The sequence below is a fragment of the Serinicoccus chungangensis genome, from assembly GCF_001483745.1.
GTDB lineage: Bacteria > Actinomycetota > Actinomycetes > Actinomycetales > Dermatophilaceae > Ornithinicoccus > Ornithinicoccus chungangensis_A.
The window spans coordinates 223965-313650 of record NZ_LQBL01000027.1 but is presented as its reverse complement, the minus strand read 5'-3'; the positions used below and the strand labels follow the sequence as shown (position 1 = coordinate 313650).

At 72.8% G+C, this 89686-nt stretch carries 88 protein-coding genes, 1 tRNA gene, 1 pseudogene and 1 riboswitch (1 of these 91 running past the window's edge); of the genes and pseudogenes, 66 read left to right on the top strand and 24 right to left on the bottom strand.

Going from position 1 to position 89686, the window contains the following annotated elements; genetic code table 11:
• The first annotated feature begins 122 nt into the window (after window positions 1-122).
• Both AVL62_RS17055 and AVL62_RS16590 read left to right on the top strand, forming a co-directional pair.
• Window positions 123-593, top strand: a complete 471-nt coding sequence (locus AVL62_RS17055; RefSeq protein WP_161937863.1) for a HesB/IscA family protein — start codon at window positions 123-125, stop codon at window positions 591-593.
• Between the two features lie 27 nt (window positions 594-620).
• Window positions 621-1235, top strand: coding sequence for a GrpB family protein (locus AVL62_RS16590; protein ID WP_083518806.1), 615 nt, complete (start codon window positions 621-623; stop codon window positions 1233-1235).
• Window positions 1236-1291: 56 nt separating this feature from the next.
• On the opposite strand, the gene AVL62_RS08590 is transcribed toward AVL62_RS16590, so the two are convergent.
• Together AVL62_RS08590 and AVL62_RS08585 are read right to left on the bottom strand one after the other, a co-directional pair.
• Window positions 1292-1753, bottom strand: a complete 462-nt coding sequence (locus tag AVL62_RS08590; RefSeq protein ID WP_058891206.1) for an NUDIX domain-containing protein — start codon at window positions 1751-1753, stop codon at window positions 1292-1294.
• Between the two features lie 273 nt (window positions 1754-2026).
• Complete coding sequence (locus AVL62_RS08585) at window positions 2027-2425, bottom strand: hypothetical protein (protein WP_153011723.1); 399 nt, start codon at window positions 2423-2425, stop codon at window positions 2027-2029.
• Window positions 2426-2712: 287 nt separating this feature from the next.
• Here AVL62_RS08585 and AVL62_RS08580 point away from each other — a divergent pair, with 287 nt between their 5' ends.
• The 6 genes from AVL62_RS08580 (at window position 2713) to AVL62_RS08555 (ending at window position 7695) form a co-directional block, all read left to right on the top strand.
• A complete protein-coding gene (locus AVL62_RS08580) occupies window positions 2713-3045 on the top strand; it encodes a hypothetical protein (protein WP_161937862.1) in 333 nt (110 codons plus the stop codon).
• Window positions 3042-3344: a winged helix-turn-helix domain-containing protein gene (locus AVL62_RS08575; protein ID WP_058891203.1), complete on the top strand. Its 303-nt coding sequence runs from the start codon at window positions 3042-3044 to the stop codon at window positions 3342-3344. Before AVL62_RS08580 ends, AVL62_RS08575 begins: the two co-directional genes overlap by 4 nt.
• Window positions 3345-3556: 212 nt before the next feature.
• The gene (locus AVL62_RS16585; RefSeq protein ID WP_083518805.1) at window positions 3557-5293 is read left to right on the top strand and encodes an ATP-dependent nuclease; all 1737 of its coding nucleotides are present in this window, start codon (window positions 3557-3559) and stop codon (window positions 5291-5293) included.
• Between the two features lie 398 nt (window positions 5294-5691).
• Window positions 5692-6855, top strand: a complete 1164-nt coding sequence (locus tag AVL62_RS08565) for a peptidase C39 family protein (protein WP_058891201.1) — start codon at window positions 5692-5694, stop codon at window positions 6853-6855.
• A 97-nt stretch (window positions 6856-6952) separates the two neighbouring features.
• The gene (locus AVL62_RS08560) at window positions 6953-7192 is read left to right on the top strand and encodes a hypothetical protein (RefSeq protein ID WP_058891200.1); all 240 of its coding nucleotides are present in this window, start codon (window positions 6953-6955) and stop codon (window positions 7190-7192) included.
• Window positions 7193-7200: 8 nt separating this feature from the next.
• Window positions 7201-7695 (top strand): metallophosphoesterase family protein, encoded by a 495-nt coding sequence (locus AVL62_RS08555; RefSeq protein WP_058891252.1) that lies wholly within the window; start codon window positions 7201-7203, stop codon window positions 7693-7695.
• 189 nt (window positions 7696-7884) lie between these two features.
• Here AVL62_RS08555 and AVL62_RS08550 read toward each other — a convergent pair whose 3' ends face one another.
• Window positions 7885-8427, bottom strand: a complete 543-nt coding sequence (locus AVL62_RS08550) for a hypothetical protein (RefSeq protein ID WP_058891199.1) — start codon at window positions 8425-8427, stop codon at window positions 7885-7887.
• 47 nt (window positions 8428-8474) lie between these two features.
• Entirely contained in the window at window positions 8475-8975 is a 501-nt protein-coding gene (locus AVL62_RS08545) for an NUDIX domain-containing protein (RefSeq protein WP_161937861.1), read from the bottom strand.
• Between the two features lie 139 nt (window positions 8976-9114).
• Between AVL62_RS08545 and thrS the strand changes: the two genes are divergently transcribed.
• Window positions 9115-11100: a threonine--tRNA ligase gene (thrS, locus tag AVL62_RS08540; protein WP_058891197.1), complete on the top strand. Its 1986-nt coding sequence runs from the start codon at window positions 9115-9117 to the stop codon at window positions 11098-11100.
• Window positions 11101-11168: 68 nt separating this feature from the next.
• On the top strand, window positions 11169-11699 hold the full coding sequence (locus AVL62_RS08535; protein ID WP_161937860.1) for a hypothetical protein: 531 nt from the start codon (window positions 11169-11171) through the stop codon (window positions 11697-11699).
• On the opposite strand, the gene AVL62_RS08530 is transcribed toward AVL62_RS08535, so the two are convergent.
• Together AVL62_RS08530 and AVL62_RS08525 are read right to left on the bottom strand one after the other, a co-directional pair.
• Window positions 11696-12178, bottom strand: a complete 483-nt coding sequence (locus AVL62_RS08530; protein WP_083518802.1) for a nitroreductase family deazaflavin-dependent oxidoreductase — start codon at window positions 12176-12178, stop codon at window positions 11696-11698. The two genes, AVL62_RS08535 and AVL62_RS08530, sit on opposite strands and share 4 nt — an antisense overlap.
• Before the next feature lie 20 nt (window positions 12179-12198).
• Window positions 12199-13017: an ATP-grasp domain-containing protein gene (locus tag AVL62_RS08525; RefSeq protein WP_058891195.1), complete on the bottom strand. Its 819-nt coding sequence runs from the start codon at window positions 13015-13017 to the stop codon at window positions 12199-12201.
• Between the two features lie 81 nt (window positions 13018-13098).
• On the opposite strand from AVL62_RS08525, the gene AVL62_RS08520 reads away from it, so the two are divergent.
• The 3 genes from AVL62_RS08520 (at window position 13099) to pdxT (ending at window position 15434) form a co-directional block, all read left to right on the top strand.
• The gene (locus tag AVL62_RS08520) at window positions 13099-13647 is read left to right on the top strand and encodes an HIT family protein (RefSeq protein ID WP_058891194.1); all 549 of its coding nucleotides are present in this window, start codon (window positions 13099-13101) and stop codon (window positions 13645-13647) included.
• Between the two features lie 273 nt (window positions 13648-13920).
• Window positions 13921-14820: a pyridoxal 5'-phosphate synthase lyase subunit PdxS gene (gene pdxS, locus AVL62_RS08515; RefSeq protein ID WP_058891193.1), complete on the top strand. Its 900-nt coding sequence runs from the start codon at window positions 13921-13923 to the stop codon at window positions 14818-14820.
• Window positions 14817-15434, top strand: coding sequence for a pyridoxal 5'-phosphate synthase glutaminase subunit PdxT (gene pdxT / locus AVL62_RS08510; RefSeq protein WP_058891192.1), 618 nt, complete (start codon window positions 14817-14819; stop codon window positions 15432-15434). The genes pdxS and pdxT overlap by 4 nt, the downstream gene beginning before the upstream one ends.
• On the opposite strand, the gene AVL62_RS08505 is transcribed toward pdxT, so the two are convergent.
• Window positions 15426-15854, bottom strand: a complete 429-nt coding sequence (locus AVL62_RS08505) for a GNAT family N-acetyltransferase (protein ID WP_058891191.1) — start codon at window positions 15852-15854, stop codon at window positions 15426-15428. The two genes, pdxT and AVL62_RS08505, sit on opposite strands and share 9 nt — an antisense overlap.
• Window positions 15855-15930: 76 nt before the next feature.
• Window positions 15931-18261, bottom strand: coding sequence for a cell wall-binding repeat-containing protein (locus tag AVL62_RS08500; protein ID WP_058891190.1), 2331 nt, complete (start codon window positions 18259-18261; stop codon window positions 15931-15933).
• 264 nt (window positions 18262-18525) lie between these two features.
• On the opposite strand from AVL62_RS08500, the gene AVL62_RS08495 reads away from it, so the two are divergent.
• The 9 genes from AVL62_RS08495 (at window position 18526) to AVL62_RS08455 (ending at window position 28676) form a co-directional block, all read left to right on the top strand.
• Window positions 18526-19287 carry a YebC/PmpR family DNA-binding transcriptional regulator gene (locus AVL62_RS08495; protein WP_058891189.1) on the top strand — a complete coding sequence of 254 codons (762 nt, stop codon included), beginning with the start codon at window positions 18526-18528 and terminating at the stop codon, window positions 19285-19287.
• A 169-nt stretch (window positions 19288-19456) separates the two neighbouring features.
• Complete coding sequence (gene ruvC / locus AVL62_RS08490) at window positions 19457-20128, top strand: crossover junction endodeoxyribonuclease RuvC (RefSeq protein WP_058891188.1); 672 nt, start codon at window positions 19457-19459, stop codon at window positions 20126-20128.
• Complete coding sequence (gene ruvA, locus AVL62_RS08485) at window positions 20125-20742, top strand: Holliday junction branch migration protein RuvA (protein WP_058891187.1); 618 nt, start codon at window positions 20125-20127, stop codon at window positions 20740-20742. Before ruvC ends, ruvA begins: the two co-directional genes overlap by 4 nt.
• 44 nt (window positions 20743-20786) lie before the next feature.
• On the top strand, window positions 20787-21890 hold the full coding sequence (ruvB, locus tag AVL62_RS08480) for a Holliday junction branch migration DNA helicase RuvB (protein WP_235585614.1): 1104 nt from the start codon (window positions 20787-20789) through the stop codon (window positions 21888-21890).
• A gap of 211 nt (window positions 21891-22101) precedes the next feature.
• A complete protein-coding gene (locus AVL62_RS08475) occupies window positions 22102-22491 on the top strand; it encodes a preprotein translocase subunit YajC (protein ID WP_058891185.1) in 390 nt (129 codons plus the stop codon).
• The gene (secD, locus tag AVL62_RS08470; protein ID WP_058891184.1) at window positions 22488-24539 is read left to right on the top strand and encodes a protein translocase subunit SecD; all 2052 of its coding nucleotides are present in this window, start codon (window positions 22488-22490) and stop codon (window positions 24537-24539) included. Before AVL62_RS08475 ends, secD begins: the two co-directional genes overlap by 4 nt.
• Complete coding sequence (secF, locus tag AVL62_RS08465; protein WP_058891183.1) at window positions 24539-25741, top strand: protein translocase subunit SecF; 1203 nt, start codon at window positions 24539-24541, stop codon at window positions 25739-25741. Before secD ends, secF begins: the two co-directional genes overlap by 1 nt.
• A gap of 4 nt (window positions 25742-25745) precedes the next feature.
• The gene (locus AVL62_RS08460) at window positions 25746-26294 is read left to right on the top strand and encodes an adenine phosphoribosyltransferase (protein ID WP_268793642.1); all 549 of its coding nucleotides are present in this window, start codon (window positions 25746-25748) and stop codon (window positions 26292-26294) included.
• Between the two features lie 63 nt (window positions 26295-26357).
• Entirely contained in the window at window positions 26358-28676 is a 2319-nt protein-coding gene (locus AVL62_RS08455) for a RelA/SpoT family protein (RefSeq protein WP_058891182.1), read from the top strand.
• 166 nt (window positions 28677-28842) lie between these two features.
• On the opposite strand, the gene AVL62_RS08450 is transcribed toward AVL62_RS08455, so the two are convergent.
• A complete protein-coding gene (locus AVL62_RS08450) occupies window positions 28843-30183 on the bottom strand; it encodes a M18 family aminopeptidase (RefSeq protein ID WP_058891181.1) in 1341 nt (446 codons plus the stop codon).
• Complete coding sequence (locus AVL62_RS08445; protein ID WP_235585599.1) at window positions 30180-31865, bottom strand: DUF349 domain-containing protein; 1686 nt, start codon at window positions 31863-31865, stop codon at window positions 30180-30182. The genes AVL62_RS08450 and AVL62_RS08445 overlap by 4 nt, the downstream gene beginning before the upstream one ends.
• A gap of 139 nt (window positions 31866-32004) precedes the next feature.
• Between AVL62_RS08445 and AVL62_RS08440 the strand changes: the two genes are divergently transcribed.
• Window positions 32005-32715: an MBL fold metallo-hydrolase gene (locus AVL62_RS08440; RefSeq protein ID WP_058891180.1), complete on the top strand. Its 711-nt coding sequence runs from the start codon at window positions 32005-32007 to the stop codon at window positions 32713-32715.
• A 3-nt stretch (window positions 32716-32718) separates the two neighbouring features.
• Here the strand turns inward: AVL62_RS08440 and AVL62_RS08435 are convergent, their stop codons facing one another.
• Complete coding sequence (locus AVL62_RS08435) at window positions 32719-33417, bottom strand: GTP pyrophosphokinase (protein WP_058891248.1); 699 nt, start codon at window positions 33415-33417, stop codon at window positions 32719-32721.
• A 107-nt stretch (window positions 33418-33524) separates the two neighbouring features.
• On the opposite strand from AVL62_RS08435, the gene hisS reads away from it, so the two are divergent.
• Window positions 33525-34922, top strand: coding sequence for a histidine--tRNA ligase (hisS, locus tag AVL62_RS08430; protein WP_058891179.1), 1398 nt, complete (start codon window positions 33525-33527; stop codon window positions 34920-34922).
• 171 nt (window positions 34923-35093) lie between these two features.
• On the opposite strand, the gene AVL62_RS08425 is transcribed toward hisS, so the two are convergent.
• Window positions 35094-35771, bottom strand: a complete 678-nt coding sequence (locus AVL62_RS08425) for a peptidylprolyl isomerase (protein ID WP_058891178.1) — start codon at window positions 35769-35771, stop codon at window positions 35094-35096.
• Window positions 35772-35885: 114 nt separating this feature from the next.
• Between AVL62_RS08425 and AVL62_RS08420 the strand changes: the two genes are divergently transcribed.
• The 11 genes from AVL62_RS08420 (at window position 35886) to AVL62_RS08370 (ending at window position 44955) form a co-directional block, all read left to right on the top strand.
• Complete coding sequence (locus AVL62_RS08420; protein ID WP_058891177.1) at window positions 35886-36221, top strand: YerC/YecD family TrpR-related protein; 336 nt, start codon at window positions 35886-35888, stop codon at window positions 36219-36221.
• Between the two features lie 91 nt (window positions 36222-36312).
• A complete protein-coding gene (gene hisG / locus AVL62_RS08415) occupies window positions 36313-37221 on the top strand; it encodes an ATP phosphoribosyltransferase (RefSeq protein WP_058891176.1) in 909 nt (302 codons plus the stop codon).
• Window positions 37218-38525 carry a histidinol dehydrogenase gene (hisD, locus tag AVL62_RS08410; RefSeq protein WP_058891175.1) on the top strand — a complete coding sequence of 436 codons (1308 nt, stop codon included), beginning with the start codon at window positions 37218-37220 and terminating at the stop codon, window positions 38523-38525. Before hisG ends, hisD begins: the two co-directional genes overlap by 4 nt.
• Window positions 38522-39679 carry a histidinol-phosphate transaminase gene (hisC, locus tag AVL62_RS08405; RefSeq protein WP_058891174.1) on the top strand — a complete coding sequence of 386 codons (1158 nt, stop codon included), beginning with the start codon at window positions 38522-38524 and terminating at the stop codon, window positions 39677-39679. The genes hisD and hisC overlap by 4 nt, the downstream gene beginning before the upstream one ends.
• Window positions 39676-40746 (top strand): bifunctional histidinol-phosphatase/imidazoleglycerol-phosphate dehydratase HisB, encoded by a 1071-nt coding sequence (gene hisB / locus AVL62_RS08400; protein WP_058891173.1) that lies wholly within the window; start codon window positions 39676-39678, stop codon window positions 40744-40746. The genes hisC and hisB overlap by 4 nt, the downstream gene beginning before the upstream one ends.
• Window positions 40743-41345, top strand: coding sequence for an imidazole glycerol phosphate synthase subunit HisH (hisH, locus tag AVL62_RS08395; RefSeq protein ID WP_058891172.1), 603 nt, complete (start codon window positions 40743-40745; stop codon window positions 41343-41345). The genes hisB and hisH overlap by 4 nt, the downstream gene beginning before the upstream one ends.
• On the top strand, window positions 41342-42136 hold the full coding sequence (gene hisA, locus AVL62_RS08390) for a 1-(5-phosphoribosyl)-5-[(5-phosphoribosylamino)methylideneamino]imidazole-4-carboxamide isomerase (protein WP_058891171.1): 795 nt from the start codon (window positions 41342-41344) through the stop codon (window positions 42134-42136). The genes hisH and hisA overlap by 4 nt, the downstream gene beginning before the upstream one ends.
• Window positions 42133-42906 (top strand): imidazole glycerol phosphate synthase subunit HisF, encoded by a 774-nt coding sequence (gene hisF, locus AVL62_RS08385; RefSeq protein ID WP_058891170.1) that lies wholly within the window; start codon window positions 42133-42135, stop codon window positions 42904-42906. Before hisA ends, hisF begins: the two co-directional genes overlap by 4 nt.
• Window positions 42903-43625: a bifunctional phosphoribosyl-AMP cyclohydrolase/phosphoribosyl-ATP diphosphatase HisIE gene (hisIE, locus tag AVL62_RS08380; protein WP_235585598.1), complete on the top strand. Its 723-nt coding sequence runs from the start codon at window positions 42903-42905 to the stop codon at window positions 43623-43625. The genes hisF and hisIE overlap by 4 nt, the downstream gene beginning before the upstream one ends.
• 53 nt (window positions 43626-43678) lie before the next feature.
• A complete protein-coding gene (locus tag AVL62_RS08375) occupies window positions 43679-43939 on the top strand; it encodes a hypothetical protein (protein ID WP_010146032.1) in 261 nt (86 codons plus the stop codon).
• On the top strand, window positions 43936-44955 hold the full coding sequence (locus tag AVL62_RS08370; protein WP_058891169.1) for a Clp protease N-terminal domain-containing protein: 1020 nt from the start codon (window positions 43936-43938) through the stop codon (window positions 44953-44955). Before AVL62_RS08375 ends, AVL62_RS08370 begins: the two co-directional genes overlap by 4 nt.
• Before the next feature lie 3 nt (window positions 44956-44958).
• On the opposite strand, the gene AVL62_RS08365 is transcribed toward AVL62_RS08370, so the two are convergent.
• On the bottom strand, window positions 44959-45561 hold the full coding sequence (locus tag AVL62_RS08365; RefSeq protein WP_058891168.1) for a hypothetical protein: 603 nt from the start codon (window positions 45559-45561) through the stop codon (window positions 44959-44961).
• A 99-nt stretch (window positions 45562-45660) separates the two neighbouring features.
• On the opposite strand from AVL62_RS08365, the gene xerD reads away from it, so the two are divergent.
• The 11 genes from xerD (at window position 45661) to AVL62_RS08310 (ending at window position 56200) form a co-directional block, all read left to right on the top strand.
• Window positions 45661-46644 carry a site-specific tyrosine recombinase XerD gene (gene xerD, locus AVL62_RS08360; RefSeq protein ID WP_058891167.1) on the top strand — a complete coding sequence of 328 codons (984 nt, stop codon included), beginning with the start codon at window positions 45661-45663 and terminating at the stop codon, window positions 46642-46644.
• A 155-nt stretch (window positions 46645-46799) separates the two neighbouring features.
• Window positions 46800-47684, top strand: a complete 885-nt coding sequence (locus AVL62_RS08355) for a ParA family protein (RefSeq protein ID WP_058891166.1) — start codon at window positions 46800-46802, stop codon at window positions 47682-47684.
• Window positions 47685-47695: 11 nt separating this feature from the next.
• Window positions 47696-48574, top strand: coding sequence for a segregation and condensation protein A (locus AVL62_RS08350; RefSeq protein WP_058891165.1), 879 nt, complete (start codon window positions 47696-47698; stop codon window positions 48572-48574).
• Window positions 48558-49163, top strand: a complete 606-nt coding sequence (scpB, locus tag AVL62_RS08345; protein WP_058891164.1) for an SMC-Scp complex subunit ScpB — start codon at window positions 48558-48560, stop codon at window positions 49161-49163. The genes AVL62_RS08350 and scpB overlap by 17 nt, the downstream gene beginning before the upstream one ends.
• Complete coding sequence (locus AVL62_RS08340) at window positions 49160-50140, top strand: pseudouridine synthase (protein WP_058891163.1); 981 nt, start codon at window positions 49160-49162, stop codon at window positions 50138-50140. The genes scpB and AVL62_RS08340 overlap by 4 nt, the downstream gene beginning before the upstream one ends.
• 68 nt (window positions 50141-50208) lie before the next feature.
• Window positions 50209-50943: a (d)CMP kinase gene (cmk, locus tag AVL62_RS08335; protein WP_058891162.1), complete on the top strand. Its 735-nt coding sequence runs from the start codon at window positions 50209-50211 to the stop codon at window positions 50941-50943.
• Between the two features lie 14 nt (window positions 50944-50957).
• The gene (locus tag AVL62_RS08330) at window positions 50958-51827 is read left to right on the top strand and encodes a sulfurtransferase (protein ID WP_058891161.1); all 870 of its coding nucleotides are present in this window, start codon (window positions 50958-50960) and stop codon (window positions 51825-51827) included.
• Between the two features lie 3 nt (window positions 51828-51830).
• Window positions 51831-52319 carry a SufE family protein gene (locus AVL62_RS08325; RefSeq protein ID WP_058891160.1) on the top strand — a complete coding sequence of 163 codons (489 nt, stop codon included), beginning with the start codon at window positions 51831-51833 and terminating at the stop codon, window positions 52317-52319.
• Entirely contained in the window at window positions 52316-53845 is a 1530-nt protein-coding gene (der, locus tag AVL62_RS08320) for a ribosome biogenesis GTPase Der (RefSeq protein ID WP_235585597.1), read from the top strand. Before AVL62_RS08325 ends, der begins: the two co-directional genes overlap by 4 nt.
• Window positions 53846-53921: 76 nt before the next feature.
• Window positions 53922-53995 (top strand) — tRNA-Pro (locus AVL62_RS08315).
• A gap of 192 nt (window positions 53996-54187) precedes the next feature.
• The gene (locus AVL62_RS08310; RefSeq protein WP_058891245.1) at window positions 54188-56200 is read left to right on the top strand and encodes a BCCT family transporter; all 2013 of its coding nucleotides are present in this window, start codon (window positions 54188-54190) and stop codon (window positions 56198-56200) included.
• A 38-nt stretch (window positions 56201-56238) separates the two neighbouring features.
• Here AVL62_RS08310 and AVL62_RS08305 read toward each other — a convergent pair.
• Window positions 56239-56925: pseudogene (locus AVL62_RS08305) on the bottom strand (SUMF1/EgtB/PvdO family nonheme iron enzyme); the annotation flags it as partial.
• A gap of 206 nt (window positions 56926-57131) precedes the next feature.
• Between AVL62_RS08305 and betC the strand changes: the two are divergent.
• Entirely contained in the window at window positions 57132-58682 is a 1551-nt protein-coding gene (gene betC, locus AVL62_RS08300) for a choline-sulfatase (protein ID WP_058891159.1), read from the top strand.
• A gap of 155 nt (window positions 58683-58837) precedes the next feature.
• Window positions 58838-60559, top strand: coding sequence for a BCCT family transporter (locus tag AVL62_RS08295; protein WP_083518818.1), 1722 nt, complete (start codon window positions 58838-58840; stop codon window positions 60557-60559).
• Between the two features lie 180 nt (window positions 60560-60739).
• Here the strand turns inward: AVL62_RS08295 and AVL62_RS08290 are convergent, their stop codons facing one another.
• Window positions 60740-61990, bottom strand: coding sequence for an aspartate aminotransferase family protein (locus AVL62_RS08290; RefSeq protein WP_058891157.1), 1251 nt, complete (start codon window positions 61988-61990; stop codon window positions 60740-60742).
• A 66-nt stretch (window positions 61991-62056) separates the two neighbouring features.
• On the opposite strand from AVL62_RS08290, the gene AVL62_RS08285 reads away from it, so the two are divergent.
• On the top strand, window positions 62057-63595 hold the full coding sequence (locus AVL62_RS08285) for an NAD-dependent succinate-semialdehyde dehydrogenase (protein WP_083518800.1): 1539 nt from the start codon (window positions 62057-62059) through the stop codon (window positions 63593-63595).
• Here AVL62_RS08285 and AVL62_RS08280 read toward each other — a convergent pair.
• On the bottom strand, window positions 63583-64305 hold the full coding sequence (locus AVL62_RS08280; RefSeq protein WP_058891156.1) for a GntR family transcriptional regulator: 723 nt from the start codon (window positions 64303-64305) through the stop codon (window positions 63583-63585). The genes AVL62_RS08285 and AVL62_RS08280 overlap by 13 nt on opposite strands.
• Window positions 64302-65063, bottom strand: coding sequence for a maleate cis-trans isomerase (locus tag AVL62_RS08275; protein ID WP_058891243.1), 762 nt, complete (start codon window positions 65061-65063; stop codon window positions 64302-64304). The genes AVL62_RS08280 and AVL62_RS08275 overlap by 4 nt, the downstream gene beginning before the upstream one ends.
• A gap of 78 nt (window positions 65064-65141) precedes the next feature.
• On the opposite strand from AVL62_RS08275, the gene AVL62_RS08270 reads away from it, so the two are divergent.
• Complete coding sequence (locus AVL62_RS08270; RefSeq protein ID WP_058891155.1) at window positions 65142-68060, top strand: FAD-binding and (Fe-S)-binding domain-containing protein; 2919 nt, start codon at window positions 65142-65144, stop codon at window positions 68058-68060.
• 329 nt (window positions 68061-68389) lie between these two features.
• Here AVL62_RS08270 and AVL62_RS08265 read toward each other — a convergent pair whose 3' ends face one another.
• The 4 genes from AVL62_RS08265 to AVL62_RS08250 are packed head-to-tail and all read right to left on the bottom strand — an operon-like array spanning window position 68390 to window position 72796.
• A complete protein-coding gene (locus AVL62_RS08265) occupies window positions 68390-69601 on the bottom strand; it encodes a M20 family metallopeptidase (RefSeq protein WP_058891154.1) in 1212 nt (403 codons plus the stop codon).
• On the bottom strand, window positions 69598-70809 hold the full coding sequence (locus tag AVL62_RS08260; RefSeq protein WP_058891153.1) for a PLP-dependent aminotransferase family protein: 1212 nt from the start codon (window positions 70807-70809) through the stop codon (window positions 69598-69600). Before AVL62_RS08260 ends, AVL62_RS08265 begins: the two co-directional genes overlap by 4 nt.
• On the bottom strand, window positions 70806-72026 hold the full coding sequence (locus AVL62_RS08255; RefSeq protein WP_083518798.1) for a M24 family metallopeptidase: 1221 nt from the start codon (window positions 72024-72026) through the stop codon (window positions 70806-70808). Before AVL62_RS08255 ends, AVL62_RS08260 begins: the two co-directional genes overlap by 4 nt.
• Window positions 72023-72796, bottom strand: coding sequence for an Asp/Glu racemase (locus AVL62_RS08250; protein ID WP_153011721.1), 774 nt, complete (start codon window positions 72794-72796; stop codon window positions 72023-72025). The genes AVL62_RS08255 and AVL62_RS08250 overlap by 4 nt, the downstream gene beginning before the upstream one ends.
• A 65-nt stretch (window positions 72797-72861) precedes the next feature.
• On the opposite strand from AVL62_RS08250, the gene AVL62_RS08245 reads away from it, so the two are divergent.
• From AVL62_RS08245 to AVL62_RS08235, 3 genes are read left to right on the top strand one after another with little or no spacing between them, the layout of a single operon-like run.
• Entirely contained in the window at window positions 72862-73860 is a 999-nt protein-coding gene (locus tag AVL62_RS08245; RefSeq protein ID WP_153011720.1) for a D-2-hydroxyacid dehydrogenase, read from the top strand.
• Entirely contained in the window at window positions 73857-75329 is a 1473-nt protein-coding gene (locus AVL62_RS08240; protein WP_058891152.1) for an amidase, read from the top strand. The genes AVL62_RS08245 and AVL62_RS08240 overlap by 4 nt, the downstream gene beginning before the upstream one ends.
• Window positions 75326-75832, top strand: coding sequence for a DUF3830 family protein (locus AVL62_RS08235; protein WP_058891151.1), 507 nt, complete (start codon window positions 75326-75328; stop codon window positions 75830-75832). The genes AVL62_RS08240 and AVL62_RS08235 overlap by 4 nt, the downstream gene beginning before the upstream one ends.
• Before the next feature lie 46 nt (window positions 75833-75878).
• Here AVL62_RS08235 and AVL62_RS08230 read toward each other — a convergent pair whose 3' ends face one another.
• Window positions 75879-76361, bottom strand: a complete 483-nt coding sequence (locus AVL62_RS08230) for a VOC family protein (protein ID WP_058891150.1) — start codon at window positions 76359-76361, stop codon at window positions 75879-75881.
• Window positions 76362-76625: 264 nt separating this feature from the next.
• Here AVL62_RS08230 and AVL62_RS08225 point away from each other — a divergent pair, with 264 nt between their 5' ends.
• From AVL62_RS08225 to AVL62_RS08175, 11 genes are all read left to right on the top strand, one after another.
• Window positions 76626-77258: a CDP-alcohol phosphatidyltransferase family protein gene (locus AVL62_RS08225; RefSeq protein WP_058891149.1), complete on the top strand. Its 633-nt coding sequence runs from the start codon at window positions 76626-76628 to the stop codon at window positions 77256-77258.
• The gene (locus AVL62_RS08220; protein WP_058891148.1) at window positions 77258-78187 is read left to right on the top strand and encodes a DUF881 domain-containing protein; all 930 of its coding nucleotides are present in this window, start codon (window positions 77258-77260) and stop codon (window positions 78185-78187) included. Before AVL62_RS08225 ends, AVL62_RS08220 begins: the two co-directional genes overlap by 1 nt.
• The gene (locus AVL62_RS08215; RefSeq protein ID WP_058891147.1) at window positions 78184-78516 is read left to right on the top strand and encodes a small basic family protein; all 333 of its coding nucleotides are present in this window, start codon (window positions 78184-78186) and stop codon (window positions 78514-78516) included. Before AVL62_RS08220 ends, AVL62_RS08215 begins: the two co-directional genes overlap by 4 nt.
• Window positions 78517-79344, top strand: coding sequence for a DUF881 domain-containing protein (locus tag AVL62_RS08210; RefSeq protein WP_058891146.1), 828 nt, complete (start codon window positions 78517-78519; stop codon window positions 79342-79344).
• A 64-nt stretch (window positions 79345-79408) separates the two neighbouring features.
• Window positions 79409-79798: a glycine cleavage system protein GcvH gene (gene gcvH / locus AVL62_RS08205; protein WP_058891145.1), complete on the top strand. Its 390-nt coding sequence runs from the start codon at window positions 79409-79411 to the stop codon at window positions 79796-79798.
• A gap of 92 nt (window positions 79799-79890) precedes the next feature.
• A complete protein-coding gene (locus tag AVL62_RS08200) occupies window positions 79891-80352 on the top strand; it encodes an FHA domain-containing protein (protein WP_058891240.1) in 462 nt (153 codons plus the stop codon).
• Window positions 80349-81128, top strand: a complete 780-nt coding sequence (locus AVL62_RS08195; RefSeq protein ID WP_058891144.1) for a MerR family transcriptional regulator — start codon at window positions 80349-80351, stop codon at window positions 81126-81128. The genes AVL62_RS08200 and AVL62_RS08195 overlap by 4 nt, the downstream gene beginning before the upstream one ends.
• A gap of 64 nt (window positions 81129-81192) precedes the next feature.
• Window positions 81193-81690, top strand: coding sequence for a bifunctional nuclease family protein (locus AVL62_RS08190; RefSeq protein WP_058891143.1), 498 nt, complete (start codon window positions 81193-81195; stop codon window positions 81688-81690).
• Between the two features lie 103 nt (window positions 81691-81793).
• Window positions 81794-82387: a MerR family transcriptional regulator gene (locus AVL62_RS08185; protein ID WP_153011719.1), complete on the top strand. Its 594-nt coding sequence runs from the start codon at window positions 81794-81796 to the stop codon at window positions 82385-82387.
• Between the two features lie 58 nt (window positions 82388-82445).
• Window positions 82446-82542: riboswitch (glycine riboswitch) on the top strand.
• 82 nt (window positions 82543-82624) lie between these two features.
• Window positions 82625-85531, top strand: a complete 2907-nt coding sequence (gene gcvP, locus AVL62_RS08180; RefSeq protein ID WP_058891142.1) for an aminomethyl-transferring glycine dehydrogenase — start codon at window positions 82625-82627, stop codon at window positions 85529-85531.
• 249 nt (window positions 85532-85780) lie between these two features.
• Window positions 85781-87316 carry a hypothetical protein gene (locus AVL62_RS08175; RefSeq protein ID WP_058891141.1) on the top strand — a complete coding sequence of 512 codons (1536 nt, stop codon included), beginning with the start codon at window positions 85781-85783 and terminating at the stop codon, window positions 87314-87316.
• On the opposite strand, the gene AVL62_RS08170 is transcribed toward AVL62_RS08175, so the two are convergent.
• Window positions 87313-87936 (bottom strand): histidine phosphatase family protein, encoded by a 624-nt coding sequence (locus tag AVL62_RS08170; RefSeq protein ID WP_058891140.1) that lies wholly within the window; start codon window positions 87934-87936, stop codon window positions 87313-87315. The two genes, AVL62_RS08175 and AVL62_RS08170, sit on opposite strands and share 4 nt — an antisense overlap.
• 18 nt (window positions 87937-87954) lie before the next feature.
• Here AVL62_RS08170 and AVL62_RS08165 point away from each other — a divergent pair, with 18 nt between their 5' ends.
• Window positions 87955-88386, top strand: a complete 432-nt coding sequence (locus tag AVL62_RS08165; RefSeq protein ID WP_058891139.1) for an OsmC family protein — start codon at window positions 87955-87957, stop codon at window positions 88384-88386.
• A 14-nt stretch (window positions 88387-88400) separates the two neighbouring features.
• The gene (locus AVL62_RS08160; RefSeq protein WP_058891138.1) at window positions 88401-89681 is read left to right on the top strand and encodes an APC family permease; all 1281 of its coding nucleotides are present in this window, start codon (window positions 88401-88403) and stop codon (window positions 89679-89681) included.
• On the opposite strand, the gene AVL62_RS08155 is transcribed toward AVL62_RS08160, so the two are convergent.
• Window positions 89589-89686, bottom strand: partial view of a DUF421 domain-containing protein gene (locus AVL62_RS08155; RefSeq protein ID WP_058891137.1) — the 3' portion only. 622 nt of this gene lie beyond the right edge of the window; 98 of the gene's 720 nt are visible here — the last part of the coding sequence; the start codon falls outside the window, past its right edge — the gene reads right to left on this strand; the stop codon is at window positions 89589-89591. The genes AVL62_RS08160 and AVL62_RS08155 overlap by 93 nt on opposite strands.

Sequence of the window (89686 nt, the reverse complement as noted above, 5' to 3'; positions counted from 1 at the left end):
AACCACCCTCCCAGCGGCGTCTTGACACAGAGGGGTGCCAGATGCGTGCGCCCACGGACGACGTCCAGGCGAGAGCCCGAGGTCGGGGGTTCCTTGTCAGTGCTGGGTGATACACCGTGCCCATGACTGACGTGAGCGTCCTGCCGCCGTTTCAGGTGTCCCAGTCCGCTGTCCAGGCCATTCAAGATCTCGGCGGGGCCGTGCGAATCGACATAGAGGATGGCGGTTGCTGCGGAACCACCTATGTCTTCGAGCTGGTGGACCCCCAATCCGACGCTGTTGCCCAGGACGCCCAATACGGCTGTCCTGGTGCGTGGCTTTTCGTGTCGCCCACCGCCGCGCCGATTCTCAAGGAGGCCGTGCTCGACTATGGAGCGACCCTGAAACCGCCGCGTTTCCGGATTCCCCGCAACCCGAACGTCGACAATGTCTGCGCCTGCCGACGCTCGTTCGGCGACCCGTGGCCCGGACCCCGGCAACCGACATGCCGGTCGTACATGCCAATGCCCTGGGACACCGAGTACGAACCGCCCCGAGCCTGGCGTCGACAGACTGGCTGGACAGCGTCGAAGGAGACGCCCGCGGACGAGTAGTCGCCTCGACCCAGCGACACAGAGGCGATGAGCGTGACCGTGTACGCGGCAGATGAGCGTGTCCGACAGCCTGTCCGTGCTGGCCCCTATCGTCATCACGTGACGTGGGTTGAGCGGTATCCGGAAGAGCGCCTGGTGCCTCACGACCCTTCATGGGCAGCGAAGTTCCTGGAGGTGGCACGGTCGCTGCGCAAGGTGCTCGGGCCAGAGTGGGTCATCGAGCACGCCGGTTCTACCTCCGTGCCGGGGTTGTCTGCGAAACCGGTCATTGATCTGGTACTGCGTCTACCAGAGGGACGGAGCGTCAGTGATGCGATGCAGCCGCTCTTGCCGATGGACTGGACTGCGGCCGTGGAGGTCGGGGACCACTGGGCGATCTTCCATCCCGCCGTTGGACGACGCGATGCGATCGGGCATCTCTTCACGGCAGCCCAGTGGCCTGAGGCTCACATGCGTCTGTTCGCGAGCTGGCTGAGGTCCCATCCCGTCGACGTGCAGCGATACGAGGACCTCAAGCGGGACCTGGTCGCGGCCGGTGTTTGGGGGCCCGACTACACCCGAAGGAAGGCCGATTTCGTCCGGGAGATCGTTAACTCAGCCCGCCAGGAGATGGGACTGCCCCCGATCCACGGGGCGCTCTGACAGGCTGGGGCCGCGCAGCTCAGCCTCCGCACGGCTCGCGGCAATACAGGGCATCTCTATATCCAGCCGAGGGACCGGAACGTCGAGGTGGCGAAAGAGCCGAGTGCGGGTTCGCTGAGCAGCTGGGTGCGGGTGAACCACCGGAGTGCGTCGACCTCATCGTCGTCCGGCTGCGGCGGGCGACCGATGATGCGCGCCTCGAAGATGGTGCTCACGTAGGCGCACTGGTCGCCGTTGGGATACGTGATTCGGAAATCGGGTCCACCGACGGCTCCGAGGATAGCCGTCAGCTCCACGTCAGTGCCGATCTCCTCGGCGGTCTCCCGGTGGGCTGCATCGGCGGGGCTTTCGTCCACGTCCACCGCACCACCGATCGTGCCCCAGGCATGGAACTCCGCCTGATGTACCAACAGGACGCGGCCCTCTAGGTCCATCGGCAGCACGGTGACCGAAGGCAGCAGGAGCAGGTCGTGGCCCACCTTCGTTCGGAGACGGGCGATGTGTGGGGCGACGGGCATAGGAGAACGCTAGCCGTGGCCTCGCGGACCCACACTTTCGCGGCAGAGGACTTCCGCGGAACATCTACAGCGACTCCGGCCAGCGGCAGAACCGGATGGTTCGGGCTACCCGCTGAATCGGTCGGTACGCGTGTCGCTCGCCACCTCCGGGTCCAGGTCAGAACCTTCCACTCCCGGCAGTTGCACGCCCGATCGAAGCACGGCCGCGATCCGGTGAACCTGTGACTCGGCCTCCGCCTGCAAAGCGCGCTTCACCTTGCGGCCGATACCCGTTTAGACCAAGACGCCCACCTTGCAGGACAAGGTCACTTCGGTCCCCTCAGGATGTAGTTCATAGGTGGTGACGTACTTGGTCGGGGACGTCGGGAAGCGGACGACCATCCGGAACGGTCGTTCCAGTTCTATGAACTCCAGGAGTGTTACTGACCGGCGATCTTCTCCTGTGTCCTGGATGTAGCACTGTTGCTCGCCCACCTCGCCCACAGGAGTACCGGGCACGCGGAACGCGCTCACCACGGCAAGTTCCGTGAGATGCGCAAGCTCGGGAGCCATCAGGAACTCCCATACCCGATCCACGTTCACGGTGAGGCGAGCGGACGCGCTCGCAGTCACCGGTTCGAGTCCAAGCTTGCGCTCCGTCCATTGTCGCTCCATTTTCTCCATGAACGACACGCAGGTGGTCCCTTCCTCTGACACGCCACTCAAGTCGACGCTACCGCCTCTCACAGCGCGGCACGAGCCGGCGACCCAGGCGGGCAAAGCGCGGGCGCCTGGAGTCTCGCTGGTCAGGTCTACTTTACGAAGCGTGTCTGCTTGCCGAACCGTTAAGTTAACACTAGTCTCTCCTTATGGAGCGGCTACCAGACGCGCAAGACGGGGACGTGGAGACGCCATCTGAGACCGCCGGCCGCGGTCGACCGTATGGAGTCCCTGAGGCGGGGCTGGTGGCGGTGTGGGCGGTGCTGCTCGCCCTGTTCATCGTCGGGTACCTGCGCCTGGGTCTGCAGATGTGGACCGGGATCCGCGGGCCGCTCGTCACGGCGGGCCTGATCGTGCTGGCGCTGTCCTTCAACCTCGCCCGAGCTCGTTCCAGGACGACCCGTCCCCGGCACTACAACCTCCTCGAGGGGATCGCCGTGCTGGGTGCCGTGGTCGGGGCCGGTGTTGTCTCCTCCGTGCTGGGCGCGCCCGGAGGGGCCCAGGTCTCCTGGGGCCTGGCCGTGGCGGTGGCGTCAGTGCTCGTCGCGCCGTTGCTGGTTTGCGCGGCGTGGTTGGGGGTGCGTGCCCGGTGAGCCTGGGTGCGGCGATGGGACGACTGGACGACGTGGTGCACTCCCCGGTGCGGTTCACGATCATGGCAGCACTGTCCACGGTCGACGACGCGACCTACCAGGTCCTCAAGCAGGAACTCGGCATCAGTTACGCGCTGTTGTCCAAGCACGCCGCAATCCTGGAGGACCACGGCTACCTGAAAGCGCACAAGTCGTTCCTGGTCAAGAAGCCGCAGACGGTCTTCACCCTCACCCCCAGGGGTCGCAAGGCCTTCACCCGCCACGTCCAAGCCCTCGATGAGATCCGCCGCGGCCTCTGACCCCGCGGGTCGGACCACGGTTCACCGTTAGACCATCCCCAAGATCGACCAGCGGCAAAGTCGGACGAGCGTAGCCGTCCTCCACTCGGCAAAGTCGGATTTCGAAGAGATTCGCGGCGTAGCGCCAGCGCCTGACCGTCGCCCGAGGTCTCGCGAGCTAGGGTCGGAGTGAGATTGGTAAGTGAGACCGAGCCACACGCGGGGAGCAAGACATGTTGAAGCAGATGACTCTGACAAACTTTCGGGCCTTCGAAAAGTTCAGCGTCACATTCGGGGCAGGCGCATATCTTGTTGGCCCCAACAACGCCGGAAAATCGACGATCCTTACCGCCCTTAGGACCATCGACGTACTACTGCGGTACGCCCACGCTAGAAAACCTGAAGGCGCGCGACAATATGAGAACAGGACGGTGTTCACGTATCCTGTAAACTTGAGGGATTTCCCATCGCTTAGGGACAGCGTGCGCCATGAGTTCGGCGGGGCCGAGGCTCGCCTTGAAGTTTCTTGGAAAAGTACAGCGTCGATCACCGTGGTCTGGCCAGAAGAAAGACCAGGGAGCGACGATGCGCCATTCTTTTTCCTGCAAAGACTGCCAGGTATGCCAGTGACCACTGTGAAGCAAGCGCGAGACGCATTCCCGCCTCTAGGGATTATCCCCGTATTGGCACCTATCGAACACTCGGAAGAATTACTCGACGAGAAGTATGTCCGGCAGAACGTCACAGGCAGGCTAAGCAGCCGGCATTTCCGCAACCAGTTGCGACTCATGAAGGAGGATGGATCTCTTGGGGCCTTCTTGGACTGGGCGGCACCATGGATGACAGACGTGTCCATCGAGTCCTTAGAAGAGGGGATGAATGGGGGTAGATACGAGTTGCATCTTTTTTGTCGCGAAGAGGAAAGTCGCGTGCCAAAGGAGCTTGTTTGGGCGGGAGACGGAATTCAGATTTGGCTACAGTTGCTTTATCACATCTACCGCGTTCGGGAGTCGAGCACGATCGTCTTAGACGAGCCCGAGGTGTATCTGCATCCTGACCTGCAAAGACGCTTGGTAGGTCTTCTTGAGTCGACCGGTCGACAAGTGGTGTTGGCGACGCACTCGTCTGAAGTTGTAGCGGAAGCGGACGCCCGCCATATCTTCCTGGTCGATAAGTCGCGGAGGGCCGCTCGCCGCCCGAAGCGCGAGGCTGACCTCGAAATTCTGAGCCAAATGCTCGGAACGGCGTTTAATGTGCGGCTCGCGCGAGCTCTTCGCTCGAGGGGGGCAATATTTGTCGAAGGTCAAGATATGACTCTCCTGCGCCGATTCGCGCAGACACTTGGTCTTCTAAACATTGCTCACGAGCGCAATCTTACTGTCATTCCGCTCAAGGGATACACTCATTGGGGTCAAGTAGACGCGTTTTCATGGCTTGCACAGGAGATGCTGCCAGATGCCTTGAGGATTGGTGTGGTTCTTGACCGTGACTACCGCACTGACGAGACCGTTTCTGACGTGCTCGCATCCCTTGAGGATAAGGAAATCGTCGCGCATGTATGGCGGCGGAAAGAAATAGAAAGCTACGTTGTCACCCCTAGCGTCATTTCGCGGAAATCTGGCGCGCCGCTAGAGGATGTGGAAAGTTGGCTCGATGAAATCACTGATGGAATGCGCGAGGACGTTCACAGCAGACAGTTGGACGAACACATCCGTACTGAAAAGGGGCCCAAGAACCATCAAGTTTCCGTGATCGGCAAGTTCTTGCCGATCTTCGATGAGAAGTGGAAAGATCCAGCCTATCGCCGCGCTTTCGCGCCGCCGAAGCAAATCTTAAGTCAGCTTAACGCGAAGCTTCAAGAGGGGGAGTACAAGACTGTCTCTTCGGTCGGGCTGGCGCGAGCCCACAGGATTGGGGAGATTGATGCCGAGGTGCGAGATCTCCTCGGCGTCTTCGACGCATGGGCTTAGAGGAAGTCCGCGACACGTCCCTTGGGGACTGTCGGGAACGTCCTGTCATCGGCATGTGCGCGATGTACCGACCTTCGCGTGTGGCTGCCTCTCAACCCGCGCGGCTGCCCATCGGCGACGAGGGTGGTGGAGTTCGGCTGCGAACCCGCGTGGAAGGGGTGTCTTCAGGCCCGGGCGACAAGACGCGACCCTGTGTAGGCCACCGGCCACCGGCCACCCGACAGCCGACAGGGCACGGTGGGCAGCGGTGAAGCCGGGTTCTGGCGTACGGTCCCGCAATCTGGTGGCCGAGCACGGCGGCCACAAGGTGGTGCCGGCCGTCCCGGCGAAGGGGAGGAAATCTCATGGTCGCTACCCGCCGGACATTTCTGCAAGCGGCGTCTCTTGTCCCGCCGTTCATGGCCATCTCGGCCGCACCGGCTCTGGCCGCCAGCGTGCAGCCATACATCAGCCTCCGTCGCCACTGCACGGCCGCGCACTTCGAGCCCGCCTCCCGTTCCGGTGTCGTGCTGGAGAGCCGTTCCGGTCGGGCGCACCTTCGACTGGCGTCGAGCGGTCTGCCGTCGGGGCGGAACACCGAGCTCTACGGCATCGCCGCCACCTACTACTACGGGCGCCTGACCTCACCAGCGATCACTCCGCCCCAGCGGTTCGACAGGCTCATCCCGTCGTGGAACGCCTCCACCCCGACCGGGACGTGGGTGCAGGTAGAGGTGCGCGCCTATCGTGCCGACGCCTCACGGTGGACGAAGTACTACAACGTGGGCATCTGGGCGCGCGACAACTCGACGATCAAGCGGCGCAGTGTCGCAGGTCAGGGGAATGCGGACGGCACCGTCGAGACGGACCTGCTCAAGCTCACCGGCGGGGCGGTCTGGAGCCGGTTCCAGTACCGGTTGACGCTCTTCACGACGGACAGGACACGGACCCCGTCGGTGAGTTCCGTGGCCGTCATGGCGTCGAACTCGGCCAAGGAGGCAGCGGGTCTGCCCGTCTACTCGGACAGGCAGGCGTGGGGGCGCGACCTGAATGTCCCTAAACGGTCGCAGATGATCTACCCGGACGGCGGCGAGGTGTGGTGCTCGCCGACCTCCACGTCGATGGTGCTCACCTACTGGGGCAAGAGCGTGACGGTGCCCCGCGCCGCGGCCAGGACCTACGACCACACCTACCGAGGCCATGGCAACTGGCCCTTCAACACCGCCTGGGCCTCCACCCACGGTCTGGATGCCTACGTCACCCGGATGGGCTCGCTCGCCCAGCTGGAGGAGTGGATCAGCGCCGGGGTGCCCGTCGTCATCAGCATCGCCTGGAAGCGCGGAGAGCTCAGGGGCGCGCCCATCCCCTCCAGCAACGGTCACGTCGTCGTCGTCCGTGGGTTCGCGAGCAACGGCGACGTCATCGTCAACGACCCGGCGGCGTCGAGCGATGCGCGGGTGCGCCTGGTCTACCGACGCGCGGAGCTCTTCACCGTCTGGCTCAAGTCCTCCGGCGGCACGGCATACCTCATCCACCCCCGCAACCACCCGGTGCCGACCGACAAGCGTCACGGCAGCTGGTAGACGGGGTCGCGACAGGAGCGGGCCCGGTGCGCCGCCCCGACGTGACGTCCGGTCCGTCCGGGGCGCGGGCCGGCTCGGCAGTGACTACCGTGGCGCCATGACTGAGCAGCAGAGCAGCAACGGCGGGTCCGAGGAGTCCGAGGCGCGGCAGGAGGCTGCGGAGCACGTGGTCGAGCGCGTGGAGAGCTGGGACGAGGGCGCGCAGCCCGAGACGATCCGGGAGGACCTCGAGGAGGGTATGCAGCAGGCCCAGGTGGACGTCGCCGAGGGCGATCTGGAGCAGATGGCCGAGGAGATCCACGACGAGGGCAGCACCGACACCCCCGAGGTCGGGTGAGCGAGGGCCTGCGACTCCTCCTCCTGGCCGACACCCACGTACCGAAGCGCGCGAAGGTCCTGCCGGTCGAGGTGTGGGAGCAGGTGGACGCCGCCGACGTCGTGGTCCACGCCGGTGACTGGGTCACCCCTGACCTGCTGGACGAGCTCGAGCAGCGCGCGGCCCAGCTGGTTGCCGTATGGGGAAACAACGACGGACCGGAGCTGCGTCGCCGCCTCCCCGAGGTGGCCCGGGTGGAGCTGGACGGTATGCGATGGGGCGTGGTCCACGAGACCGGCGCCAAGCAGCGGCGCGAGGAGCGGATGCGCGCGGCATACCCCGACCTGGACGTCCTCGTGTTCGGGCACAGCCACATCCCCTGGGACACCGAGCACGAGGGGCTGCGCCTGCTCAACCCCGGCTCGCCCACGGACCGACGGCGTCAGCCGTATTGCACCTACCTGACCTGCACCGTCGCCGGCGGCGCTCTGAGCGAGGTCACGCTCCACCGGATCGGGGCCTAGCCGTGGAGCGACGGGTGGTCCTGGTGCGCGCGGTCGACGGCGCCGGCACCGCGCGCAACCTCCGGACGGTGCGCAGGCTCACCGAGTCGGCGGGGCCCGCAGCCACCTGATCCGGGCCGTCAGCCACCAGCGTCGACGAACGACAGCCCCGGTCGTCGACCGGGGCTGTCGTCGTGGGCGCCGTAGTGGTCAGCGCAGGGCCGCGGGGGCGGTCCGTGCCCACCAGTCGCCGAGCCCGAGGGTGCTCCACGCGGCCGGGATGGCGGCGACGGTGAGCAGCACCAGCGCGCCGGTGAGGTGGTCGTCCAGGAACGGGTTGTTCACGGTCGGGATCGCCGCGCCGTACATGAACAGGTACATCAGCGCTCCTGCCAGGGCGCCCACGCGGGCTCCGGCGCCGGTGATGAGGGTGACGCCGATGCCCAGCAGGCCGAGCATGAAGAGCCAGTCGATGACGACCATGCCGGCCATGCCGTTGTAGAAGCCGGCGAGCGGACCCTCGACACCGCTGAGGTAGCCGGTGGTGGGGCTGCCGCCGTTGATCCAGGCACGCTCGCCCGGGGTCGCGTAGCCCAGACCGAAGGTCTTGTCCAGGAACGCCCACAGGAAGTAGAAGCCGAAGGCGATGCGGGTGATGGCCAGCATCCAGGCACCGGCCACGGGCAGGACCGCGTGGTCCCGTGCCGTGAGGCGGGTGGCCGTGGTGGTGGCCGAAGCTGTGGCGGAGCTCATGATGCCTACTTTCGACGTGTCCGACTAGGTACTACACAGTGTAGCAGTCAGACTACGACGGCGTGTAGTGCTTTGGTCGCCCACGCCGACACCTCGGCGGTCAGGGGTGTGCCGGCCATCCCAGGGGCGTCCAGCCACGTCATGCTGTAGGTGTCGGACACCCGCGGCAGGCCGCCCGCGCCAGGCTCCCAGCCGGGCCGCGGGACGGCGAAGTAGATGAGGTCGATGTGCTGGTGCGGCGGGTCCTGCGAGATGTCCTCCACCTGGATGCCCTCCGGACGCACCAGCTGCCGGGGCGAGCCCGGCGCGTCGTGCGGTATGCCGGGGGAGCCGACGAGGTCCACGGCCAGGCCCGTCTCCTCGAGGGTCTCGCGCCGAGCTGCGTCGTCCGGCAGCTCGTGCGGCTCGATGTGTCCGCCGGGCGGCAGCCACAGACCGACCTTGGGGTGCGGGTGCAGCAGGACGTGCCCCGCGTGGACGACGAAGACCGCCACGGTGAAGTGCCTGGTGATGCCGTCCGGCGGCTCCCGGTCCTCGACTGCACCCACGACCAGCACCCTAGGCGCTCTGCCCCGAGCCGTGCACGACCCGATATCCGGTGCCGACGTCCGCGATCCGGCGGGTAGGGTTGGGCGACCGACGGGCGCGCGCGGCGCACGTCATACCCCATCTCCGAGGAGCACCAGCGTGTCCACCCAGATCACCGTCAGTGTCGCAGGCAGCGAGCGAGCGGTCGAGCAGGGAACGACCGCGGGCGACCTCGTCGGCGACGACCGCCAGGTGGTCGTCGCGCGGGTCGGCGGCGAGCTGCGCGACCTGCACCACGAGCTCGCCGACGGCGACGTCGTGGAGCCGGTGCTCGTCACCGAGCCGGACGGGCTGGACGTGCTGCGCCACTCGTGCGCCCACGTGCTCGCCCAGGCCGTGCAGCAGACGTGGCCCGAGGCCCGCCTGGGCATCGGGCCGCCGGTGCGCGACGGCTTCTACTACGACTTCGACGTCGCCGAGCCGTTCACCCCCGACGACCTGAAGCGCCTCGAGAAGACGATGCAGCGCATCATCAACTCCGGGCAGACCTTCGCCCGGCGCGAGGTCGACGACGACTCCGCCCGGGAGGAGCTGGCCGCCGAGCCCTACAAGCTCGAGCTCATCGGCCTCAAGGGGGGCGCCTCCGAGGACGCCGCCGAGGGCGCGAGCGTCGAGGTCGGCGGCAGCCAGCTCACCATCTACGACAACCTCGACCGGACCGGCGAGACGGTCTGGGGCGACCTGTGCCGCGGCCCGCACCTGCCGAGCACCAAGATCATCGGCAACGCCTTCAAGCTCATGCGCAGCGCCGCGGCCTACTGGCGGGGCAGCGAGAAGAACCCGCAGCTGCAGCGGATCTACGGCACCGCCTGGCCGTCCAAGGACGAGCTCAAGGCCTACCTCGACCGTCTCGCCGAGGCCGAGAAGCGCGACCACCGCCGCCTGGGCGCGGAGATGGACCTCTACTCTTTCCCCGAGGAGCTGGGCGCCGGCCTGCCCGTCTTCCACCCCAAGGGCGGCGTGCTCAAGCGGGTCATGGAGGACTACCTGCGGCAGCGGCACATCGACGAGGGGTTCGAGTACGTCGGGACCCCGCACGTGGCCAAGGAGGGCCTGTTCCACACCTCCGGCCACCTGCCGTACTACGAGGACACGATGTTCCCGCCGATGGAGGAGGACGGGCAGCGCTACTTCCTCAAGGCGATGAACTGCCCCATGCACAATCTCATCTACCGGAGCCAGCAGCGCTCCTACCGCGACCTGCCGCTGCGGCTGTTCGAGTTCGGGCACGTCTACCGCTACGAGAAGTCCGGGGTCGTGCACGGGCTGACCCGTGTGCGCGGCCTGGAGATGGACGACTCGCACTCCTACGTCACCCGCGAGCAGGCCCCGAGCGAGATCCGGCACCTGCTGACCTTCGTGCTCGGGGTGCTGCGCGACTTCGGCCTGGACGACTTCTACCTCGAGCTGTCCACCCGCGACGAGGTGGGGGAGAAGAAGGACAAGTTCATCGGCACCGACGAGCAGTGGGCCGAGGCGACGGCCGTGCTCGAGGAGGTCGCGCGGGACTCCGGGCTGGAGCTCGTGCCCGACCCCGGCGGTGCCGCCTTCTACGGACCCAAGATCTCGGTGCAGGCCCGCGACGCGATCGGCCGGACCTGGCAGATGTCGACGGTGCAGTACGACTTCAACCAGCCGGAGCGCTTCGGGCTGGAGTACTCCGCCGCGGACGGCACCCGGCAGCAGCCGGTCATGATCCACTCGGCCAAGCTGGGCTCGGTCGAGCGCTTCATGGGCGTGCTCATCGAGCACTACGCCGGGCAGCTGCCGCCGTGGCTGGCGCCCGTCCAGGTGGTCGGCGTGCCGGTGGCCGAGGAGTTCGAGGGCTACCTCGACGAGGTGGCCGCGCGGCTGCGCGAGCACGGCATCCGGGTCGAGGTCGACCGCGGGGACGACCGCTTCCCCAAGAAGATCCGCAACGCCAGCCGGTCCAAGGCGCCGTTCATCCTCATCGCCGGCGGCGAGGACCGGGACGCCGGTGCGGTGTCCTTCCGCTTTCGTGACGGCTCGCAGGAGAACTCCGTCCCGGTGGACCAGGCGGTCGAGCGCATCGCCGCCGCCGTCCGCGACCGCGTGCAGGTCTGACCCGGGCGCCCTCCCGCCCGACCCCACCCCGCCTGACCTGGGCCGGACGCCGACCGGCGGGGTCGGGGATGGCTAGGATCACGGCATACCCGAGGGATCAGGAGGACGGTATGCCGACGCTGGGCGAGCTGGCCGACGCCGTCCGGGTGCGCGTCGTGAACGACGACGAGGCGCTGCTCCTGGGCGCGCTGCACAAGCAGGCCCTGCTGCGCGGCGGGACCGACCCCGACCCCGACCGGCCGCGGCACGTGCGCGCCTTCGCCAGCGCCTGGCACCCGCGGGCGTCCGACCTGCCGGCCTGGGTCGCCGAGCACGACGGCGAGCACGTGGGGATGGCGCTCGTGCGCCGCACGATGCTGCCGCACCTGCCCGGGGCCGCCCCGCGGCTCCTCGTGCTCTCCGCGCTCGGTCCGGCCACCGGGGCGAGCGAGGAGGCGGTCTGCCTCGCGCTCGTCCGCCAGGTCGTCGGCTGGGCGCGGCAGCGGGGCGCGGACCGGGTCGAGGTCGCCGACGACGTCACCCTGCCCGCCCCCGTGCTGGACGCGGTGCGCGCGAGCGTCCGGCAGGTGCGCTCGGTCTCGCTGCCGACCCAGCCCTAGGAGAGCGGCTCGAGCACGAAGACCGGGATGAGCCGGTCCGTCTTCTCCTGGTAGTCGGCGTAGCTCGGGAACGCTGCCACGGCCCGCTCCCACCACGCGTCGCGCTCGGGGCCGTCCGCCAGCTCGCGCGCCCGCAGCGCCTGCTGGCTCGTGCCGTCCTGGACCAGGACGTCCGGGTTCTTGACGAGGTTGTGGTACCACGCCGGGTGCTCCGGTGCCCCGCCCTTGCTGGCCACCGCGAGATAGGCCCCCTCGTGCTCGACCCGCATGAGCGGCACGCGGCGCAGCAGGCCGCTGCGGGCCCCGCGCATGGTGATGACCATGACCGGCCGGTCCTGGATGGTGGCGGCCGCCGTGTCGCCCGCCGCGTCGATGTCGCGCAGCTGGCTGGCCACCCACTCGCTCTTCTCCGGCAGGTATGCCGTGGGGTCACCGATCGCGGCGTCGCGCAGGTCGTGCTGGGGCTCGTTGTCGTCCATGCTGGGGCAACTCACGGCGGTCACCGCCTTGTTCCCACCCGGTCGGCGACGAGGTCGGCCAGGGCCTGCGGGGCCCCGGGCACCCCGCGGTAGCCGGGGAAGGCGTTGACGTCGACGAGCACCGGCCCGTCGGGCCCGAGCACCACGTCAACACCCGCCAGGTCCAGGCGGCAGGTCCGGGCGGCGGCCAGGGCCAGCTCCTGCAGCGGGGCGGGCACGTCGAAGGGCCGCCCGGTCTCCACGTGCCCGCCCACCAGCGGGGACGGTTTGAGCAGGCCGGCGACGCGGTCCCCGACGACGTAGAGCTTGCGGTCCAGCCCGTCGTTCGGGACGAACGGCTGGGTGACGTAGGGCCCGGGGAAGGGCGGCTCGGGCGGGAGGTCGCCCGCCCGGCCGGCGACCACCTCGGCTCCGCGGCCCCGGCCCCGACGACGCCGCTTCACCACCCGCTGCTCCTCGCGGGCATCCACGAGGACGTCGGCCCAGGTCGGCACGGGGCGCGAGGGCGGCACCGGGAGCCCGGCGCGCGCCAGCCGCTCCTCCAGCCGTTGGTGCCGCCGCAGCAGCCGGACCGCCGGCACGGGGTCGACGGCGGGCACGCCGGCGGCTGCCAGCCGTTCGACGACCCCCAGGGCGTCCGGGCGGAGGCCCCGGTGCACCACCAACGACACCTGCTCGGGAGGAGGCGGCGCCTGGCCGTCGTGCGGCAGGCATACCTCCACCCGGACGCCGCGGTGCCCGAGCAGGGCGAAGACCTCGGGGAAGATGCTCGATGACGACGGGGGCTTGCCCAGCACGAAGAGGGCGAGCGGGCCGCGGTCGGTGCGGGGGTCGGCCATGCGTCCTCCTCGGGCGACGGTCGCGCCCAGCCTCGCGGACGCAGGTGAGGGGGCGATGAGAGCGGCCCTAGACTGCGTGCCATGACGGGGCAGCTGCAGCCGGAGGACGCGACCTCCTTCGCCGGGTCGCAGGACGGGTTCGAGCGGCTCTGGACGCCGCACCGGATGGCCTACGTGCGCGGCGAGCGCCCCAGCGCGGACGCCGGCGACGGGTGCCCCTTCTGCGCGGCGACGTCCGGCGCGGGCGGGGACGACCTCGTCGTGCACCGAGGGGAGCACTGCTACGTCATCCTCAACCTCTTCCCCTACAACCCCGGGCACCTGCTGGTCTGCCCCTACCGGCACGTCCCGCTCTACCTCGACCTCACCGACGAGGAGACGGCCGAGTTCACCGCGCTGACCAAGGCGGCCCTCCGGGCGATCCAGGCGGCGAGCAACCCGGCGGGCTTCAACCTGGGGATGAACCAGGGCGAGGTCGCCGGCGCCGGCGTCGCCGCCCATCTGCATCAGCACGTCGTGCCGCGCTGGATGGGCGACGCCAACTTCCTGCCGATCGTCGGGCAGACCAAGGCCTTGCCGCAGCTGCTCGCCGACGTCCGGGAGCAGCTCGCCGCCGCCTGGCCGGCCTGAGCAGAGAGACGCTCCCCGAGCAGGGGCCGGGCCTCGCCATCCGGACCTGAGCAGAGAAACGCTCCCAGAGCAGGGGTTGCAACCCCTGTCTCGGGACGTTTTCTCTGCTCAGGCTGGCGGGCGGGGGAAGCGGCACACGTGGTCCAGCAGCGAGCCGGCGGGTCCGTAGACTGGGGGGCGCGGCGCACGCCGACGCCACCGCGGGCCAACCCACCGCCCGCAGACCCCACCCGAACCCACCGCACAGCGACCGAGCACGAGAGGCCCCCAGGCATGTCCGAGCCCACCCAGCCCACCACCGGCACCACCCGCGTCAAGCGCGGCATGGCCGACATGCTCAAGGGCGGCGTCATCATGGACGTCGTCACCCCCGAGCAGGCCAAGATCGCCGAGGACGCGGGGGCCGTCGCCGTCATGGCGCTCGAGCGGGTGCCGGCCGACATCAGGGCGCAGGGCGGGGTGTCCCGGATGAGCGACCCCGACATGATCGACGGCATCATCGAGGCCGTCTCGATCCCCGTCATGGCCAAGGCCCGCATCGGCCACTTCGTCGAGGCGCAGGTGCTGCAGAGCCTCGGCGTGGACTACGTCGACGAGTCCGAGGTGCTCACCCCGGCCGACTACGCCCACCACATCGACAAGTGGGCCTTCACCGTGCCCTTCGTCTGCGGCGCGACCAACCTGGGCGAGGCGCTGCGCCGCATCACCGAGGGGGCGGCGATGATCCGGTCCAAGGGCGAGGCGGGCACCGGCGACGTGTCCAACGCCACCACGCACATGCGCTCGATCCGCGGCGAGATCAACCGGCTCTCGTCGCTGGCCGACGACGAGCTCTACGTCGCGGCCAAGGAGCTGCAGGCACCCTACGACCTCGTCAAGGAGGTCGCGCGCGCCGGGAAGCTGCCGGTGGTCCTCTTCACCGCGGGCGGCATCGCCACCCCCGCCGACGCGGCGATGATGATGCAGCTGGGGGCCGAGGGCGTCTTCGTCGGCTCGGGCATCTTCAAGGCGGGCAACCCCGCGCAGCGGGCCGCCGCCATCGTCAAGGCCACCACCTTCCACGACGACCCCGACACCCTCGCCGAGGTCTCCCGCGGCCTGGGCGAGGCCATGGTCGGGATCAACGTCGACGACATCCCGCAGCCGCACCGGCTCGCCGAGCGCGGCTGGTGAGCGAGGCCGACCAGCAGCCGGAGCCCCGGCGCCCCGTCGTCGGCGTCCTCTCCGTCCAGGGGGACGTGCGCGAGCACGTCGCCGCGCTGGACGCCGTCGGGGCCGACCCGCGGCTGGTCCGTCGGCCCCGCGAGCTGGAGGGCCTGGACGGCCTGGTCATCCCCGGCGGGGAGTCCACGACCATCGACCGGCTGTGCCGGATCTTCGGGCTGCACGAGCCGATCCGGCGCCTCGTCGCCGCGGGGCTGCCGGTCTACGGCTCGTGCGCCGGGATGATCCAGCTCGCCGACGAGATCCTCGACGGGCACCCCGAGCAGCAGACCTTCGGCGGCATCGACATGACCGTGCGGCGCAACGCCTTCGGGCGCCAGGTCGACAGCTTCGAGACCGACCTGCAGATCGCCGGGCTGCCCGATCCCGACCGCCCGTTCCCCGCGGTGTTCATCCGCGCGCCCTGGGTGGAGCGGCTGGGCGAGGAGGTCGAGGTCCTCGCCGCCGTGGAGGGCCACCCCGTCGCCGTCCGGCAGGGACACCTGCTCGCCACGAGCTTCCATCCCGAGGTGACCGGCGACCACCGGGTGCACGCGCTCTTCGTCGAGCTCTGCTCAGGCTGAGTCCGGCAGGACCATGAGGACGAGGTCGTCCGCGTGGTCGGGCACCCAGTCCGGCCGCAGCGTGGCGACGTCCCGCCAGCCCCGGCGCAGGTAGAGCGCCCGCGCGACCGCGTGGCCGGGGAACACGTCGAGCACCGGCGTCAGCCCCTGCTCGCGGGCCCAGCCGACGGCGGTGTCCAGCAGCCGCCCGCCCAGGCCGAGCCCCGCCCGGCCCGGCCCGACGAAGAGGGTGGAGACGGACCCGAGCCGAGCGAGCGGCATACCGGTCGCGGCGAGGAAGCCCCGGCCGATCTCCCCGTCCTCCACCCGGTCGACGGCGACGTGACCGGCGAGCGTGCCGTCCACCTCCACGACCCAGGCGGCCAGGTCGCGGGGCCGGGCGACGAACTGCTCGCCCGGCACCGGCAACGGGTTGCGCATCGGGTACCCGCTGGCCGGCTGCTGGGCGAGCGGCCGTGGCGTCGGCCGGCGGTGTGCCCGGCGCCGGCCGACGGCCTCAGCGCAGGTAGCGCCCCAGGGCGGTCATCGTGGTGTCGGTGATCCCCGAGTCGCCGCCGAGGACGTACATCGAGCCCGGCCGCAGGTGGGTGAGCGCCAGGTCGGCGCCACGCACCACCCGGTCCCCGCGGGTGAGCACCAGCGGCGCGTCGTTGCGCCCCGCGAGGGCGGCCGCGACGAGGGCGTCCGGGAAGTCGGTGCCGAGCGCGACGAACGAGGGCTCGGTGCTCCGGGGGAAGGTCGCGGCGATCTTGGCCGCGGTGCGGTAGCGGTCGGTGCCGGCCCAGCGCTGGGCGCCGGCGGAGGCGTAGCGACCCGCCTCGCGCAGGACCGATGCCGAGACTGCGCCGTCGCCGCCGAGGACGACCACCTCGCGCGGGCGCAGCCGCTCCAGGGCACGTCGCGTGCTCGGGTGCAGCTCGTCCCCCCGGGTGAGGAGCAGCGGCACCTGCTCGCCGTTGGCGACCGCGGCCCCGGCCAGCGCGTCGGGGAACGCCTGCCCGCTGGCGAGCAGCACCCGGTCGACGCGGGAGGGGTAGTAGTCGGAGAGCGCGGCGGCGGTGGCGTAGCGGTCGGTCCCCGCCACGCGGTCCACCCGCCCGGTGCGGGCGTAGGAGCGCAGCTCGGTGAGGACCGTGCCGCTCACCGCCTCGCTGCCCCCGAGCACGACGAGCCGGTCCGGCCGCAACCGGGTCAGCGCGCGCCGCGTGGCGCCGGGCAGGTCGTCCGCCCGGCTGAGCAGGATCGGGGCGTCGTAGACCCCGGCCCGGGCCGAGGCGGCCAGCGCGTCGGGGTAGTCCTGGCCGGACACGATGTAGACCACCTCGAGGCCGGGGGACCACTGCTCGGCCACGGTCGCCGCGGTGCCGTAGCGGTCGGTGCCGCCGAGCCGGACCGGTCCGGTGGGCGCCGGGGCGGGCGAGGCGAAGGTGAAGTAGTCCGAGGAGAGCCCGTCGGACCACGTCGGCCAGTAGCGGGCGAGCATGAGGCCGGTGCCGGTGGCGTGCGCCCAGGTGTACTGCCCGCCGGAGGTGAAGCCTTCGACCCGGGCGGTGAGGATCCGCCCGCCCCACGCGCCCACCCCGTCACGGGTCAGCACCTGGATGCGCTCCACCCGGTGGATGCCGTAGCGCTGCTGCAGCGAGGTCCGCGGCAGCGAGGCGCTCCAGCGGTGCCGGGGGTTGGCCGCCACGGCGTCGTACGGGTCGCGCTGGGCGGTGAGGTAGTCGTGGCCGTTGCCCGAGGCGATCGTCTGACCGCCGGTCGAGGCCGAGTACATCGTCGTCGCGAGCCGCCGCCCGTTCGGGAAGGCGAAGGTCAGCACCTGCCCGGCCGTCGCGTCGACCGCGCCGGTGTTGGCGGCGTACTCGTAGGAGCTGATGCTGCCGTCGCTGCGACGCACCCCACGGCCCCGGTATGCCTGGCACGCGGTGGTGTCGCAGATGTCGTAGTAGCTCGTGCTGGCGCTGCGCTCGGCGTAGGTCCGGGCGGCGACCGACTGGGCCTGCAGCGCCTCGGGGTGGAAGGACGGGCCCATCTCGGCGGCGACCACCGAGCGCAGGTAGTGCTCCCGCGGCAGGTGGTTGACGGTGGCCAGCGCGGTGCTGCCGTGGTGGGTGGCCGTCACCGCGCCGCGGTAGATGCGCCGCGAGCCGTCCGGCAGGACGAGGTCGACGCTCTTCTCCGAGGGGGAGCTGAAGGTCACCGGGCAGCGCCGGGACATGCCCGAGGGCCACCAGGTCGACCAGGAGGAGCCGTCATACCCCTGCAGGACGCAGGAGGAGGCCGAGCCGCTCGTCGCGCGGACGCGCCACTGGCTGCGCCCGGACGGCAGGGCGTAGGTGGTGCCGCCCGCCGCGGCGCCGACGCGCAGCCCGCTGCGGTGCGCCACCTGGGTCACCCCGTCGTGGTCGATGGTGATGCCGACGGAGATGTCGGCGGCCGACCAGGTCTCCAGGCGGGTGCCGGGGTAGTAGAAGGAGAGGATCCGCTCGTGCGACAGGCCCTGGAGGCCGGCACCGTGGGCCCCCCACTGCGACATGCCGATGCGGTGGCCGAAGCCGCCGCCGGTGATGTCGTAGCTGCCGTCGGCCGGCACCGGGTAGACCTCGGAGCCGGGCACCGGGGCCGGCAGCACCGAGCTGTCCGTGACCACCGTGGTCTCCCCGAGCTCCTCGGCGGTCTGCACGGGCTCGACCGAGTCGGCCTGCTGGGCGTAGGGGAGGGCGTCCTGCGCCGCGTCCTGCTCCTGCGGGGCGGCCGTCGCCGGTGCGCCGGTGAGGGAGAGGACGAGAGCGAGGGTGAGGCCGACGAGGGACGGTCGTCGCACGATGACTCCAGGAGGATGGGAGGGGTGGCCTGAGCAGGGACGTTGCTCCGGCGCTCATTACTATGCGGTACGCGATGTGCCTGGGGCAAGAGTGGCGGATGATCTGGTCCTCGGCGCGTGCGCACCCCCGGGGGCGCCCGGCGGTCGGTCGGGTCCGTCAGCCCGGCCCTGTCCGGCAGGTAACCTGAGGAGCTGGTGCCCGCGCCGCCGACCGGGACGGGCACGGCATACCTGACCCGCACGTCGACAGATCGAGGAGCAACGATGAGTGGCCACTCCAAGTGGGCGACGACCAAGCACAAGAAGGCCGCGATCGACGCCAAGCGGGCCAACCTCTTCGCCAAGCTCATCAAGAACATCGAGGTCGCGGCCCGCATGGGCGGGGGCGACCCGACCGGCAACCCGACCCTCTACGACGCCATCCAGAAGGCCAAGAAGAGCTCGGTGCCCAACGACAACATCGACCGCGCCGTCAAGCGCGGGTCGGGCGCCGAGGCCGGCGGCGCGAGCTACGAGGCGCTGGTCTACGAGGGGTACGCCCCGGGGGGCGTCGCCCTCTACATCGAGTGCCTCACCGACAACAAGAACCGCGCCGTGATGGAGGTGCGCACGGCACTCTCCCGCAACGGGGGCTCGATGGCCGACAGCGGTTCGGTGGCCTACCTCTTCGAGCGCAAGGGCCAGGTCGTCGTGCCCAAGGAGCAGGAGAGCGGGGAGGCCAGCGAGGACTCGCTGCTCGAGATCGTGCTCGAGTCGGGCGCCGAGGAGGTCGAGGACGTGGGCGAGTCCTTCGAGGTCATCTCCGAGGCCGGCGACGTCGTGGCGGTCCGGACCGCGCTGCAGGAGGCCGGGCTGGACTACGACTCGGCGGAGGTGACCTTCGTCCCCAGCATGCAGGTGCCGCTGGACGCCGACGGCGCCAAGAAGGTCATCCGGGTCATCGACGCCCTGGAGGACTGCGACGACGTCCAGAACGTCTACAGCAACGCCGACATCCCCGACGAGGTCCTCGCCGAGCTCGAGTAGTCGCGAGCGCAGCGAGCCTGACTGCTGGAAGCAGGAAGCCGGCCGAGCGCAGCGAGGTCCGAGCTGTTCCGGCGGCTCCCGCCCGGAGGGTGTGTCGTGCGCGGGCACGGCCGCCCGGGCTTGTAGCGTGGTGTCCGAACATCTGTCCACACCATCGAACGGGAGCGGTATGCGCGTGCTCGGCGTCGACCCCGGTCTCACCCGGTGCGGTCTCGGGGTCGTCGAGGGGCTCCCGGGGCGCTCGCTGCGGCTCGTGGAGGTGGGTGTGGTCCGGACCCCTCCGGGGGACGAGCCGGCCGAGCGCCTGCTCACCCTGCAGACGGAGATCGACGAGTGGCTCGCCCGCACGCGACCTGACGCGGTGGCCGTGGAGCGGGTCTTCGCCAGCACGCGCAACAGCAGCATCATGGGCGTGGCGCAGGCGTCGGCCGTGCCCATGCTGGCCGCCGCCCGGCTCGGGCTGCCCCTGGTGTTGCACACCCCCTCGGAGGTCAAGGCCGCCGTCACCGGCAACGGACGGGCGGACAAGGCCCAGGTCACCCACATGGTGACGCGCATCCTCACCCTGGAACAGGCGCCCCGCCCGGCGGACGCCGCCGACGCGCTCGCACTCGCAATCTGCCACCTGTGGCGAGGGGCGGCCCGGGTCCGCGCCGACGACGCCGCCGGCGACCGCAACCGGCTCCAGGACGCCGAGGACCAGGCGTCCCGGGCGGCGCCGAACCGGCTCGCCCAGCTGCACGCCGAGCACCGCACCGCCGCCCGCTCGGCCACCTCCCGCGCCTCGGCGCGCGCGGGCGGTCGAGCCGCCACCACCAGCAGCAGGAGGAACCCCCGGTGATCGCCTCGGTCCGCGGACCCGTCCGCCACGTCGGTCTCGACCACGTTGTCGTCGAGGTGGGCGGTGTCGGTCTGCTCGTGCACACCACGCCGGAGACCGCGTCCGGCTGCCGGACCGGCCAGGAGCTCACCCTGGAGACCACCCTCGTCGTCCGCGAGGAATCGCTCACGCTCTACGGCTTCGCGGGGGCCGACGCCAAGGCGCTCTTCGAGCAGGTCCAGACGGTGAGCGGTGTCGGGCCCCGGCTCGCGCTGGCCATGCTGTCCGTCCACTCGCCCGCCGACGTCCGGGCCGCGCTGGCCCAGGGCGACCTCGTGGCCCTCACCAAGGTGCCGGGCATCGGCCGCAAGTCGGCCGAGCGACTGGTCCTGGAGCTCAAGGACAAGATCCTGGCGATGGGTGTCGAGCCCGGTCTGGCCGGCGGGGCGGGTGCGGCACCGGGCGGCGGGGCCGGCGAGGACGCGGTGCACACCCAGGTGCGGGAGGCGCTGCAGGGGCTGGGGTGGACCACGCGGCAGGCGGACGGCGCCCTCGGCGCCGTGACCAAGGGTGCGGACGCGCCCACCGACGTGGCCGCCCTGCTGCGCGCGACCCTGCGGGAGCTCGGCCGGTGACCGGCGCCGGGGAGGGGACGACCGACGGGTCCTACGAGGTCGAGGTGCCCGAGGCATACCCCGACGGCGAGCGGGTCGTCGACCCCTCGGGCAGCGACGAGGAGCGCCGGATCGAGGCGGCCCTGCGGCCGCGCCGACTGGCCGACTTCCCCGGACAGGGGCGGGTGCGCGACCAGCTCGGCCTCGTCCTCGAGGCGGCCCGGCGGCGGGGCAGCCCGCCGGACCACGTCCTGCTCTCCGGCCCGCCCGGGCTGGGCAAGACCACGCTGGCCATGATCATCGCCGGCGAGCTGGAGCAGCCCATCCGCATCACCAGCGGACCGGCCATCCAGCACGCCGGCGACCTGGCGGCCGTCCTGTCCTCGCTGGTGGAGGGCGAGGTGCTCTTCCTCGACGAGATCCACCGGATGTCACGGCCGGCCGAGGAGATGCTCTACCTCGCGATGGAGGACTTCCGGGTCGACGTCATCGTCGGGAAGGGCCCGGGCGCCACGGCCATCCCCCTGGAGCTGCCGCCGTTCACCGTGGTCGGGGCCACCACCCGCGCGGGGCTGCTGCCCGCGCCGCTGCGCGACCGCTTCGGCTTCACCGGGCACCTCGACTACTACGCCACCGAGGACCTCGTGACCATCCTGCACCGCAACGCGGCGCTGCTGGAGATCGAGGCCGACGAGCCGGGGATCACGCAGATCGCCTCCCGGTCGCGGGGCACCCCGCGCATCGCGAACCGCCTGCTGCGTCGGGTCCGTGACTGGGCGCAGGTCCACGGCCAGCACGTCGTGGACGAGGCGGCCGCGCACCAGGCGCTGGCGCTCTTCGACGTCGACGCGCTGGGTCTCGACCGGCTCGACCGGGCGGTGCTGGAGGCGCTGTGCACGCGCTTCCGCGGCGGGCCGGTGGGGTTGTCGACGCTCGCGGTGGCCGTGGGCGAGGAGCCCGACACCGTGGAGACCGTGGCCGAGCCCTACCTCGTCCGCGAGGGCTTCATGATCCGCACCCCCCGCGGTCGCGCGGCCAGCCCGTCCGCGTGGCAGCACCTCGGCCTCACCCCGCCGCCGGAGGCCGGGGGAGGGGTGCCCGGTCACGGCACGCCGGGCCGGTTCGGCGGCGGCGACCCCGACGCCGGCACGCTCCCGCTCGGCGGGTGACCGTGGTTCGGCCGCCCGGGCGGGGCTCTCGCGGTCGGGCGGACGGCGCCGACGGGAGCGGGGGAGGCCGACACGGCATACCGGCCTCTTTGGCCGCCTCAGAAGACTCACCTAGACTGCCCCGGGTGCCTGCCGCGCGCGTCAGCGTGCGCAGCGGGACGACGGCGTCGCACCGGCGCCCCACGAGACACGCTTTCTGAAGGGTCACTCCATGACACTGGCGACCGGCGCCGCTGCGGGCGCGGGAGGCTCCGGCCTCACGCTGCTCATCCTGGCACTGCCGATCCTCTTCCTGCTGTTCCTCATGTTCAGCCAGCGTCGGCGGGCCAGGGCGGTCACCGACGCGCAGGGGCAGCTGCAGCCGGGCCAGGAGGTCATGACGACCTCCGGGATGTACGGCGTCGTGCGTGCCATCGAGGGGGACGTGGTCCACCTCGAGGCCGGGGGCTCGGTGTTCCGCTTCCAGCGCCGGGCGATCCTGCCCATCTCCATGGTGGGCGGCGGGGGCGGCCCGGCCCGGGGCGGGGCGGCCGAGCCGGGGACCGAGGGGACCGACCCCGGCCCCGACGGCACCGACGGGGACGCGGAGCCCCGGCGATGACGACGTCCACCCCGGCCCCTCGCCGGGACGAGGACCTCGCCGGCGACGCCGCCGGGGGCGGAGGCCGGCAGCGGGGCGGACCTGGCGGCTCGGGCCGCGGGCGCACGCCCCGCCGGCGCAACGCCCGGATGCGCGGGCCGTTCCGCACGCTCATGAGCCTGCTCATGATCACGCTGCTGCTCTTCGCGAGCATCGGCGGCGCCCGCCTGTGGGCGGAGCCGGCCGCCTCGCTCACCCCCCAGCTGGGCCTGGACCTCGCCGGGGGCCGCCAGATCGTCATGGAGCCGCTGACCGAGGAGGGCGCGTCGGTCTCGTCCGACCAGCTCGAGCAGGCCATCGACATCATCCGCCGCCGCATCGACGGCGGGGGCGTCGCCGAGGCGGAGGTGACCCGCAGCGGGCAGAACGTCTCCGTGGCCATCCCCGGCAACCCCTCGGCCGCCCAGGTCGAGGCGCTCAGCCGGTCCTCCCAGCTGCAGTTCCGCCCGGTGCTGGTCGCCCAGCCGACCGGGCCGCAGGCCGAGGTGCCCCCGCAGCGCACCCTCCCGCTCCCGCCGAGCCTGCTCCAGGAGCAGCTCGAGGAGTCCGAGCAGGAGGCTCAGCAGTCCGAGGGCGGCGAGGACAGCGTCGACGACGGGTCCTCCGGGGACGGGTCGGGAGACGAGGCCGAGCAGACCGAGGGCAACCGTGGCGGCACCCGGCTCGACGGTGCCGCGGGGGTCAGCGCGGCCGACGACCCGCTCGCCGGCCAGCCGGTCTCCGCGGGGGACGCCGACGACGCGGCCACGCAGGCGCCCGGCGTGCCGGCCGGCGACGACGCCGACAGCACGGCCCCGCCGGCGGACGAGACGGCCCCGCCCGCCGACCCCTCCAGCCTGGAGCAGATCACGCCCGAGCTGTCGGAGGAGTTCACCGCGCTCGACTGCTCGGCCACCGGTGTCGCCGGCGAGGTCGCGGCGGCCCCGGCCGACGAGCCGACCGTCGCCTGCTCCGCCGAGGGTGACGAGAAGTTCATCCTCGGCCCGGTGGAGCTCACCGGCAGCGCCGTCACCACCGCCAACGCCAGCCCCGAGACCGTCCAGGGCGGCGCGGTGACCGGCCGCTGGCAGGTCAACCTCACCTTCGACGGCGAGGGCGGCCAGACCTTCGCGGAGATCACCTCCCGGCTCTACGGCTACCCGCAGGGTCAGGCCCAGAACCGCTTCGCCACGATCCTCGACGGCGAGGTCATCACCGCCCCGACCGTCAACGGCGTCATCTCCGGCGGAACCGCGACCATCTCGGGTGACTTCACCCCGGAGGAGGCGCAGGCGCTGGCCAACCAGCTCGAGTTCGGCGCCCTGCCGCTGAGCTTCGAGGTCCAGACCTCCGAGCAGATCAGCCCCACCCTGGGTGGCGAGCAGCTGCGCTGGGGCGTGGTCGCCGGGATCATCGGTCTGCTGCTGGTGTTCGCCTACATGCTGGTCCAGTACCACGCGCTGGGCCTGGTCGCCATCGGCTCGCTCATCATCGCCGCGCTGCTCGCCTACGGCTCGGTGACGCTGCTGGGGTGGGCCAACAACTTCCGGCTCACCATGGCCGGGGTCACCGGCCTCATCGTGGCCATCGGCATCACGGCGGACAGCTTCATCGTCTACTTCGAACGCATCCGTGACGAGGTCCGGGCCGGTCGTCCGCTGCGGTATGCCGTGGACACCGGGTGGGAGCGCGCCCGCCGGACGCTCATCATCTCCGACGTCGTCAACCTGCTGGCCGCGGCGGTCCTCTACCTGCTGTCCGAGTCCGGCGTGCGGGCGTTCGCCTTCGCGCTGGGGCTGACCACGGTCATCGACCTCCTGGTCGTGTTCATGTTCACCCACCCGCTGGTGAGCATCCTCGCCAACACCCGCTTCTTCGGCGAGGGCCGCAAGTGGTCCGGGATGGAGCCCGAGCGGCTCGGCGCCAAGCGCTCGGCCTACCTCGGACGCGGCCGGGTCCGTGAGCCGGACGTCATCGCCCCGGGGCGCCGACGGCATACCCGCGAAGAGCTGGAAGGTGGTGTGGTCTGATGTCGCGCTTCTCCCGGTTGGGCAACGACCTCTACTCGGGCGCCCGGTCCTTCGACATCGTCGGTCGTCGCCGCTTCTGGTACGCCCTGTCGGCCGTGCTCATGATCATCTCCCTCGTCGGCCTGGTCGGCCGCGGGCTGAACTTCGGCATCGAGTTCAGCGGCGGCTCCGAGCTGCGGGTGAGCGGGGTCAGCAGCAGCCAGATGGAGGGCTACGAGCAGACCGCCGACGACGCCCTCGAGGCCGTCGACCCCGGCGGCACGACCACGATCACCCGCATCGGGGACGACACCGTCCGGGTGCAGACCGGCGAGCTGGACAACACCGAGGCCGAGACGGCCCGGGCCGACCTCGCCGAGGCCTTCGGCGTCGAGACCTCCGCCGTCACGAGCTCCTTCGTCGGTCCGTCGTGGGGTGAGACGGTCACCCAGCGCGCCGCCATCGCGCTGGCGGTCTTCCTCGCCCTCGTCACGCTGATCCTGACGTTCTACTTCCACACCTGGAAGATGGCCGTGGCCGCGCTCGTCGCCCTCGTGCACGACGTGCTCTTCACCGTGGGGATCTACGCGCTGGTGGGCATCGAGGTGTCGCCGGCCTCGGTCATCGGCTTCCTCACCATCCTCGGATACTCGATCTACGACACCATCGTCGTCTTCGACAAGGTCCGGGAGAACACCGACCACACCTTCGACACCAAGCGGCAGACGTATGCCGAGGCCGCCAACCAGGCGGTCAACCAGACCCTCGTCCGCTCCATCAACACCTCCGTGGTGGCGCTGCTGCCGGTGGCGGTCATCCTGGTCGTCGGGGTCACCCTCATCGGGCCCGGGACGCTGGTCGACCTGTCGTGGGCGCTCTTCATCGGGATCACGGTCGGCACGTTCTCCTCGATCTTTATCGCCACCCCGCTGCTCGTGCAGCTGCGGGAGGGCGAGCTGGTGGTCCGCCGGCACGACGCGCAGGTGACCCGCCGGCGCGAGCGTCGCGAGGAGCGCTCCTCCACGCACGCCGACGACGAGCTGCTGGAGGGTGAGGACGCGGAGGGCGCGCTGGTCGGCGCCCCGGCGGGCGCACCCCAGGACCCGGCGCCCTCCGGCGCGGCCACCGCCGCGCGGGGGGAGCAGGCACCCGGGCGACAGCTGCACCCGTACGCCCAGCGCGGACCGCGCAACCAGCCGAAGCGCAAGCGCCGTGGACGCTGAGGCCGTGGCCGGTCAGGTGGCGACCCCGGACGCGCAGCTGGCGAGGGACGTCCTCGCGGGGATGCGGGACATCCCCGACTTCCCGGAGGAGGGCGTGGTCTTCAAGGACTTCACCCCCGTGCTGCTCGACCGCCGGCTGCGCGACCGGATCGTCACCGACACGGTCGACCGGCGACGCGGCCAGGTCGACGTCGTGGCCGGCATCGAGGCGCGGGGCTTCATCCTCGGCTCGATGGTGGCCCACGCCCTCGGCGTCGGCTTCGTCCCGGTGCGCAAGGGCGGCAAGCTGCCCGCGGCCGTGCACAGCCAGTCCTACACGCTGGAGTACGGCACGGCCACCCTCGAGATCCACCAGGACGCCGTCTCCCACCACGAGCGTGTGCTGGTCGTCGACGACGTGCTCGCCACCGGCGGCACCCTGGCCGCGACCTGCGAGCTCATCGAGCGGTGCGGGGCCAGCGTGGCGGCCATCGAGCTGGTGCTGGAGATCGAGGAGCTGGGCGGCCGGGGCCGCCTGGGCGGCTACGACCTGCACTGCCTCACCAGCGTCTGAGCGCGTCGCCCGCGCGCCTCACCGGGCTGCTGGTGCGCTCCGGCGAGCGCCTATGATCTGTGCATGAGCGAGCCCGCAGCCACCACACCGCCCGCCCGGGCGGGTGGCGGGCTGCGGCCCCGGTGGGCCCGGCTGGGCGGGACCCGCACCACGGCCAACCCGGCGCTGGAGCCGCTGCTGCGCTCGGTGCGGGCCACCCACCCCAAGGCCGACCTCGCGCTCATCGAGCGGGCCTACGCGGTCGCCGAGGAGATGCACAAGGGCCAGCAGCGCAAGAGCGGTGACGCCTACATCACCCACCCCCTGGCGGTGGCGACGATCCTCGCCGAGCTGGGGATGACGCCCTCGACCATCGCGGCGGCGCTGCTCCACGACACGGTGGAGGACACGCCATACTCGCTGCCGCAGCTGCGCCGCGACTTCGGTGACGAGATCGCGATGATGGTGGACGGGGTCACCAAGCTCGACAAGGTGACCTACGGCGACGCGGCGCAGGCGGAGACGGTCCGCAAGATGGTCGTCGCGATGGCGCGCGACATCCGGGTCCTCGTCATCAAGCTCGCCGACCGGCTGCACAACGCCCGGACCTGGCGCTACGTGTCGGCCGAGAGCGCCGCCCGCAAGGCCTCCGAGACCTTGGAGATCTACGCGCCGCTGGCGCACCGGCTGGGGATGAACACCATCAAGTGGGAGCTGGAGGACCTGTCCTTCGCCCAGCTCTACCCCAAGGTCTACGACGAGATCGTGCGGATGGTCGCGGACCGCGCCCCCGCCCGGGAGGAGATGCTGTCGCGGATCCGCGGGGAGATCTCCGAGGAGCTGCGCACCGCCAAGATCCGGGCCACGGTCACCGGCCGGCCCAAGCACTACTACTCCGTCTACCAGAAGATGATCGTGCGGGGGCACGACTTCGAGAAGATCTACGACCTCGTCGGGGTGCGGGTGCTCGTCGAGTCGATCCAGGACTGCTACGCGGTGCTCGGCGCGCTGCACAACCGGTGGAACCCGGTGCCGGGGCGGTTCAAGGACTACATCGCGATGCCGAAGTTCAACATGTACCAGTCGCTGCACACCACGGTCATCGGCCCCGGCGGCAAGCCGGTCGAGATCCAGATCCGCACCTTCCAGATGCACCGGCGCGCGGAGTACGGCGTGGCGGCGCACTGGAAGTACAAGGAGCAGGGGCCGGACGGCTCCCGGGCGAGCGCCGGCGCGGACGGCGGGCCGGGTGCCCTGGAGGGTATGCAGTGGCTGCGCCAGCTCATCGACTGGCAGCAGGAGACCTCCGACCCCGGTGAGTTCCTCGACTCGCTGCGCTTCGAGATGGGTGCTGCCGAGGTCTACGTCTTCACCCCGGACGGCGACGTCATGGCGCTGCCGGCCGGCGCGACGCCGGTCGACTTCGCCTACGCCGTCCACACCGAGGTCGGGCACCGCTGCGTCGGCGGCCGGGTCAACGGCAAGCTGGTCTCCCTGGACTCCGAGCTCAGCAACGGCGACGTGTGCGAGATCATCACGAGCAAGGCCCAGGACGCCGGGCCGAGCCGGGACTGGCTGAGCTTCGTCAAGAGCGCCCGCGCCCGCAACAAGATCCGGCAGTGGTTCACCCGCGAGCGGCGCGAGGAGATGGTCGACTCCGGCAAGGACGAGATCGCCAAGGTCCTGCGCAAGCAGAACGCCCCGCTGCAGCGGCTCATGAGCCACGACACGCTCACGGCGGTGGCGCAGGGGCTCAACTACAAGGACATCGACGGGCTCTTCGCGGCGGTGGGCGAGGGACACGTCTCGGCCCAGCACGTCGTCAAGCAGCTGACCTCCACGCTGGGCGGCGAGGACGGCACCGAGGAGGACCTCGCCGAGGCGACGCGCCCGCGGCGTGGCCGGGTGGCCCACGCCGACCCCGGGGTGACCGTCGTCGGGGCGGACGACGTCTGGGTCAAGATCGCCAAGTGCTGCACGCCGGTGCCGGGGGACCCCATCCTGGGCTTCGTCACCCACGGCAAGGGGGTCTCGGTCCACCGGACCGACTGCACCAACGCCGCCGACCTGCAGGAGAAGTCCGCCGAGCGGATCATCCGGGTCGCCTGGGCCCCGACCGCCAGCAGCCTGTTCCTCGTCAACATGCAGGTCGAGGCCCTGGACCGCTCGGCGCTGCTCTCCGACATCACCCGCGTGCTCTCCGAGCAGCACGTCAACATCCTGTCCGCGTCGGTGCAGACGAGCCGCGACCGGGTGGCCCTGTCGAAGTTCACCTTCGAGATGGCCGACCCGTCGCACCTGGAGTCCGTCCTGCGGGCGGTGCGGCGTATCCCGGCCGTGCTCGACGCCTACCGGGTCACCGGCACGACGAGCACCGACCCGCACCGCCGCAGCCACGCCTGAGCCCCCCGGCAACGTTCTGGACATACGCTTCTGGGGAACGGGTCCCACTTTTCTATGTCCAGAAACGGGGCGGCCCCCGCCGGGCTGCCGGTTCCGGACATAGCTTTCTGGGGAACGGGCCCCACTTTCCTATGTCCAGAACGGGGCGGCCCCCGGCCGGGTGCGCTCAGGCGGGGGTGAGGAAGGCGGCGAGCGCCGCGGCGTACCCGGCCTGGTCGAGGGTGCCGCAGATCTCGCGGGTGGAGTGCATCGACAGGACCGGGGCCCCGAAGTCGACCGTGGTCGCGCCAGTCAGCGCCGACGTCATCGGCCCGACGGTGGACCCGCACGGGAGGTCCGAGCGGGTGACGAAGGTCTGCATCGGCACCCCCGCCCGCTCGCAGGCGAGGGCGAAGGCGGCCGCACCGGGGGAGTCGGTGGCGTAGCGCAGGTTGGTGTTGACCTTGAGCACCGGCCCGCCGTTCATGAGGATCGGGTGCTCGGGCTCGTGCCGCTCCGGGTAGTTGGGGTGCGTGGCGTGCGCCATGTCGCCGGAGGCCACGACCGTGCCCGCGAGCGCCCGCCAGTAGTCCTCCCGGGTCCCGCCGGCGGCCAGGACGATCCGCTCGAGCCAGGACGGCAGGAAGGTGGACTGGGCGCCCCGCTCGGAGGTGCTGCCGACCTCCTCGTGGTCGAAGAGCACGATGACCGGCACCGTGGGCGTCGTGGCCTCGGCCGGCTCGGCGACCGCCTGCAGGAGCGCCCGGACGGCGGCGTAGGAGGTCGCCAGGTTGTCCAGGCGGGCCGAGGCGACGAGCTCCCCGTCGCCGCCGATGCGCCGGGCCGGGGTGAGGTCGTGGGTCATCGCGTCGAAGCCGAGCAGGTCCTCGCGGGGCACGTCGACCTGGGCAGCCAGCCAGTCGCTGAACCCGCCCTCGGCCCCGCCGCCGGGGCTCCAGTGCGGCGCCAGGTGCTGCTGGTCGTTGAGCCGCAGCCCCTCGGTGCGCACCGTGCGGTCGAGGTGGACGGCCAGCTGGGAGACGCGCAGCAGCGGCTCGTCGCAGCGCCAGAGGTGCTGGCGGACGCCACCGGGGGCGTCGGTGTCCCGTACGGCGACCCGCCCGGACAGCCCCAGGTCGCGGTCGAGCCAGGAGTTGGTCAGCGCCCCGCCGTAGACCTCGACGCCCAGCATCCGCCACCCGGCCCGGGTCCAGTCCGGGTGCGGTTTGACCCGCAGGTTGGGGGAGTCGGTGTGGGCGCCGACGACCCGGTATGCCGTGTGCGCCGGCCGGTCGGCCGGCAGGTGGGCCGTCGACCAGGCGAGCAGCGACCCGCCGCGGCGGACCACGTAGTGCCCCGGCGCCGTGGGGGTCTGGTCGACCTCGGCGACCTCGGTGAAGCCGGCGGCGGTCAGCAGCCCGGCCGCGGTCTGCACCGCGTGGAAGGGTGAGGGCGAGTCGTCGAGGTAGGCGCACAGGCCGTCGGCGACCTCGGCGACCTCCGTCGCCAGGCGGGTGAGGGAGCTCACCGGCTCAGACCCCCACGGGCCGAGTCCAGCCAGAGCTGCTTGGTCGCCAGCTCGGACTCCAGGGCGCTGACCTTGCGGTCGTCCCCGGCCGCCCGGGCCGCCTCGAGGTCGGACTCCAGACCCTGCACGGCCCGCTCGAGCTGGTCCACCATGGACCGCGCCCGGGCGTCGAGCTCGGGGTCGCTGCGCCGCCACTGCGAGTCCTCGATGTCGCGCACCTTCTGCTCGACCGCGCGCAGCCGGTTCTCCACCCGCTTGATGTCGCCGCGCGGCACCTTCCCGGCGGCGTCCCAGCGGTCCTGCACCCGGCGCAGCTCGGCCTTGGCCTGGTCGAGGTGGGCCTCGTCGACGGTGATGGCCTCGGCCTCGACCAGGAGTGCCTCCTTGACCTTGAGGTTCTCGGAGAACTCCGCCTCCTCGGCGGCCACCACCTCGTCCTTGGCGTCGAAGAAGGCGTCCTGCGCGGCCTTGAACCGCACCCACAGCGCGTCGTCGTCGGCGCGGGAGGCCCGGCCGGCCCGCTTCCAGTCCTGCATGAGCCGCTTGAAGGCCCCCGCGGTCGCGCCCCAGTCCTTGCTGGTCGACAGGGCCTCGGCCTCGCGGACCAGCCGCTCCTTGGTGGCCTTGGCCTGGCCGTGCTCCTCGTCCAGCTGGGCGAACCAGGTCTTGCGCATCTTGTCGAAGGCCGACCGGGCGTGGCTGAAGCGCTGCCAGAGGGCGTTCTCGGCCTCCTTGTCCAGACGGGGGCCGGAGCGTTGGTGGGCCTTCCACTCGTCCAGCAGCTCGCGGATGCGGGCGCTGCTCTGCTTCCACTGGATGCGCCCCGGGTCGGTCGCCGCGAGCTGCTCGGCCTCGGCCACGAGCTCCTCCCGCTCCTGAGCGGCCTGGGCCTTGGCCTTGAGCCGCTCCTCCTGCTCGGTGCGCGAGCGGGTCTTCACCTCGGCCTCGAGCTCCTTGACCACGGCCTCGAGGGCGGCGAGGTCCCCGACGACGTGCGCCTCGCCGATCTGCTCCTTGAGGTGGGCCAGGGACTGGCGAGCGTCGTGCGCCGACACCTCGGTGCCGGCGAGGCGCGCCTTGAGCAGGTCCGCGGAGGCGAGCATCTCGTCGTACTTGCGGGCGAAGTAGGCCAGCGCCTCCTGCGCGCCGGCACCGGGGTAGGAGCCGACCTCGCGCTCCGTGCCGTCGGCGAGGATGACGAAGACCGTGCCGTCCTCGGCCACCCGTCCGTGCTTCATGGACTCGGTGGGGTCCGGGTGGGGCTCCGGGGACGCGGCCGCGGTGCCGGCCGGGCGCGGGGCGGCCGGCCTCCGCGCGGCGAACATGGCGGGCGAGGGCGCCGCCGGGCGCGGGGGCGCGGGGGCGGGCACGGCCTCGGCGGCCGGCTCCGGCTCGGCGGGTGCGGCGGGCTCGGCAGGTGTCTCAGGCTCTGCGTGCTCGGCCTCGGCAGCCGGTTCGGCAGGTGTCTCAGGCTCGGCCGGTGCGGCCGGTGCGGCCGGTGCGGCCGGTTCGGCGGGCTCGGCAGGTGCTTCAGACTCGGCGGGTGCGGCCGGTGTCTCGGGCTCGGCGGCCGCGGGCTGCTCGGTGTCCGGAGCCTCGGGCTCGACGTCCTGGGTCGCCGCCACCTCGGGCTCGGCACCCTGGTCGTCGGGCTCGGTGGGGGAGGGCGTCTGCTCGGACACGGTGGTGGCCTCTCGGATAGGGACCGCGAGGGCGGCCATCGGGGCCGCCTCGACATGGCGTTGACGCCTCGACCCTACCCAACGCGCCCGGGTGCGGCCGGGACGAGGTCGGACGGCGACGGTGCGTAGGGTCGTTCCCATGTTCGTCCGCAGCATCGTCGCCGACGCCTTCGGCACCAACTGCTACGTCGTGGCCCCCGCCGAGGGGGAGGAGTGCGTCGTCGTCGACCCCGGGATCGGCGTCGAGCGACGGGTGCAGGACCTCCTCGCCGAGCACCGGCTGCGTCCGGCCGCGGTCCTGCTCACGCACGGTCACCTGGACCACGTGTATGCCGTGACCCCGGTCTGCGCGGGGACCACCGCGGTGAGCCCCTACATCCACGCGGACGACCGCTACCGCCTGCGCGACCCGCTGTCCTCCCTGGGCCCGGAGCTGGTCCTGGCCCTGGAGCAGCAGTTCGGCCGCCGCGCGACCTGGACCGAGCCCGAGGACGTGGTCGAGCTGGCCGACGCGCAGGACCTGGAGATCGCCGGTCTGCGGATCGGGGTGGTCCACGCCCCGGGCCACACCGAGGGCTCGGTGCTGTTCACCACCGCGGGGGTGCCGGACGGCATACCGGCGCAGGAGCTGGACCGGACGGTGATCTCCGGGGACGTCCTCTTCGCCGGCTCGATCGGTCGGACCGACCTGCCGGGCGGCGACGGGGCCGCGATGCGGCGCAGCCTGCGCGACGTCGTGCTCCCGCTGGCCGACTCCTCGCTCGTGCTCCCCGGCCACGGACCGGCCACGACGATGGCGCGGGAGCGGGCCACCAACCCCCACCTCGCCGGGCTCTCGCCCCGCGGCTGAGGACTACGCCCGCGCGTCGGGGCCGGCGCCGTGCAGCTCGCGGTGCAGCCGCTGCATCCGGGCGTCCAGCTCGGCGGCGCTGGTCGCGGCGTCCTTGAGCTCGGTCAGCAGCCCCTCGGGCACGTTGCCGTCGTACTTGTAGTGGATCTTGTGCTCGGTGCTGGCCCAGAAGTCCATGGCGATCGTGCGCAGCTGGACCTCGACGGGCACGTCGACCCGGCCGGTGGACAGGAAGACCGGGATCTCGACGATGGCGTGCAGGCTGGCGTAGCCGTTCTCCTTCGGCTCGGCGATGTAGTCCGACACCCGGCGGATGGTCAGGTCGTCCTGCTGGGTCAGCAGGTCGAAGATGCGGTAGGCGTCGGTGACGAAGCTGCACGAGACCCGGATGCCCGCGATGTCGGTGATCTCGCGCCGGATGGTTTCGAGGTCGAGGTTCAGCCCGCGCCGCAGCACCTTCTCGCGCAGGCTGTCCGGCGACTTCACCCGGCTGGAGACGTGCTCGATGGGGTTGTAGTCGTGCATGTGGGCGAACTCGTCGCGCAGGATCTCGATCTTGGTCTCGACCTCCCGCAGCCCGAACTCGTACTCCAGCAGGAAGCGCTGGAGCTGCCCGCCCACCTCGCGCAGCTGGGCGGGCGTGATGCCGCCCTCCGCGGCCAGGGCGAGGGAGGGCGACTCGGCGGCGGCAGCGGTGCTCATGGCCTCCACTATGCCTCGGGTCGGCCTCCCGTGCCCGTGCCCGTGTCGTGCCCGTGTCGTGCCACGGGGCGGCGGGGGCACGGCATACCGCTCGATAGACTCCTGCGGTGATCTCCCCGCGCACGCCCTCCGGTGTCCTCGAGCTGCTGCCGCCCGAGCAGGTCGCCTTCCAGAGGATGCTGGACGCGATCCGCTCCGGCTACGAGCGGTTCGGCTTCCTGCCGATCGAGACGCCGGTCTTCGAGCGCTCCGACGTGCTGCTCACCAAGACCGGCGGGGAGACCGAGCGGCAGGTCTACTTCGTGCAGTCCACCGGGGCGCTGGAGAAGGCCCGGGCCGACGGGGGCGACCAGACGCTGCCGGACCTGGCGCTGCGCTTCGACCTGACGGTGCCCCTCGCGCGCTACGTCGCGGAGCACGAGCACCAGCTGACCTTCCCGTTCCGGCGCTACCAGATGCAGCGCGTCTACCGTGGGGAGCGGCCACAGCGGGGACGGTTCCGCGAGTTCTACCAGTGCGACGTCGACATCATCGGCTCCGGCGAGCTGTCGGTCCGCCACGACGCCGAGGCACCCGCGATCATCAACGCGATCTTCACCGACCTCGCGATCGGCACCTTCACCATCCAGATCAACAACCGTCGGCTCCTGCGCGGCTTCTACGAGGACCTCGGCATCACCGACGCCGAGGTCCAGGCCGCCGTGCTGCGGGAGGTCGACAAGCTCGACAAGCGGGGCGCGGACTACCTGCGGACCACGCTGACCGGGGAGGGGTTCGGGCTGTCCGAGGAGGTCGTCGAGCGCATCCTGGCCTTCGTGCAGACCCGCTCGACGGGCCACGACGACGCGCTGGACCGGCTGGCGCAGGTCGAGGCGGCGTCGAGCGGCAGCAGCGCCCTGGCCGAGGGGGTGGCCGAGCTGCGCGAGGTCCTCGCCCTGGTTCGCGCGCTGGGTGTCCCGGAGGACAACTACTGCCTCAACTTCTCCATCGCGCGCGGCCTGGACTACTACACCGGGACCGTCTACGAGACGACCCTGGACGAGCACCCCGAGCTCGGCTCGATCTGCTCCGGCGGGCGCTACGACGACCTGGCCGGGCAGTACACGAGGTCGCGCCTGCCCGGGGTCGGCATCTCCATCGGGCTGTCCCGGCTGTTCTGGCAGCTGCGCGAGGCCGGTCTCATCGACGCCTCGGCCGGGGAGTCGACCGTGCAGGTCCTTGTGCCGCAGGTCGACCCCGAGCTGCTCGACGACCAGCTCGCGCTGGCCTCCCAGCTGCGGCACGGCGGCATCAACACCGAGGCGGTCCTCGACGGCGGCAAGCTCGGCAAGCAGCTGCGGTATGCCGACCGCGCCGGCATCCGCTTCGTCGCCCTGCTGGGGGCGCAGGAGGTCGCCGACGGCACGGTGACCCTCAAGGACCTGCGCCGCCAGGACCAGTTCACCGTCCCGCGGGACGAGGTCGTCAGCGCGCTGCGGGTCGAGCTGGCCCAGCCCCTGGTCTGAGGCGGGCCCGTCGCGCGTCCGGTGCCTACGGACGACGCGTCCGGTGTGTGCGGACTACGTGTCCGGTGTGTTCGGACTAGGTGTTCGGTGTAGGCGGACGACGCGTCCGGTGCGTACGGACGACGCGTCCGGTGTGTGCGGACGACGCGTCCGGTGCGGGGGAGGGTGCGGTCAGCCGTCGACGGTGACGGACAGGATGCTGATGGGCTGGGCGGGGGCACCGTCGCCGCCGCCGGTGTCGGTGCCCTCGGCGGCGATCGCCTCGACGATGTCCAGGCCGTCGGTGACCTGCCCGAAGATGCTGTAGCCGCCGCCCTCCACGGGCAGCTGGGTGTCGTCGTAGACGACGAAGAACTGGCCGCCGTTGCTGTCCGGGTCCTGGGTGCGGGCCATCGCGAGGGTCCCGGGCGGGTACATCCCGGTCTCCGGGGCGTTCTCGATGCCGTAGCCGTAGCCGGGGCTGCCCTGCCCGGTGCCCGTCGGGTCGCCGCACTGCAGCACGTAGATCCCGCTCGTGGTGAGCCGGTGGCACGGGCTGTCCTGCCAGTAGCCCTCCTCCGCGAGGAAGGCGAAGGACGCGACCGTCTGGGGCGCCTGCTCGGCATACAGCTCCAGCTGCACCTCCCCGCACGTGGTCTCCACGGTCGCGGTGAGCGGCTCCGTCCCGTTCACCGGCTCGGGAAGGTCCTGCGGGCCGTAGGTCGTGACGTCGGCCGGCGGCTCCGGAGCCTCGTCGCACGACAGGGGCGCCGGGGACTCCTCGGCCGCATCGCCCGGGTCGGCGGTCCCGCCTCCGCAGGCGGTGAGCAGGAGGAGGCTGGCAGCGAGGGGCGCGAGTCGGCGGTGCACCCGGGCATCCTCGCACGGCGCTTTGGGAGAGCCGGCAGGAGCGTGTTAGCGTGATAACACGTTGATACACCCGTGGCGGGTCGAGCCCGCCACGTCGAGACCGGGAGGACGCCAGTGAAGCAGCGGGACACCCACGGCTCCGCCGTCGCCACCCGCGCGCGCGTGCGGGCGGACCTCGCCGACGTCCTCGCGGCCCTGCGGGACCCTGCGTCCGTGGACGCCTTCCTCGACGACCTGTGCACCCCGGCCGAGATCGAGGCCCTGGCCGACCGCTGGTCGGTCGTGCCCCTGCTCGCCGAGGGTATGTCGTACCGCCAGATCCACGACGTCACCGGCGTGAGCGTGACGACGGTCGGGCGGATCGCCCGCTGCGTGGAGGGCGGCGCCGGCGGCTACCGTGCCGCCCTGGAGCATCGTCGACCGCATCCGGCGTCCGCCCCTCCCGCCTGAGGCGCCCGACGGCGTGCGCCGCCCCCGGCACCAGCCCCACCTCCCCAGCACCACGACGGTGCGGGAGCCCTGATCCTCCCGAAAGGCCCTGATGACCCCGCCTGCCCAGCCCCGCGAGCGCCTGCGCGTGGCGATCCAGAAGTCCGGCCGCCTGGGCGACCCGGCCCGCGAGCTGCTCGCCTCCTGCGGGCTGACCTGGCGGGAGAGCCGGGACCGGCTGTTCTGCTACGGCGAGAGCCTGCCGGTCGACCTGCTGCTGGTCCGCGACGACGACATCCCCGGGCTCATCGCCGACGGCGTGTGCGACCTCGGGATCGTGGGGCGCAACGTGCTCGTCGAGCACGGCCTGGCCCGGGAGGCCCAGGGGCGGGGCGTGGAGCTCACCGAGTGGCGCCAGCTGGGGTGGGGCACCTGCCGCCTCGACATCGCCATCGACGAGGAGCAGGAGTGGACCGGCCCGGAGCAGCTGGCCGGACTGCGGATCGCCACGTCCTACCCGCACACCCTGGGCCGCTGGCTGGCCGAGCAGGGCGTGCAGGCCGAGCCGGTCGTGCTCAACGGCTCGGTCGAGATCGCCCCGCGGCTGGGCCAGGCCGACGTCGTCTGCGACCTCGTCTCCACCGGCGGCACCCTGCGGGCCAACCAGCTCACCCCCGTCACGACGATCCTGCACAGCGAGGCCGTCATCGCCGGCCCTGGGCACCAGCTCGACGACGGGCGGCAGGAGATCGCCGACCTCCTGCTGCGGCGGCTCGACGGGGCGGTCCAGCTCAAGGAGTCGCGGCTGCTCCTGCTGCGCGTCGAGCGCGAGCTGCTCGACCGGGTCCTGCCGCTGCTGCCCGGCGGTCACGAGCCGACGGTCACGGCGGTCGAGGGCCGCGACGAGGTCGCGCTGCAGATGCTCGTGCACGGCCCGGTCTCGTGGGCCAAGCTCGAGGACCTCAAGCGCGAGGGCGCCCACAACCTCATGGTGCTGCCGGTCGAGGGGATGCTCGCATGAACGTTCTCACCTGGGACGAGCTCGACGACACCCAGCGCGCCGAGGCGCTGCGCCGGGGCACCGCGGCCGCGGGCCCCGAGGTCACCGCTGGCGTCACCGACATCCTCGCGCAGGTGCGCGAGCGTGGCGACGACGCGCTGCGCGAGCTCACCGCCCGCCTGGACGGCGCGACCGTGGCCGACCTGCGGGTCACGCCGCAGGAGCGGGACACCGCCGCCGCGGCGCTGGACGCCGACCTGCGCGCGGCGATCACCGAGGCCGCCGGACGCATCCGCACCTTCCACGAGGCCGGCATGCAGCAGGGGTATGCCGTCGAGACGGCTCCCGGGGTCGTGTGCGAGCGGGTGGTGCGCCCGATCCGCCGGGTCGGGCTCTACGTCCCCGCCGGGTCAGCGCCGCTGCCCTCGACCGCGCTGATGCTCGGTGTGCCCGCGCAGCTCGCCGGCTGCCCGGAGGTGGTGCTCTGCACGCCGCCGCGCCCGGACGGCACCGCCGACCCGGCCGTGCTCGCGGCCGCCGCCGAGTGCGGCATCGAGCAGATCTACCTCGTCGGCGGGGCCCAGGCGATCGCGGCGATGGCCTACGGCACCGAGACCGTCCCGGCGTGCGACAAGCTCTTCGGTCCCGGCAACGCCTGGGTCACCGAGGCCAAGCGGCAGGTCAGCACGGCCGAGGGCGGGCCGGGCATCGACCTGCCGGCCGGTCCCTCGGAGGTCCTGGTCATCGCGGACGCCGGGGCGGACGCCGAGTTCGTGGCCGCCGACCTGCTGTCCCAGGCCGAGCACGGCCCGGACAGCCAGGTCGTCCTACTCACCGACTCAAGGGCGCTGGCCGTGGCGGTCGCGACCCAGGTGGAGGAGCAGGTGGAGAGCCTGCCGCGCGCCGACATCGCCCGCAAGGCGCTCGCGTCCTCCCGCCTCGTCGTCACCCCCGACCTGGCCACAGCTGTCGAGGTGTCCAACGACTACGCCCCCGAGCACCTCATCCTCGCCCTGCGCGACGCGTCGGACTGGGTGCCGCGCATCGACCGGGCCGGGTCGGTCTTCCTCGGCGACCACACCCCGGAGACGCTCGGCGACTACTGCTCCGGCACCAACCACGTGCTGCCCACCGCGGGTGCCGCGCGCTTCACCGGCGGCGTCAACGTCGGCGCCTTCCAGATCGCCATGACCGTGCAGCGCGCCACGCCGCAGGGCCTGGCCGCCGTCGGCCCGTGCGCCGTGACGCTCTCCGAGGCCGAGTCGCTGCACGCCCACCAGCGCGCGGTCACGCGCCGTCTCGCCCGCACCCAGGGGCAGCCGTGACCACCCGCGGCGACACCACCTTCCCGGCGCACCTGGTGCGCCCGGACCTGCGCGACTTCGCGGGGTACTCCTCGGCCCGCACGAGCGCGCCCACGGGCATACCGGACCGCATCTGGCTCAACGCCAACGAGTCCGGGGTCGCCAGCCCCGCGGACAGCGGCGGCGTGTCCCGGCGCTACCCGGACCCGCAGCCGGCCGCGCTGGTCGAGGCCTTCGCCGACCTGTGGGCGACTACCCCGGACCGGGTCGTGGTCGGCCGCGGCAGCGACGAGGCGATCGAGCTGCTCGTGCGCAGCCTGTGCCGCCCCGGCGGTGACGGCGTCGTCGTGACCTCGCCGACGTTCGGGATGTATACCGTCTCCGCGCGGCTGCACGGCGTGCCGGTGACCGACGTGCCCCAGACCGACGACGGCCTGCGCTGGCGGGTCGACACCGCCGCCGTCGCGCGGGCGGCCCGGGAGCACGGCGCCCGCCTGGTCTTCGTGGCCTCGCCGGGCAACCCCACCGGCTCGGTCGTCCCGCTGCGCGAGATCGCCGCGCTCGCCGAGGAGCTGGCCGACCAGGCGGTCGTCGTCGTGGACGAGGCCTACGGCGAGTTCGCGCAGCAGCGCTCGGCGATCACCCTGCTCGAGGAGCACCCCACCCTCGTCGTGCTGCGCACCCTCTCCAAGGCGCACGCCCTCGCCGGGGCCCGGGTCGGCATCGCGCTGGCCCACCCGGACCTGGTGGTCGTCCTGCGGCGGGTGCAGGCGCCCTACCCGCTGCCCGCGCCGGTCACCGAGCTCGCGCTGCGGGCCCTGTCCGAGGACGTCCTGCACGCCACTGCGCAGCACGTCGGCGAAGTCCTGCGGCTGCGTGACCAGGTCGGCCGCTGGCTGCGCGACCTCGACGACGTGCGCACGGTCTACGCCAGCGAGGCCAACTTCTTCCTGGTGCGGTGCGACGACCCTGACGCCCTGCTGCATACCCTGGGCGCCGCCGGCATCGTGGTCCGCGACATGCGCCACCTGCCGGGCCTGCACGACGCCCTGCGCATCACCATCGGCACCGGCCCCGAGATGGCCGCCCTGCGCGAGGCGCTGACCGCGTCATCGAGCCCCACCACCAGCACGGACATCAGCACCGACACCAGCACCGAGGAGAGCCCCGCATGAGCCCCCGCCCGATCTGCTTCGTCGACCGCGACGGCACGATCATCGCCGAGCCGGAGGACCACCAGATCGACGCGCTGGACAAGCTGGCGCTCGTCGACGGCGTGATCCCGGCGCTGCTGCGCATCCAGGGGGCGGGCTTCGACCTCGTCATGGTGAGCAACCAGGACGGCCTGGGCACGGAGTCCTTCCCGACCGAGGACTTCGAGGGCCCGCAGCAGTTCCTGCTGCAGCTGCTCGCCAGCCAGGGCATCACCTTCCGGGACGTCTTCGTCGATCCGCACCACGGCGGTCCGGAGGCGCCGTGGACCCGCAAGCCGGGCATCGGGATGGTCGCGCACCTGCTCAAGGACCGGGGTGTCGACTGGGAGCGCTCGGTCATGGTCGGCGACCGGTCGACCGACCGCGAGTTCGGCGACAACCTCGGCATCCGCACCTACCTGCTGCCCGAGGTCGACTGGGCGCAGGTCGCGCACGAGCTCGCCGACGCCCCGCGCACCGCCCGGGTGGAGCGGGCCACCTCCGAGACCAGCATCGTCGTCGAGGTCGACCTCGACGCGACCGGCGGCAGCGAGATCTCCACCGGGATCGGCTTCTACGACCACATGCTCGACCAGCTCGCCAAGCACGGCGGCTTCCGGATGCGGGTCGACTGCCAGGGCGACCTGCACATCGACGACCACCACACGGTCGAGGACGTCGCCCTCGCGGTCGGCGAGGCGATCCGCACCGCCCTCGGCGACAAGCGCGGCATCGGCCGCTACGGCTTCACCCTGCCCATGGACGAGGCGCAGGCCACCGCGGCGCTCGACCTGTCCGGACGGCCCTACTTCGCCTACGACGGCACCTTCGAGCGGGAGAGCGTCGGCGACTTCTCCACCGAGATGGTCGAGCACTTCTGGCGCTCCTTCGCCGACGCCATGCGGTGCACCCTGCACCTGTCGGTGACCGGAAGCAACACCCACCACATGATCGAGGTCGGCTTCAAGGCGGTCGCGCGGGCGTTGCGGATGGGGATCTCCCGGCAGGGGGACTCCGCCGAGCTGCCCTCGACGAAGGGCGTCCTGTGAGGGTCGCGCTCGTCGACGGGGGCGGCACCAACATCGGCTCGGTGAGCTACGCCCTGGAGCGCCTCGGCGCGACCAGCCGGCTCACCGCCGACCCCGCCGACATCCTCGCCGCCGACCGCGTCATCCTGCCCGGGGTGGGCGCGGCCGGGGCGGGTATGCGCCGGCTGCGTGAGCTGGGGCTCGTCGACGTGCTCGGCCAGGTGCAGGCGCCGCTGCTCGGGGTCTGCCTCGGGATGCAGCTGCTCTTCGAGCGCTCCGCGGAGGACGGCGGGGTGGCGACCCTGGGCCTCGTCCCGGGCGAGGTGGTCGGCATACCGGCCTCTGCGCAGGTGCGGGTGCCGCACATGGGGTGGAACTCCCTCACCGGCATCGTCGACGACCCGTTGCTCACCGGGATCGAGGAGGGCGAGCGGGCCTACTTCGTGCACTCCTACGCCGCGCCCACCGGGCCGCACACCCTCGCCTCGACCGACCACGGCGGCAGCTGGAGCGCCGTGGTGCGCTCCGGTCTGCGGTGGGGTGCGCAGTTCCACCCGGAGAGGTCCTCGTCGCTCGGCGCGCGGCTTCTGCGAAACTTTCTCGTGGAGGTCGATCGATGACGCCTGACCTTCGCACCGACACCGGAGAGATCCCCGTGACCCAGAGCGGCCCGTTCACCGTCTATCCCGCCATCGACGTGCGTGGCGGCGCCGTCGTGCGCCTGCACAAGGGCGACTACGACCAGGAGACCCGCTACACCGACAACCCGGTGGCGGTCGCCGAGAACTACGCCCGCTCCGGCGCCGCCTGGCTGCACCTCGTCGACCTCGACGCGGCCCGCGCCGGCGGCTACACCCTCATCGACACGCTCACCACGGTCGTCGAGACCACCGGTCTGCGGGTGCAGACCGGGGGCGGCGTGCGCAGCAGCGACGACGTGCAGCAGCTGCTCGACGCCGGCGCGGAGCGGGTCGTCGTCGGGTCGCTCGCGGTCCGCGAGCCGCAGACGGTCCGCGGCTGGCTGGACCGCTTCGGGCCCGACCGCATCACCGTGGCGCTCGACACCCGCATCGGCGAGGACGGGCGGTGGGTGCTGCCCACCTCGGGCTGGACCTCGGTGGGGGAGCAGGACCTCACGACCACGCTCCACGACTACCACAGCTCCGGTCTGCGGCACGTGCTGTGCACCGACATCGGCCGGGACGGCACGCTGTCCGGCCCCAACTTCCACCTCTACACCATGCTCACCCGCTCCAACCCGGCCCTGCAGATCCAGGCCTCGGGCGGGGCCCGGTCGGTCGACGACGTCCGCGCCGCCAAGCGGCAGGGGTGCGCGGGGATCATCCTCGGCAAGGCGCTCCTCGAGGGCCGCCTCACCGTCGCCGACGCGATGCTGGAGGAGCAGGTATGACGCTCGCCCGCCGGATCCTCCCGTGCCTGGACGTGCGCGAGGGTCGGGTCGTCAAGGGCACCCGCTTCCGCGACCACCGGGACATGGGCGACATCGTCGAGCTCGCGCAGCGGTATGCCGCCTCGGGCGCCGACGAGCTCGTGTTCTACGACATCACCGCGAGCCCCGAGGGGCGCGGTGTCGACGTCGGCTGGGTCGAGCGGGTGGCGCGCGCCATCGACATCCCGTTCTGCGTCGCCGGTGGCATCCGCTCCGTGGAGACCGCCCGGGCCGTCCTGCACGCCGGGGCGGACAAGGTGTCGGTCAACACTCCCGCCACGCAGCGCCCGGAGCTCGTCGGGGAGCTCGCGGAGGCCTTCGGGGTGCAGTGCGTCGTCGTCGGGGTCGACAGCCTGCGCGACGAGGACGGCCACTGGCGGATTCGTCAGTTCACCGGCAACCCGGACGCCACCCGCGCCCTGGAGGTGACCACGCTGGACTGGGTGCGCCGCGTCGTCGACCTCGGCGCGGGCGAGGTCGTGCTCAACTGCATGGGCTCCGACGGCGTGCGGGAAGGCTACGACCTGGAACAGCTGGCCGCCGTTCGCGAGGTGTGCCCGGTGCCGCTGGTGGCCAGCGGCGGCGCCGGCGCCACCCAGCACTTCATCGACGTCTTCGCCGAGGCGGACGTCGACGGGGCCCTGGCCGCCACGGTCTTCCACGACGGCTCCATCCCCATCCCCTCCCTCAAGCAGAGCCTGGCCGCCGCCGGGATCGAGGTGCGCGCATGACCACCACCCCGCCCCCGTCCCCCGACCGGGCGTCGCAGATGGTTGCTCCTGACCCCGACCGGGCGTCGCAGATGGTCGCTCCCGATGCCCACCGAGCGCCGCAGATGGTCGACTTCGCCGTCGAGGACGTCGACTTCAGCAAGCTCGGCGAGCCCGGTCTCGTCCCCGGCGTCGTGCAGCACGCCCGCACCCGACAGGTCCTCATGGTCGGGTTCCTCGACGAGCAGGCCCTGCGCACGACGCTCGAGACCGGCCTGGCCACCTTCTGGAGCCGCAGCCGGGGTGCGCAGTGGACCAAGGGGGAGACGAGCGGCAACGTGCTCGCCGTCGAGCGTGTCGAGCTGGACTGCGACCGCGACACCCTGCTGCTGCACGCCATACCGACCGGCCCGACGTGCCACACCGGAGAGCCGACCTGCTTCGATCCCGGCGCGCAGCCGGGGTCCTTCGTGCACGAGCTCGACGAGGTCGTGGAGACCCGGGCGCAGGAGCGTCCCGAGGGGTCCTACACCACCAGCCTCTTCGAGTGCGGCGTGCGGCGAATCGCCCAGAAGGTCGGTGAGGAGGGCGTCGAGACGGCGCTGGCCGCTGTCGCCCAGGACGACGAGGCGCTGCTGGGGGAGTCGGCCGACCTCGTCTACCACCTCCTCGTACTCCTCCGCTCCCGCGACCTCGGCCTCGGCGACGTCGAGCGGGTGCTGCGCGAGCGCCACGGCTGAGCTCATCGTCAACCAGGGTTGACACTCGACCGCTGTCAACCTACGTTGACGGTATGACGTTTCCGCTCCTCGATCTCGGGCAGGCGGCCCGCGCTGCCTCCGAGACCGGTGAGCCGGCCGCAGCGCTGCGCGCCGCGGCCCGGCTGCGTCAGCTGACCGAGGCGGTCGAGCTCCGGCAGGTGGAGGCGGCCCTCGAGGCCGGCCTGTCGTGGGCCCAGATCGCCGACTGCCTGGGCGTCACGCGCCAGGCGGCGCACAAACGCTTCCGGTCGCGGGTGCGCCCGGACCTGGTGAAGGGGAGTCGATCTCGATGACCGCATGGCGCTCCACCCTCTGGCTCGCACAGACGTCCTGGCAGGAGTGCGCGCACCTCGGCCACCGGGAGATCGACGTCGAGCACGTCTTCCTCGCGACGCTGCAGGACGAGGGGGTGTCGAGGGTCCTGCTGCCCCACGGCGTCGACGCCGAGGGGACGCGGGCGGCGGTGGGCGAGGTGCTCCGGGCCCAGGTGGACGCGCTCGGCGTCGAGACGGCCGCGCTGACCTCGCCCCCGCGTCGCGCCCCGCAGGACCTGCACCACGGTGCCGTGGGCACCCTGCCGGTCACGCCGCGCGCCCGTGAGCTGATGCGGGTCACCACCTCGGTCGCCGGCCTCGCGGCCCGGCTCGTCGGGGAGCCCAGCGGCACCGTCCGGGGGCTCCTGCTGCACCAGGGCGCCGACCCCGACCAGGTCGCCGCCGACCTCGAAAACCATGGCGACGCGCCCGACCCGAGTCTCGACGTCAGCACCCTGCCGGGGATCGGTGAGCTGGACGGCATACCGGTCCTGGCCCGGCGGGCGACCCGGTTGCTCACCGGTGACCTGCAGTCGCTCTGGCCACGCGTCGGCACGGCCGCGGGGACGAAGCCCTGGCTGAGCCTGTCGCCGAGCGCCACCGCCCGCTCGGAGACGACGATCACCGACAGCCTCTCCCGCTCGCGGGTCATGCCGTGGCGGGGCCCGGGCACCCTGACCCGCGAGCGCGTCTTCGTCCACGCGCCGTCGGACGGGGCCGCTGGCATCGCGCTGTGGCAGTCCTCGTGGGACCTGCGCGTGTGGGGACGGCGACGGTCGGGCCCGGGGACGTTCCACCACGTCCGGCTGGTCCCCGAGGTCCGGGGCACCCGCGTGGAGCTCGTCTCCGGGGTGGTGCGTCAGCCTGACCAGCGGCGCAGCCTGCTCGCCGCCCCGCTGCGACCGGCGGTCGCTGCCGGCCTGGCGATCGCCAACCGCAACGCGCTCTACCAGCTCGGCCTGCTGTGCGACGCGTCGCCCGCGACAGGGGAGTGAGCCTCAGCGGCTGCGCAGGCCGACCCTGGCCAGCTCGAGGTCGGCGAGCGCGCGGACGGCCTCCGGGTCGCCGGAACGCCACGCCCCTACGGGGTCGGGGTGCAGCTCCTGCAGCCGACGCGGGTCCTGGTGCACCAGCGCCCGCAGCGCGAGCAGTTGCTGCGACTGCGGATCGGCGACCTCGCGGCCCAGGGCACGCGCCCGCCGCACCCAGGCGACCCGCAGCGCGGCCCAGACGAGGAGCACGAGCAGGATGGGGGTGCCGGCCGACAGCAGGCTCACCAGCCAGGCGACTGTCCGGACCCCGCTCTCCAGGCGGTCACCGGCGCTGACCAGGTCCGTCCCCACGCCGGCGGCGCCTGTGAAGGGCGCGTCCAGCTGGTCACCGACCAGCGGGATCTCGATCACCCGGCCCGCGACCTCGGTCATCCGCGACTCGAGCCCGGTGCCGGCCGAGCGCAAGGGGTCGGCCGGGGCGGCGAGCGTCATGACCAGACCGAAGACCCACCGCCCGACGAGGACCCAGAGGACGACCCAGCCGAGGACGAGCAGGTCGGCGACGACCTGGCGGGAGCGGCGGGCGGGAGCATCGGCATACCAGCGCATGGGGGCAGTCTCCTCCCACCTGCACCGGACGCGCGGGGGGAGCGCACCGGACGCGCGTCGGGCGACGTCCACGGGCCGCGACCTGAGAGGATCGAGTCCGTGACCACGCCCACCGCCCAGAGCACCCGGCGCAGCCCGTTGACGCGCGCGGCCGGTGACTGGCTGGACCACCTGAGGGTGGAGCGGGGCCGGTCGGAGCACACGCTGCGCGCCTACCGCCGCGACCTGGACCGCTACCTGCGCTACCTGGACGGGGTGGGCGTGCGGACGCCCGAGGAGGTGCGTGAGCACGACGTGGCCGGTTTCCTGGCCCACCTGCGCACCGGCGACGAGGAGCACCAGCCCCTCGCGGCGACGTCCGCGGCGCGGGCGGTCGTGGCGGTGCGTGGCCTGCACACCTTCCTCGCGGTGGAGGGGCAGGTGGCGGACGACCCCGCCCGGGAGGTCACCCCGCCCACGCCGCCCCGTCGGCTGCCCAAGGCGCTGACCGTGCACGACGTGGAGCGGCTGCTGCAGGCGGCCGCCGTGGGGGACACACCGGCCGCGCTGCGGGACCGGGCGCTGCTGGAGGTGCTCTACGGGTGCGGGGCTCGGGTGAGCGAGGCCATCGCCCTCGACGTGGACGACCTGGAGCTGGGGCGGGCGGACGAGGGGGGCGGGGTGGTGCGACTGTTCGGCAAGGGCCGCAAGGAACGGGTCGTGCCCCTCGGCCGCTACGCGCGGGACGCCCTCGACTCCTGGCTGGTCCGGGGCAGACCGGCCCTCGCTCGGGGTGGCACGGGGACGCCGGCGGTCTTCGTCAACGCCCGTGGCGGGCGGCTCTCCCGCCAGTCGGCGTGGACCGCGATCCGGGCCGCCGCCGAGCGGGCGGACCTGCGGGGCGAGATCTCTCCGCACACCCTCCGCCACTCCTTCGCCACCCACCTGCTGGACGGAGGCGCGGACGTGCGCGTCGTGCAGGAGCTCCTCGGGCACGCGTCGGTCGCGACGACCCAGATCTACACCCATGTGTCGACGCAGCACCTGCGCGAGGTGTATGCCCAGGCCCACCCCCGTGCTCGTCGCGCCCCGGGGGCTGGCTGACCGCCGCCGCCGTGCCGACCGCCCACCCCCCCCAGGCGCGAAGTCTGGACCTCAGGTCGAGGTGGAGGCAGATGGCCCTCATCTGGAGCGGTGGATTAGGGTCGGACCGATCGGCGGGACGCCGACCACGACCACCACGCACCTGGAGAGACCACGTGACCCACGACCGGCTGCCCGGTACCGAGACCTCGGGCGTGGGGCAGACGGGCCCCACCGGCCGCCCGTTGCCCGACTTCGCCGTCCCCCCGCCGCTGGCCAGCCACGGCCCGGCCCGCGTCATCGCGATGTGCAACCAGAAGGGCGGCGTCGGCAAGACCACCACGACGATCAACCTGGGTGCGGCGCTGGCGGAGTACGGCCGCAAGGTGCTCATGGTCGACTTCGACCCGCAGGGCGCGCTCTCCGTCGGCTTCGGGGTCCGGGCCCATGACCTCGACGTCACCATCTACAACCTGCTCGTCGAGCGCGGGCACGACGTGCGCGACGTCATCCAGCCGACCCGGGTCCCCGGCATCGACATCCTGCCGACCAACATCGACCTGTCGGCCGCCGAGGTGCAGCTCGTGGGCGAGGTCGCGCGCGAGCAGGTCCTGGCACGAGTCCTGCGCCCGGTGCTCGACGACTACGACGTGGTGTTCATCGACTGCCAGCCCTCGCTGGGCCTGCTGACCGTCAACGCCCTCACCGCCGCGCACGGGGTGATCATCCCGCTCGAGACCGAGTTCTTCGCCATGCGCGGGGTCGCCCTGCTCATCGAGACGATCGAGAAGATCACCGACCGGCTCAACCCGCGTCTGGAGGTCGACGGCATCCTCGCCACGATGTACGACGGCCGCACCCTGCACTCGCGCGAGGTCGTCCGCAGCGTGGTCGACCACTTCGGCGACACCGTCTTCCACACCGTCATCAGCCGCACGGTGAAGTTCCCGGACGCCACGCTCGCGGCTGAGCCGATCACGACCTACGCCAGCACGCACTCGGGCGCGGAGGCCTACCGCCAGCTCGCGCGCGAGCTCGTCTCCCGCGGCGGCGCACCCTGAGCGAGGTGGGTATGCCGCCCGCCACCAGCGCCAGGCCCGAGACGCCGGGCGGGGTGCTGGTGTCGGGGCGGGCCGGGTTCGAGGTCCACCTCGACGTCTTCTCCGGCCCCTTCGAGCTGTTGCTGGGCCTCATCGCCAAGCACCGGCTGGACGTCACCGAGATCGCCCTGGCCCGGGTCACCGACGAGTTCGTCGCCTACCTCCGGGCGGCCCAGGAGGGGGAGGGGGAGTGGGACCTGTCGCAGGCGAGCGAGTTCGTGCTCATCGCCGCGACCCTGCTCGACCTCAAGGCCGCCCGGCTGCTGCCCAGCGCGCGCGAGGACGACGAGGAGGACCTCGCCCTCATCGAGGCGCGGGACCTGCTCTTCGCCCGGTTGCTGCAGTACCGCGCCTTCAAGCAGGTCGCCGACGAGCTGCGGCTGCAGATGGAGGGCAAGGGCCGCATCTTCGCCCGGGACGTCGGGGTCGAGGAGCGCTTCGCCTCGCTGCTGCCCGAGCTCGTGCTGACGATCACCCCCGAGCAGCTGGCGATGATCGCGGGCCGCGCCATGATCCCGAAGCCGCCGCCCACGGTCGGCGTCGAGCACCTGCACGCCGCCCAGGTGTCGGTGCGCGAGCAGGCCTCGATCGTCGTGTCCCGGTTGCGCGCGCGCGGCAGCGCGAGCTTCCGGGAGCTGGTCGCCGACGCCGACTCGACGCTGGTCATCGTGGCCCGCTTCCTCTCCCTCCTGGAGCTCTTCCGCGACACCGTGGTCGCGCTGGAGCAGGACGAGGCGCTGGGGGAGCTGACCGTGCGCTGGACCGGCCCGGAGGGCGGCGACGTCGCCGCGGTGGGCGCGGAGTTCGACGAGCAGCCCGACGAGGAGGTGGCCGATGAGCCGACCCGATGAGGAGCAGGAGCAGCCCGGCGTCGACGTGCGCAGCCTGCCCGGAGGGGTGCGCTCGGCCGTCGAGGCCGTCCTCATGGTCATCGACGAGCCGGTCACCGAGGAGGCGCTGGCCGGCGCCCTGGAGCTGCCGCTGGACGAGGTCGGTGCGGCGCTCGACGCGCTCGCCCAGGAGTATGCCGAGGGTCAGCGAGGGTTCATGCTGCGCCGGCTGGGTGGGGGGTGGCGCATCTACAGCCGCCCGGAATACGCACCGGTGGTCGAGCGGTTCCTCCTGGGAGGCCAGCAGGCGCGGCTGACCCAGGCCGCCCTGGAGACCCTGGCGGTCATCGCCTACAGGCAGCCCATCAGCCGGGCCCGGATCGGCGCCATCCGCGGCGTGAACGTGGACGGTGTCGTGCGGACCCTGCTGGCCCGGGGCATGGTGACCGAGGTCGGGCAGGACCCGACCGGTGGTGCGGTGCTCTACGGCACGACCGACCTGTTCCTGCAGCGGATGGGCCTGGACAGCCTGGACGAGCTGCCGGCCCTGGCCCCCTATCTCCCCTCGGCCGAGGTGCTCGAGGAGCTCGCATCGGAAGGACTCGCATGAGCAACGGCAAGCAGCAGCGCCCCGGATCCCGTGGCGGTGGCACGGGCGCACCTCGTGGGGGCGGTCGATCCGGAGGCGGTCGCTCCGGCGGCGGTCGCTCCGGAGGCGGCCGCTCCGGCGGACGTGGCGCCGGCCCCGGCGTCCCCGCCCAGGGAGGTGGCGCCGGCCCCCGCCGGGCCGGGGGCAGCCGGCCCCCGCGCCGCCGCCGGCCCAGCACCCCGCCGGACCCGGCGTCCCGCGACGTCCACAGCCCGGAGGGCGTGCGCCTGCAGAAGCTGCTGGCCGGCGCCGGCTTCGGCAGCCGCCGGGCCTGCGAGAAGCTCATCGAGGAGGGCCGCGTCGAGGTCGACGGGCAGGTCGTGGTCGAGCTGGGCGTCCGCGTGGACCCCTCCAGGCAGACCGTCCACGTCGACGGCGACCGCGTCGTCGTGGACACCGACAAGGTCTACCTCGCCTTCAACAAGCCGGCCGGGGTCGTCTCCACCATGGAGGACGACGAGGGGCGCCCCTGCCTGACCGACTACGTCGGCCACCTGTCCCAGCGGCTCTTCCACGTCGGGCGCCTGGACGTCGACACCGAGGGCCTGCTGCTGCTCACCAATGACGGCGACCTCGCGCACAAGCTGCAGCACCCGGCCTACGGCGTCCCCAAGACCTACGTCGCCCAGGTGCACGGCGTCGTCGGACCCGGTGTCGGCAAGCAGCTGCGCGACGGCGTCCAGCTGGAGGACGGGCTGGCCAGGGCCGACAGCTTCCGCCTCGTCGACGACATCCCGGGCCACTCCATCATCGAGGTCGTGCTGCACGAGGGCCGCAAGCACATCGTGCGTCGGATGATGGAGGAGGTCGGCTACCCCGTCGAGGCCCTCTCCCGCGTCCAGATCGGGCCGATCCGGCTCGCCGAGCTGCGTCCGGGCAAGTACCGCGCGCTCTCCGCCGAGGAGGTCGCGCAGCTCTACCGCTCGGCGGGGGAGTAGGGCGGGGACGGCCGGGTGCGCCGAGCGACCGATGCGGGACATCCTGGTCCGGCCGTTAGGCTGGAGGCGTGCCGCACACCCCCCTCACCATCGCCATCGACGGACCCAGCGGGTCCGGTAAGTCCTCCGTGTCCAGGGCGGTGGCGAGGGAGCTGGGCCTGGCCTACCTGGACACCGGCGCGATGTACCGCGCGCTGGCGTGGCACTGCCTCGAGCAGGGCCTGGACCTGGACGACGGGGAGGCCGTGACCCAGGCCGCGCGCGACCTGCCCCTGGACGTGCCGACCGACCCCGACGGCCAGAGCGTCACGGTGGGCGGCACGGACGTCACCGGCGCGATCCGCGAGCAGCGGGTCACCGAGCAGGTGTCCGCCGTCGCGACCAACCTGGACGTGCGGGCCGAGCTGCGCCGCCGGCAGCGGGAGGTCATCGGCGCCCAGCGCGAGGAGCGTGGCGGCATCGTCGCCGAGGGCCGCGACATCACCACCGTCGTCGCACCGGACGCCGAGCACCGCGTGCTGCTGACGGCCTCGGAGGAGGCCCGTCTGGCGCGGCGGTCCACCGAGCTGCACGGGGGCGCCGACGCCGACCAGGTGGCCGCCACCCGCGACCAGATCGTCCGCCGCGACGAGCAGGACTCCACCGTCAGCGCCTTCATGGAAGCCGCGGACGGGGTCGTGACGTTGGACACCTCAGACCTGACCTTCGACGAGGTCGTCGCGGCCGTGCTCGCCCTGGTCCGGGGCGAGGTCGTGGCGCAGACCGAGCCGCAGGCACCGCACACTCCCGACCCCGACGCGTGAGGAGCACCCAGAACATGAGCACGAGCACGAGCACCAACGACAAGATCCAGGCCTACGCCCACCCCGAGCGGCTGGTCACCACCGCGTGGCTGGCCGAGCACCTGGACGACGAGGGCGTGGTCGTCCTGGAGTCCGACGAGGACGTCCTGCTCTACGACACCGGGCACGTCCCCGGCGCCCGGAAGCTGGACTGGCACACCGACCTCAACGACCCTCTGACGCGGGACTACGTCGACGGCGAGCGGTTCGCGCAGGTGATGTCCGAGCGGGGCATCGCCCGCGACACCACGGTCGTCATCTACGGTGACAAGTCCAACTGGTGGGCGGCCTACGCCCTGTGGGTGCTGACCCTGTTCGGCCACGAGGACGTGCGGCTGCTCGACGGGGGCCGGGCCAAGTGGGTCGAGGAGGGCCGCGAGCTCACCACCGACGTGCCCGAGGTCACCCCCGTCGACTACCCCGTCGTGGACCGCGACGACAGCGCCGTGCGGGCGTTCAAGGCCGACGTGCTCGACCACCTCGGCCAGCCCCTGGTCGACGTGCGTTCACCGGGGGAGTTCTCCGGCGAGCTGCTGCACATGCCGGACTACCCCCAGGAGGGCGCCATGCGGGGCGGGCACATCCCGGGCGCCAGGTCCGTGCCGTGGGCCCGCGCGGCCAACGAGGACGGCACCTTCCGCTCGCGGGAGGAGCTCGAGGCCCTCTACCTCGAGGAGCAGGGGCTGTCCGCGTCGGACGACGTCGTCGCCTACTGCCGGATCGGCGAGCGCTCCAGCCACACCTGGTTCGTCCTGACCCACCTGCTGGGCTTCGAGAAGGTGCGCAACTACGACGGCAGCTGGACCGAGTGGGGCAACTCCGTCGGCGTGCCCGTGGAGCGGTGAGGTATGCCTGAGGACACCGAGCGCACCGACCTGCCCGAGGCGATGGCCGAGCTCGCCGAGGACTTCCACGCGGTGAGCCAGCCCGAGCGGCTGCAGCTGCTGCTGGAGCTCTCGCGCGAGCTGCCGGCGCTGCCCGAGCGCTACGACGGCAGCCTGGACACCATGGAGCGGGTCGACGAGTGCCAGTCGCCGCTCTTCCTCGCGGTCGAGGTCGAGGGTGACCCGGAGCACACCGTCCGGCTGTTCTTCGACGCCCCGCCCGAGGCACCCACCACCCGCGGCTTCGCGGGGATCCTCCACGAGAGCCTGGACGGGCTGCCGGCCCGGCAGGTGCTCGACGTGCCCGACGACGCGCCCTACCGGTTCGGTCTCGCCGAGGCGGTCTCGCCGCTGCGCATGCGGGGCATGGTCGGCATGCTGGGCCGGATCAAGCGGCAGGTGCGGCTGCGCGACGACGCCCGTACCGCCGAGTCCGAGCAGGGGAGCGCATGAGCGGGCCGCAGGACGACGGGGACGTCGAGGTCGAGTGGACCGCCGGTGACCCCGACGGGCTGCCCGACCTGGAGCCCAGCGAGCAGGACGAGGCGCTGGAGCAGGCGCTGCGGGCGGGGCTCGTCGACTTCGAGCTCTCCGAGGAGGACCAGGCGCTGGTCGAGCGCGGCGAGCTCCCGGAGGACGAGGAGTCCGCTGCGGGCGGCCGCCCGGTCGTGGCGATCGTCGGCCGCCCCAACGTCGGCAAGTCCAGCCTGGTCAACCGGATCATCGGGCGCCGCGAGGCGGTCGTCGAGGACGTCCCCGGCGTCACCCGTGACCGGGTCGCCTACGACGCGGAGTGGTCCGGTCGGCGGTTCACCGTCGTGGACACCGGCGGCTGGGAGGTCGACGCGCGGGGCATCCACCTGCGGGTCGCCGAGCAGGCCGAGGTCGCCGTGGAGCTGGCCGACGCGGTGATGTTCGTCGTCGACGCCACGGTCGGCGCGACCGACACCGACGAGCAGGTGGTCCGGCTGCTGCGGCGCTCGGGCAAGCCGGTCGTGCTGGTCGCCAACAAGGTCGACGACCAGCGCTTCGAGGCGGACGCGGCGATGCTGTGGAGCCTGGGCCTGGGGCAGCCGTGGCCGGTGTCCGCCCTGCACGGGCGCGGGTCCGGTGACGTCCTCGACGCGCTGCTCGACGTGCTGCCGGAGACCTCGGCGGTGGCCGGGGTCGGCGAGCGCGGCGGACCGCGACGGGTCGCTCTCGTCGGGCGCCCCAACGTCGGCAAGTCCTCGTTGCTCAACAAGCTGGCCGGGACCGACCGGGTCGTCGTCGACGACGTGGCCGGGACCACCCGCGACCCGGTCGACGAGCTCATCGAGCTCGGTGACGACGGGAGGGTATGGCGCTTCGTCGACACCGCGGGCATCCGCCGGCGGGTGCACCAGACGCGGGGGGCCGACTTCTACGCCTCGCTGCGCACCCAGGCCGCGCTGGAGAAGGCCGAGGTGGCCGTCGTCCTGGTGGACGTCTCCGAGCCCATCGCCGAGCAGGACATCCGGGTCATCCAGCAGGTCGTGGATGCCGGGCGGGCGCTGGTGGTGGCCTACAACAAGTGGGACACCCTGGACGAGGAGCGGCGCTACTACCTCGAGCGGGAGATCGAGCGCGAGCTGGTCCAGATCACCTGGGCCCCACGGGTCAACATCTCCGCGGCCACCGGGCGCAACGTCGCCAAGCTCGTGCCCGCGCTCGACACGGCGCTGGCCTCCTGGGACCGACGGATCCCCACGGCCCGGCTCAACGCCTTCCTCGGGGAGGTCGTGGCCGGGCACCCGCACCCGGTGCGCAGCGGCAAGCAGCCGAGGGTGCTGTTCGCGACCCAGGCCGACACCCGCCCACCGAAGTTCGTCATCTTCGCCTCGGGCTTCATCGAGGCGGGGTACCGGCGGTTCCTGGAGCGTCGGCTGCGGGAGCAGTTCGGCTTCGCCGGGACCCCGATCGAGATCTCGGTGCGGGTGCGGGAGAAGCGCCGCCGCTGACCCACCCGGGGATTGGGTCAGCCGGGCACCGATGGGCTAACCTGATCCTCGCCCAGCCGGGCGGACAACAGAACAACGGGATGTGGCGCAGCTTGGTAGCGCACTTGACTGGGGGTCAAGGGGTCGCAGGTTCAAATCCTGTCATCCCGACGAAAAGCCCTGGTGAGAGGTTCTCTCTCGCCAGGGCTTCGTCGTGTCCGGGGCCTGTCGGACGGGTGACAGCCTGGGTGGCCGCTGTTAACGTTCGCCCCACGCCGTCCCCCGGGCGGTGGACCTCCGCCCGGCGCGCCACCTGTGCGCCAGGGTCTCGACACCGCGACGAACCCAGAGAAGGCCACCGTCATGGCAGAGGACCGACCACCGCCCCGCACGACGATCGCCCAGGACGCCCGCCAGGCCGGACGACGGGCCGGGGCCTCCCTCGGCAAGCTCGACTACCAGCGCCCGAGGTACCCGCACGACATCCACCCTGCCCTCGTCCCCGGGATCTCGGTGGACGAGCAGCGGCGCCGCTACAGCCTGAGCATGACGGTCTTCGCGCTGGCCGGCGTGCTCACCGTCGCCTTCGTCATCTGGGGCGTGGCGGACTCCGAGGGCGTCGCCCGGGTCTCCGCAGCCGCCTTCTCGTGGGCGACGACGAACCTGGGCTGGCTGTTCAACAGCGTGGCGATCATCATCCTCGTGGCGCTGCTCATCATCGCGTTCTCGCCCTACGGCCGGATCCCGCTGGGCAAGGACGGCGAGACGCCGGAGTTCAGCACCTTCGCCTGGGTGGCGATGCTCTTCGCCGCCGGCATCGGGATCGGCGTGCTCTTCTTCGGCCCCTCCGAGCCGCTCACCTACTTCGTCACCCCGCCCCCGCTGACGAACGAGGCGGAGTCGACCGAGGCGCTGCACCGGGCGATGGCGCAGACCTACTTCCACTGGGGGTTCCACGCCTGGGCGATGTACGCCCTCGTCGGGGGAGCGGTGGCCTACGCCGCCTACCGGCGCGGGCGCAGCCTGCTCATGTCCTCGATCTTCCGCAGCCTCTTCGGTGCCCGACACGCGGAGGGCTTCGCCGGCAAGCTGGTGGACATCTTCGCGATCATCGCGACCCTGTTCGGCACCGCCGCCGCCCTGGGCATCGCCGCGATGCAGATCGGGGCAGGGGTGAGCATCGTGTCCGGCGTCGACGAGCTGACCAACACCGTCCTGGTCGTCATCATCCTGGTGCTCACCGTCGGCTTCATCGTCTCCGCGGTCTCCGGGGTCGCCCGGGGCATCCGCTACCTGTCCAGCATCAACATCGTGCTCACGGTCGGCATCGTCGGCCTCGTGCTCTTCCTCGGGCCGACGCTGTTCCTCATGAACCTGCTGCCCTCGGCGATGATGGAGTACCTCGGGTCGATGTTCGACATGATGGGCCGCTCGCTGTCGTGGGGTGAGGAGACCCAGACCTACCAGTCCGCCTGGACCGTGTACTACTGGGCGTGGTGGATCTCCTGGTCGCCCTTCGTCGGGATCTTCATCGCCCGCATCTCGCGCGGGCGGACGGTCCGCCAGTTCCTGCTGGGGACCATCCTCATCCCCTCGTCCCTGCTCTTCGTCGCCTACGGGATCATGGGCGGCACCTCGATCTGGATGTACCGCGAGGGGCTGCCGGGCATGAGCGCCGACCTGGCGCCCGCCGAGGTGTTCTTCGCCGTCCTGGACAACCTTCCCTACGTCGGGTGGCTGCCCTACGTCGTCATCGTGGTGCTGTCCATCTTCTTCATCACCTCGGCCGACTCGGCCTCGGTGGTCATGGGCATGCTCGCCAGCAACGGCGACCAGAACCCCCGCCGGTGGGTGGTGGTGTTCTGGGGTCTGGTCATGTCGGGGATCGCCGTGGTCATGCTCTCGCTCGGTGACGCGACCGCGCTGGAGGGGCTGCAGCAGCTGGTCATCGTCACCGCGGTGCCGTTCGCGCTGGTGATGCTGCTCATCATCGTGGCGTGGTTCCGGGACCTGCGGACCGACCCGCTCACGCTGCGCCACCTGTATGCCGAGAACGCCGTCCGCAACGCCGTCGTCGAGGGCGTGGACCAGTACGGCGACGACTTCGCCCTCGAGGTCGTGCACGCCCGCCCGGGGGGCGGCGCCGGGGCGGAGGTCGACTCCGAGCACGAGAACTACACGGAGTGGTACCGCCGCACCGACGAGAACGGCGACCCGGTGGACTACGACTACGAGACCGGCGAGTGGGGCGACGGGTGGACCGCCGACGACACGGAGGAGGGTGCCCCCGGGCCGGAGGAGGCCGCGGAGCCGGAGGAGGCCCCGCCTGCCGAGGGCTCACCCCGGGACGACGCCGCCAACCGGAACCCGGTGTGAGCCAGCGAGCTGTCCGCGGTCGCGCTGGTGCGGGCGGAGGTGCGGTAGCGGCGGCAGTAGGACGCGTGGCAGAGGTAGGAGCCACCCCGCAGGACGGGGTCGGCGCTGCCCGCGCCGAAGGCGCCGGAGGTCCACTCCCACACGTTCCCGGTCATCTGGTGCAGACCGAAGCCGTTCGCCGGGTAGGCGTCCACGGGCACCGTGCCCACAGGTGCGTCGGGGCCGTCCGGGAAGGTGCCCGAGAAGGTGTTCATCAGGGGCCGGCCGCCCGGCTCACGCTCCGCGCCCCAGGGGTAGGGCTGCTGGTCCAGGCCGCCACGCGCCGCGAGCTCCCACTCCGCCTCGGTCGGCAGCCGGGCGCCCACCCACCGGGCGTAGGCCAGCGCATCCGCCTGCGAGACGTGGGTGACGGGATGGTCGGGACGGTCCTCGGCGCTGGACCCGGGTCCCTCGGGGGCCCACCACGTCGCCCCGGCCACCTGGCGCCACCACGGGGCGGCCCGCACGGCGGGAGCGGACTCCCGGTGCTCCGGGGCGAGCAGACCGACGAACACGAAGGAGCTGCCGTGCCGCTCGGCGTCCGTGCGGTGCCCCGTCTCCTGCACGAAGGCGGCGAACGCCGCGACGGTGACGGTGGTGGGGGAGAGGGCGAACGGGTCGACGTGCACCGCCCGCACCGGACCCTCGCCGTCCCCGGGGTAGGCCAGGGCGTCCTCGCTGCCCATCCGGAAGGTCCCGCCGCGCAGCCCGACGAGGGTGAGCCGGGACGGGGCCTGGTGGGCCAGCCGGGCGACCACCCCGGGGTCGGTCCTCGGGGGCGGCGACGTCTCCGGCCGGGGGGACGGCATACCCGGGTCCGGGCGTGCGGGACCGCAGCAGGCGCCCACCGCACCACCTCCAGGACCGGACGACCGACGGGAACGACGCACCCATGACGGCACCGAACATCGTAGTCATCCAGGCCGACCAGCTCGCCCCGCAGGCGTTGGGCGCCTACGGCGACGAGGCGGCGCTGACCCCGCACATGGACGCGCTGGCGCAGGACGGTGCGGTCTTCGACCGCGCCTACTGCACGACCCCGCTCTGCGCGCCCTCCCGGGCGTCGATGATGACGGGGCTGCTGCCCTCCGAGCTCGGGTGCTTCGACAACGGCGACGACTTCGCGGCCTCGGTGCCGACCTTCGCCCACCTGCTGCGGTCGGCCGGGTACCACACCGCGCTGGTGGGGCGCATGCACTTCATCGGCCCGGACCAGCACCACGGTTTCGAGCAGCGCCTGACCACGGACGTCTACCCGGCCGACCTCGACATGGTCCCCGACTGGGGCCGGCCGCTGGACCAGCGGCTGCAGTGGTATCACGCCGCGGACCCGGTCTTCACCGCCGGCGCCGCCACGGCCACCGTGCAGCAGGACTTCGACGACGAGGTGCTCTTCCGCAGCCTGCGGCACCTCGACGACCGGGCCCGGGCCCACCAGGCGGCCCGCCGGGCCGGGGACCCGGCGCAGCCCTTCCTCATGGTCACCTCGTTCATCCACCCGCACGACCCCTACGAACCGCCGCGGGAGCACTGGGAGCGCTTCGCGGGGGTGGCGGTGCCCGACCCCGTCCACCCCCAGGTGCCGGACGCCGGTCAGGACCCGCACACGCACCGGTTGCGGACGATGAGCGGTCTCGACCGTCAGGACCCCGACCCGGGGTCGGTGGCCCGGGCCCGGCGGGCCTACTACGCGGCCGTGAGCTACGTCGACGACATGGTCGGTGCGCTGCTCGCGCGGCTAGACCTGCTCGGGCTGGCGGACAGCACCGTGGTCGTGCTCACCAGCGACCACGGGGACATGCTGGGCGAACGGGGCCTGTGGTACAAGATGTCGCCCTACGAGCGGTCGAGCCGGGTGCCGCTCGTCCTGAGCGGGCCGCCCGACCTCGTGCGGCCGGGGCGCTACGCCAACCCGGTGAGCCTGCTCGACGTCCTGCCGACGCTGGTCGAGCTCGCGGGTGCGGACCCCACCCCGGTCGGCGGCGCCCGGGCGGGTGTCTCGCTGCTGGAGAGCGCGCGGCGGGAGGTGGCCGGCGCCTCGCCGCAGGACCGGGACGTCGTCGTCGAGTACCTCGCGGAGGGGACCCACCACCCGCAGGTGACCCTCGTCCGCGGCCCGCTGAAGCTGGTGCTCTGCCCGGGGGACCCGGACCAGCTCTACGACCTCGCGGCCGACCCGCACGAGCTGCGCAACGTCGTGCTGGAGGACGGGTACGCCGAGGACGCGGCCGCGATGCGGGCCGAGCTCGAGGACCGCTACGACCTCGCCGCGCTGGAGGCGGAGGTCCTGGCCAGCCAGCGGCGGCGCAGCCTCGTGGCCCACGCCCTGTCCCAGGGACGGGCCCGGCCCTGGGACCTGGTCGTGCAGGAGGAGGAACGCTACGTGCGCGGCGACTTCTGGGCGGCGTTCCGCTACGCCAAGCTGGCCGACGGCGGGGAGTGAGAGGGCGGCCGCAGGCCGCACATCGTTGCCGATTCGTTGCCGTCCTGCCCGGCGCGGAGGTAGCCAGGGCGTGACCTTCTCGCTATGGTCGCGTTGTCGACAACTAGACAATCAGCATACTGCGCTGTCCCGTGCGCGACCCCAAGGAGACGACCGTGGACGACCTCGCACGCCGGTTGGGCCTGAAGACCAACCCTCAGATCTTCTTCACCTCGGCCGGGTTGATGGTCCTCATCCTGGCCCTGCTGCTCATCTTCCCCGCCAGCATCGGTGACGGCTTCGCCGCAGCCCGCACGTGGGTGACGACCAACCTCGGCTGGTTCTTCATCTTCGGCGTCACCGTGTGGCTCATCTTCCTCATCTGGATCGCCAGCAGCAAGTACGGCGACCTGAAGCTCGGCAAGGGCGACGAGGTCCCGGCCTACACCCGGGTCTCCTGGTTCACCATGCTCTTCGCCGGCGGCATCGGCACCATCCTCATGTTCTGGGGCGTCGCCGAGCCCATCTCGCACTTCACCACCCCGCCCTTCCCGGACGTGGAGCCCTACAGCGCCCAGGCGGCGGAGGACGCGATGAACGTCGCGCTCTACCACCTGGGTCTGCACACGTGGGCCATCTTCACCCTCCCCGGGCTGGCCTTCGGCTTCTTCATCTACCGCTACGACCTCCCGATGCGCGTGAGCTCGGTGTTCTACCCCTTCCTCAAGGAGCGCATCCACGGCCCGATCGGCAGGACCATCGACGTCTTCGCCGTCCTCGGCACCCTCTTCGGCCTCGCGGTCAGCCTGGGTCTGGGCACCTCGCAGATCAGCGCCGGCCTGTCCGAGCTGACCGGCGTCGGTGACAGCGTGCTCGTCCGGGTCCTCGTCATCACCGTGCTCACCGCCGTGGCGACCACGTCGGTGGCCGTCGGTCTGGACAAGGGCATCAAGCGGCTGTCCAACCTCAACATCGGGATGGCCGTCGGCATGATGCTCTTCGTCCTCTTCACCGGGGGCGCGACGGTCTTCCTGCTCCGCTCGCTCATCGAGAGCGCCGGCAACTACCTGGCCGCCCTGCCCTCGCTGGCCTTCTGGAACGACGCGCTGGCCAACGCCACCCAGGCCGACGGCTGGGGCTGGCAGGCCGGGTGGACCGTCTTCTACTGGGCCTGGACGGTCACCTGGGCACCCTTCATGGGAGTCTTCCTGGCCCGGATCTCCCGGGGCCGCACGGTCCGGGAGTTCGTCGGCGGCGTCCTCGTGGCCCCCACGCTGTTCACCCTCGTGTGGTTCGTCATCTTCGGCTGGTCGGCGATGGAGATCGACGGCATCGGCGGTGACGGCGGGCCGATCTCCGCGGCGGTCGCCGAGAGCGTGCCGCTCGCGATGTTCACCTTCTTCGAGAACTTCCCCCTGACGACGCTGCTGCAGGGCCTGGTCATCGTCATCGTGGCGCTCTTCTTCGCCACGTCGGCCGACTCCGCGGCCCTGGTCATCGACATGCTGTGCAGCGGCGAGAACGACGAGGGCCCGGTCGGACAGCGCGTGTTCTGGGCGGTCTGCCTCGGTGCGCTGGCCGCGCTGCTCATCGTCCTCGGCGGTGACGAGGCCCTCCCGGCGCTCCAGGAGGTCATCACCGTCGTGGGGCTCCCGATCTTCATCCTCGTCTTCGCGATGATCCCGGCCCTCTTCGCCGGCCTGCGGGCCGAGAAGAAGCGGGTCGAGCACGGCGACCCGACGGTCACGCCCCAGGAGCAGATCGAAATCGTCGAGCGGGAGGACGAGCGGCATCGCGAGGAGGCCGCCCGGCAGCGCGAGGAGGCCGAGAACGGCGTCCCGGCGGCGCAGCAGGACGACGCCGAGGACGAGAGCAGGCAGCCCACGGCCGGGTCCTGACCACGACCGGAGCCCGTGACCACCCTGAGGTGGTCACGGGCTCCGGTCGTGCGCCTCGACCTCTCGGCGCGCGACTGCACCGGACATGTCGTCCTCCAGGGCGATTCCACGACATACCCGGTGCAGTCGGCGTCGTCCCGGGGCGACCCGGGGCCACTCGGCGGTCGGAGCGCGTCCGGGTCAGAGCACGTCGGCGAGCGACTTCTGCCACAGGTCGCCGGCCTCGTCCACCTGCTCCTCGGTCACCACCAGGGCGGGGATGAAGCGCACCACCTGGCCCCAGGCGCCGCAGGTGAGCAGCAGCAGGCCGTGCTCGGCGGCGGCCTGCTGGGCGCGCGTCGCCGTGGCGCCGTCGGGCTCGCCGTCCGCGGTGCGGAACTCCGAGCCGAGCATGAGCCCCAGCCCGCGCACGTCGGTGATCTCGGCGTGCTCCCGGGCGGCGGCGGTGAGGCGCCCGCGCAGCTGCTCGCCGCGCGCCGCCGCGTTGCCCACGAGGTCCTCGCGGCGCATGACGTCAAGGGTCGCCAGCGCCGCGGCGCAGGCCACCGCGTTGGCGCCGTAGGTGCCGCCCTGGGAGCCGGGCCAGGCCCGCCCCATGAGCTCCTGCGACGCGGCGATCCCGGACAGCGGGAAGCCCGAGGCGATCCCCTTGGCGGTGATGAGCACGTCGGGCCGGACGCCGAAGTGGTCGTGGCCCCAGAAGCGGCCGGTGCGCCCCCAGCCGGTCTGCACCTCGTCGACGACGAGCAGGATGCCGTGCCGGTCGGCCCGCTCGCGCAGCCCGGCGAGGAACTCGGCCGAGGCGGGGACGTAGCCGCCCTCGCCCAGGACCGGCTCGACGAGGAAGGCCGCGGTGTCCTGCGGCGCGGTCACCGTCTGCAGGAGGTGGTCGAGCTCGCGCAGCGCGAAGTCGGTGGCCTGCTCCTGGCTCCAGCCGTAGTGCGTCGGGTTGGGGAAGGGGGAGACCGCGACGCCCGGCATGAGCGGGGCGAAGCCGGAGCGGAACTTGGTGCCCGAGGTCGTCAGCGAGGCGGCCGCCACGGTGCGCCCGTGGAAGCCCCCGTGGAAGGCGACGATGTTGGGCCGGCCGGTGGCCTGCCGGGCGAGGCGCAGCGCGGCCTCGACCGCCTCCGACCCGCTGTTGGCGAAGAACATCGAGTCCAGGCCCTCGGGGAGGACCTCGGACATGCGCTCGACCAGGTCGAGCAGCGGACGGTGCATGACCGTGGTGTACTGCGCGTGGATGATCTTGGCGACCTGCTCCTGCGCGGCCGCCACCACGTCGGGGTGGGCGTGACCCGTGCTGGTCACGCCGATGCCGGCGGTGAAGTCCAGGTACCGGCGGTCCTGCTCGTCGAAGATCACGGCGCCCTCGCCGCGGTCGGCGATGACGGGAGTGGCTTGCTTGAGCATCGGGCTGAGGTGCGCCACGGTCGACTCTCCTGGGATTGGTAGATTGTTGACAATCTGAACGTACCGCATCACCAGGAGGTCGTCGTGAGCGCCGAAGGACCCGTCGAGCAGACGTCGCAGGACCGGGGGAGCAGCCCGCGGGAGCAGCAGGACCGGGACCCCGCCCTGGACCGCGTCCCGACCGACCTCTTCATCGGCGGTCGGTGGGTGCCGGCCGCCTCGGGGGAGCGCTTCGACGTGCAGGACCCGGCGACCGGCCGCGTGCTCGCGAGCGTCGCCGACGCCGGACCCGAGGACGGTATGCGCGCGCTCGAGGCCGCCGCGCAGGCGCAGGCCGAGCTGGCCGCGAGCTCGCCCCGGCAGCGCGCCGACTGGCTGAACGCGGCATACCAGGCGGTGATGGACCGCGCCGACGAGCTGGCCCTGGTCATGACCCTGGAGATGGGCAAGCCGCTGGCCGAGGCCAAGGGCGAGGTGACCTACGCCGCGGAGTTCCTGCGCCACTTCGCGGGCGAGGCGCTGCGCATCGAGGGGGGCTACCAGAGGTCGCCGGCGGGCGACGGGCGCTTCCTGCTCCTGCGTCAGCCGGTCGGGCCCTCGCTGCTCATCACCCCGTGGAACTTCCCCATGGCGATGGGCACCCGCAAGATCGCCCCCGCCATCGCCGCGGGGTGCACCAGCGTCATCAAGCCGGCCCACCAGACCCCGCTGTCGATGCTGGCCCTCGTCGACGTCCTGGCCGAGGTGGGGGTGCCCGCCGGTGCCGTCAACGCGGTCACCACCACCCACGCCGGTGCGGTCATGGAACCGATGATCCGCTCCGGGCTGGCCCGCAAGCTGTCCTTCACCGGCTCCACGAAGGTCGGCAAGGTCCTGCTCGAGCAGGCGGCCGAGCGGGTCATGCGCACCTCGATGGAGCTGGGCGGCAACGCCCCCTTCATCGTCTTCGAGGACGCCGACCTCGACGACGCCGTCGCGGGCGCGATGGCGGCCAAGATGCGCAACATGGGCGAGGCGTGCACCGCCGCCAACCGGATCTACGTGCAGGAGTCGGTCGCGGAGGCCTTCGGGCAGCGGCTCGCCGAGGAGATGTCCCGGCGCCGGATGGGCCCCGGCACCGAGGAGGGCGTCACGGTCGGTCCGCTCATCGACGAGGCCGCCCTGGACAAGGTGCGCGAGCTGGTGCAGGACGCGGTCGAGCGCGGTGCGCAGGTGCTCACCGGGGGCGAGGCCCCCGGCGGGGACGGCTGGTTCTACCCGCCCACCGTGCTGACCGGGGTGTCCCCGGAGGCCCGGATGGGCAGCGAGGAGATCTTCGGCCCGGTCGCGCCGCTCACCCCGTTCACGACCGAGGCCGAGGTCGTGGGCCTGGCCAACGACACCCCGTTCGGGCTGGTGTCCTACGTCTACACGCGCGACCTGGACCGGGCGCTGCGCATGGCCGAGGCGCTGGAGTCCGGCATGGTCGGTCTCAACCAGGGCGTGGTGTCCAACCCCGCGGCGCCCTTCGGCGGGATCAAGGAGTCCGGACTGGGCCGCGAGGGCGGCGCCGTGGGCATCGAGGAGTTCCTCGAGCTCAAGTACGTCGGGATCGCCGGGCCGCGGCCCGCTCAGGACGGCTGAGCCCCCGCCACCGGCGGGCCGAGGCTGCCGCGCGGCGAGCCGGTGAGGCGGTGCATGGCGTCGCGCATGTGCCGGACGAGCAGGGCGTCGGTGCGGCGAGCCCCGCCCCGGGTGAAGGACCGGGCGATCTCCCGGTGCTCGCCGACGCGCTCCTCGTCCACCGCGTAGGTCGGCTCCAGCAGGTGGATGCACATCCGCGTCTCGGTGAGCAGGGTGGCGTGGAAGCGGGACAGCTGCGGGCTGCGGGCCCGGTCCACCAGCACCTGGTGGAAGCGGATGTCGACCGTGGACACCCGGCGCACGTCGCCGGTCGCCGCGGCGGCCGCCATGTCGTCCACGACGGCGAGCAGGGCCTGGCTCGCCTCCTGCGGGTCGGTCTCGTGGATCCGGTCCCCCGCGGCCCGCTCGACCGCCGCCCGGGCGAGGTAGAGGTCGCGGACCCGGTCGTCGGTCATCTCGACGACGAAGAGGCCGCGGTTGCGGTGGGCCACCAAGAGGCCCTCCTGAGAGAGCCGCTGCAGACCCTCGCGCAGGGGGCCGCGGCTCACGCCGAGACGCGCGGCGTACTCCACCTCGCCGAGCTGGCTGCCGGGGGCGATCTCCCCGCTGGCGATGGCCTCGCGGATGCGCGCCGCGACGATGCTCGGGGTCGACTCGCGCGGCACCGGTCGCAGCGCCGGGACGCCGACCTCGGTCCCGGGCTCGCTCATGCCGCCGCCCCGTCCGTCGGCGCGGGGCGGCGGGGCTCCGCGAAGAGCCGCCCCAGCCCCGGCACCGCCGGCACCTCGCCCAGCAGCGCCAGCCCGTCGTGCAGGCTCACCTGGTTGGCGGTGAGCACGACGGTCCCGAGGTGGGCCTCCAGGTCCGCTAGCCAGGGCAGGGTGTGCAGGGCGGTGTCCGGGACGAGTACCGCCTGCGCCCCGGTGCGGTCGACGCCGTCGGCGAGGGCCAGCACCTGCTCACGGCCCAGGGTGCCGACCTCGGCGGCGGTGAGGATGTCGTGGCTGCCCAGGGCGGTCACCTCGATGCCGGCGCGGCCCAGGAAGGTCACGAAGGCCGAGGCGACGTCGTGCGGGTAGGACGCTGCCACCGCGACCCGCGTCAGCCCCAGCCGGTGCGCGGCCCGGACGAACGCGAGCGAGGTCGAGGTGGTCGGCAGCCCGGTGCGGGCGGCCAGCCCGCCCACCTGCTCGTGCGCCCCCTCCCAGCCGAAGACGAAGCTGCCCGAGGTGCACGCCCACACGAGCGCGTCGCAGGGGGTGCTGCGCGTCAGCCGGTCGGCACCCTCGGCCAGCCGCGCCGCACCGCCCAGGTCGAGCAGCGCGTCGACCCGGTGCGCGTCCTCGCCGACGCTGGTGTGCGCGACCGGCAGGCGCACGGCATACCCCGCCTCGCGGAGCACCCCCTCCACCCACGGGTAGTCGTCCTCGGCGCTGTGGCCGGGGTAGAGGATCCCGATCGTGCTCACGCTCACCCCTGTCGACGGCGGCCGTCGTCCTCGGCCGGCTGGTGCGTAGATTGTAGACAATCATCGTCAGGAGGACAGATGGAGTACGACGTCGCCCGGCTCTCCCGGGCCCTCGAGGCGCAGGTGCGGGGGTCGGTCGGCGCGGACGCGCTCTCGCGGGCGCTCTACGCCACCGACGCGTCGAACTACCGCGTCGTGCCCGACGTCGTCGTGGTTCCGCGGGACGAGCAGGACCTCGTCACGGCGCTGGGGCTGGCGCGGGAGGCCGGCGCACCGGTGGCGCTGCGCGGGGGAGGGACCTCGATGGCCGGCAACGCGCTCGGCGGCGTGGTCGTCGACGTCTCGCGGCACCTCGACCGCGTCCTCGACCTCGACCCGGTCGCGCGGACGGCGACCGTCCAGCCGGGGGTCGTGCTCGGCCACCTCGTCGCGGCGGCGCAGCGCCACGGGCTGACCTTCGGCGCCGACCCGTCGTCGGCGAGCCGGTGCACGCTCGGCGGGATGATCGCCAACAATGCCTGCGGCGCCCACTCGGTCGCCTGGGGCACCACGGCCGACAACGTGCGGAGCCTGCGGGTGCTCACCGCGGCGGGGGAGCAGGCCCGCGTGGACTCCCTCGGCCCGGGCGGCGCCGGGCCCAGGGGGTCGACGCCGCCCGACCCCGTCCTGGCCGGCATCCACGCCGAGATGTCCCGCCTCGGCCGGGACCATGCGACCCTCATCGGCCGGCGCTTCGGGACCTTCTCCCGGCAGATCTCGGGGTACGCCCTCCAGCACCTGCACCCCGACCGCGGCGTCGACCTGGCACGGCTGCTGTGCGGCAGCGAGGGCACCCTCGCCACCACGCTGGAGGCGACCGTCGCGCTCGCCGAGCCGCCGCCCGCGGTGGTCCTGCTGACGCTGGGCTTCCCGGACGCGGTGTCGGCCGCGCGCAGCGTGCCGACCGTGCTGCCGCACGGTCCGCTGACGATGGAGTCGATCAACGCCACGCTCGTCGAGCGGCTGCCCGACGACACCCGCCGCGCCGCGCAGCAGGCCGGCCTGCCGGAGGGACGCATGTGGCTGCTCGTCGAGATCGGCGGTGCGGACGACGCCGAGGCCCGCACCCGCGCCGGTGACGTGGCCGCGGCGGTGCGTGACGGCATACCCGGGAGCACGGCGGCGGTCGTCACCGACCCAGGCGCCCAGGCGGTGCTGTGGCGCTGCCGGCGCGACGGCACCGGGCTGGCGACGCGCCGCGCCGACGGCGCCGAGGCGTGGGCGGGCTGGGAGGACGCCGCCGTCCCGCCGGAGCGGCTGGGTGACTACCTCACCTCGCTGGAAGAGCTCATGGGGCGCTACGGCTACTCGGGGGCGTCCTACGGCCACTTCGGCGAGGGCTGCATGCACCTGCGCATCGACTTCGACCTCGTCACCGATGCGGGGGTCCGGGCCTACCGCGGCTTCGTCGAGCAGGCCACCGACCTGGTCGTCTCCCTGGGCGGGTCGGTCTCGGGCGAGCACGGCGACGGCAGGGCGCGCGGGGGGCTGCTGGAGCGGATGTACGGCGCGGACGCGACGGCGCTGTTCGCGGAGGTCAAGCGCGTGTGGGACCCGGAGGGCCGGCTCAACCCCGGTGTCGTGGTGGACCCCCCGCCGGTCGACGCGGCGCTGCGCCAGCACGGCCACGCGCAGGGATTCCCGCAGCGCACCACCCTGGCCTTCACGGCCGACGGGGGGAGCTTCGCCCAGGCGCAGCGACGGTGCGTCGGGGTGGGCAAGTGCGTGCAGACCTCGGGCGGGGTGATGTGCCCGAGCTACCAGGTGACCCGGGAGGAGAAGGACTCCACCCGCGGCCGGGCGCGGGTGCTGTTCGAGATGATGGAGGGCGACGTCATCACCGACGGGTGGCGGGCGGAGGAGGTCCACGACGCGCTCGACCTGTGCCTGTCCTGCAAGGGATGCGTGGGCGACTGCCCGGTCAACGTCGACATGGCGAGCTACAAGGCCGAGTTCACCCACCAGTTCTACCGGGGCCGGCCCTGGGCGCGGCCGCGGTCGCACTGGTCGATGGGGTGGCTGCCGGTGCTCGCGCGCGGTGCCGCCCTCGCCCCGAGGACGGCGAACGCGCTGACCGGGTCGCGCCTGGCCGGTCTGGTGCGGCGGGCCGGTGGCGTCGCCCCGGACCGGGAGCTGCCGACCTTCGCCACGCAGAGCTTCACCTCGTGGTTCGCCCGGGAGCACACGCCGGCGCGAGGGGAGGGGCGGACCCCGGTCCTGCTCTGGCCGGACACCTTCACCACCCACCTCGCGCCCGAGGTGGGCCGGGCCGCGGTAGCCGTGCTCGAGGACGCCGGGATGGAGGTGCACCTGCCGCGCGGGCCGGTGTGCTGCGGGTTGACCTGGGTCTCGACCGGCCAGCTCGGGGTGGCCCGACGGGTCCTGCGGCGGTCCCTGGCGACCGTCGGGCCGGCGCTGCGGGCGGGGGCGACGGTCGTCGGGCTCGAGCCCAGCTGCACGGCGCTCTTCCGGCACGAGGCGGTCGACCTGCTCCCCGACGACGAGCTCGCCGCGCTCGCGAGGGGCCAGGTGCGGACGCTGGCCGAGACGCTCGCCGAGGTGGCGCCCGGGTGGGAGCCGCCGCAGGTCGGCCGGGAGGCCCTCGTCCAGGTCCACTGCCACCAGCACGCGGTGCTGGGCTTCGACGCCGACCGGGCGCTCATGGAGCGTGCCGGGATCCGGGCGCGGGTGCCCGACTCCGGGTGCTGCGGGCTGGCCGGCAACTTCGGCTTCGAGGACGGGCACGCGGACCTCTCACGGCAGATCGGCGAGCGGGTGCTGGCCCCGGAGGTCCGCGCGGCGGACGCCGCCACCGAGGTCCTCGCCGACGGCTTCTCCTGCCGCACCCAGATCGCCGACCTCACCGCCCGCCAGGGCCGCCACCTCGCCGAGCTGCTGGCCGACGGCATACCCCGCACCCAGGCGGCGGGCACCGCGTCCGCGCCGGGCCCGCGGTAGCCGCACAGGACGCGCCGTCGGTGCGCTCCGGACGCGTGTTCGTGATGCACAGGACGCGTCGTCGGTGCGCTCCGGACGCGTGTTCGTGATGCACAAGACGCGTCGTCGGTGCGCTCCGGACGCGTGTTCGTGATGCACAGGACGCGCCGTCGGTGCGCTCCGGACGCGTGTTCGTGATGCACAGGACGCGCCGTCGGGTCGCTCCGGACGCGTGTTGGCGACACACAGGACGCGTGTCTCGACCGACGAGTCGTGTCTGTGCCATTGCGCACGTCCTGGGGGTGCTGACGACGTGTTCGGTGCGCGCTGGTGACGTGTTCGGTGTGTGGCTAGCGCGCGTCCGGTGCGAGGAGGTGCAGGATCGTGCGGGCGTAGCCGCGGGCCGCGACGACGAGCTCCTCCACGGCCACCGACTCGTCCGGGCGGTGGGCCTGCTCGTTGACCGAGCCAGGGCCCTGCACCACGACCGGTATGCCCCACGCCTGCGCCACGAAGCCGCCGTCGCAGGCGGCCGTCCACCCCTGCAGGGGCACCGGCCCGCGCCCGGCCCCGCTCATGGCCGCGTCCACGGTCCGCACGAACGGCTCCTCCGGGGCGGTCTCGAAGCCGGGCATGTCCATGGGCGAAGTCACCGACCAGGTCAGCCCGCGCGCCCCGAGGTCCAGGGCCTCGAGCCGCCCGCGCACGGTCTCGACGACCGCCTCCATCGACTCCCCCGGCAGCAGCCGGCGGTCCACCTCGACCCGGCAGAGGTCGGGCACCGCCGACCCCGAGGTGCCCCCCTGGATGACGCCGACGTTGACGGTCGCCGGGCCCACCAGGGCGTGCGCGGTGCCCGCCAGCTCCTCGTGCCAGCGGTCCAGGTCGGCGACGACGAGCGCGGCGCCGCTGATGGCGTTGCGACCGTCCGCCGGCCGCCCCGCGTGCGCGGCGACCCCGCGCACCTCGATGTGCAGGTATGACGCACCCCGCGCGGCCACGACCGTCGCCAGGTCGGTCGGCTCGGCCACGACGCACCCCAACAGGTCGGGTGCCGTCTGCTCGACGTAGCGCCGGATGCCGATGCCGTTCTGCTCCTCGTCGCACAGCGCGTCCAGCAGGACCGGCCCGGTGAGCCGCACCCCGGCCTCGCGCACGGCGGCCATCGCCAGCAGCACCGCCGCGAGCCCGCCCTTCATGTCCGCGCTCCCGCGGCCCACGAGGCGCCCGTCGGCGAGGTCGGCGGCGTAGGGGTCGACGCCCCAGTCCTCCAGGGGGCCGGGCGGGACGACGTCCGTGTGCCCGAGGAAGAGCAGCCCGGGGCCGTCGCCGCCGTCGAGGCGCACGCCGACGTTGGGCCGGCCCGGCTCGACCTCCTCCAGCGCCGCCGAGAGCCCCAGGCCCTCGGCCAGCCCGGCCAGCGCCTCGGCGGTCGCGGCCTCCTCACCCGGAGGGTTGGCGCCTGGGGCCCGGACGAGCTGCTGCGCCAGCGGCACGAGACGCTCGGCGGTGATCCGGGCCAGCACCTCCTGCTCGGTGCCGGCCGGCCGGGCGTCCGTCATGGGCCGGCGGCGACGTCCACCGCGCGCGCCAGCCTCGCCACCCCCTCGTGGATGCGGTCCGTGGGGGTCGAGGCGAAGCACAGCCTCAGGTCGTGGGGGAAGCGCCGGGCGGGGGAGAAGGCGTTGCCCGGGATGTAGGCGACGCCCTCGGCGAGCGCGGTCTCGAAGAGCGCCTCGGTGTCCACCTGCTCGTCGAAGGACACCCAGAGGAAGAAGCCGCCCTCGGGGTCGGTCCACGTCGCCCGGCCCGAGAAGTGCTCGGCGAGCGCCTGCTGCATGGTGTCCTTGCGTCGGCGGTACTCCTCCCGCTGCTCGGCCAGGTGCACCTCCAGCCGCCCCGAGCGCAGGAAGCCGGCGACCAGCCGTTGCGCGGGCAGGTTGGTGCACGTGTCCATGGACTGCTTGGCGTGGATGAGCAGCTGGGCCAGCGAGGGGTCGGCGTCCACCCAGCCCACCCGCAGCCCGGGGGCGACGATCTTGGAGAAGGTGCGCACCGAGAAGACCAGGGGGTCGCCGTCGGCGAGCTCGTGCAGGCTCGGGACCGGGTCCCCGGCGAAGCGCAGCATGCCGTAGGGGTCGTCGTCGAGGACGACGCTGCCCCAGGAGCGGGCCAGCTCCAGCAGCTCGCGGCGACGGTCCAGCGACATCGAGGTGCCGGAGGGGTTCTGGAAGGTCGGCACGGTGTAGATGACCTTGGGCGGGCGGCCCGCGCGGTCCACGGCGGCCCGGAGGGCGTCGATGGACATCCCGTCCTCGTCGACCTCGATCTCGGCCAGCTCGGCCTGGTAGGCCAGGGCCGTCGCGCTGCCGTTGGTGTAGGTCGGCGACTCCACGGTGACGAGGTCGCCCGGGTCGATGAAGAGCTTGGCGGCGAGGTCGAGCCCCTGCATGCCGCCGGCGGTGATGGTGAGGCGCTCGTCCGTGGTGGCGTCGGTCGTCCCCGCGAGCATCTCCAGCAGGGCCGCGCGGAGCCCCGGGTCGCCCTCGGTGGCCGCGTAGTCGTAGGACGCGGGCGTGCCGAGCTCGGTCCGGGCGGCCTCGGCGAGCGCCTCGGTGGGGATCGCCTCGGCCGCCGGGCTGCCCATGGCGAAGCGGACGATGTCGTGGGTCTGCCGGGCCAGCAGCGAGGTGCTGGAGTCGATGACCGAGCCGACCAGCAGGTCGGTCCGGGAGGCCAGCGGGAGGCCGGTGGTGGCGGCGGAGGTCATGGGTGGGTCACCAGTCCTTGGTCGAGGGGGGCGAGCAGTTCGGGCGGTCCGTCGGTGATGAGCACCGACTCGGAGGTCTCGTAGCCCCAGCTGTCCATCCACATCCCGAGGATGACGTGGAAGCACATGCCGGGGGTCAGCACGGTGTGGTCCTCGGCGCGCAGGCTGACCGTGCGCTCGCCCCAGTCGGGCGGGTAGCCGATCCCGATGGAGTAGCCGATCCGCGACTCCTTCGACAGGCCGTACCGGGCGATCGTCCTGGTGAAGGCGGCGTGCACGTCGGCGGTGGTGCTGCCGGGCCGCATCGCCGCCAGCGCCTGCTCCAGCCCGAGGCCGGTGGCCTCGGCGGTCTGCGCCAGCCGGGCCGGGGGAGGTCCCAGGCTGACCGTGCGCGCCAGCGGCACGTGGTAGCGCCGGTGCACGCCGGCCAGCTCGACCGTCGTGGCCTCGCCCTGGCGCAGCGGCTCCTCCACCCAGGTCAGGTGCGGGGTGCCGGCGGTCTCGCCGGTCGGCAGCATCGGCACGATGGCGGGGTAGTCCCCGCCCAGCGCCTCGGTGCCGTGGGCCTGCGCCTGCTGGATCTGCGCGACCACGTCGCACTGGCGGGCTCCCGCCCGCAGGCTGTCGACGGCGACGGTCATGGCCCGCACCGTGACCTCACCGGCCGCCCGCATGAGCGCGATCTCGGTGTCCGACTTCACCACGCGCAGCCAGTTCACCAGCTCGAGGCTGTCGACCAGCTGCGCCTGGGGCAGGCAGGCGCCCAGCGCGAGGTAGGCGCGCGGGCTGAAGTAGTGGGCGTCCAGCTCCAGGGCGAGGACCGCCGGGCCGGTGGGCAGCGCGCCGACCTCGCGCCCGCGCCGGGCGATCCACTCCCAGGGGTGGATGTCGTGCCGGTGGACGTAGTGCTCGGGGTAGCCGTGGATGCGCTCGGGCGGCAGCGTGGCGGTGTGGTGCCCGCCCTTGGCGTCCATGGCCCGGAGCACCAGGTGGGCCTCCCCGCGCACCGGGACCAGCAGGGCCTGCGGCATGTAGAACGACCAGGCGTTGTAGCCGGTGAGGTAGTAGAGGTTGGCCGGGTCGGTCACGACGAGCGCGTCCTGCCCGCGGCTGGCCAGCACGTCCTGCACCCGGGCCAGGCGCTGCTCGTGCTCGGCCCGGAGCGTGTGCGGGTGGGCGGTCTGCTCGGCCGTGGTGATCTCGGTCAGCTCGGTCACGGTGCTCCCTGCTGGGTCTCGGTGGTGCTGAGGATGCTGCCGTCCCCGAGGTCGGGGCGGTGGTCGAGCAGCGCCTGACCGGGGCCGACGGCCGCGCGGCCCAGCACCGCGAGGGCGAGCCACAGGGTGACCTGGTTGGCGCTGAGGACGGGTATGCCGAGCTCGGCTCCCAGGTCGCCGAGCAGGTCGTAGGTCCGCAGGTTGGTGCAGGACACGAAGACGGCCCCCGCGTCCGGGGCCACCGTGCGCCGCACGAGGTCGGCGGTGACCTCCTCGGGGACCGTCCAGATCTCCCCGGACAGCCCGAGGTGCCCGGCGGAGACCACCCGGATGCCGGCGGCGGTGAGGAAGCGGCCCAGGCTCTCGGTGACCGCCTCGTCGTAGGGCGTCACGACGCTGACCCGGTCGACGCCGAGCGCGCGCAGGGCGCCGACCGCGGCACCGCTGGTGGTGACGGCCGCGGGGGCGCCGGCCTCCAGGACGGTCTCGCGCAGCGCCCGCTCGCCCTGGGCGCCGGCGACGAAGCTCCCGGACGTGCAGGCGTAGGCCACCACGCCCGGCAGCACCGCCGACAGGTCGTGGGTGGCCTGGTTGACCGCCCCGGGCGCCCGGACCGCGCGCGCCTGGGCCATGCTCACCGGCAGCGGCAGGTGGGGCGTGCGGGTCAGGTGCAGGGTGGCGCCCAGGGGGCACCACCGCCACAGCTCACGGTCCAGGGCGAAGTCGTAGGGCACGATCACGCCGATCCCGTCCTCGCGGATCTCACGCACCTGCCCCACCCTGCCTGACGACGAGGATTGTTGACAATCCGACACGGCCTTTCTACGGTCACCGTGTGACGGGATCTCGCGCACGAGCCGTGGTGCTGACGGCGCCGGGTCTGGACCCGCCGCCCCAGCTGGCCGACCTGGAGGACGACCTCGAGCTCGACGTCGTGGACGCCGACGGCCTCGCGTCGGCCCTCGGCGGGGCGCAGGTCCTCTTCCTCTGGGACTTCTTCTCCCCGGCCGTCCAGGACGCCTGGGACGCCGCCGACGCCCTGGAGTGGATCCATGTCGCCGCGGCCGGCGTCGACAGCCTGCTCTTCCCCGCGCTCGTGCGCTCGCCGGTCACCGTCACCAACGCCCAGGGGGTCTTCGACCGCCCCATCGCCGAGTTCGTCCTGGCCAGCGTGCTCGCGCACGCCAAACGGCTGCACGAGAGCCGGGAGCTGCAGCGCCAGCACGTGTGGCAGCACCGGGAGACGGCGCTGCTGGCCGGTCAGCGGGTCATGGTGATCGGCACCGGAGGGATCGGCCGGGCGACCGTCCACCTGCTGCGCGCGGTGGGGTGCGAGGTGCGCGCCGTGGGCCGACGGGCCGTCCCGGACGACCCGGAGCTCGGCGAGGTCGTGGCGAGCAGCTCGCTCGCCGAGCACGTCGGCTGGGCCGACCACGTCGTCAACGCCGCGCCGCTGACCCCCTCCACGACCGGTCTGCTCGACGCCGCGGTGTTCGCGGCCATGCGGCCGAGTGCGCACGTCGTCAACATCGGCCGCGGGGCGAGCGTCGTGCAGGAGGACCTCCTCGCCGCGCTGCGGGAGGGGCGGCTGGGCGGTGCCTCGCTGGACGTGCTGGAGGAGGAGCCCCCACCCCCCGGGTCACCGGTCTGGGACACGCCCGGGCTCGTGCTGTCGGCCCACCTGTCCGGTGACGTCGTCGGCTGGCGGGACACCCTCGCCGACCAGTTCGTCGCCAACGCGCGCCGCTTCCTGGCCGGGGCGCCCCTGAGCGGGGTCGTCGACAAGGACCTGGGCTACGTCCCCCGCTCACCCGCCGGTCAGGTCGCGGTATGACGTCCGGTCCCCTGGGCGGGTCCGGTCCCCGTCACCCGTCCCGCCCGACCGCCCTGGAGCTCTCGGCTGCCTACGCCGCGGGCACCACGACGCCCGAGCAGGCCACGGAGCGGGCCCTGGCGGCGATCGAGGCCCTCGACCCGCTCGTGCGGGCGATGGTGCTGGTCGACGCCGAGGGGGCCAGGCGCTCGGCCCGGGAGTCGACGCGCCGCTGGGAGCAGGGGCGGCCGCTCGGCCCGGCGGATGGCATACCGACGACGATCAAGGACATCCTGCTCACCCGGGGGTGGCCGACGCTGCGGGGCAGCCGGCTCATCGACCCCGGGACCGGGTCGGACTGGCCCGAGGACGCCCCCGCCGTGGCGCGCCTGCGGGCAGCCGGCTGCGTGCTCCTCGGCAAGAACGCCACGCCCGAGTTCGCCTGGAAGGGCACCACCGACTCGCTGCGGCACGGCGCGACGGGCAACCCCTGGGACCCGGCGCTCACCGCGGGCGGGTCCAGCGGGGGAGCGGCGGCCGCGGTGGGCCTGGGGATGGGCGCCTGGTCGGTCGGCACCGACGGCGGGGGCTCCGTGCGGATCCCGGCGGCCTTCACCGGGACCGTGGCGCTCAAGCCCACCTACGGGCGGGTGCCGCTGCACCCGGCCAGCCCCTACGGCACCCTCGCCCACGCCGGTCCGATGACGACCTCGGTCGCGGACGCCGCCCTGATGCTCGACCTCGTCGGGGTGCCCGACCCCCGCGACTGGTCGGCGCTGCCGGAGCCGCCGCGCTCCTTCCTCGACGGGCTCGACCACGGCGTCGAGGGACTGCGGGTCGCGGTCTCCCCGCGGCTGGGGCTGGGGGGCGACGTCGTCAACCACCCGGCCGTGGACCGGGCGGTGCTCGAGGCCGCGGAGGTGCTGGCCGCCGCCGGTGCCAGGGTCGAGGAGGTCGACCCGGACCTGGCCGGCACCGGCTGCCTGGAGGCCTTCCACACGCTGTGGTTCACCGGTGCCGACAAGGTCGTCCAGGCCTACGGGCAGGACGCCCTGGAGCAGGTCGACCCCGGACTGCGGCGGGCGATCCGTCGCTACGGGCAGGGGGTGAGCGCCGCCGACTACCTCGACGCCACCGCCGTGCGGATGGAGCTGGGCCGACGGATGGGCCTGTTCCACGAGGAGCACGACGTGCTCCTCACGCCGACCGTCCCCGGCCCCGCCTTCGACCTCACCCGCCAGGGACCCGACGACCCCGACCAGCTGTGGACGTCGTGGACGCCGTACACCTACCCCTTCAACATGACCCAGCAGCCGGCGCTGTCGGTGCCCGCCGGGCTCACCGACGACGGCCGGCCCGTCGGGGTGCAGCTGGTGAGCGCCCGGCACGCCGACGCCCTCGCCCTCCGGGTGGGGCGCACGCTGGAGGAGCGCACCCGCTGGCGCGACGTCATACCCCCTTTGCTGGACCGGACCGAGGAGCACCCATGAGCCGCTTCATCACCATCACCCTGGACACCCGCGGCGTCACCTGCCGGGCGCGGCTGCTGGAGGACGAGGCGCCCCGGACGTGCGCGGCGGTGTGGGACGCCCTGCCCCTCAGCGCACCGGTGTTCCACGGCAAGTACGCCCGCAACGAGATCTACACCCTGCTGCCCCGCTTCGGGGACGACCCCGGCAAGGAGAACACCACGGTCACCCCCATCCCCGGTGACGTGTGCTGGTTCACCTTCGACGGCGCCGACCTCGGCAACCCCGCCTACGGCTACGAGACCGAGCGTGAGCACCGCGCGGCGGGGGAGGGGGGCATCGTCGACCTCGCCGTGTTCTACGGGCGCAACAACCTGCTCATCAACGGGGACCAGGGGTGGGTGCCGGGCAACGTGTTCGGCGAGATCGTCGAGGGCCTGCCGGAGATGGCGCGCGCCTGCCAGGACGTCTGGATGGGCGGCGCCCGCGGCGAGACCCTGACGCTGGCCCGCGCCGAGGGCTGAGCGGCGCCGGCCAGGAGCCAGGCGCAGACGCGGGGCCGGCCGGACCTCACCCGCCGAGCGCGGCCTCCCGGATCGGGCCCATCTCGATCTTGCGCTGGGTGAGCATCACCTCGGTGGCCCGACGGGCAACCTCCGGGTCCTCGTGGGTGGTCAGCTCGTCCAGCTCGGTCGGGTAGACCTGCCAGGACACGCCGTAGCGGTCCTTGAGCCACCCACACCGGCTCTCCTGCCCGCCGCCCTCCAGCAGCGCCGCCCAGTAGTGGTCGGTCTCCTCCTGGGTGTCCGTCCGGAGCACGAGGGAGAAGGCCTCGTCAGGGGTGAAGTGCGGCCCCCCGTTGAGGCCGGTGTAGCGCACGCCGGCGAGCTCGAACTCGACCGTCAGCACCGAGCCGACCGGCTTGTCCGAGGGTGTCTCCGCGGCGTACCGGCTCACCTCCAGGACGCGTGAGCCGGGCACGACCGAGCAGTAGAACTCGGCCGCCTCCTGCGCCTGGTCGTCGAACCACAGGCAGTGCCCGAGGTGGATCATGGGGGTCTCCCTCCGCTCTGGCGCGCCGGTGCGACGCGCTGGTGGTGGTACGACCGTCCCCGCGACGCCGACTCATCGCCGCGCGTGGGGGCCGGCGGTGCGCGACTGCAGCGGATATGTCGCCCGCCCGAGTGGTTTCACGACCTACCCGCTGCAGTCGCGGACTTTTGGGCCGGAGGAGGCCGGTGTCAGACCAGTCACACCCCTCCTGACGGGCGGGTCGCGCCTCGGGCGGGTGGGCCCCCAGCGCCTACACTCGACGGCATGACCGACGTCCAGGGGGACAGCTCCGGAGGGGCTGGCCGGCAGCGGGTGCTGCCGGTCACCGACCGGCTGTGGACGGTGCCCAACCTCCTGTCGATGGTCCGCCTGGCGCTGGTGCCCGTCTTCGTCTGGGCGCTGGCGGAGCGCGAGCTGGGGTGGGCGGCGCTGGTGCTGGTGGTGGCCGGCGCCTCCGACTTCGCGGACGGCAAGATCGCCCGCCGCTACGGGCTGACCAGCCGGCTGGGACAGGTTCTCGACCCGATCGCCGACCGGCTCTACATCGCCGCCACCCTGCTGGGGCTGGCCGCCGTCGGGGTGATTCCCTGGTGGCTGGTCGCCGTGCTCTTCGCCCGCGAGCTGTTCATCGTGCTCATGTATCCCGTCGTCCGCCGCTACCACCTCCCGATCCCCGAGGTGACCTTCATCGGCAAGGCGGCGACCTTCAACCTCCTCGGTGGCTTCCCGCTGGTGCTGCTGGGCCACGTACCGGGCTGGTGGAGCGTGCTCAGCCTGGCCTCCGGGTGGGCCCTGGTGTGGTGGGGCACCGTGCTCTACTGGGTGACCGGTCTCGTCTACGGCTGGCAGGTCGCGGGTATGGCGCGCGAGCGCCGGCGCGCCGGGGTGGCCGGCTGATGGCCCGCCCCGGGCCCGGGACCCCGGGGGACCCGCCGCGCGAGCGCGACCCGGCGGCCTCGATGGCGCTCCTGGAGCAGGTCCTCGACCCGCCGGTGGGCCCCGGCTACTCCTCGGCGGCGCAGGACCGGCTCGCGCAGGGGCTGGCTCCCTCCTCGGGCACCCGGACGTGGCTGATGTTCGGGACGGCCGTGACGCTGGGTCTGCTGTTCACCGTGACGGCCGCCACCCTCCGCACGCCCGACCCGGCCGAGGCGGCCGGTCGGGACCAGCTCATCGAGCGGATCGACGCCGCGCAGGCCCTGGGTGACGAGCGCAGCGAGCAGGTCGCGAGCCTGCGCGCCGACATCCGGGGCATCGAGCAGCAGGCCCTGCAGACCACCGGCAGCGGGTCCCGGCTGGCGGCCGCGGAGCTGCGGGCCGGGGGCGTGGCCCTCCAGGGGCCCGGCGTCGAGGTCACCCTGCGCGACGCCGACCGGGCGACCGACGCGGCACCGGGGGACGAGGGCGACCTGGAGCGTGTCACCTCGCGCGACCTGCAGCTCGTCGTCAACGGCCTGTGGAGCGCGGGTGCCGAGGCCATCGCGATCAACGAGCACCGGTTGACCAGCACCTCCGCGATCCGGTTCGCCGGCCAGGCCATCATCGTCGACTTTCGGGGGCTCACGCCTCCCTACGTCGTCCGGGCGATCGGCGACCCGCAGGCCCTGCAGGAGGAGCTGACCTCCGGGATGACGGGGGCCTACCTGCGGGAGCTGGACCGGCAGTTCGGGCTGGGCTCCGAGGTCGTCCCCCAGGACCGGGTGGTGGTCGGGGCCGGAGCGCGGCTGAGCACGCGCGAGGGTCGCATCCCGACCGAGCTCGCCCCCCAGACCCCCGAGCAGGACGACCTGCCGGGCTCGACCCCGACCCGTGAGGAGCCCCGGTGATCCCCGTCCTCGGCCTGATGGTCGGCATCGTCCTGGGGCTGGTCGTCAGCCCCGAGGTCCCGTCCTGGCTGCAGCCCTACCTCCCCATCGCCGTCATCGCCGCGCTCGACGCGGTCTTCGGCGCGGCCCGGGCCTCCCTGGAGGGCATCTTCAACGACCGCATCTTCGTCATCTCCTTCCTCTCCAACGTCGTCGTGGCGGCGCTCATCGTCTTCCTCGGCAACCAGCTGGGGGTGGGGGCGCAGCTGTCCACCGGCGTGGTGGTCGTGCTGGGTCTGCGGATCTTCTCCAACGTCGCCGCCATCCGACGTCATCTGCTGGGGGCCTGAGTGGTCGACGACCCGGACCCCCCGCCCCCCGACCAGGACCCTCCGGCGGACCGGCCGGGGCGTCGGCCTCCCCGGCTTCGCCGACGCCCGCTGCCCAGCCGTGATGAGGCCCGGCGCCGGCTGCGCGCCTTCAGCCGGTTCCACCCCACGCCGGGCCAGCTGGTCGCGGCCCTGCTGACCGCCGCGCTCGGCGTCGCGCTCGTCGCCCAGGCCCGCGTCACCGAGGAGGCCGGTCTGCAGCAGCTGCGGGAGACCGAGCTGGTGGCGCTGCTCGACGACGTCACCACCCGGGCGCAGGAGCTCGGCGTGGAGGTGGCCCAGCTGGAGGACGACCGCTCCCGGCTGCTGGGCTCGGAGGGCGACGAGGCGGCCCGCGAGGCGGCGCGGCAGCGGCTGCAGTCCTACCAGATCCTGGCCGGCACCGTCCCGGTCGAGGGGCCCGGGATCACCGTCCTCGTCGAGGACGAGGGCGGGGTGATCACCCAGACGATGCTGCTGGACGGCATTCAGGAGCTGCGCGACGCGGGCGCCGAGGCCATCCAGGTCGGCACGGTACGGGTGGTCGCCTCCTCCTACGTCGGGACGGGCGACCAGGGCGAGGTGCTGCTGGACGGCCAGGCGCTCAGCACCCCGTACACCATCACCGCGGTGGGGGACGCGCATACCCTCGCCGGAGCCATGGCCATCCCCGGAGGGTTCTCCGACTCCCTGCGCGGCGCCGGCGCCGGCGTCACCGTGGTGGAGGCGGACACCGTGCTCATCGATGCGTTGCACGAGCCGAGCGAGCCTCGTTACGCTCAGCCTGTGCCGCCGACCCAGGCCCCCTAGGTCGCGGCAGGCCACTGCCGTCCGAGACACGCACGGCGACCCGCACGTCCGTCCGAGGAGAGCGATGAGCACCTTGCAGTACCCCGATGACCTGCGTTACACGACCGACCACGAGTGGGTCCGCGACGTGGGGGACGGGGTGGTGCGGGTCGGCATCACCGCCTACGCCCAGGACGCGCTCGGCGACGTCGTCTACGTCTCGCTGCCCTCCGTGGGCGACGACGTGGCCCCCGGGGACTCGTGCGGGGAGGTCGAGTCCACCAAGTCGGTCAGCGACATCTACGCCCCCCTCGCGGGTGAGGTCACGGCGGTCAACGAGCTGCTGGACGCCACCCCCGAGCTGGTCAACACCGACAGCTACGGCGACGGCTGGATGTACGAGCTGAAGCTCGCCGACGCCTCTGTCCTGGACGGGCTGATGGACGCCGAGTCCTACGAGAGCCAGCTCGACTGAGGTGTCCGAGGCCTGACGTAGAGTTGGGCCACCACCGTCGACCACCGCTCGACGGTCAGCACGCCCAGCCCAACGACGAGGAGGTCCGCACCATGAGTGGCGACGATCGTGACCGCGAGCACCACGACCTGGGTGCCGACCCGACGACCGCCCACCTGCCCGGTGGCGTGGACCTCCCTGCGGCCGAGTACTCCTTCGACGACGAGGCGCCCCGGCTCTCCGCCGACGACCAGCGCACGGTGGACGCGCTGCGGCCGGGCACGGCCCTGCTCATCGTGCTGCGCGGGCCCAACTCCGGTGCCCGCTTCCTGCTGGACGCCGACGAGGTGACCTCCGGGCGCCACCCGCACAGCGACATCTTCCTCGACGACGTCACCGTCTCCCGGCGGCACGCGACGTTCGTCAAGGAGCAGGAGGGGTATGCCGTGCGGGACGTGGGGTCGCTCAACGGCACCTACGTCAACCGGCAGCGGATCGAGCAGATGCCGCTCAACCAGGGCGACGAGGTGCAGATCGGCAAGTTCCGGCTGGTCTACTACCGCGGTCGGTCGTGAGCTCGGCGGCCCACGACGACGTTCCCGCCGGGCCGGCGAGGGGGGTCTCGATCGGTGCTGTGCTCAAGCAGCTGCACGGCGACTTCCCCGACCTCACCGACTCCAAGATCCGCTACCTCGAGCAGGAGGGGCTCATCAGCCCCGAGCGCCGCGCCTCCGGCTACCGCCACTTCACCGAGGCCGACGTGGCCCGGCTCCGTTTCGTCCTCACCGCCCAGCGGGACCGCTTCTGGCCGCTCAAGGTCATCAAGGACGCCCTCGACCGGCTGGACCGCGGGCTGGACGTGCCGGGCCTGACCACGCCCGCGGCCGCCGCGACCCCGGCCGCCCCCGCACCGGCGCCGCCCGCCGAGGTCTCGACCGGGGTCCCGGTGGCCGACCTGAGCGCCGGCGCGCTGCGCCGACGCCGGGCGGTCCGGCTCTCCCCGACCGAGCTGCGCGAGCGCACCGGCCTCGACACCGCGGCCTACGCCCAGCTCAAGGCCTTCGGCCTGCTGCGCACGGACGCGGGGGGCAAGCACCAGGCCGACGACGTCGACGTGGCCGAGGCCGCGGTGGCGCTGTCCCGCTACGGGCTGGAGGCCCGGCATCTGCGGCTGTTCCGGGTGGCGGCGGACCGGGAGATCGGCCTGACCCAGCAGCTCCTCGAGCCGCTGCGTCGTCGGCGCGCCCGGGGTGCCTCCGGCCCGGACCCGGCCGACCGGGAGGCCGAGCTGCTCGCGCACACGCTCTCGCTGCACGTCGCCCTCGTGCGCTCCGGGCTCGCCCAGCGCTGAGCCGCCGGACCCGCCGGGCACCGCCGGCCCGGCGCGCACGGGCCGGGAGCGGTACCGTGGCGGGGTGAGAGAGCTCGACGTGCTCGGTGTCCGGGTCGAGATGCCGAACAACAGCCCGATCGTCCTGCTGCGCGAACGCGACGGCCAGCGGTACGTCCCCATCTGGATCGGTGCCCCGGAGGCCACCGCGATCGCCTACGCCCAGCAGGGTGTCGAGCCACCGCGGCCCCTCACCCACGACCTCATGGTCACCATGATCGGGGCGCTGGGGCGGACGCTGGAGGAGGTGCGCATCACCGGCCTCCAGGACGGCATCTTCCACGCCGAGCTGCACTTCGACGGCGGGACCGTCCTGTCGGCCCGGCCCTCGGACGCCATCGCCCTCGCGCTGCGGTCGGCCACCCCGATCCGCACCACGGAGGAGCTGCTCGACGACGTCGGGGTGACGATGGCGGTCGAGGAGGAGGACGAGGTGGAGCGCTTCCGGGAGTTCCTCGACGAGGTCTCCGCGGAGGACTTCGAGTCGCCGGGCGAACCCGGCACGGACGAGGACCGCGGCTGATGTCCCGGCGTGGCGTCGTTGACCAGGGGTGCCCGTGCGCATACCGTCGACCCGTGCCCATGCGGCACCTCAGCCACACGAGTCACAACTGCGAGGAGGACCGGTGAACGCTGGAGCAGACGCGCCGGGCGGGTCGAGCGGACGCCCGGTGGAGCAGCCGGCCGCCTCGCAGGGGCTGCTCTTCACCGAGGACACCGCCGCGCTGGACGACGACATCGGCTACCGCGGCCCCACGGTCTGCGGCGCGGCCGGGGTCACCTACCGCCAGCTGGACTACTGGGCCCGCACCGGCCTGCTGGAGCCGTCGGTGCGCAACCCCTCCGGCTCGGGCACGCAGCGGCTCTACAGCTTCCGCGACATCCTCGTGCTCAAGATCATCAAGCGGCTGCTCGACACCGGGGTCTCGCTGCAGCAGATCCGGGTGGCGGTGACCGCGCTGCGCGAGCGCGGCGTGCAGGACCTGGCGCACATCACCCTCATGAGCGACGGGGCCAGCGTCTACGAGTGCACCAGCGACGACGAGGTCATCGACCTGGTGCGCGGGGGCCAGGGCGTCTTCGGCATCGCGGTCGGCAGCGTCTGGCGCGAGGTCGAGGGGCAGCTCGCCCAGCTGCCCAGCGAGCGCGCCGACGCCCCGGTCGGCGAGCACCCGGCGGACGAGCTGTCGGCCCGGCGCCGGGCCCGCAAGACCTCCTGACCCACCGCTCCGTCGGGGCGTCGACCCGGCGGCACCGGTGCTAGATTGGGCACGCCGACGACGTCGCGTGGGAGAGTCCTCTCCGCACAGCGGTGAGGCGCCGAAGGGGCATACTCCCCATCAAGCTCTCAGGCGCCCGGGACCACGCGAAGCAGGCAACTCTGGAACGTCCCGTGCGCGGGGCCGGCAGAGGGGGAGGTGCCAGCGCTGGCCCGAGCCTGAAGGAGCCCTCCGTCCATGAGCCACCACTCTCCCGACTTCGTCGCCCGTCACGTCGGCCCCCGTCCCGAGGACGTCGAGCGCATGCTCGAGGTCGTCGGCTACGACAGCCTCGAGGCCCTGGTCGAGGCGGCCACGCCCGAGGGGATCCGCGGCGCAGCGCCGCTGGCCATCGAGGCCGCGCCCAGCGAGCAGGCGGTCATCGCCGAGCTGCGCGAGCTCGCCGGCCGCAACACGGTCGTCACCCCCATGATCGGCCTGGGCTACTACGGGACCCAGACGCCGCCGGTCGTCCTGCGCAACATCCTCGAGAACCCGGCCTGGTACACCGCCTACACGCCCTACCAGCCGGAGATCTCGCAGGGTCGTCTGGAGGCGCTGCTCAACTTCCAGACGGTCGTCACCGACCTCACCGGCCTCGCCGTCGCCGGGGCGTCCATGCTCGACGAGGGCACCGCGGCCGCCGAGGCGATGGCGCTGATGCGCCGCTCCAGCAAGGTGGCCCAGGACGCGGTGCTGCTGCTGGACGAGCACGTCTTCCCGCAGACCGAGGCGGTCGTGCGGGCGCGGGCGCAGGCCATCGGCTGGCAGGTCGTGACGGCGGACGTCAGCGGGGTCGACGACGTGGACGCCCTGCGTGCCGCGGCGGGAGACCACGAGGTCTTCGGCGTGCTGGTGCAGTACCCCGGCGCCGACGGCCAGGTCCGCGACTTCGCCGACCTGAGCGCCGCGGCGCACGAGGCCGGCGCCCTCGTGACGGCGGCGGCGGACCTGCTCGCGCTGACCCTGCTCGCGCCGCCCTCGCGCTGGGGCGCCGACGTCGCCGTCGGCAGCACCCAACGCCTCGGGGTGCCGCTGGGCTTCGGGGGGCCGCACGCGGGCTACCTCGCGGTGCGCGACGGCCTGGAGCGCACCCTGCCGGGCCGCCTCGTCGGGGTCTCCAAGGACGTCGACGGCAAGCAGGCCTACCGCCTCGCGCTGCAGACCCGCGAGCAGCACATCCGGCGGGAGAAGGCGACGTCCAACATCTGCACCGCGCAGGTCCTGCTCGCCGTCATGGCCTCGATGTATGCCGTGTGGCACGGCCCCGAGGGGCTGCGCGGGATCGCGCGGCGGGTGCACGACCAGGCGTCCGCCCTCGCCGAGGTGCTCACCGGTGCCGGCCTCGAGCTCGCCGGCGACCGCTTCTTCGACACCCTGCAGGTGCGTGTCCCCGGCCGGGCCGACGAGGTCCTCGCCGCCGCGCTCGAGCGCGGCATCAACCTGTGGCGGGTCGACGACGACACGGTGCTGCTGTCCGTCGACGAGCTGACGACGACGGCGGACCTGCGGGCCGTCGCGGAGGCCTTCGGGGCCGACCCGGACGGGCTGGCCGCCGGCGACGGGACGGGGCAGCCGGCCACCGCCGAGGACGTCCCCGCGCTGTTCGGCGACCTCTCGCGCGCCGGGGACGAGGCATACCTCACCCACCCGGTCTTCTCCAGCCATCGCAGCGAGACCGCGATGCTGCGCTACCTGCGCACGCTCTCGGACAAGGACTACGCCCTGGACCGGGGCATGATCCCGCTGGGGTCGTGCACCATGAAGCTCAACCCGACCACGGCCATGGAGTCGGTCACCTGGCCGGAGTTCGGCTCGATCCACCCCTTCACCCCGGCCGACCAGAGCGCGGGCTACCGCGAGCTCATCGACCAGCTGTGCGGCTGGCTGGAGGAGATCACCGGCTACGACCGGGTGTCCCTGCAGCCCAACGCCGGCGCCCAGGGGGAGTTCGCGGGCCTCCTCGCCATCCGCCAGTACCACCTGGCCCGCGGCGACGAGCAGCGGACCGTCTGCCTCATCCCCGCCAGCGCGCACGGCACCAACGCCGCGAGCGCGGTGATGGCCGGCCTCAAGGTGGTCGTCGTCAAGAGCACCGGCACCGGGGAGGTCGACCTCGAGGACCTGCGCGCCAAGATCGACACCCACCGCGAGCAGCTCGCGGCGATCATGGTGACCTACCCCTCGACGCACGGCGTCTACGAGGACACCATCACCGAGCTCTGCGAGCTGGTGCACGAGGCGGGCGGCCAGGTCTACGTCGACGGCGCCAACCTCAACGCCCTGCTGGGGATCGCCAAGCCCGGCGAGTTCGGCGGGGACGTCAGCCACCTCAACCTGCACAAGACCTTCACCATCCCGCACGGCGGCGGGGGTCCCGGGGTCGGTCCGGTCGCGGTGCGCGAGCACCTGGCGCCCTACCTGCCCAACCACCCCTTCGACGCCCAGGCCGGCCCGGAGAGCGGACCCGGGCCGATCTCGGCGGCGCCCTTCGGCTCGGCCGGCATCCTGCAGATCCCGTGGGCCTACATCCGCCTCATGGGCGGGGAGGGGCTCACCCGCTCCGGGCAGGTCGCCGTGCTGTCGGCCAACTACGTCGCCCGCCGGCTGCACGAGCACTTCCCGGTGCTCTACACCGGGGACCACGGGCTCGTGGCGCACGAGTGCATCCTCGACCTGCGCGGCCTCACCAAGACCACCGGGGTGAGCGTCGACGACGTCGCCAAGCGGCTCATCGACTACGGCTTCCACGCCCCCACGATGTCCTTCCCCGTGGCGGGGACCCTCATGGTCGAGCCCACCGAGTCCGAGGACCTCGCCGAGATCGACCGGTTCATCGACGCGATGATCGCCATCCGGGGCGAGATGGACGAGGCGGCGCAGTCCGAGGGCGGCGTCGAGGCGAGCGCGCTGCGCGGGGCCCCGCACACGGCGCTCTCGCTGGCGGGGGAGTGGGAGGCGTCCTACGACCGGATGAGTGCGGCATACCCCCAGGGCGTCGACCCCGACCGCAAGTACTGGCCGCCGGTGCGTCGCATCGACGGGGTCTACGGCGACCGCAACCTCGTGTGCTCCTGCCCCCCGCCGGAGGACTTCGAGGACTGACCTGCGGGGGCTGCGCCCCCGCACACCCCCGCTGGGGCTGCGCCCCAGACCCCGCACCTGCGGGGGCTGCGCCCCCGCACACCCCCGCTGGGGCTGCGCCCCAGACCCCGCACCTGCGGGGCGGGGCCCCCGCGCACCCCCGCCGGGGCCCCGCCCCGGACCCCGGCCACCCGCGCGGTTGCCTGGCGCGGCCCGCCCGGCCGTCGCTGGTGGTGGTCATGCACGCCCCGGTGTGTGAGGATTCAGCGCATGGGCCAAGAGGTGAGTCACAGCGAGTTCACGCGGGAGCAGCGGCTGGCGTTCCGCGCCAAGGTCCGCGACGACCTCGACTGCTTCGAGCAGATGCTCGAGGGGAGCCGGTTCGACTTCACCCGACCGCAGATGGGGCTGGAGATCGAGCTCAACCTCGTCGACGAGGAGACGCTGGACCCGGCGCTGCGCAACCGTGAGGTGCTGGCCGACATCGGGGAGGGTGACTTCCAGACCGAGGTCGGGCGCTACAACATCGAGCTGAACGTGCCCCCGCGGCCGATGGCCGGCGACCAGGCCGTGCGGCTGGAGCGCTGGTTGTCCCAGTCGTTGCGGCGGGCCGGTGACGCGGCCCGCGGCCACGACTGCCGGGTCGCCGCGGTGGGGGTCGTGCCGACCCTGCAGGCCGAGCTGTTCGACCAGCCGTGGCTGTCCGACGGGGTGCGCTACACCGCGCTCAACGACTCCCTCATCCGGGAGCGCGGCGAGGGGCTGGAGCTGGAGATCGAGGGGCCGACGGGGGAGCGGGTCGAGAGCTATCACGACACCATCGGGCCGCTGTCGGGGTGCACCTCGGTCCAGCTGCACCAGCAGGTCACCCCGCTGGACTTCCCGGTCTACTGGAACGCCGCGACGGTCATCTCCAGCCTGCAGATCGCCGTCGGCGCCAACTCGCCCTACCTCTTCGGCAAGCGTCTGTGGGCCGAGACCCGCATCCCCCTCTTCACGCAGATGACCGACACCCGTTCGATCGAGCTCAAGCACCAGGGCGTGCGCCCCCGCGCCTACTTCGGCCGCACCTGGATCACCTCGATCTTCGACCTCTTCGAGGAGAACGTCCGGTCCTTCCCGGCGCTGCTGCCGGAGACCTCGGACGAGGACGCCAAGGCGGTGCTCGCGGCCGGCGGGGTGCCGCACCTGCTCGACCTCAAGCTGCACAACGGCACGGTATGGCGCTGGAACCGCCCGATCTACGACACCACCCAGGGCGTCCCGCACCTGCGGGTCGAGAACCGCGTGCTGCCCGCGGGGCCCACCGCCGTCGACACGGTCGCCAACGCCTGCTTCTACTACGGGCTGCTGGAGTCCTTCACGACCAGCGGTCGCCCGATCTGGACCAAGATGTCCTTCGCGGACGCGGACCGCAACTTCCGGGAGGCCGCCAAGCACGGCATCGCGGCGACCCAGGTCTGGCCGGGCGTGGGCACCCTGCCGGCCGTCGACCTCGTGGCGGACCACCTGCTGTCGGTCGCCGACGACGGTCTGGCCGCGCTCGGCCTGCGGCGCGAGGTCCGCAGCCACTACCTGTCCGTCATCGAGGGCCGCTGCCGGGCGCGCACCAACGGGGCGAGCTGGCAGGTGGCCGTCACCGAGGCCTACGAGGCGGCCGGCTGGTCGCGCGACGAGGCGCTGCGGGCCATGTTCGGGCACTACCTCGACCACTCCGAGGAGAACACCCCGGTGCACCTGTGGGAGGTGCCGGACGTCCAGGCCGTGGCGGAGGGGGACCGACCGGTCGCCGAGCGCTCGGCCTAGCGGTGGTTCCAGGCCTCCACCGTGGGCTGCTCCCGGTGGTGGCCCAGGATGGCCAGCGAGCCGACCTCGAAGGTCAGGTGCTGGCCGAACCGCGGCGCCTGCCGCAGGTAGACGCTGGTGAGGATGCGCAGCGCGTGCCCGTGGCCCACGAGCGCCACGTCGCCCTCGAAGAGATGGGGCCACACCCGCTCGAGCACGACGCTGGCGCGACCGGCGACCTGCTCGACGGTCTCGCCCGGGGTGTCGCCGGGCACCACCCCGTGGTGGAAGACGTTCCACCGGTAGCCGAGCTCGCGGCGGATGTCCGGGGTGCTGCGCCCCTCGTAGCCGCCGTAGTCCCACTCCTTGAGGTCCTCGTCGACCTCGTCGACCCGCAGGCCGGCGAGCTCGGCGGTGTTCCGGGCGCGCTGCAGCGGTGAGCAGCGCACGTGCGCGAAGGTCCGCCCCGCGAGCACCCTCTGCAACCCGCTGGCGGCCTCCTCGCCCTCGGGGAGCAGCGGCAGGTCGGTGAGCCCGGTGTGCTGTCCGGAGCGCGACCACTCGGTCTCGCCGTGCCGGATCAGGACGAGGCGGTGCGGGGGGATGGCGGGGCCGGGGATCTCGCTGGTGGGGTCATCCATTCCTGGCACACTACCCACATGGCTGACGACTCCTACCGCTCCGTCTCCCTCACCCGCACCGGACCCGGCCGGTTCGAGGCGGTGAACGCCCGGGGCGGGTCGATCCCGGTGGGGATGGGCGCGGGCGAGGACGGGACGGCCTTCTCCCCGGTCGAGCTCCTGCTCGTGGCGGTGGCCGGCTGCTCCGGCATCGACATCGACCTGCTCACCTCCCGCAAGGCCGAGCCGTCGTCCTTCGAGATCTCGGCCGGGGCGGAGAAGCTGCGGGACGCCGACGGCAACCACCTCGGCCCGGTGACGGTCACCGTGCAGGTCGCCTTCCCCGAGGGTGCGGGTGGTGACGAGGCGCGGGACCGGCTGCCCGACGCCGTCGCGAAGTCCCGGGACCGGCTGTGCACCGTCTCCCGGACGGTCGCCCTGCCCACACCGGTCGACTTCGAGATCCGCTGACCGAGGGCACCGGTATGCCGTCGGGTGGCCCGTCCGCGGGCGCCCCGGGTGGCGTGGGTGGGGAGCTGCTGCGCACCCTCACCCTGCGCGACGCCGTGGGGGTCGGGCTGGGGGCCATGCTGGGGGCCGGGGTGTTCGCGGTCTGGGGGCCGGCCACCCGGGCCGCGGGGCCGGCGGTCCTGGTCGCCGTGCTCCTCGCCGGGGCGGTCGCCACCTGCAACGCGCTGTCCTCGGCGGCGCTCGCGGCCCGCTACCCCGCCGCCGGCGGCGCCTACGTCTACGGGCGCGAGCGGCTGGGCCCGCTGTGGGGCTACCTCGCCGGCTGGACCTTCGTCGTCGGCAAGACCGCCTCGTGCGCCGCCATGGCGATGACCGCGGCCGCCTACCTGGCACCCGGTCGGGAGAAGGTCGCGGCCGTCGTCGCCGTGGTCGCGGTGACCGCGCTCAACCTCGCCGGGGTGCAGCGCTCCGCCGGTGTCACCAGGGTGGTGGTCGGGATCGTCCTCGCCACCCTCCTGGGGGTCCTCGTCGCGGCCGGCCTCCCCGGAGCGCCGACCGGGGGGACGGTCCCCCTGACCGTCGGTGACGACGTCCTCGGCCTGCTGCAGGGGGCGGGGCTGTTCTTCTTCGCGTTCGCCGGCTACGCCCGCATCGCCACCCTGGGCGAGGAGGTCCGGGACCCGGGGCGGACGATCCCGCGCGCGGTGGTCGTCTCGCTGACGGTGGTCCTCGCGGTCTACCTGCTCCTGGCCGTGGGCCTGCTGCGGGGGCTGGGGGTCGACGCCGTCGCGGGCTCCTCCGCCCCGGTGGCCGACCTGGCGGCAGCGAGCCTCCCCGGGCCGGGGGAGACGGTGGTCCGGGTGGTGGCCGGGCTCGCGGCGCTGGGTGCCCTGCTCAACCTGCTGCTCGGCATCTCCCGGACGACCGTCGCCATGGCCCGGGACGGCCACCTGCCGAGGGTGTGGGCGACCCTCTCCGGGCCGCGTCGGGTGCCGCGGACCGCCGAGCTGGTCGTGGGCGCGGTGCTGCTCGTGGTGGTCCTCCTCGCCGACCTGCGCGGCGCCATCGCCTTCTCCAGCTTCGGGGTGCTGCTCTACTACGCGGTCGCCAACGCCAGCGCCCTGACCCTGCGCTGGCAGTGGCGCGGTGCGCCGTGGGTGCCCGCGCTCGGCCTGGCCGGGTGCCTGACGCTGGCCCTCGCGCTACCGGGGCCCGCCGTCGCGGGAGGTCTGGCCGTCCTCGCCCTGGGGCTGGTCGGCTACGCCCTGACCCGGCGCCGGGACGCTGCGGGGTAGCGAGC

Coding starts and splice junctions, on each gene's coding strand:
- hisG (WP_058891176.1), top strand. CDS start 36,313: ATGACCCCGCCTGCCCAGCCCCGCGAGCGCCTGCGCGTGGCGATCCAG.
- AVL62_RS08375 (WP_010146032.1), top strand. CDS start 43,679: ATGACGTTTCCGCTCCTCGATCTCGGGCAGGCGGCCCGCGCTGCCTCC.
- AVL62_RS08495 (WP_058891189.1), top strand. CDS start 18,526: ATGAGTGGCCACTCCAAGTGGGCGACGACCAAGCACAAGAAGGCCGCG.
- AVL62_RS08350 (WP_058891165.1), top strand. CDS start 47,696: ATGCCGCCCGCCACCAGCGCCAGGCCCGAGACGCCGGGCGGGGTGCTG.
- AVL62_RS08435 (WP_058891248.1), bottom strand. CDS start 33,417: ATGAGCACCGCTGCCGCCGCCGAGTCGCCCTCCCTCGCCCTGGCCGCG.
- AVL62_RS08560 (WP_058891200.1), top strand. CDS start 6,953: ATGACTGAGCAGCAGAGCAGCAACGGCGGGTCCGAGGAGTCCGAGGCG.
- AVL62_RS08265 (WP_058891154.1), bottom strand. CDS start 69,601: ATGACGGACGCCCGGCCGGCCGGCACCGAGCAGGAGGTGCTGGCCCGG.
- AVL62_RS16585 (WP_083518805.1), top strand. CDS start 3,557: ATGTTGAAGCAGATGACTCTGACAAACTTTCGGGCCTTCGAAAAGTTC.
- betC (WP_058891159.1), top strand. CDS start 57,132: ATGACGGCACCGAACATCGTAGTCATCCAGGCCGACCAGCTCGCCCCG.
- gcvH (WP_058891145.1), top strand. CDS start 79,409: ATGAGCACCTTGCAGTACCCCGATGACCTGCGTTACACGACCGACCAC.
- AVL62_RS16590 (WP_083518806.1), top strand. CDS start 621: ATGAGCGTGACCGTGTACGCGGCAGATGAGCGTGTCCGACAGCCTGTC.
- AVL62_RS08235 (WP_058891151.1), top strand. CDS start 75,326: ATGAGCCGCTTCATCACCATCACCCTGGACACCCGCGGCGTCACCTGC.
- AVL62_RS08160 (WP_058891138.1), top strand. CDS start 88,401: ATGCCGTCGGGTGGCCCGTCCGCGGGCGCCCCGGGTGGCGTGGGTGGG.
- AVL62_RS08520 (WP_058891194.1), top strand. CDS start 13,099: ATGACGGGGCAGCTGCAGCCGGAGGACGCGACCTCCTTCGCCGGGTCG.
- hisIE (WP_235585598.1), top strand. CDS start 42,903: ATGACCACCACCCCGCCCCCGTCCCCCGACCGGGCGTCGCAGATGGTT.
- AVL62_RS08475 (WP_058891185.1), top strand. CDS start 22,102: ATGACACTGGCGACCGGCGCCGCTGCGGGCGCGGGAGGCTCCGGCCTC.
- AVL62_RS08165 (WP_058891139.1), top strand. CDS start 87,955: ATGGCTGACGACTCCTACCGCTCCGTCTCCCTCACCCGCACCGGACCC.
- AVL62_RS08525 (WP_058891195.1), bottom strand. CDS start 13,017: ATGGCCGACCCCCGCACCGACCGCGGCCCGCTCGCCCTCTTCGTGCTG.
- secF (WP_058891183.1), top strand. CDS start 24,539: ATGTCGCGCTTCTCCCGGTTGGGCAACGACCTCTACTCGGGCGCCCGG.
- AVL62_RS08505 (WP_058891191.1), bottom strand. CDS start 15,854: ATGCGCAACCCGTTGCCGGTGCCGGGCGAGCAGTTCGTCGCCCGGCCC.
- AVL62_RS08440 (WP_058891180.1), top strand. CDS start 32,005: ATGTTCGTCCGCAGCATCGTCGCCGACGCCTTCGGCACCAACTGCTAC.
- AVL62_RS08330 (WP_058891161.1), top strand. CDS start 50,958: ATGAGCACGAGCACGAGCACCAACGACAAGATCCAGGCCTACGCCCAC.
- hisA (WP_058891171.1), top strand. CDS start 41,342: ATGACGCCTGACCTTCGCACCGACACCGGAGAGATCCCCGTGACCCAG.
- AVL62_RS08550 (WP_058891199.1), bottom strand. CDS start 8,427: ATGAGCTCCGCCACAGCTTCGGCCACCACCACGGCCACCCGCCTCACG.
- AVL62_RS08455 (WP_058891182.1), top strand. CDS start 26,358: ATGAGCGAGCCCGCAGCCACCACACCGCCCGCCCGGGCGGGTGGCGGG.
- AVL62_RS08310 (WP_058891245.1), top strand. CDS start 54,188: ATGGCAGAGGACCGACCACCGCCCCGCACGACGATCGCCCAGGACGCC.
- AVL62_RS08240 (WP_058891152.1), top strand. CDS start 73,857: ATGACGTCCGGTCCCCTGGGCGGGTCCGGTCCCCGTCACCCGTCCCGC.
- AVL62_RS08170 (WP_058891140.1), bottom strand. CDS start 87,936: ATGGATGACCCCACCAGCGAGATCCCCGGCCCCGCCATCCCCCCGCAC.
- AVL62_RS08270 (WP_058891155.1), top strand. CDS start 65,142: ATGGAGTACGACGTCGCCCGGCTCTCCCGGGCCCTCGAGGCGCAGGTG.
- AVL62_RS08370 (WP_058891169.1), top strand. CDS start 43,936: ATGACCGCATGGCGCTCCACCCTCTGGCTCGCACAGACGTCCTGGCAG.
- AVL62_RS08590 (WP_058891206.1), bottom strand. CDS start 1,753: ATGCCCGTCGCCCCACACATCGCCCGTCTCCGAACGAAGGTGGGCCAC.
- hisD (WP_058891175.1), top strand. CDS start 37,218: ATGAACGTTCTCACCTGGGACGAGCTCGACGACACCCAGCGCGCCGAG.
- gcvP (WP_058891142.1), top strand. CDS start 82,625: ATGAGCCACCACTCTCCCGACTTCGTCGCCCGTCACGTCGGCCCCCGT.
- AVL62_RS08280 (WP_058891156.1), bottom strand. CDS start 64,305: ATGAGCGAGCCCGGGACCGAGGTCGGCGTCCCGGCGCTGCGACCGGTG.
- pdxS (WP_058891193.1), top strand. CDS start 13,921: ATGTCCGAGCCCACCCAGCCCACCACCGGCACCACCCGCGTCAAGCGC.
- scpB (WP_058891164.1), top strand. CDS start 48,558: ATGAGCCGACCCGATGAGGAGCAGGAGCAGCCCGGCGTCGACGTGCGC.
- AVL62_RS08530 (WP_083518802.1), bottom strand. CDS start 12,178: ATGGACGACAACGAGCCCCAGCACGACCTGCGCGACGCCGCGATCGGT.
- AVL62_RS08175 (WP_058891141.1), top strand. CDS start 85,781: ATGGGCCAAGAGGTGAGTCACAGCGAGTTCACGCGGGAGCAGCGGCTG.
- ruvC (WP_058891188.1), top strand. CDS start 19,457: ATGCGCGTGCTCGGCGTCGACCCCGGTCTCACCCGGTGCGGTCTCGGG.
- hisB (WP_058891173.1), top strand. CDS start 39,676: ATGAGCCCCCGCCCGATCTGCTTCGTCGACCGCGACGGCACGATCATC.
- AVL62_RS08220 (WP_058891148.1), top strand. CDS start 77,258: ATGGCCCGCCCCGGGCCCGGGACCCCGGGGGACCCGCCGCGCGAGCGC.
- AVL62_RS17055 (WP_161937863.1), top strand. CDS start 123: ATGACTGACGTGAGCGTCCTGCCGCCGTTTCAGGTGTCCCAGTCCGCT.
- hisF (WP_058891170.1), top strand. CDS start 42,133: ATGACGCTCGCCCGCCGGATCCTCCCGTGCCTGGACGTGCGCGAGGGT.
- AVL62_RS08535 (WP_161937860.1), top strand. CDS start 11,169: ATGGCTAGGATCACGGCATACCCGAGGGATCAGGAGGACGGTATGCCG.
- AVL62_RS08365 (WP_058891168.1), bottom strand. CDS start 45,561: ATGCGCTGGTATGCCGATGCTCCCGCCCGCCGCTCCCGCCAGGTCGTC.
- AVL62_RS08260 (WP_058891153.1), bottom strand. CDS start 70,809: ATGACCTCCGCCGCCACCACCGGCCTCCCGCTGGCCTCCCGGACCGAC.
- AVL62_RS08230 (WP_058891150.1), bottom strand. CDS start 76,361: ATGATCCACCTCGGGCACTGCCTGTGGTTCGACGACCAGGCGCAGGAG.
- secD (WP_058891184.1), top strand. CDS start 22,488: ATGACGACGTCCACCCCGGCCCCTCGCCGGGACGAGGACCTCGCCGGC.
- der (WP_235585597.1), top strand. CDS start 52,316: ATGAGCGGGCCGCAGGACGACGGGGACGTCGAGGTCGAGTGGACCGCC.
- AVL62_RS08340 (WP_058891163.1), top strand. CDS start 49,160: ATGAGCAACGGCAAGCAGCAGCGCCCCGGATCCCGTGGCGGTGGCACG.
- AVL62_RS08200 (WP_058891240.1), top strand. CDS start 79,891: ATGAGTGGCGACGATCGTGACCGCGAGCACCACGACCTGGGTGCCGAC.
- AVL62_RS08565 (WP_058891201.1), top strand. CDS start 5,692: ATGGCCATCTCGGCCGCACCGGCTCTGGCCGCCAGCGTGCAGCCATAC.
- AVL62_RS08325 (WP_058891160.1), top strand. CDS start 51,831: ATGCCTGAGGACACCGAGCGCACCGACCTGCCCGAGGCGATGGCCGAG.
- AVL62_RS08225 (WP_058891149.1), top strand. CDS start 76,626: ATGACCGACGTCCAGGGGGACAGCTCCGGAGGGGCTGGCCGGCAGCGG.